This is a genomic window from Pseudactinotalea sp. HY160 (genome assembly GCF_009372055.1).
Classification (GTDB): Bacteria; Actinomycetota; Actinomycetes; order Actinomycetales; family Beutenbergiaceae; genus HY158.
Window position 1 is genome coordinate 1 of the sequence record NZ_WHMT01000007.1, and the last position, 115343, is coordinate 115343.

At 70.2% G+C, this 115343-nt stretch carries 101 protein-coding genes, 1 tRNA gene and 1 other RNA gene (1 of these 103 running past the window's edge); 50 read left to right on the forward strand and 53 right to left on the reverse strand.

The window, feature by feature from the left end:
- On the forward strand, positions 1 to 615 hold a 615-nt coding region (locus GCG21_RS08235; protein WP_152818986.1), incomplete at its 5' end, for an IS3 family transposase.
- Here the strand turns inward: GCG21_RS08235 and GCG21_RS08240 are convergent.
- The 4 genes from GCG21_RS08240 to GCG21_RS08255 form a co-directional block, all read right to left on the reverse strand.
- Entirely contained in the window at positions 612 to 1205 is a 594-nt protein-coding gene (locus GCG21_RS08240) for a TetR/AcrR family transcriptional regulator (RefSeq protein ID WP_194164997.1), read from the reverse strand. The two genes, GCG21_RS08235 and GCG21_RS08240, sit on opposite strands and share 4 nt — an antisense overlap.
- Positions 1206 to 1365: 160 nt before the next feature.
- Positions 1366 to 2655, reverse strand: a complete 1290-nt coding sequence (locus tag GCG21_RS08245) for an amidohydrolase family protein (RefSeq protein ID WP_194164998.1) — start codon at positions 2653 to 2655, stop codon at positions 1366 to 1368.
- Positions 2656 to 2815: 160 nt separating this feature from the next.
- Positions 2816 to 4612, reverse strand: a complete 1797-nt coding sequence (recQ, locus tag GCG21_RS08250; RefSeq protein ID WP_152909376.1) for a DNA helicase RecQ — start codon at positions 4610 to 4612, stop codon at positions 2816 to 2818.
- Positions 4613 to 4884: 272 nt separating this feature from the next.
- On the reverse strand, positions 4885 to 5697 hold the full coding sequence (locus GCG21_RS08255; protein WP_370517405.1) for an ABC transporter ATP-binding protein: 813 nt from the start codon (positions 5695 to 5697) through the stop codon (positions 4885 to 4887).
- A gap of 133 nt (positions 5698 to 5830) precedes the next feature.
- Between GCG21_RS08255 and GCG21_RS08260 the strand changes: the two genes are divergently transcribed.
- Complete coding sequence (locus GCG21_RS08260; RefSeq protein ID WP_152818989.1) at positions 5831 to 6499, forward strand: FadR/GntR family transcriptional regulator; 669 nt, start codon at positions 5831 to 5833, stop codon at positions 6497 to 6499.
- A 103-nt stretch (positions 6500 to 6602) separates the two neighbouring features.
- Positions 6603 to 7814: an exonuclease domain-containing protein gene (locus GCG21_RS08265; protein WP_194164999.1), complete on the forward strand. Its 1212-nt coding sequence runs from the start codon at positions 6603 to 6605 to the stop codon at positions 7812 to 7814.
- 32 nt (positions 7815 to 7846) lie between these two features.
- Here GCG21_RS08265 and GCG21_RS08270 read toward each other — a convergent pair whose 3' ends face one another.
- On the reverse strand, positions 7847 to 8533 hold the full coding sequence (locus tag GCG21_RS08270; protein WP_227993557.1) for a FadR/GntR family transcriptional regulator: 687 nt from the start codon (positions 8531 to 8533) through the stop codon (positions 7847 to 7849).
- Positions 8534 to 8575: 42 nt separating this feature from the next.
- Here GCG21_RS08270 and GCG21_RS08275 point away from each other — a divergent pair, with 42 nt between their 5' ends.
- Positions 8576 to 9844, forward strand: coding sequence for an MFS transporter (locus GCG21_RS08275; protein ID WP_194165000.1), 1269 nt, complete (start codon positions 8576 to 8578; stop codon positions 9842 to 9844).
- Between the two features lie 33 nt (positions 9845 to 9877).
- On the opposite strand, the gene GCG21_RS08280 is transcribed toward GCG21_RS08275, so the two are convergent.
- Complete coding sequence (locus GCG21_RS08280) at positions 9878 to 10603, reverse strand: DNA alkylation repair protein (RefSeq protein ID WP_227993561.1); 726 nt, start codon at positions 10601 to 10603, stop codon at positions 9878 to 9880.
- A 103-nt stretch (positions 10604 to 10706) separates the two neighbouring features.
- Between GCG21_RS08280 and GCG21_RS08285 the strand changes: the two genes are divergently transcribed.
- The 7 genes from GCG21_RS08285 (at position 10707) to GCG21_RS08315 (ending at position 16752) form a co-directional block, all read left to right on the forward strand.
- Positions 10707 to 11321, forward strand: coding sequence for a GyrI-like domain-containing protein (locus GCG21_RS08285; protein WP_152818997.1), 615 nt, complete (start codon positions 10707 to 10709; stop codon positions 11319 to 11321).
- Positions 11322 to 11443: 122 nt separating this feature from the next.
- Positions 11444 to 12817, forward strand: a complete 1374-nt coding sequence (locus GCG21_RS08290) for an FAD-binding oxidoreductase (protein ID WP_194165001.1) — start codon at positions 11444 to 11446, stop codon at positions 12815 to 12817.
- 37 nt (positions 12818 to 12854) lie between these two features.
- Positions 12855 to 13346: a Cys-tRNA(Pro) deacylase gene (gene ybaK, locus GCG21_RS08295; protein ID WP_370517406.1), complete on the forward strand. Its 492-nt coding sequence runs from the start codon at positions 12855 to 12857 to the stop codon at positions 13344 to 13346.
- 61 nt (positions 13347 to 13407) lie between these two features.
- Positions 13408 to 14079, forward strand: coding sequence for a TetR/AcrR family transcriptional regulator (locus GCG21_RS08300; RefSeq protein WP_227993562.1), 672 nt, complete (start codon positions 13408 to 13410; stop codon positions 14077 to 14079).
- A 101-nt stretch (positions 14080 to 14180) separates the two neighbouring features.
- Positions 14181 to 15167 (forward strand): diaminopimelate dehydrogenase, encoded by a 987-nt coding sequence (locus GCG21_RS08305; protein ID WP_152819001.1) that lies wholly within the window; start codon positions 14181 to 14183, stop codon positions 15165 to 15167.
- A gap of 11 nt (positions 15168 to 15178) precedes the next feature.
- The gene (locus GCG21_RS08310) at positions 15179 to 16024 is read left to right on the forward strand and encodes a Nif3-like dinuclear metal center hexameric protein (RefSeq protein WP_152819003.1); all 846 of its coding nucleotides are present in this window, start codon (positions 15179 to 15181) and stop codon (positions 16022 to 16024) included.
- Positions 16021 to 16752, forward strand: coding sequence for a zinc ribbon domain-containing protein (locus tag GCG21_RS08315; RefSeq protein WP_153878044.1), 732 nt, complete (start codon positions 16021 to 16023; stop codon positions 16750 to 16752). The genes GCG21_RS08310 and GCG21_RS08315 overlap by 4 nt, the downstream gene beginning before the upstream one ends.
- A gap of 240 nt (positions 16753 to 16992) precedes the next feature.
- Here the strand turns inward: GCG21_RS08315 and GCG21_RS08320 are convergent, their stop codons facing one another.
- The gene (locus GCG21_RS08320) at positions 16993 to 17775 is read right to left on the reverse strand and encodes a peroxide stress protein YaaA (protein WP_194165002.1); all 783 of its coding nucleotides are present in this window, start codon (positions 17773 to 17775) and stop codon (positions 16993 to 16995) included.
- 99 nt (positions 17776 to 17874) lie between these two features.
- Here GCG21_RS08320 and rnpB point away from each other — a divergent pair.
- An RNA gene (rnpB, locus tag GCG21_RS08325) (RNase P RNA component class A) lies at positions 17875 to 18265 on the forward strand.
- Positions 18266 to 18281: 16 nt separating this feature from the next.
- Here the strand turns inward: rnpB and ppgK are convergent.
- Positions 18282 to 19082 (reverse strand): polyphosphate--glucose phosphotransferase, encoded by an 801-nt coding sequence (ppgK, locus tag GCG21_RS08330; RefSeq protein WP_152819005.1) that lies wholly within the window; start codon positions 19080 to 19082, stop codon positions 18282 to 18284.
- Positions 19083 to 19226: 144 nt separating this feature from the next.
- Here ppgK and GCG21_RS08335 point away from each other — a divergent pair, with 144 nt between their 5' ends.
- A complete protein-coding gene (locus tag GCG21_RS08335) occupies positions 19227 to 19475 on the forward strand; it encodes an SPOR domain-containing protein (RefSeq protein WP_152819007.1) in 249 nt (82 codons plus the stop codon).
- Between the two features lie 62 nt (positions 19476 to 19537).
- Entirely contained in the window at positions 19538 to 22180 is a 2643-nt protein-coding gene (gene hrpB, locus GCG21_RS08340; protein WP_370517407.1) for an ATP-dependent helicase HrpB, read from the forward strand.
- Between the two features lie 42 nt (positions 22181 to 22222).
- Here the strand turns inward: hrpB and panB are convergent, their stop codons facing one another.
- The gene (gene panB, locus GCG21_RS08345) at positions 22223 to 23074 is read right to left on the reverse strand and encodes a 3-methyl-2-oxobutanoate hydroxymethyltransferase (protein WP_152819009.1); all 852 of its coding nucleotides are present in this window, start codon (positions 23072 to 23074) and stop codon (positions 22223 to 22225) included.
- Positions 23075 to 23162: 88 nt separating this feature from the next.
- Between panB and GCG21_RS08350 the strand changes: the two genes are divergently transcribed.
- Positions 23163 to 24497, forward strand: a complete 1335-nt coding sequence (locus GCG21_RS08350) for a glutamine synthetase family protein (protein ID WP_152819011.1) — start codon at positions 23163 to 23165, stop codon at positions 24495 to 24497.
- A 30-nt stretch (positions 24498 to 24527) separates the two neighbouring features.
- Positions 24528 to 27482 carry a bifunctional [glutamine synthetase] adenylyltransferase/[glutamine synthetase]-adenylyl-L-tyrosine phosphorylase gene (locus GCG21_RS08355; RefSeq protein ID WP_152909384.1) on the forward strand — a complete coding sequence of 985 codons (2955 nt, stop codon included), beginning with the start codon at positions 24528 to 24530 and terminating at the stop codon, positions 27480 to 27482.
- Between the two features lie 101 nt (positions 27483 to 27583).
- Here GCG21_RS08355 and GCG21_RS08360 read toward each other — a convergent pair whose 3' ends face one another.
- From GCG21_RS08360 to larE, 5 genes are all read right to left on the reverse strand, one after another.
- Positions 27584 to 28897, reverse strand: a complete 1314-nt coding sequence (locus tag GCG21_RS08360; protein ID WP_152819012.1) for a TRAP transporter large permease — start codon at positions 28895 to 28897, stop codon at positions 27584 to 27586.
- Positions 28898 to 28899: 2 nt separating this feature from the next.
- A complete protein-coding gene (locus GCG21_RS08365) occupies positions 28900 to 29505 on the reverse strand; it encodes a TRAP transporter small permease (RefSeq protein ID WP_152819014.1) in 606 nt (201 codons plus the stop codon).
- A 41-nt stretch (positions 29506 to 29546) separates the two neighbouring features.
- Complete coding sequence (locus tag GCG21_RS08370) at positions 29547 to 30560, reverse strand: TRAP transporter substrate-binding protein (protein WP_152819015.1); 1014 nt, start codon at positions 30558 to 30560, stop codon at positions 29547 to 29549.
- A gap of 159 nt (positions 30561 to 30719) precedes the next feature.
- Complete coding sequence (gene larB / locus GCG21_RS08375; protein WP_370517408.1) at positions 30720 to 31436, reverse strand: nickel pincer cofactor biosynthesis protein LarB; 717 nt, start codon at positions 31434 to 31436, stop codon at positions 30720 to 30722.
- The gene (gene larE / locus GCG21_RS08380; RefSeq protein WP_152819016.1) at positions 31429 to 32283 is read right to left on the reverse strand and encodes an ATP-dependent sacrificial sulfur transferase LarE; all 855 of its coding nucleotides are present in this window, start codon (positions 32281 to 32283) and stop codon (positions 31429 to 31431) included. The genes larB and larE overlap by 8 nt, the downstream gene beginning before the upstream one ends.
- A gap of 139 nt (positions 32284 to 32422) precedes the next feature.
- Here larE and GCG21_RS08385 point away from each other — a divergent pair, with 139 nt between their 5' ends.
- A complete protein-coding gene (locus GCG21_RS08385) occupies positions 32423 to 33448 on the forward strand; it encodes a LacI family DNA-binding transcriptional regulator (protein ID WP_152819018.1) in 1026 nt (341 codons plus the stop codon).
- Positions 33449 to 33488: 40 nt separating this feature from the next.
- Here GCG21_RS08385 and nhaA read toward each other — a convergent pair whose 3' ends face one another.
- Both nhaA and GCG21_RS08395 read right to left on the reverse strand, forming a co-directional pair.
- Positions 33489 to 34700: a Na+/H+ antiporter NhaA gene (gene nhaA, locus GCG21_RS08390; RefSeq protein WP_152819019.1), complete on the reverse strand. Its 1212-nt coding sequence runs from the start codon at positions 34698 to 34700 to the stop codon at positions 33489 to 33491.
- 98 nt (positions 34701 to 34798) lie between these two features.
- Positions 34799 to 36118: a lactate racemase domain-containing protein gene (locus tag GCG21_RS08395; protein WP_152819021.1), complete on the reverse strand. Its 1320-nt coding sequence runs from the start codon at positions 36116 to 36118 to the stop codon at positions 34799 to 34801.
- Positions 36119 to 36274: 156 nt separating this feature from the next.
- Here GCG21_RS08395 and uxaC point away from each other — a divergent pair, with 156 nt between their 5' ends.
- The gene (uxaC, locus tag GCG21_RS08400; protein WP_152819022.1) at positions 36275 to 37702 is read left to right on the forward strand and encodes a glucuronate isomerase; all 1428 of its coding nucleotides are present in this window, start codon (positions 36275 to 36277) and stop codon (positions 37700 to 37702) included.
- A complete protein-coding gene (locus GCG21_RS08405; RefSeq protein ID WP_152819023.1) occupies positions 37699 to 39066 on the forward strand; it encodes a mannitol dehydrogenase family protein in 1368 nt (455 codons plus the stop codon). The genes uxaC and GCG21_RS08405 overlap by 4 nt, the downstream gene beginning before the upstream one ends.
- A gap of 102 nt (positions 39067 to 39168) precedes the next feature.
- Here GCG21_RS08405 and glnA read toward each other — a convergent pair whose 3' ends face one another.
- Entirely contained in the window at positions 39169 to 40593 is a 1425-nt protein-coding gene (gene glnA, locus GCG21_RS08410; RefSeq protein ID WP_152819025.1) for a type I glutamate--ammonia ligase, read from the reverse strand.
- Between the two features lie 91 nt (positions 40594 to 40684).
- The gene (locus GCG21_RS08415) at positions 40685 to 41398 is read right to left on the reverse strand and encodes a DUF4191 domain-containing protein (protein ID WP_152819027.1); all 714 of its coding nucleotides are present in this window, start codon (positions 41396 to 41398) and stop codon (positions 40685 to 40687) included.
- A 96-nt stretch (positions 41399 to 41494) separates the two neighbouring features.
- On the opposite strand from GCG21_RS08415, the gene GCG21_RS08420 reads away from it, so the two are divergent.
- Complete coding sequence (locus GCG21_RS08420; RefSeq protein WP_152819029.1) at positions 41495 to 41848, forward strand: hypothetical protein; 354 nt, start codon at positions 41495 to 41497, stop codon at positions 41846 to 41848.
- 86 nt (positions 41849 to 41934) lie between these two features.
- Entirely contained in the window at positions 41935 to 43518 is a 1584-nt protein-coding gene (locus GCG21_RS08425) for a protein kinase (protein ID WP_152819031.1), read from the forward strand.
- Between the two features lie 3 nt (positions 43519 to 43521).
- Here GCG21_RS08425 and GCG21_RS08430 read toward each other — a convergent pair whose 3' ends face one another.
- The 4 genes from GCG21_RS08430 to GCG21_RS08445 form a co-directional block, all read right to left on the reverse strand.
- Positions 43522 to 44415, reverse strand: coding sequence for a TIGR01777 family oxidoreductase (locus GCG21_RS08430; RefSeq protein ID WP_152819033.1), 894 nt, complete (start codon positions 44413 to 44415; stop codon positions 43522 to 43524).
- 86 nt (positions 44416 to 44501) lie between these two features.
- Positions 44502 to 46304 carry a 2-oxoglutarate dehydrogenase, E2 component, dihydrolipoamide succinyltransferase gene (gene sucB, locus GCG21_RS08435; RefSeq protein ID WP_152819035.1) on the reverse strand — a complete coding sequence of 601 codons (1803 nt, stop codon included), beginning with the start codon at positions 46302 to 46304 and terminating at the stop codon, positions 44502 to 44504.
- A gap of 24 nt (positions 46305 to 46328) precedes the next feature.
- Positions 46329 to 47696 carry a dihydrolipoyl dehydrogenase gene (lpdA, locus tag GCG21_RS08440; protein ID WP_153878030.1) on the reverse strand — a complete coding sequence of 456 codons (1368 nt, stop codon included), beginning with the start codon at positions 47694 to 47696 and terminating at the stop codon, positions 46329 to 46331.
- A gap of 167 nt (positions 47697 to 47863) precedes the next feature.
- The gene (locus GCG21_RS08445) at positions 47864 to 49378 is read right to left on the reverse strand and encodes a leucyl aminopeptidase (RefSeq protein WP_370517409.1); all 1515 of its coding nucleotides are present in this window, start codon (positions 49376 to 49378) and stop codon (positions 47864 to 47866) included.
- A gap of 37 nt (positions 49379 to 49415) precedes the next feature.
- Here GCG21_RS08445 and GCG21_RS08450 point away from each other — a divergent pair, with 37 nt between their 5' ends.
- Genes GCG21_RS08450 through GCG21_RS08460 form a run of 3 tightly spaced genes read left to right on the forward strand, consistent with a single transcriptional unit; the run spans position 49416 to position 51348 of the window.
- Positions 49416 to 49799 carry a hypothetical protein gene (locus GCG21_RS08450; protein ID WP_152819037.1) on the forward strand — a complete coding sequence of 128 codons (384 nt, stop codon included), beginning with the start codon at positions 49416 to 49418 and terminating at the stop codon, positions 49797 to 49799.
- The gene (locus GCG21_RS08455; protein WP_228760171.1) at positions 49796 to 50323 is read left to right on the forward strand and encodes a hypothetical protein; all 528 of its coding nucleotides are present in this window, start codon (positions 49796 to 49798) and stop codon (positions 50321 to 50323) included. The genes GCG21_RS08450 and GCG21_RS08455 overlap by 4 nt, the downstream gene beginning before the upstream one ends.
- Positions 50320 to 51348 carry a quinone-dependent dihydroorotate dehydrogenase gene (locus GCG21_RS08460; protein ID WP_370517410.1) on the forward strand — a complete coding sequence of 343 codons (1029 nt, stop codon included), beginning with the start codon at positions 50320 to 50322 and terminating at the stop codon, positions 51346 to 51348. The genes GCG21_RS08455 and GCG21_RS08460 overlap by 4 nt, the downstream gene beginning before the upstream one ends.
- Before the next feature lie 212 nt (positions 51349 to 51560).
- Here the strand turns inward: GCG21_RS08460 and GCG21_RS08465 are convergent, their stop codons facing one another.
- Together GCG21_RS08465 and GCG21_RS08470 are read right to left on the reverse strand one after the other, a co-directional pair.
- Complete coding sequence (locus tag GCG21_RS08465) at positions 51561 to 53141, reverse strand: HNH endonuclease signature motif containing protein (protein WP_194165003.1); 1581 nt, start codon at positions 53139 to 53141, stop codon at positions 51561 to 51563.
- 604 nt (positions 53142 to 53745) lie between these two features.
- Complete coding sequence (locus GCG21_RS08470; RefSeq protein ID WP_370517411.1) at positions 53746 to 54321, reverse strand: DUF3043 domain-containing protein; 576 nt, start codon at positions 54319 to 54321, stop codon at positions 53746 to 53748.
- Positions 54322 to 54447: 126 nt separating this feature from the next.
- Between GCG21_RS08470 and GCG21_RS08475 the strand changes: the two genes are divergently transcribed.
- The 4 genes from GCG21_RS08475 (at position 54448) to GCG21_RS08490 (ending at position 57440) form a co-directional block, all read left to right on the forward strand.
- Positions 54448 to 55080: a DUF6318 family protein gene (locus GCG21_RS08475; RefSeq protein ID WP_152819040.1), complete on the forward strand. Its 633-nt coding sequence runs from the start codon at positions 54448 to 54450 to the stop codon at positions 55078 to 55080.
- Between the two features lie 251 nt (positions 55081 to 55331).
- Positions 55332 to 55886: a PKD domain-containing protein gene (locus tag GCG21_RS08480; RefSeq protein WP_194165004.1), complete on the forward strand. Its 555-nt coding sequence runs from the start codon at positions 55332 to 55334 to the stop codon at positions 55884 to 55886.
- Between the two features lie 82 nt (positions 55887 to 55968).
- Positions 55969 to 56598, forward strand: a complete 630-nt coding sequence (locus tag GCG21_RS08485) for a DUF6318 family protein (protein WP_152819043.1) — start codon at positions 55969 to 55971, stop codon at positions 56596 to 56598.
- A gap of 287 nt (positions 56599 to 56885) precedes the next feature.
- The gene (locus GCG21_RS08490) at positions 56886 to 57440 is read left to right on the forward strand and encodes a PKD domain-containing protein (RefSeq protein ID WP_194165005.1); all 555 of its coding nucleotides are present in this window, start codon (positions 56886 to 56888) and stop codon (positions 57438 to 57440) included.
- A gap of 122 nt (positions 57441 to 57562) precedes the next feature.
- Here the strand turns inward: GCG21_RS08490 and GCG21_RS08495 are convergent, their stop codons facing one another.
- Together GCG21_RS08495 and GCG21_RS17090 are read right to left on the reverse strand one after the other, a co-directional pair.
- Positions 57563 to 59539, reverse strand: coding sequence for an ABC transporter ATP-binding protein (locus GCG21_RS08495; protein WP_152819047.1), 1977 nt, complete (start codon positions 59537 to 59539; stop codon positions 57563 to 57565).
- Entirely contained in the window at positions 59532 to 61487 is a 1956-nt protein-coding gene (locus GCG21_RS17090; RefSeq protein WP_370517412.1) for an ABC transporter transmembrane domain-containing protein, read from the reverse strand. Before GCG21_RS17090 ends, GCG21_RS08495 begins: the two co-directional genes overlap by 8 nt.
- Before the next feature lie 231 nt (positions 61488 to 61718).
- Between GCG21_RS17090 and GCG21_RS08505 the strand changes: the two genes are divergently transcribed.
- The 3 genes from GCG21_RS08505 (at position 61719) to GCG21_RS08515 (ending at position 63513) form a co-directional block, all read left to right on the forward strand.
- Positions 61719 to 61795: transfer RNA gene (locus GCG21_RS08505), tRNA-Pro, on the forward strand.
- Between the two features lie 177 nt (positions 61796 to 61972).
- Positions 61973 to 62254: a helix-turn-helix domain-containing protein gene (locus GCG21_RS16220; RefSeq protein WP_194165006.1), complete on the forward strand. Its 282-nt coding sequence runs from the start codon at positions 61973 to 61975 to the stop codon at positions 62252 to 62254.
- The gene (locus GCG21_RS08515; RefSeq protein ID WP_152819051.1) at positions 62254 to 63513 is read left to right on the forward strand and encodes a tyrosine-type recombinase/integrase; all 1260 of its coding nucleotides are present in this window, start codon (positions 62254 to 62256) and stop codon (positions 63511 to 63513) included. The genes GCG21_RS16220 and GCG21_RS08515 overlap by 1 nt, the downstream gene beginning before the upstream one ends.
- A gap of 221 nt (positions 63514 to 63734) precedes the next feature.
- Here the strand turns inward: GCG21_RS08515 and GCG21_RS08520 are convergent, their stop codons facing one another.
- Together GCG21_RS08520 and GCG21_RS08525 are read right to left on the reverse strand one after the other, a co-directional pair.
- Positions 63735 to 65144, reverse strand: a complete 1410-nt coding sequence (locus GCG21_RS08520) for a VWA-like domain-containing protein (RefSeq protein WP_152819053.1) — start codon at positions 65142 to 65144, stop codon at positions 63735 to 63737.
- 86 nt (positions 65145 to 65230) lie between these two features.
- Positions 65231 to 66448 carry a hypothetical protein gene (locus tag GCG21_RS08525; RefSeq protein ID WP_152819054.1) on the reverse strand — a complete coding sequence of 406 codons (1218 nt, stop codon included), beginning with the start codon at positions 66446 to 66448 and terminating at the stop codon, positions 65231 to 65233.
- A gap of 188 nt (positions 66449 to 66636) precedes the next feature.
- Here GCG21_RS08525 and GCG21_RS08530 point away from each other — a divergent pair, with 188 nt between their 5' ends.
- Together GCG21_RS08530 and GCG21_RS08535 are read left to right on the forward strand one after the other, a co-directional pair.
- A complete protein-coding gene (locus GCG21_RS08530) occupies positions 66637 to 67107 on the forward strand; it encodes a hypothetical protein (protein ID WP_152819056.1) in 471 nt (156 codons plus the stop codon).
- A 110-nt stretch (positions 67108 to 67217) separates the two neighbouring features.
- Positions 67218 to 69104, forward strand: a complete 1887-nt coding sequence (locus GCG21_RS08535; protein ID WP_194165007.1) for a sigma-70 family RNA polymerase sigma factor — start codon at positions 67218 to 67220, stop codon at positions 69102 to 69104.
- Positions 69105 to 69163: 59 nt separating this feature from the next.
- Here the strand turns inward: GCG21_RS08535 and GCG21_RS08540 are convergent, their stop codons facing one another.
- On the reverse strand, positions 69164 to 70492 hold the full coding sequence (locus GCG21_RS08540; RefSeq protein ID WP_194165008.1) for an AAA family ATPase: 1329 nt from the start codon (positions 70490 to 70492) through the stop codon (positions 69164 to 69166).
- Positions 70493 to 70700: 208 nt separating this feature from the next.
- Here GCG21_RS08540 and GCG21_RS08545 point away from each other — a divergent pair, with 208 nt between their 5' ends.
- Positions 70701 to 71822: an ATP-binding protein gene (locus GCG21_RS08545; protein WP_194165009.1), complete on the forward strand. Its 1122-nt coding sequence runs from the start codon at positions 70701 to 70703 to the stop codon at positions 71820 to 71822.
- Between the two features lie 120 nt (positions 71823 to 71942).
- On the opposite strand, the gene GCG21_RS08550 is transcribed toward GCG21_RS08545, so the two are convergent.
- The 4 genes from GCG21_RS08550 to GCG21_RS08565 form a co-directional block, all read right to left on the reverse strand.
- Positions 71943 to 72134 carry a hypothetical protein gene (locus tag GCG21_RS08550; RefSeq protein ID WP_152819064.1) on the reverse strand — a complete coding sequence of 64 codons (192 nt, stop codon included), beginning with the start codon at positions 72132 to 72134 and terminating at the stop codon, positions 71943 to 71945.
- Between the two features lie 160 nt (positions 72135 to 72294).
- Positions 72295 to 72927 (reverse strand): hypothetical protein, encoded by a 633-nt coding sequence (locus tag GCG21_RS08555; protein ID WP_152819066.1) that lies wholly within the window; start codon positions 72925 to 72927, stop codon positions 72295 to 72297.
- Positions 72924 to 75431: a transglycosylase SLT domain-containing protein gene (locus GCG21_RS17230; protein ID WP_152819067.1), complete on the reverse strand. Its 2508-nt coding sequence runs from the start codon at positions 75429 to 75431 to the stop codon at positions 72924 to 72926. Before GCG21_RS17230 ends, GCG21_RS08555 begins: the two co-directional genes overlap by 4 nt.
- A gap of 804 nt (positions 75432 to 76235) precedes the next feature.
- Positions 76236 to 76676 (reverse strand): HNH endonuclease, encoded by a 441-nt coding sequence (locus tag GCG21_RS08565; protein ID WP_152819069.1) that lies wholly within the window; start codon positions 76674 to 76676, stop codon positions 76236 to 76238.
- A 59-nt stretch (positions 76677 to 76735) separates the two neighbouring features.
- Here GCG21_RS08565 and GCG21_RS08570 point away from each other — a divergent pair, with 59 nt between their 5' ends.
- Entirely contained in the window at positions 76736 to 76975 is a 240-nt protein-coding gene (locus GCG21_RS08570; protein WP_152819071.1) for a hypothetical protein, read from the forward strand.
- A gap of 738 nt (positions 76976 to 77713) precedes the next feature.
- On the opposite strand, the gene GCG21_RS08575 is transcribed toward GCG21_RS08570, so the two are convergent.
- From GCG21_RS08575 to GCG21_RS08605, 7 genes are all read right to left on the reverse strand, one after another.
- Entirely contained in the window at positions 77714 to 78256 is a 543-nt protein-coding gene (locus GCG21_RS08575) for a single-stranded DNA-binding protein (protein WP_194165010.1), read from the reverse strand.
- 155 nt (positions 78257 to 78411) lie between these two features.
- Positions 78412 to 78957, reverse strand: coding sequence for a MazG nucleotide pyrophosphohydrolase domain-containing protein (locus tag GCG21_RS08580; RefSeq protein WP_152819075.1), 546 nt, complete (start codon positions 78955 to 78957; stop codon positions 78412 to 78414).
- The gene (gene orn / locus GCG21_RS08585; protein WP_152819077.1) at positions 78954 to 79553 is read right to left on the reverse strand and encodes an oligoribonuclease; all 600 of its coding nucleotides are present in this window, start codon (positions 79551 to 79553) and stop codon (positions 78954 to 78956) included. Before orn ends, GCG21_RS08580 begins: the two co-directional genes overlap by 4 nt.
- A gap of 153 nt (positions 79554 to 79706) precedes the next feature.
- Positions 79707 to 83765, reverse strand: a complete 4059-nt coding sequence (locus GCG21_RS08590) for a DNA polymerase III subunit alpha (RefSeq protein WP_152819079.1) — start codon at positions 83763 to 83765, stop codon at positions 79707 to 79709.
- A 17-nt stretch (positions 83766 to 83782) separates the two neighbouring features.
- Positions 83783 to 84124, reverse strand: a complete 342-nt coding sequence (locus tag GCG21_RS08595; protein ID WP_152819082.1) for a hypothetical protein — start codon at positions 84122 to 84124, stop codon at positions 83783 to 83785.
- A gap of 190 nt (positions 84125 to 84314) precedes the next feature.
- A complete protein-coding gene (locus tag GCG21_RS08600; protein ID WP_152819084.1) occupies positions 84315 to 85391 on the reverse strand; it encodes a hypothetical protein in 1077 nt (358 codons plus the stop codon).
- 130 nt (positions 85392 to 85521) lie between these two features.
- Positions 85522 to 86424 (reverse strand): hypothetical protein, encoded by a 903-nt coding sequence (locus GCG21_RS08605; RefSeq protein ID WP_152819086.1) that lies wholly within the window; start codon positions 86422 to 86424, stop codon positions 85522 to 85524.
- 1412 nt (positions 86425 to 87836) lie between these two features.
- Between GCG21_RS08605 and GCG21_RS08610 the strand changes: the two genes are divergently transcribed.
- From GCG21_RS08610 to GCG21_RS08630, 5 genes are all read left to right on the forward strand, one after another.
- The gene (locus GCG21_RS08610; protein WP_152819087.1) at positions 87837 to 88424 is read left to right on the forward strand and encodes a hypothetical protein; all 588 of its coding nucleotides are present in this window, start codon (positions 87837 to 87839) and stop codon (positions 88422 to 88424) included.
- Between the two features lie 210 nt (positions 88425 to 88634).
- Positions 88635 to 89357 (forward strand): metal-dependent hydrolase, encoded by a 723-nt coding sequence (locus GCG21_RS08615; protein WP_370517413.1) that lies wholly within the window; start codon positions 88635 to 88637, stop codon positions 89355 to 89357.
- A complete protein-coding gene (locus tag GCG21_RS08620) occupies positions 89357 to 89740 on the forward strand; it encodes a hypothetical protein (protein WP_152819091.1) in 384 nt (127 codons plus the stop codon). Before GCG21_RS08615 ends, GCG21_RS08620 begins: the two co-directional genes overlap by 1 nt.
- Entirely contained in the window at positions 89737 to 90279 is a 543-nt protein-coding gene (locus GCG21_RS08625) for a hypothetical protein (protein ID WP_152819093.1), read from the forward strand. The genes GCG21_RS08620 and GCG21_RS08625 overlap by 4 nt, the downstream gene beginning before the upstream one ends.
- Positions 90276 to 90602 carry a hypothetical protein gene (locus GCG21_RS08630; protein ID WP_152819095.1) on the forward strand — a complete coding sequence of 109 codons (327 nt, stop codon included), beginning with the start codon at positions 90276 to 90278 and terminating at the stop codon, positions 90600 to 90602. The genes GCG21_RS08625 and GCG21_RS08630 overlap by 4 nt, the downstream gene beginning before the upstream one ends.
- On the opposite strand, the gene GCG21_RS08635 is transcribed toward GCG21_RS08630, so the two are convergent.
- Positions 90599 to 91540 (reverse strand): hypothetical protein, encoded by a 942-nt coding sequence (locus GCG21_RS08635; protein WP_152819097.1) that lies wholly within the window; start codon positions 91538 to 91540, stop codon positions 90599 to 90601. The two genes, GCG21_RS08630 and GCG21_RS08635, sit on opposite strands and share 4 nt — an antisense overlap.
- A gap of 51 nt (positions 91541 to 91591) precedes the next feature.
- Here GCG21_RS08635 and GCG21_RS08640 point away from each other — a divergent pair, with 51 nt between their 5' ends.
- The 6 genes from GCG21_RS08640 (at position 91592) to GCG21_RS08665 (ending at position 95370) form a co-directional block, all read left to right on the forward strand.
- Positions 91592 to 92260 (forward strand): hypothetical protein, encoded by a 669-nt coding sequence (locus GCG21_RS08640; RefSeq protein WP_152819099.1) that lies wholly within the window; start codon positions 91592 to 91594, stop codon positions 92258 to 92260.
- Positions 92261 to 92330: 70 nt separating this feature from the next.
- On the forward strand, positions 92331 to 92621 hold the full coding sequence (locus tag GCG21_RS08645) for a hypothetical protein (protein WP_152819101.1): 291 nt from the start codon (positions 92331 to 92333) through the stop codon (positions 92619 to 92621).
- A 315-nt stretch (positions 92622 to 92936) separates the two neighbouring features.
- Entirely contained in the window at positions 92937 to 93743 is an 807-nt protein-coding gene (locus GCG21_RS08650) for a tyrosine-type recombinase/integrase (RefSeq protein ID WP_194165012.1), read from the forward strand.
- A 97-nt stretch (positions 93744 to 93840) separates the two neighbouring features.
- On the forward strand, positions 93841 to 94425 hold the full coding sequence (locus tag GCG21_RS17235; protein ID WP_152819105.1) for an endonuclease domain-containing protein: 585 nt from the start codon (positions 93841 to 93843) through the stop codon (positions 94423 to 94425).
- Complete coding sequence (locus GCG21_RS08660) at positions 94422 to 94748, forward strand: hypothetical protein (RefSeq protein ID WP_152819107.1); 327 nt, start codon at positions 94422 to 94424, stop codon at positions 94746 to 94748. Before GCG21_RS17235 ends, GCG21_RS08660 begins: the two co-directional genes overlap by 4 nt.
- A 13-nt stretch (positions 94749 to 94761) precedes the next feature.
- A complete protein-coding gene (locus GCG21_RS08665) occupies positions 94762 to 95370 on the forward strand; it encodes a metallophosphoesterase family protein (RefSeq protein ID WP_152819109.1) in 609 nt (202 codons plus the stop codon).
- Positions 95371 to 95375: 5 nt separating this feature from the next.
- Here GCG21_RS08665 and GCG21_RS08670 read toward each other — a convergent pair whose 3' ends face one another.
- Positions 95376 to 95642: a hypothetical protein gene (locus GCG21_RS08670; protein ID WP_152819110.1), complete on the reverse strand. Its 267-nt coding sequence runs from the start codon at positions 95640 to 95642 to the stop codon at positions 95376 to 95378.
- Positions 95643 to 95780: 138 nt separating this feature from the next.
- Here GCG21_RS08670 and GCG21_RS08675 point away from each other — a divergent pair, with 138 nt between their 5' ends.
- The 3 genes from GCG21_RS08675 to GCG21_RS08685 all read left to right on the forward strand — a co-directional run bounded on the left by GCG21_RS08675 (position 95781) and on the right by GCG21_RS08685 (position 97731).
- Positions 95781 to 96278, forward strand: coding sequence for a hypothetical protein (locus tag GCG21_RS08675; RefSeq protein WP_152819112.1), 498 nt, complete (start codon positions 95781 to 95783; stop codon positions 96276 to 96278).
- 62 nt (positions 96279 to 96340) lie between these two features.
- The gene (locus tag GCG21_RS08680) at positions 96341 to 96835 is read left to right on the forward strand and encodes a hypothetical protein (protein ID WP_152819114.1); all 495 of its coding nucleotides are present in this window, start codon (positions 96341 to 96343) and stop codon (positions 96833 to 96835) included.
- Positions 96832 to 97731 (forward strand): ATP-grasp domain-containing protein, encoded by a 900-nt coding sequence (locus GCG21_RS08685; RefSeq protein ID WP_152819116.1) that lies wholly within the window; start codon positions 96832 to 96834, stop codon positions 97729 to 97731. Before GCG21_RS08680 ends, GCG21_RS08685 begins: the two co-directional genes overlap by 4 nt.
- Before the next feature lie 60 nt (positions 97732 to 97791).
- On the opposite strand, the gene GCG21_RS08690 is transcribed toward GCG21_RS08685, so the two are convergent.
- The 6 genes from GCG21_RS08690 to GCG21_RS16995 form a co-directional block, all read right to left on the reverse strand.
- Positions 97792 to 98217 (reverse strand): hypothetical protein, encoded by a 426-nt coding sequence (locus GCG21_RS08690; RefSeq protein WP_152819118.1) that lies wholly within the window; start codon positions 98215 to 98217, stop codon positions 97792 to 97794.
- An 89-nt stretch (positions 98218 to 98306) separates the two neighbouring features.
- Complete coding sequence (locus GCG21_RS08695) at positions 98307 to 101285, reverse strand: hypothetical protein (RefSeq protein WP_152819120.1); 2979 nt, start codon at positions 101283 to 101285, stop codon at positions 98307 to 98309.
- Between the two features lie 174 nt (positions 101286 to 101459).
- Positions 101460 to 103190, reverse strand: a complete 1731-nt coding sequence (locus GCG21_RS08700; protein WP_152819121.1) for a DNA methyltransferase — start codon at positions 103188 to 103190, stop codon at positions 101460 to 101462.
- On the reverse strand, positions 103190 to 107566 hold the full coding sequence (locus GCG21_RS08705) for an FtsK/SpoIIIE domain-containing protein (RefSeq protein ID WP_152819123.1): 4377 nt from the start codon (positions 107564 to 107566) through the stop codon (positions 103190 to 103192). Before GCG21_RS08705 ends, GCG21_RS08700 begins: the two co-directional genes overlap by 1 nt.
- 62 nt (positions 107567 to 107628) lie before the next feature.
- Complete coding sequence (locus GCG21_RS08710) at positions 107629 to 108252, reverse strand: nuclease-related domain-containing protein (RefSeq protein ID WP_194165014.1); 624 nt, start codon at positions 108250 to 108252, stop codon at positions 107629 to 107631.
- Positions 108249 to 108377 carry a hypothetical protein gene (locus tag GCG21_RS16995; RefSeq protein WP_255471606.1) on the reverse strand — a complete coding sequence of 43 codons (129 nt, stop codon included), beginning with the start codon at positions 108375 to 108377 and terminating at the stop codon, positions 108249 to 108251. Before GCG21_RS16995 ends, GCG21_RS08710 begins: the two co-directional genes overlap by 4 nt.
- A gap of 124 nt (positions 108378 to 108501) precedes the next feature.
- Between GCG21_RS16995 and GCG21_RS08715 the strand changes: the two genes are divergently transcribed.
- On the forward strand, positions 108502 to 109035 hold the full coding sequence (locus GCG21_RS08715; protein ID WP_152819127.1) for a hypothetical protein: 534 nt from the start codon (positions 108502 to 108504) through the stop codon (positions 109033 to 109035).
- 183 nt (positions 109036 to 109218) lie between these two features.
- On the opposite strand, the gene GCG21_RS08720 is transcribed toward GCG21_RS08715, so the two are convergent.
- From GCG21_RS08720 to GCG21_RS08740, 5 genes are all read right to left on the reverse strand, one after another.
- Positions 109219 to 110586: a hypothetical protein gene (locus GCG21_RS08720; RefSeq protein WP_152819129.1), complete on the reverse strand. Its 1368-nt coding sequence runs from the start codon at positions 110584 to 110586 to the stop codon at positions 109219 to 109221.
- Positions 110583 to 113081, reverse strand: coding sequence for a hypothetical protein (locus tag GCG21_RS08725; RefSeq protein ID WP_152819131.1), 2499 nt, complete (start codon positions 113079 to 113081; stop codon positions 110583 to 110585). The genes GCG21_RS08720 and GCG21_RS08725 overlap by 4 nt, the downstream gene beginning before the upstream one ends.
- Before the next feature lie 893 nt (positions 113082 to 113974).
- Positions 113975 to 114514: a hypothetical protein gene (locus GCG21_RS08730; protein WP_152819133.1), complete on the reverse strand. Its 540-nt coding sequence runs from the start codon at positions 114512 to 114514 to the stop codon at positions 113975 to 113977.
- A 101-nt stretch (positions 114515 to 114615) separates the two neighbouring features.
- Positions 114616 to 115131: a hypothetical protein gene (locus GCG21_RS08735; protein ID WP_152819135.1), complete on the reverse strand. Its 516-nt coding sequence runs from the start codon at positions 115129 to 115131 to the stop codon at positions 114616 to 114618.
- Between the two features lie 205 nt (positions 115132 to 115336).
- On the reverse strand, positions 115337 to 115343 hold the final stretch of the coding sequence (locus GCG21_RS08740; protein WP_152819137.1) for a hypothetical protein. Its footprint extends 962 nt past the window's final position; the window shows 7 of its 969 coding nt (coding positions 963-969); its start codon lies off the right edge, out of view; it ends in the stop codon at positions 115337 to 115339.

A 115343-nucleotide genomic window follows, 5' to 3' on the forward strand; every position in this document is an offset into this window, starting at 1 on the left:
GCCGCCGGCCTGCAGGGACGCCACCCCCGGGCGTGGAAGCGCACGACGGTCCCCGGTCAGGGGCCGGTGCCGGCACCAGACCTGATCGGGCGCTCGTTCACCGCCGAGGAGGCCGATACCCGCTGGTGCGGCGACATTACGTACGTCAAGACGTGGGAAGGGTGGGCCTACCTGGCCACCGTCATCGACCTGCACTCACGTGCCCTGGTCGGCTGGGCGATCGAGGACCACATGCGCACCGACCTGGTCACCGACGCCCTCGACATGGCACTCAAGACCCGGAAGCCACCCGCCGGTGTCATATTCCACAGTGACCGCGGAACGCAATACACTTCCACCGCCTTCGCCAAATACTGCGAAGATCACAATATCCGCCGCTCCCTGGGCAGGACCGGTGTTTGCTACGACAACGCAGTCTCGGAATCATTCTTCGCGACCTACAAGAAGGAACTCATCCACACCCGCCCCTGGCCGAACCTGACACGACTCCGCAAAGCGACCATCGACTGGATCACGAACTACTACAACACCATCCGTCGGCACTCGACTCTCGGATACTTGACACCCGCAGAATATGAACTAGGATATAGGAACATCAACGAATTGGCAGCCTAATTCGTCTGTCTACTAAAGCGGGAACACTCCAGTCCTGCGGCGAACATGTCCGCGGCGGCATCGGTGAGTGCGAGCCATCGATCACCATCGGGATCGTTGGCGAGTTGTTGAGAGACGAGGCCGGTGACCAGTGCGGTCCACAGGTCGAGGTCCTCGGAACGGGTGATGTCGATGCGTGCGAACGCGGCACGCATCGACTCGAACGCCTCGACGGCGGGCGCATACGCTTGTGGTGATGGCACGAAGCCGGGAATCATCCGTTGGAACAGCAGTTGGAACCGCACCGGGTCGGCCAGGCAGAAGTCCACAAAGGCCCGGGCCGCGACCCGCAACTGTTCGCGTCGATCCTCCAGGGTCGGAACGGATCGCATTGCATCGCGGAAGGCGGCGTTGCCTTCGGTGAACATGAAGTCGTAGATCGCGTGTTTGGACTCGAAGTAGGTGTACAGGCTTGGTGCCTGCACTCCCACCGCGGCAGCGATCTGGCGCATGGTGAACCCGGACAGTCCGTGCTCGCGGGCCAACTCCCAGCAGGCACCCACGATTTCTGCTCGGGCGGCTGCCTGCCGTCGCTCTTTTCCCAGAGGCACCGTCGTCACCTCTCGCTCGGAGCGTGTCGCTCGACATCCTACCAAAGTTCATGGATACTAACTAAGTTAGCGCCGCGCCGTCCACTCTTCTGGCAAGGCCAGGACGCCGCCGGTGCGGCGGGCCAGGGGTCCACCAGGAGTTCGTTGTGCTCCCGCCCGCCTAGCTCTCGTTCTTGACGATCGCCCCGGCCTTGAGGATGACGGGCATCGTCTGCTCGGGTGTGGTGATGACGCCGATGTTCGCCAGGGGGTCGCCGTCCACGAGCAACAGGTCCGCCAGCGCACCCTCGGCAACCACCCCCAGCCGGCCGGGGTAGGGGTTGCGCGGACCGGAGAGGGCGAGCAACTCGGCGTTACGCGAGGTGGCCATGATCAGGACCTCGGCCGCGGACATCCATCGGACCAGCTTCGCCAACCGGTGTGTCTGCCGTCGCCACAGCCCCGGTGAGAACAGGACGTCGGATCCGAAGGCGAGGTTGATCCCGTGTTTGCGGGCCAGCTCGAAGGCGGCGTCGGTGCCGGCTGCCACGTGGAGCTGCTTGACTCGATTGGCACCCTGGGTGGGCGTGGCGTCCTCGTCGTCGAGGAACGGCTGGAGGCACCACCACGCCCCGTGCTCGGCCATGAGGGCGGCGGTGTCGTCGTCGATGAGCTGACCGTGTTCGATGCACCGGACGCCCGCCCGTAGCGCCTGCTGCACCGCGCGCGTCGTGTACGCGTGAACGGTGACGTAGGTGCCCCAGTTCTCGGCCGCCTCGACCGCAGCCCGCATCTCCGACTCGGTGTATTGGGTGACATCCAGGGGGTCATAGGCAGACGTGACACCACCGCCGCTCATCACCTTGACCTGGCTGGCCCCGAGCATCAACTGCTCACGCACGCCGCGCAAGACCTCCGGCACACCGTCGGCGATGACCGCGGCGCCGAGCAGCTCCGAGTGGCTCAAGCGACCGTGTGAGCCACGAGGCACCTCGAAGGGCAGGCGGAAGTCTCCGTGCCCGCCGGTCTGGGAGATGAACGCCCCCGAGGGGAAGATCCGAGGCCCCCGTGCCAGGCCCAGATCGATCGCCTGCTTGATCCCGAACACCGGCCCGCCGAGATCGCGCACGGTGGTGAATCCGCGAAGAAGTGTCTGTTCGGCACCCGCGGCCGCGGCGATGGCCAGGAAGTACACGTTCCCCGTCAAGGCGGTGACCTGGCTGATACCGGCGAAGGACAGGTGCGTGTGCATGTCGATCAGCCCGGGCATCAACGTCCGCCCGGCCCCGTCGATGACGATGTCGGTCGGGGAAGAACCGGCGGTCCCCTCCGTACTCTCGTGACGGGTGGATGCGGTGATCGACGCGATCACCCCGGCCTCGACCCGGACGTCCTGCGCGGCGGACAACCGCGGCTGCACACCGTCGAAGACGCGGACGTCGCGGAACAGGATGCTTGGTGCCTGGTCCAATTCGGGCCACCTTGTCTACTCGCGGATTTCGAGCCGTCTGCACGGAGGATTCAACTGCTGAGCGAGACGCCGGTATAACGTTTCGTCGAGCCTACCGGCGGCCGCGACTCGACCGCGTGCGTCTCGGGGTGGCGGCCACCAACGCCGGCTGCGGGTCGGGTCATGCGCCCGCGAGCACGCCGAGGACCGCCTCGCCGTACCGTTCGAGCTTCGCATCGCCCACGCCCGAGATCTGCCGCAGCGCTCCGAGCGAGTCGGGCCGCGCGCGGGCGATGCCCGCGAGCGTCGCGTCATTGAAGACGACGTAGGCCGGCACTCCCTGTTCCTTCGCCACCGCGGCCCGCCAGGTGCGCAGACCCTGGAAGAGTTCCTGCTGCGGCTCGTCCAGCTCCACCGGGGCGGCCTTGGTCTTCGGCGCGCGGGTGGCCCGCTCCCGCTCGGGCTCCCGGCGCAGTCGCACCGGCTGCTCCCCGCGCAGGACCGGCGCGGCGGCCTCGGTCGGCGCGAGCACCCCGTATTCGCCGCGGACCTCGATGAGTCCGTGCGCGAGCAGCTGGCGCACGACCCCGCGCCAGTACTGCTCGCCGAGCTCCGTGCCGATCCCGAACGTCGACAGGTTGGTGTGGCGCAGCCGCACCACCCGCTCGGTCTCCCGACCGAGCAGGATGTCCACGAGGTGCCCGGCGCCGAAGCTCTGCCCGTGCTCGGTGCGCAGCCGCAGGATCGTCGAGAGCAGCTTCTGTGCCGGCACCGTGCCGTCGACCGTCTCCGGCGGGGCGAGGCACGTGTCGCAGTTGCCGCACGGCTCGCTCTCCTCGCCGAAGTAGCGCAGCAACTGCCGGCGCCGGCACTGGACCGTCTCGCACAGGGCGAGCATCGCGTCCAGGTGGAGGGTCTGGGCGCGCTTGCGCTGCCGGTCGCCCTCGCCGCCCGAGATCATGCGGCGCTGTTGGACGACGTCCGCGAGCCCGTACGCGAGCCACGCGGTCGAGGGCAGCCCGTCGCGGCCCGCGCGGCCGGTCTCCTGGTAGTAACCCTCGATGCTCTTGGGAAGGTCGAGGTGCGCCACGAACCTCACGTCCGGCTTGTCGATGCCCATGCCGAACGCGATCGTGGCCACCATGACCACGCCGTCCTCGCGCAGGAAGCGCGCCTGGTTGCGCGCGCGCAACTCGGCGGGCAGGCCCGCATGGTAAGGGAGCGCCGTGATCCCCTCGCCGGTGAGCCACTCGGCGGTGCGCTCGACCGAGGCCCGGCTCAGGCAGTACACGATCCCGGCGGCACCCGGATGCTCCTCCCGGATGAGCCGCAGCAGCGCCCGCCGGGCCTCCTGCTTCGGGGCGATGCGGTACTGGATGTTCGGCCGGTCGAAGCCGGCGACGAACACCCGGGCGCCGTCGAGCCGGAGGTTGCGGGTGATCTCCTCGCGCGTGTCCCGCGTGGCGGTGGCGGTCAGGGCGATCCGCGGCACGTGCGGCCAGCGCTCGTGCAGGATCGTCAGGCCGAGGTAGTCCGGCCGGAAGTCGTGCCCCCACTGCGCCACGCAGTGCGCCTCGTCGATCGCGAAGAGCGAGATGTGGGCGCGATCGAGCAGCGCGGTCGCCGCGGCCAGCCGCTCGGGGGCGAGGTAGAGCAGGTCGAGTTCGCCGTCGAGCAACCGCCGCTCGACCTCCCGGCGCTCGGGCGTGCTCTGGGTCGAGTTGAGGAACGCCGCGCGCACCCCGAGTTGGGCGAGGGCGTCCACCTGGTCGTGCATGAGCGCGATGAGCGGACTGATGACGACGCCCGTTCCCTCCCGCACGAGCGCCGGAACCTGGTAGCACAGGCTCTTCCCGCCGCCGGTGGGCATGAGCACGAGGGCATCCTCGCCGCGGACCACGGCGTCGATGATCTCCGCCTGCCGGCCTCGGAACGAGTCGTAGCCCCAGATCGTCGTGAGCGCCTCGAGGGGAGTCATGGCCGCCGCCGGTGCGGCAGCGACCGGCTGGCGCGGCTGGCTCGGCTGGCGCGGCGGCGCCGCCGATTCGGAGCGCCACGGCTCGGGCGGCCCCCACAGCTCCGGCTCCTCGGGCGGCTCCCAGCTATCCGGCTCCTCGGGCGGCGGCTCCGGCCAGGAGGGGTCCTCGGGGTTCCACGTCTCGCTCACCCTGCCAGGCTAGGTGCTGCGCGGACCCGGTACGGACCCGCCGAGGCGATACCCCGATGTGCGCCGCGGGCGCGAGGCGTCCGTCAGATCGCGTCGGGGTGAGCCGCCGCGGGCGTTCGGATGGCGCGGGCGTACCACCGTCGATCGCGGTGCTCGATCCGGATCGGATGGTCGAAGCTCTCGGTGACCAGCTCCGTCGTCAACACGTCCTGCGCCGCTCCCACCGCGACGAGGCGACCGTCCTTGACCAGGGCCGCATGCGTCGTCGACTCGGGCAGTTCCTCGAGGTGATGGGTCACGAGCACGGTGGCCAGCTCGGGACGCAGGCGATGCAATCGGTCGACCGTCTCCAGGTACTGCTCCCGGGCCGCGACGTCCAGGCCGGTCGACGGCTCGTCGAGCAGGAGCAGGGCCGGCTTCGTCAGCAGCGCCCTCGCGATGAGCGTCCTGCCCCGCTCTCCCTGTGACATCGTCGTCCAGTCGGCGTCGGCGACAGCGTGCAGCCCGAGCGCATCGATCAGCCGGTCGGCTCGTTCGCGCACCTGCGGACCGGGTGTCCACCGGGGCATGAGTTCGGTCGTGCCGGTCGCCCCCGTGAGCACGACCCCCCGGGCGGTGAGCGCGGACCGCAGGGGGTGGCGCGGATCGACATGTCCGATGGATTCGCGCAGCTTGCGGATCTCCACCCGGCCCAGCCGGTTCCCGAGGACGTGCACGGTGCCGCGCGTGGGGTGCTGCTGCGCCCCGCACAGGCTGAGGATCGTGCTCTTGCCGGCACCGTTCGGGCCGATGAGCGCCCAATGCTCACCCGCGTGGACGGTCAGGTTGATGTCGGTGAGGATTCGGCGTGCCCCTCGCACGACGTCGACGTTTCGCAGCGACAGGATGTCGGTCACGCGCACGACCCTTCGAATTCGGCGGCAGCGGGGATGATGTGCCGGCACGGAACGTCGCCGGAGCGGCGACGGGCCGACCCGAACACGGGATAGACTCTACACAACTCCTCAGACAAGTAGATTGGTGTCATCGATGGTCGAGATCAGGCGGGTCTCGCTCGCGGACCAGGCGGCCGCCGCCCTGCTCGAGCGGATCCGCGCCGGCGAGTGGCCGCTCGGCGCCAGACTGCCGGGGGAGACGACACTCGGGCCACAGCTCGGGGTCGGACGCTCGACCGTGCGCGAGGCGATCAGGCAGCTCGCGGGCCAGGGGGTGCTCGAGGCGCGGCAGGGCGCGGGGGTGTTCGTCACCGCCCTCGACACGGGCGAGGAGTGGGACGCCGTGCTGCGCCGGGCGGGGATCGCCTCGGTGATCGAGGCGCGCATCGCGATCGAGGCCGAGGCCGCCGCCCACGCCGCCGAGCGGCGCACACCCGCCGCGCTCCGGGCGATCCGCCGCGCCCTGGCGGAACGCCACGATCGGCGTGGCAGCACCGAGGAGTACGTGGACGCCGACATGCGCTTCCACCGCGCGATCGTCGCCGCCGCCGACAACCCCGTCCTGCTCGAGCTCTTCGACGCGTTCGTGCCGAGGCTGCGCCAGGCCATGATCGACATGCTGTGCATGGGCCGGCACGTCTCCGATGACGCGGACCACGCCGCCCACGCCGACCTGACCGAGGCGATCGCCGCGCGCGACGCCGAGGCCGCGCGCCGGCTCAGTCGTGCCCATCTCGTCTCCCTCGCGGACGCGCTTCGGTAGACATTCCGTCCGTCCACTCGTGTACCGGTAGGGTTCCGCCATGGCCGGGACCGTCGAAGCGCGCCCCGCCGGGGGGATCGCCGGTGATCGGAGGGATGGACTCATGACGAGCGGTTTCGCTGTGATCGACTTCGAGACGACGGGGGTCGTGCCAGAACGAACCGACCGCGTGATCGAGGTCGGGGTCGTGCTCGCCGCCCCGTCCGGGCGCATCGAACACGAATGGACGACGCTGCTCAACCCGCGTCGTGACCTCGGCCCGACGCGTATCCACGGCGTCCGTGCCGCCGACGTGGTCGACGCGCCGGACTTCGGTGACGTGGCCGATCACCTGGTCGAACTGCTGCGGGGCCGCACGGTCGTTGCGCACAACGCCTCGTTCGACATGCGTTTCCTCCACGCCGAACTCGCCCGGGCCCGGTACGAGATCGCCGGCCGGCCGCCGGCCCTGTGCTCGATGAAGTGGGCGGGCCGGGTGCTCGGGACGGCCAAGCTCGCGCACTGCTGCGACGCCCTCGACATCGAGCTCGCCAACGCGCACTGCGCCCTCGACGATGCCCGCGCCACCGCCCGACTCGTCGCGCACCTGGCGCACCGGCTCGACGGCGATCGGGCGTGGGAGACGGATCGACGGGCCGGAGCGGCCTTCGTCTGGCCGGCCCCGCGCGGGGCATCGGTTCCCTTCACCCCCGCACACCGCGGCACATCGGCGCAGAATGAGGGCTCGTGGCTCGAGTCCGTGCTCGCTGCCGCCTGGATCCCCGGTTCCCCCGAGGACGAGGCGTCCTACCTCATGGCGCTGGACCGCGCACTCCTCGACCGCACGATCTCCGTGACCGAGGGGCGTGAACTACTCGAGGTGGCGCGTGCCGCCGGCCTCGGCCCCGAGACGGTCGCCCGCCTCCACCGCGACTACCTGCGATCGGTGGCCCAGGAGGCCCTGGCCGACGGCGTCGTCACGGCGCAGGAGCACGCCGACCTCGCAACCGTGGCGGCGGCCCTCGGGCTCGGGGCCCGTTCGATCGAGGAGGCACTGGCCGAGGGGGCCCGGACCGAGCGGTCGGGCGGCGGCTTCGTGCTCGAGCGCGGTGACCGCGTCGTGTTCACCGGTGAGCTGCGGCGCGGCCGCGACGAGTGGGTCGACGCCGTCCTGGCGGCAGGCCTGACCACGGGCGGGGTCACGAAGTCGACGAAGGTCGTCGTCGCCGCCGATCCCGATTCGCTCAGCGGCAAGGCCGCCAAGGCCAAGCGGTACGGACTGCCCATCGTGACCGAGGAGGGCTTCGAGCGGCTCTTCGCCGCGTTCCACGCCTAGCTCTCATCCCGCACGGCCACGTGAGCCGGTCCTCAGGCCATGAACGGGTCGAAGATGGCCGCCACGAGCGCGGTGGCACGGGGTGCGTCCCCGTCTGCGATCGCCTCGACCAGATCGTGATGATCCCGATGCGCCCGGTCGACGTCGCCCGAACCCACGGGGCCGTCCTCGCGCATGTGCCCGGCGAAGACGTCGAGCATGCTGGAGTACAGCTCGAGGTAGAGCGGGTTGTGGGTCGCCGCGACGATGGCCCGATGGAGGGCGAGATCCGCACCCGCGCGGACGTCGGCGTCGCCGGTGGACCAACTCGCCTCCCGACGCCCACACAGGTCGCGCAGCCGCTCGATATCGGCCTCGGTGCGCCGTGCCGCCGCGAGTGATGCCGCCGTCGTGTCGAGGGCGAGGCGCAGCTCCAGGTAGTCGCGCCGCCGGCCGCCGGCGAGCCCGCGTTCCAGCGGTCCGGTGAGTTCGGAATCGGAGATGACGAACGTGCCGCGGCCCTGCTCCCGGCGCAGCAGGCCCGCATGCACGAGCGACTGCAGCCCCTCCCGGACCGTGTTGCGGCCGATCCCGAAGCTCGCGACGAGCTCGACCTCGGTCGGGATCCGCTCACCGACCGGCCACCGGCCCGAGAGCACCTCGTCGCGGAAGAGCGAGGCGGCCTGGTCGATCAGCCCGACTCGATGCATCGGCCGTGGCGTGTTACCGTCCTCAGGCATCCCATCATCCCATCATTCGTCGACTTCGTAGTGGAGTGTAGCGTGGCACCCCAATCCTCATCCCAGCGCCCGGCGGGCACGCGACGCCTCGGCGTCCTGGCGGGTCTCGCGATCGTTCTGACGGCGGTCAACCTTCGGACCGCGGTGACGGGGTTCACTCCACTCCTCGAGATCATCGGCGCCGATCTCGGATACGGCGTACTGGTGGCGGGACTGCTCGGCACCGTGCCGGCGGCGGCCTTCGGGGTCTTCGGCTTCCTGGCGCCCGTGGTCACGCGCAGGTTCGGGCTCGAGCGGACGGCCGCGGTGGCGATGGCCCTGACCGCCCTCGCGCTCGTCGCGCGCGCCTACTCGTCGACCCCGGTCGCGCTCGTGGCCTCGACCGTGCTCGCCCTCGCCGGGATCGGGGCGGCGAACGTCGTCATCGTGCCGCTCGTCAAGGCCTGGTTCCCGGGCCGGGTCGCGCTGTGGACCTCCCTCTACCTCATCTCCATGCAGACCGGGCAGTTCGTCGCCCCGCTGCTCGCCGTGCCGGTCGCCCAGGCGACTAGTTGGCGGCTCTCGGTCGGGATGTGGGTCGGGCCGATCGCCCTGGCCGGGCTCGCCTGGCTCGTGGTGACGACGAGGCTGCCCGGCCGTGGCGGTGCGGCCACCCGCCGGGACGCCCCGGCCGCGCCCGTCTCCGCCCGGCCGAGGCTGGGCAACTCGGCGATCGTGTGGGGGCTGGTGATCCTGTTCGCGATGATCTCGGTATCGAACTACGGGATCATCACCTGGGTGCCCGCCATGATCACCCACGCCGGCGGCACCGCGGCGCTGGGCGGGTCGATGGTCGGGCTCTACTCCGCCTGGGGAGTGGTCGCGGCGCTGGTCGTGCCCCAACTGACCGTGCGGCTGCGCAGGCCGTTCGTGGTGGTCGTCGTCTGCTCGATCTTCCTCGTGGCCGGCTACGTCGGGCTGCTCGTCTCCCCGCTCGTGGGAACACCGCTGTGGATGTGCGCCCTGGGGATCGGGGTGAGCACGTTCCCGCTGTGCATGACCCTCATCAACGTCCGGACCAGGACGACGCAGTCCGCCTCGGTCGTCTCGGGCTTCGTGCAGGGCATCGGCTACGCGCTCGCGGCCGTGGCGCCGTTCGGGCTCGGACTCCTGCGCGAGACGACGGGTTCGTGGACGGTCCCGCTCCTCGTGCTCGCCGCGAGCGCCGTGCCCAGCCTCATCGGCGGGTGGTTCGCATGCCGGCCGCGGTTCGTGGAGGACTCGCTCCCCGGCGTGCGGGCGCGGGATGCCGATCGGTTGCCGCAGCCATAGCGAGCCGGCCGGCAGCCCCCGCGACCCCTGCGTTCACCGGCGCCGACCGGCCCCCTCCCGGCGCCGGACCATCTCGGCGATCCACACCGGGGCGTAGGGCGAGGTGCAGTTCGGAGGGGTCGGATAGTCGCGCAGGACCCCGAGCCGCTCCCCGATCGCGAGCGCCCGGGCCCGCTCGCCGGCATCCTCGATGCCGATCTGGGCGAGCGTGTGGTTCATCGCCCACTGGAGCCGCTCGGGGGCGCGGGCCATCTGGTCCTCGATCCGGTCGAGCAGCCTCGGCAGGTCGAGTCCATCCGGATACTTGACCACCCGCTCGGACGTAAGCGCCCAGCCGGCGCTCGCGACAACGGGATCGGGGTCGTCGAACCAGGCGAGGCGGAGCTCCTCGGCGTGCCCGCTCTTCTTCACGATGTAGTTGACGAGCCAGTCGTGGACCTTCGGTGAGCCGCCCGCTCGCAGCCACGCGTCGAGCCGCTCGCGGTCGAACGTGCGCGGCCTGCTGATGAGGATGGCCACGAGCCGGGCCGCGCTGTCGCCGGTCGCCCACAACTGCGGGGCGAGCTCGGGCCGACCCTTGATCCGCTTCGCGAGCTCCCGCAACCGGGTGAGGTTGACGGCGTGGTCGTCGCCGTGGCGCCTGTTCACCGCGAGGATCTTCGGATCCGCCAGCGCCTCCAGCTCGACCATCACGTCGGCGACCGTCATCGCACCGGGCGCAACCGCGGCCTTCCGCTCCGCCGATTCACCCGAGCTCATCGATTCCTCCCCGTCGTGCTGCCTCGTACGGCCATGGCGGCGAGCCTAGCCGAGCCGGCCGGCGGGATACCCGGGCCGGCCCGGCGCACGTAGGGTGGCACCCATGACCGCGGCGAAGGTCGACGTCAAGAAGGACCTCGACTCCTACCGGGCCCGCAGCGGGCGGTTCCGGCTGCTCGATGTGCCGCCCCGGCGCTACCTCGCGGTCGACGGCGCCGGTGACCCGAACACCTCACCCACGTTCACCGCGGCGATCGAGACCCTCTACCCGGTGGCGTACGGCCTCAAGTTCGCAAGCAGGGACGCCGGCCGGGACTATGTCGTACCGCCGCTCGAGGGCCTGTGGTGGGCAGACGACATCGCGGCCTTCACCAGCGCACGCGACAAGTCCCGCTGGCATTGGCGCCTGCTCCTGCTCGTGCCCGAGTGGCTCGGGCCGGACGACGTCGACGCCGCCACGGCCGCGGCCGCCGCGAAGGGCGCCGGACCTCGGCTCGCCGACCTGCACCTCGAGGACCTCCACGAGGGCCGCTGCGTGCAGACCCTGCACGTCGGCCCCTTCGACGACGAGGCCGGCGTGCTCCGCCGGCTCCATTGCGAGTTCCTGCGCGCCCACGACCTGCGCCCGACCGGCGTCCACCACGAGATCTATCTGAGCGATGTGCGCCGGGCCGCCCCGGATCGCCGGCGCACGATCCTGCGCCAGCCGGTCGAATAGGCTCGATCGGGAGCCGGCCGGCGCACGGAGCCGCATTGCCACGCGCGGGGCGCGGGCGTAGAATTTCCTCCTCGAATCAGGCGCACCAGTTCCGGCGGGCGGTCGCGACGATGAATCCAGCGGTGGCGGATTTCCCCAGGTCGCTGCGCGACGCCGTCATCACCCGCGACGACCCGGAGTACGCCCGGGCGCGGGCGGTGTGGAACGGCGTGATCGACCGCTACCCGCTCGCGGTCGTGCGGTGCCGGTCCGTCGACGACGTGCGCCTCGCCGTCGAGATCGCCCGCCGGCACCGCTGGCCCCTCGCGGTCCGCGGCGGCGGACACAGCGTGGCCGGCCACGGCACCGTCGACGACGGGCTCGTGCTCGACCTCGCGCGGCTCACCGGTCTCGAATTCGACCCGGACCGGCGCCTCGTGACCGCCGGGGGCGGCGCCACCTGGGGCCAGGTCGACGCGGCGACCCAGGCGGCGGGCCTGGCCGTGCCCGGCGGCGTGTTCTCACGAACGGGCATCGCAGGCCTGACCCTCGGCGGCGGCTACGGATGGATCCGCAACAGGTACGGGCTCAGCTGCGCGAGCCTGGTCCGTGCCGAGATGGTCACGGCCGACTCCGAGGCCGTCACGGCGAGCGCCACCGAGAACCCCGAGCTGCTGTGGGCGCTGCGTGGATCGGGAGGCAACGTCGGCGTCGTCACCTCCTTCACCTACCGCGCCCACCCCGTGGGGCCGCGCGCCTACTTCCTCTTCGTGTTCCACGACGCCCGCGCCGGCCGGGCGACGCGCGGGCTGCGGCTGTTCCGGGACTTCTGCCGGGCCGCGCCCGATGAGGTGAGCACTCTCGCGTTCCTCGGCCGGGTGCCGGACGCGGGCGAGGGCTTCGCGGCGGGCACCGCCGGATGGCCGTTCGTCGGGTTCGCGGGCCTGTACGTGGGCGACCCGGGGGAGGGGGCCTCGCTCCTGAGTCCGCTGCGGGAGTTCAGCCGCGACCCGTTGGCCGACGCAAGCGGCGTGACCGACTACGTCGACGTCCAGCAGGTCTTCGATGCGGACTACCCGGACGGCGGCCGCTACTACTGGAAGTCGGTCAACCTCGAGACGCTCGACGAGGAGACGATCGACCTGCTGGCCGAGGCCGGGCGATCCGCCCCCTCCGACCTGAGCACGATCGACCTCTGGCACAACGCGGGCGCCGCGACGGGTCCGGTCGACGGCGCCCTCAGCTCGCACGCCGCCTTCATGATCAACCCGGAGGCCAACTGGGTCACGGCCGCGGACGACCCGGCGAATATCCACTGGGTCCGCGAGCTCGTGGCCGCGCTCACGCCGAAGTCCGACGGCTCCCGCTACCTCAACTTCGCCGGCTTCCAGGAGGAGGGCGAGGACGCCGTGCGGGCGACCTTCCGCGACGACTACGTCCGACTCGCCCGCATCAAGGCCCGGTGGGATCCGGAGAACTGCTTCCGGCTCAACCAGAACGTGCATCCCGCCGCCTGAGTGCGGCGCCACCGGCCCCGCCCGCTACGGTGGGCCGGTGCCCAAGAAGCCGACCTCGGGGTCGACCCCGGCCGTGCGCGCCCTGCTCGCCGCGGGCGTCGCGTTCACCGAGCACCCCTACGACCACGACCCCACCGCGCCGTCCTTCGGCCTCGAGGCGGCCGCCGCCCTCGGGCGCGACCCCGCCCAGGTGTTCAAGACCCTCCTCGTCGACGCCGGCTCCGGCCTCGCCGTCGGCATCGTGCCCGTGTCCGCCACCCTGGACCTCAAGGCGATGGGCGCCGCCCTCGGGGTGAAGAAGGTCGCGATGGCCGCGGTGGCCGACGCCGAACGCGTCACCGGCTACGTCGCCGGCGGCATCTCCCCGATCGGGCAGCGGCGCGCGCTGCCGACCGTCCTCGACTCCTCCGCGGGCCGATGGACGACGCTGCTCGTCTCGGGCGGTCGGCGCGGCCTGGACATCGAGCTCGCCCCGGCCGACCTCGCAGCGCTCACCCGCGCTACGCGGGCCGCGATCGCGTCGTCCTGAATCCCGCTCTGTGCGCGACCGCACTGTTCCGGGCGCACCACCGTGGACATAAGATATTTACATGATGATGACCGGTCCGGCGGCGACGCGGCGCGAGCTCCTTCTCGCCGCCTCCAGGGAGATCGCCGAGCGCGGCTACAGCGCGACCTCGTTCGCCGCCGTCGCGGCCAGGATCGGGCTGACCAAGGGCGCCTTCTCGTACCACTTCCCCACGAAACGCGACCTCGCCCGGGCCCTCGCCGGCGCCTTCCACGATGCCCTCGTGTACGCGGATGCCGACGCCCGACGCTTCTTCCCCGAGGGGGACCTGCGCACCGCGATCCGGTGCCTCATGAGCCTGTCGCTGCAGACGAGCCGCAGCCCGTTCGCGCGGGCCGCCCTCACGCTCGTCTTCGATCCGGAGCCGCCCGTCGAGGAGGTGGGCGAGGAGTTCGAATTCTGGACGGCGATGCTCGCCAAGTACCTGCGCGTCGCCGAGGAGAAGCACCAGGCCCATCTCGTCATGCCCGGCGACGAGTGCGCGACCTACCTGACCGTCACGCTCCTGGGGATGAGCTTCCTCTCGCAACGGGACTTCGTGCAGCCGCGCGTGGATCAGCTCACCGCCCTGCGCTGCATGCTCGACTCGATCGGCGTGGTCGACGCCCGCGCCGTCACCGACGAGGCACTCGCCGAGCCCGTGATCTACGAATGGCCGCAGAGCGACCTGAACCGCGCCGAGATCCTCGGCTGACGGGTTGGTCGGGTCTCATCGGGGCTCATCCGGGTCGATCCGGGGTCGGCGCACGGGGCCGGGACGCGCTAGCGTGAGCGCACGACTATGGAAGGCAGAGCATGAGTATTCGCGTTGGGATCGTCGGCTACGGCAACCTGGGGCGCGGCGTCGAGCAGGCGCTCGCCCGGCAGCAGGACCTGCACCTCGTGGGCATCTACACCCGGCGCGACCCCCTCGACGTCACGCCGGCCTCGGGTGACGTGCACGTCGGGCGGGTCGACGAGCTCGCCGACGAGGACACCCGGGCGGGGATCGACGTGCTCGTCCTCTGCGGCGGCTCCCGCCTCGACCTGCCCGAGCAGGGCCCGGAGCTCGCGCGCTCCTACACGACGGTCGACTCCTTCGACACCCACGCGCGCATCCCCGAGTACTTCGCCGCCGTCGACGCCGCCGCCCGCGCCGGGAACACCACCGCGATCATCTCGGTGGGCTGGGACCCGGGCCTGTTCTCCCTCAACCGGGTCTACGCCCAGTCGGTGCTGCCGCAGGGCACGACGGCGACCTTCTGGGGCAAGGGACTGAGCCAGGGACACTCGGACGCGGTCCGGCGGGTGCCCGGAGTGGCCGCCGGTGTGCAGTACACGGTGCCGAACGAGGAGGCGATCGCCCGGGTGCGCGCCGGAACCGGCGCCGACCTGGCCACCCGCGACAAGCACACCCGGCACTGCTACGTCGTGCTCGCCGACGGCGCGGACGCCGAGGAGGTGCGCTCGGCGATCGTCACGATGCCCGACTACTTCGCCGACTACGACACGACCGTCACCTTCATCTCGGCCGAGGAGCTCCGGCGCGACCATTCGGCCATGCCGCACGGCGGCGTCGTCATCCATTCGGGCGAGACGAGCCCGGGCACGGTCAACTCGATCGAGTACCGGCTCACGCTCGCCTCCAACCCCGAGTTCACCGCGAGCGTGCTCGTGGCCTACGCCCGCGCCGCTCACCGGCTCAGCAGTGCCGGTGAGCACGGCGCCAAGACCGTGTACGACATCGCACCCGGGCTGCTCTCGCCGCGGAGCCCCGAGCAGCTGCGCGCCGGGGAGCTCTGAGCGGGATCGACATGGTGACCGTCGCCGACATCGTCGCCCACCTGCGCGAGCGATACCCCGAGAGCACGGCCCAGGGCTGGGACGCCGTCGGCCTGACCGTCGGGGACCCGGCGGCCGCGGTCCGGCGCGTGCTCGTGGCCGTCGACATCGACCCGACCGTGGTCGCCGAGGCCCTCGAATGGGGCGCCGACCTCCTGCTCACCCACCACCCGCTGTTCCTCTCGGGCACCACCACCGTGGCCGCGACCACGCCCAAGGGCAGGATGGTCCACGACCTCATCGGCGCCGGGGTCGCGCTCTACACCGCGCACACGAACGCCGACATCGCCCCCGGCGGGGTGAACGACTCCCTGGCCGAGCTGCTCGGGCTCGCGGACACCGTGCCGCTCGAGGTGCTCGAACCGGTCGAGCACCCCGATGCGCATCCGGGCAGCGGGATCGGGCGCGTGGGTACGCTCGCCGAGCCGTTGAGCCTGCGCGGCTTCGGGGAGCTCGTGGCCGGCCGGCTGCCCGCCACCGAGCACGGCGTGCGGATCCACGGCGACCTCGACCGGTCGATCTCCCGCGTGGCGGTCTGCGGGGGGAGCGGGGACTCCTACCTCGACGCCGCCCGCCGCGCCGGAGTGGACGCCTATCTCACGGCGGACCTGCGCCACCACCGGGCCGCCGAGGCGGGCGCGATGCCGGGCGCACCGGCGCTCGTGGACGTCGCCCACTATGCGAGCGAGTGGCCCTGGGTGCCGCGCGTCGCCGACCGGCTCGCGGCGGCCTTCGACGTGGACGTGCGGGCCTCGCGGCTCGTGACCGATCCGTGGACCGTTAGGCTTGCCAGCACCAACCTAGGAGGCTCCCGGTGACCACCGCACCCCCCGCCGAACAACGTCGCCTGCTCGAGGTCCAAGAGCTCGACACCCGGCTGGCCCAGCTGGCCCACCAGCGCCGCACCCACCCGACGCTGGCGACCCTCGAGGAGCTGACCGCTCGCGCCGCGGACCTGCAGCGCGCCCGCACGCAGGCCGGCGTGCTCGTGACGGACACCCGCCGCGAGGTGGCCAAGGCCGAGGCGGACGTGGAGCAGGTGCGCTCACGCGCCGAGCGGGGCGCCCTCCGGCTCAACTCCGGGGAGGGCACTCCGAAGGAGCTCCAGGCGCTCACGAGTGAGCTCGAGGCGCTCGCCCGCCGCCAGGGCGTGCTCGAGGAGGCGCAGCTCGAGGTGATGGAGCGCCTCGAGGGCGCCGAGGTCGACCTGGCGGCGATGACCGAGCAGGTGCAGGCGATCGAGGCCCAGGTCGCCGACGTCACCGCCGAGAGCGAGCGGGAGATCGCCGTGCTCGACGCTCAGGCCTCCGAGACCGGCCGGGCCCGCGAGGTGCTCGCCGGCGGGATCGACGACGCGCTCATGAGCCTGTATGAGCGGGTCCGCAGCCGCACCGGCGGCCTCGGGGCGATCGCCCTCAAGGGGGAGATGACCGTGGGCGTCCAGGTCCCGCTCAGCCTGACCGAGAAGGCGGCCATCAGGGAGGCCGCCCCGGATCAGGTCATCCGCTCCGACGAGTACGACTACCTGCTCATCCGGGTCGACTGACCTGCTCGCCCGCTCCGACTCACGCGAGAGTCGGAGGCCGCGCCGGATGTGCTGTCGGCGTCGTGTGGGTCGGCGTCGTGTGGGCCGGCGTCGAATGGGGTCGCTCTCCGTTCCCACACACCAACGAATCTCCCCACGGGGGACCGGTGGCGCCCGCCCCGCCCGGTCGGGGTGACTCGTCGGTGCCAGGCGACGAAGAAGTTCCCCACCCCGCTGGGGAGGCCGGACCCGGTCGCGAGGTCAGGCGGGGAGCGTGAGCTCGAGCACCCGGGGGCCCGGGCCGGTGGCCGGCTCGAGCCGGAGGCCGGCGAGCACCGTGCCGACGAGCTCACCGGCGGCCCCGAGGAGCTGCTCCGCCGTCCGGGGCATCCGACCCGCCCGGGTGAGCAGATGCCCGGTGAGCAGCCCGCGGGTGTGCTTGGCGTCGTGGGAGACGACGGTCGGGACGCCGTCGCGCAGCTGAACCACGCGCACGCAGACCCACTCCGTCGGCGGCCGGGGGCGCCACAGCCGAATATAGGGGCCGGAGCGGCAATCGACCACGAGCCCCGGCTCCTCCGCGGACATCGCCGCGGACGTCGGCGGCGCCAGCGCCGCGATCGAGGTGCCGCCCCCGGGCAGGCCGGGCAGCTTCGCGGTCGGCGGCAGCCGGTAGGCGGGGATGGCGTCCGCGGGGGTGAGCATCCCGAACAGCGCCGAGGCGATCCATACGTGCCGGCTCGCCCGGGAACGAGCCGTGCCCGTGAGGTCCGCGAGTCCGGAGGCGGCATAGAGCACGCCCGTGTACACCCGCGCCGCCGGGGCCGTCGGCGCCTCGAGCAGCGAGACGTTCGCCGCGACCGGCCCGGCCATCGACGCCGGCAACCCGAGCGCGCCCGGACCGCTCTCGCTCGCGGCGAGCAACGCCGTCAGGACGCGTCGACGCTGCTCGGTCAGCTCCGGGTGGCTGAGCCCGGACAGGTCGAGCGGGCGGCCGGACGCGGGCGCGGTCTTGCCCTCGGAGGGCGGGAGCAGCAGGAGCACCCCGCCAGCGTACGGACCGGTCGGCGCGGTCGGCGCGTCCGTCCGCGCACTGGGCGCATCACTGGGCGCGGGACCGGGAGCGGTAGAGTGGCCCCTGGATGAGTCGACCAGGCGGTCGCGTCGCCCCGGCCTCGTGCCGGGGCGCCGAGGAACGTCCGGGCTCCACAGGGCAGAGCGGTGGGTAACACCCACCCGGGGTGACCCGCGGGACAGTGCCACAGAAAGGAAACAGCCACCGGTGCGTGCACCGGCGGTCATGGTGAAAGGGTGGTGTAAGAGACCACCAGCGCACCGGGTGACCGGTGCGGCTAGGTAAACCCCGCTCGGAGCAAGATCAGACAGGAAGCGCTCGTAGGCTGCCCGCCGAGCTTCCGGGTGGATCGCTCGAGGTGCGCGGCAACGCGCATCCTAGATGGATGACCGTCACCGCGGCCCACTCCGCGAGGAGCGGGCCGCGGGACAGAACCCGGCGTATCGGTCGACTCATCCGCCCCCGTCGGCGCGCGTCAGACGTGGTGCTGGGCCGCCAACCCCGCGGCGCCCACGATGCCCGCCTGGTTCCGCAGCTGCGCGGGCACCATCGGGGCGTGCGTGGTGATGAGCGGCAGGAACTCCTCGTGGTCCTTGGACACGCCGCCGCCGATGATGAACAGGTCGGGGGAGAAGAGGAACTCGACCACCTCGAAGTAGCGCTGCAGCCGCGTCGCCCACTCCGGGTAGGACAGGCCCTCGCGGTCCTTCACGCTCGCGGCCGCCCGGGTCTCGGCGTCGTAGCCGTCGATCTCCAGGTGCCCGATCTCCAGGTTCGGCACGAGCACGCCGTTGTGCACGAGTGCGCTCCCGATGCCCGTTCCGAGCGTGATCGTGAGCACGAGTCCGGGCTTGTCGTTGCCCGCGCCGTAGCGGGCCTCGGCGTAGCCTGCGGCGTCGGCGTCGTTCATGACCGAGACGGTCCGCCCGGACCGGGCGGCGACCACCTCGCCGAGGTGGCGGCCCACCCAGTCGCCGTCCATGTTCGCGGAGGAGCGCAGAACCCCGTGCTGGAGGATCCCGGGGAACGTGACCCCGATGCGGGCGGTGCCGGGCACCTCGAAGTGGTCGAGCAGCTCGCGCACGACGTCCCCGACGGACTCGGGCTCGGCGGGGCGGGGAGTGGGTATCCGGTGCCGCTTCGTCAGGAGCCGGCCGGTACGCACGTCCACCGCGGCCCCCTTGATGCCCGAGCCGCCGATGTCCACGCCGAAGGCGATGTCGTCGTCGCCGTAGTCGACGTCGCCGATCGCCAGGGCATCGCTTTTGCTGTTCATGGACCGGATTCTAGGGGGTTCGGCGCCGGGTCTGCGTTCGCGGCCCAGCCGGTGGCATCGGGCCGCGCGCCGAGCCCGAATCTCCCGCGCTCGCGGCGGCGAGGTGCAAGACTGGGAGCAAGTTGAGCCGCAAGGAGGACTCCGATGACTGAGAACGCACGCAAGCAGCGCCCAGACTCCGAGCACGCCTACTACTACAACACCGAGACCCACGAGGTCGAGTACGGCATGCTCAGCGCCTTCACCTATCGGCTCGGGCCCTACCCGACCCGGAAGGCCGCCGAGCATGCGCGCGAGATCGCACACGCGCGCAACGAGGCGTGGCTGGCGGAGGAGCGCGCCTGGCGCCACGGCGACCTCGCCGACGACGACAACGGCGACGAGGGCGACTGAGCCGCGGCCCCGGCGATCCCATCGGGAGCGGCGCCCACCGCGAGAGCGGCGATAATGGCGCCGTGGTCTCCTCTCGCCCGTTCGCGCTCGACGCCGTGGGCGCCGGGCTCGCCATCCGTGCGGCCGCCCCCGAGCTGAGCCGAGTGCTCGCCGCGGGCGGATCCGCCCCGCTCGCGGTCGTGCAGGCACCGCCCGGGAGCGGGAAGACGACGCTCGTGCCGCCGCTGCTGTCCGAGCACCTGCGCTCCGTCCCCGGCCACCCGCCCGGCCGGGTGGTCGTCACCCAGCCGAGGAGGGTGGCCGTGCGGGCGGCCGCCCGCCGCCTCGCCGCGCTCGACGGGAGCCCGATCGGGCAGCGCGTGGGCTATGCCGTGCGCGGGGAGCGCCGCACGAGCGCGCAGGCCCTCGTGGAGTTCTGCACCCCCGGCCTGCTGCTGCGCCGCCTGCTCGGCGACCCCGACCTGCCCGGAGTCGGGGCGGTCGTGCTCGACGAGGTGCACGAACGCGACCTCGACACGGACCTGCTGCTCGGCCTCCTGGGTGAGGTGCGCGAGCTGCGGGAGGATCTGGCGCTCGTGGCGATGTCGGCGACGATCGACGCGCCCGCCTTCGCCCGCCTGCTCGGTGGCGGGGAGCCCGCCCCGATCGTGGCCTCGCCGGCGGTCCAGCACCCCCTGCGGATCGACTACGCCCCGGCGGCCGGGCCCCGCACGAGCGACCGGGGCGTCGAGCGGGCGTTCCTCGATCACGTGGCCGGCGTGGCGGCCCGCGCGGCCCGCGCGGCGGACGAGTCGGACAAGTCGGTTGATGCCCTCGTGTTCCTGCCCGGAGCATGGGAGGTCGGCCACGTCGCCGCCCGACTCCGCAGCGACCTCGGCGGCGAGGCCGACGTGCTCGAGCTCCATTCGCGCCGCCCCGCGGCCGAGCAGGACGACGCGATCGCCGGCCGCCACCCGGGTGGCCGCCCCCGGATCGTCGTGGCGACCGCCATCGCCGAGAGCTCCCTGACCGTGCCGGGGGTCGGCCTCGTGATCGACGCCTGCCTCGCCCGTGAGCCCCGCCGCGACGCCACCCGTGACATGTCCGGCCTCGTGACCGTGGCCGCCTCCCGCGCGGCGATGGATCAACGCGCCGGCCGCGCCGCCCGGCTCGGGCCCGGCCGGGCGATCCGCTGCATCGACGAACGCGCCCATGCCGCCGCGCCCGCTGCGCCCCGTTCGCAGCTGAGCACCGCCGATCTCACCGGGGCCGCCCTCACCCTGGCCGTCTGGGGCGCCCCGGGTGGGAGGGGCCTGCGCCTGCCCGAGCCGGTGCCCGCCGCGGCGATGGCCGAGGCCGTGAGCGTGCTGCGGCGACTCGGCGCGGTGGACGCCGCCGGCCGGGCGACCGAGCTCGGCCGGCGCCTGGCGGAAATCCCCGCGGATCCCCGCCTCGCCCGGGCACTCGTCGACGGCGCCCGGCTCGCCCGCGCCCACGCCGGTCCCGCCCCGGCGCGGCTCGCCGCCGAGATCGTCGCCCTGATCGCCGGGGACCTGCGTGCCCCCGGCGCCGACCTCGCGGGCCGGTGGCGGCAGCTGCGCTCGGGCACCGGCCCCGAGGAGCGGCGCTGGCGAACCGAGGCCGACCGACTCGAGCGGCTCGAGCGGCGCGAACCGATCGAGCCGCCGCGCGTCCAGGCACCACCGGCGGGCGCGGCGGCGGCCACCGCGAGCCCCGGGATGATCGTCGCCCTCGCCCATCCCGACCGGATCGCCCGGCTCGTGGCGGCCCCGGGAACGTACCTGCTCGCCTCCGGCACCCGCGCGGCGCTGCCGCCGGGCAGCCCGCTGACCGGCGAACCGTGGCTCGCCGTCGCCGAGGCCGCCCGCGCCTCCGGCCGCAGCGCCGCCGGCACCGGGGCGGTGATCCGGGCGGCCGCCCCGATCGAGGCCGACGACCTGCTTGTCGCGGCCGCACACCTGCGCAGCACCCGCGTCGACGTCGTGGTCGAGCAGGGACGGGTCCGCGCCCGCGAGACCACGCGGCTGGGGGCGATCGAGCTGGCCACCACGCCGGTGCCCGCAAGCCTCGACGGCGCCCGGCGCGCGATCCTCGCGGCCCTCGCGGACTCGGGACCGGCGCTCTTCGACCCGTCCCGGGAGGACGAGCAGTGGCGGCGCCGGCTCGCGTTCCTCCATCGCCACCTCGGCCCGCCGTGGCCCGCCGTCGACGCCGCCGGCCTCGTGGCCACCGCGGACACGTGGCTCGAACCGCACCTGCGCAGCCTCGCCGGCGGCCGGGCCCTGCGCCGGGTCGACCTCGGCGCGGCGCTGCGATCGCTGCTGCCCTGGCCCGAGGCGTCCCGGCTGGAGGAGCTCGCCCCCGAACGGCTCCGGGTGCCCTCCGGCTCACGATGCCGGGTGGACTACCCCGACGACGCCGTGGACCCCGACGCCCGGCCGGTCGTCGCGGTCAAACTGCAGGAGTGCTTCGGCCTCACCACCACCCCGACGCTGGCGAACGGGCGCGTGCGGGTACTGTTCCACCTGCTCTCGCCGGCCGGTCGCCCGCTGGCGGTGACCGACGATCTGGCCGCCTTCTGGGCGGGCCCGTACGCGGGCGTGCGCGCGGAGAACCGGGGCCGCTACCCGAAGCACCCGTGGCCCGAGGATCCGGCATCGCACCGGCCCACCGGGCTGACGAATCGGCGGCTCGGGGAGCGCTGACCCGCTGCGGGCCCGTGCGGTCCGGCAGTAGGTCCGTAGGGGCTAGCGCTCGTACGTGTGCTCCGGGCCGGGGAACGACCCCGAACGCACCTGCGCCGCGTAGTCGCGGGCGGCCTCGGTCAGGAGCGCCCCGAGGTGGGCGAACTGCTTGGCGAACCGGGGCGACCACTCGCCCATGCCCGCCATGTCGAGCCAGACGAGCACCTGCCCGTCACACCCGGGGCCGGCGCCGATGCCGATCGTGGGGATCGCCAGGATCTCGGTCACCCGCGCCGCCACCGGCCCGGGCACCATCTCGAGCACGATCGCGATGGCCCCCGCCTCCTGGAGCGCGAGCGCGTCCGCGCACAGCTGCTCCGCCGCCTCGTCGCCGCGACCCTGCACCCGCTTGCCGCCGAGGATGTTCTCGGACTGGGGGGTGAAGCCGAGGTGCCCGACCACGGGGATCCCCGCCTGGGTGAGGGCGAGCACCTGGGCGGCCACGCGTCGTCCTCCCTCGATCTTCACGGCGTGCGCCCCGGCCTCCTTGACCATCCGGATCCCGGACTCGAGGGCGCGGGCGGCGGAGGCCTCGTAGGAGCCGAACGGCAGATCGACCACGACCATCGCCCGCTGCGCGCCCCGGGCGACGGCCCGGGCGGCGGGGACGAGCTCGTCCATGGTCGTCGGCGTCGTGCCCTCGTGTCCGAGGATGTTGTCGCCGTAGGAGTCCCCGACCAGCAGCAGGTCGATCCCGGCGGCGTCGAAGATCCGGGCGGTCGGGGCGTCGTAGGCGGTGAGCATCGTCAGCCGCTCGCCGCGCTCCTTCGCGCCGCGCAGATGGTGCAGGCGCACGCGGGCGGTCCCGCCCACGGGCGGGAGGGCGGAGGCATCGGGCGCCGTCGGCTTGCTCATGGCCCACAGCCTAGTGCGTCGGCTGCGGCGGGAGCCGCCTGGGATAGCGTGGAGCGATAGCATGCCGCCCACGAGGAGCGAGGAACCGATGGACCGTCAAGCCGAACACGTGCTGCGCACGATCTCCGAACGCGACATCCGGTTCATCCGGCTGTGGTTCACCGATGTGCTCGGGGTGCTCAAGTCGGTGGCCATCGCGCCGGCCGAGCTCGAGGGCGCGTTCGCCGAGGGGATCGGCTTCGACGGCTCGGCGATCGAGGGGCTGGCGCGGGTGTCGGAATCGGACATGCTCGCCCGCCCCGACCCGACCACCTTCCAGCTGCTCCCCTGGACCGGTGAGGCCCCCGGCACGGCCCGGATGTTCTGCGACATCCACACCCCCGACGGAGAGCCCGCCGCCTCCGACCCGCGGTACGTGCTGCGCCGCGCGCTCGCGAAGGCCGACGAGGCGGGCTTCACGTTCTTCACCCATCCGGAGATCGAGTTCTACCTGTTCGAGCCGCGGGCCGACTCGAGCGAACCGCTCGTCCCCGTCGACCAGGCCGGCTATTTCGATCACGTGGCCCGGAGCAAGGGGCAGGACTTCCGGCGCACGACGATCGCGATGCTCGAGGACGTGGGCATCCCGGTGGAGTTCTCCCATCACGAGGCCGGGCCCGGGCAGAACGAGATCGACCTGCGCTACGCCGACGCCCTGACGACCTCCGACAACATCATGACGTTCCGGACCGTGGTCAAGCAGGTCTCCCTCGAGCAGGGCTTCGCCGCCACGTTCATGCCGAAGCCGATGTCGGGCCGGCCCGGCTCCGGCATGCACACCCACCTGTCGCTGTTCGAGGGGGAGACGAACGCCTTCCACGATCCGGGCGGCCGGTATCAGCTCTCCGCCACGGCGCGCTCGTTCGTGGCCGGGCTACTCCACCACAGCTCCGAGATCTGCGCGGTCACGAACCAGTTCGTCAACTCCTATAAACGTCTGTGGGGCGGGGCCGAGGCGCCGAACTACCGCTGCTGGGGGCACAACAACCGCTCGGCGCTCGTTCGGATCCCGATGTACAAGCCGGACAAGGCCCGCAGCGCCCGCGTGGAGTACCGGGGCATCGACTCGGCCGCGAACCCGTACCTGGCCTACGCGCTCATCCTGCGCGCCGGCCTCAAGGGGATCGAGGAGGGCTACGAGCTGCCCGAGGAGGCCGAGGACAACGTCTGGGAGCTGACCGACGGGGAGCGGCGCGCGCTCGGCATCGAGCCGCTGCCCGGATCGCTCGAGCAGGCCGCCGACGCCATGGCCGACTCCGAGCTCGTGGCGGACACCCTCGGCGAGCACGTCTTCGCCCACGTGCTCGCGAACAAGCGGCAGGAGTGGCGGGACTATCGTGCCCAGGTCACCGCGTACGAGCTGGCACAGATCGACGTGATCTGACCGGTGCGACCCGCAACCCTCGCCACGCTCATGCGGCGGGCCCAGGTGCGCGATGCCGAGCGCACCGGGCGCTTCCTCGCGAGTGCGGCGGGGGAGGGGCTGCTGCCGACCCTCGAGCGGCTCACCCCGGACCTGGCCCGGCTCGCCGATCCCGATCAGGCCCTCGTCATGCTCGTGCAACTCGCCGAGGAGCTCGGCGCCGACCGGGTCCGAGAGCTGCTCCGGGACCCGGCGGCGGCCTGGCAGCTGCTGCGCCTCCTCGGCGGCTCCCGGGCGCTGGGGGACTGGCTGCTCACCCACCCCGAGCACCTCGACGCCGCCACCGACCCCGGCCCGTTCCCCGGCGCGGGTGCCTATGACGAGCGGCTGGCCGCGGCGGCCGTGTCCGCGAGTGGGGACGACGCCGTCGCGGCCCTGCGCATCGCCTACCGTCGCGAGCTGGTCGCCATCGCCGCCCGCGACCTCGCGAGCGAGGAGCCGGTCGCCGTGCTGCCCGAGGTGGCCGCGGCCCTCGCCGATCTCGCCGGGGCCGCGCTCGAGGGGGCTCTGCTCATCGCCCGCGCCGAGACCCCCGGGGGCGAGCACGTGCGGCTCGCGGTCATCGGGATGGGCAAGACCGGGGGCCGGGAGCTCAACTACCTCTCCGACGTCGACGTCGTCTACGTGGCGGGGTCTGCGGGGGAGGGGTCGAACGAGGGCGAACATTCGACCGAGGAGACCGGGGCGAACGAGGCGGCCACTCGGCTCGCCACGAACCTCGCCTCGGTGTGCACCCGCCCGAACCGGGAGCCGCCGCTGTGGCAGGTCGACGCGAACCTGCGCCCGGAGGGCCGACAGGGTCCGCTCGTGCGCACCGTCGACTCCCACCTGGCGTATTACCGCCGCTGGGCCCAGACCTGGGAGTTCCAGGCGCTGCTCAAGGCGCGGCACGTGGCCGGGGACGCCGACCTGGCCGCGGCCTACCTCGCGGGCATCGGGCCGATGGTGTGGCAGGCGGCGGGCCGGGACCACTTCGTGGAGGACGCCCGGGCGATGCGCCGGCGGGTGGAGGAGCTCGTGCCCGCCGGCGAGGCCGACCGCCAGATCAAGCTGGGGCGCGGCGGCCTGCGGGACATCGAGTTCACCGTGCAGCTGCTCCAGCTGGTCCACGGTCGCCTCGCGGGTGAACTGCGCTCGCCCACGACCCTCGACGCCCTCGCCGCGCTGTCCGCGGGCGGCTACGTCGGGCGGGACGCCGCGGCCGCCATGGCTGATCAGTACCGGTTCCTGCGGGTGCTCGAGCACCGGATCCAGCTGTGGCGGCTGCAGCGCACCCACCTCATGCCCACCTCCGCCGCGGCGCTGCGCCGGCTCGCGCGGGCCGTCGGCGCACGCGACGGGGACGAGCTGCTCGCCCGCTGGCGTTCGACCCGCCGGCAGGTGCGCCGCCTGCACGAGGAGCTCTTCTACCGTCCGCTCCTGCCCGCCACCGCGCAGCTCTCGCCCGCGGACGTCGCCCTCGAGCCCGAGACCGCGGTCGTGCGCCTCACCGCGCTCGGGTACACGGACGCCCGGGGGGCGCTGCGCCACATCGGTGCGCTGACCGAGGGGGTCTCGCGGCGGGCGGCGATCCAGCGCCAGCTCCTGCCGGTGCTGCTCGGCTGGTTCGCCGACGGGGCGGATCCGGACGGCGGTCTGCTCGCCTTCCGCAAGCTCTCCGACGTGCTCGGCACCACCCATTGGTACCTTCGACTGCTGCGGGATTCGGGGGTGGCGGCCGAACGCTTGGCCCAGTTGCTGTCGGAGTCGGTGTACCTGGCCGATCTGCTGCTGCGCTCGCCGGAGTCGGTGGCGTGGCTCGACCGGGCCGAGGAGCTGCGCCCGCGCTCCGCCGAGCAGCTGCGCACGCGGATCGAGAGCCTCGTCTCCCGCCGCAGCAGCGCCGCCGACGCCGCCCAGGCGGTCCGGTTCGTGCGCCGACGCGAGCTCACCCGCACGGCGATGGCCGATGTGCTCGCAGACGTCGACGTGGAATCGACCCTCGTCATCTCCGACATCGCCGACGTCGCCCTCGCCGGCTGCCTCGACCTGGCCCGAGCCGAGGCCACCGCGGAGGCCGGTCTCGATGCGGATCCGGCGGAGTTCCTCGTGGTCGCGATGGGACGCCTCGGCGGGCGGGAGATCGGGTACGCCTCCGACGCCGATGTGCTCTTCGCCTTTCGGGAACTGGGGACCGCGGGCGGGGAGGAGACCCAGGCCTGGGCCACCGGGGTGGCGACCCGGCTGCGCCGGTTCCTCGGCGACGCCGGGCGCGAGCCGGCGCTCGAGGTCGACGTCGACCTGCGCCCCGAGGGCCGGAACGGCCCGATCGTGCGATCGCTCGCCGCCTTCGAACAGTACTACCGGCGCTGGGTGCAGCCGTGGGAGCGCCAGGCTCTCCTGCGCGCCCGCTATGCGGCCGGGTCGGTGGCCCTGAACGAGGAGTTCACCGCCCTCATCGATCCACTGCGCTACGGGCCGCCACCGGAGCCGGGTGGGCTGCGGGAACTGCGCCGCATCAAGGCGCGGGTCGAGGCGGAGCGCCTCCCACGGGGGGTGCCCACGACCCACCACCTCAAGCTGGGCCGTGGCGGGCTCGCGGATGTCGAATGGACGGCGCAGCTGCTCGCCCTCCAGCACGCCCACGACGTGCCCGCGCTCCGCCACACCGGCACCCGGGAGGTGCTCCGCGCGGCCGGGGAGGCGGGGCTGATCGGACCGGACGACGCGGCCGACCTGATCGAGGCCTGGACGCTCGCGAGCCGGATCCGGAACGCGATCGTGCTCGGCAGCGGCCGCACGAGCGGGGTCAAGGTCGACGTGTTCCCCCGGGACCGCGCCGAGGCGGGCAAGGTGGCCCGGCTGCTCGGCTATCGGGCCGGGCTCGCCGCCGACTTCGAGCAGGACTGGTTCCGCGTGGCCCGCCACGCCCGCACGGTCGTCGAACGGGTCTTCTACGGCGGCTGAGTCGCCCGAATGAATCGCCCAGGGGAATCGGGGACGACCGAACGGCCCCGCCCTCCTGCCGGAGGTGCGGGGCCGTTCGGGGTGCTGCGGGGCCGGCTGCGTCAGGGGATGAGCAGGCCGGTGGAGGTGGGCAGCCACAGCGAGAGCTGGGGCACGAACACCACGAGGAAGAGCATCGCGATGATCGCGAGCAGGAACGGCCACAGCTGCTTGATCACCGGTTCGATCCGCAACCGGGCCACGCGTGCCCCGACGAAGAGCACATTGCCCACCGGCGGGGTGATCACCCCGACCGACAGGTTCATCACGACCATCGCACCGAAGTGCACCGGGTCGACTCCGAGCTCGAGCGCGATGGGCAGGAAGATCGGCACGAAGATGAGGATCGCCGGCGTCGGGTCCATGAAGGTTCCGACGATGAGCAGGATGACCATCATGATGAGCAGCACGACGACCTTGCTGTCCGTGGCCCCGAGGATCGTGTCGGAGATGACGTCCGGGATCCGCGCGAAGGACATGACGAAGGACAGCGCGGTCGAGACCGCCACGAGCAGCATGACGATGGCGGTCGTGCGGCCGGCGTCGATGAGGATGCCCGGCAGTTCCCGGAACTTGATCGAGCGGTAGATCGCCGAGAGCACGAGGCAGTAGACGACGGCGATCGATGCCGACTCGGTGGCGGTGAAGTAGCCGAAGATGATGCCCCCGACCACGACGATGATCATGAGCATCGAGGGCACGGCGCGCCAGAACACGAGCATCGCCTGGGCGAAGGTCACCCGATCGGTGGACTTGAGCTTGCCCTTCTGGCGGCGCGCGTACAGGTACACGATGACCATGCAGGCCAGGGCCCACAGGATGCCCGGGAAGACCCCGGCCATGAACAGCGCCGCGATCGACGTGCTCGAGACGAGCGAGTAGACGATGAACGTGTTCGAGGGCGGGATGAGCATCCCCGACGGCGCCGAGGCAACGTTCACCGCGGCGGAGAACGGCTTCTTGTATCCCTCGGCGGACATTCGCGGGTTCATGACCGTGCCGACCGCCGCGGCGGCGGCCACCGCGGCCCCCGAGACCGCGCCGAACATGGCGTTGGCCACGACGTTCGTCTGCGCGAGCGAGGCGGGCATGCGGCCGGTGACGACCTTCGCGGCGTCGACGAGCCGGCCCGCGATGCCGCCGTTGTTCATGATGACGCCCGCGAGCACGAACAGCGGGATCGCCAGCAGCGGGAAGGAGTTGATCCCGGTGAACATGCGCTGGGAGGTGACGAGGACCGCCTCCTGCATCCCGAGCAGGGGCACGGCGGCGATGAACGAGACGGCGCCGATGACGACCGCGATGGGCACCGAGAGCACGATGCCGATGATGATGCCGAAGAGCAGGATGAGTCCGGCGAGCGTTGCGGGATCCATTGTCAGCCCTCCCTGGTCTGGTCGATTGCCTCAGGCGACCGGTGCGACTGGGTCGATTCCGGCAGCAGCTCACTGCTCGCCGAGTACTTGCTCAGCTGCACCTCGGGGTCGTCCTCCGACTCGACGTCGGGATAGGGGGAGACGTCGCCCCGGACGAGCCCCCTGAGGTAGAAGATCGAGTAGAACGCCATGAGGAGTCCGGAGACCGGGAGCGCGAGGTACATCTGCCCGAACGTGAACGGCAGCGCGCTGAGCTCCTGGGTCCAGGCGTTCTGCGAGGCCCGCCAGCCGCCCCAGACGAGCACGATGAGCGCGAAGGCGAGCACGATGAGCTGCACGACGATCGCGATGATCTGCTCGGTCCGCGGCGGGAAGCGCCGCACGATCACCTCGACGGCGATGTGCCCGCGTTCCCCGAAGAGGAACGCGGAGGCGAACAGGCCGAGCCAGACGAAGGTCTGTCGGGCTCCCTCATCGGTCCAGGTGGCCGGGCTGCTCAGCACCTGTCGGCTGAACACCTGCCACACGACGATGAGTACGAGGAGTGCGAAGAGGACGACGGTGATCCAGTAGAGGGTCCTGTCCAGGCCCTTCTTGATCGATTCCATGGTGCTCCTCCCTTCTTGAATGTCCGGCTCGGCCCGTTCGGTCACTGGCCTTCGCGGGCGTTGTCGTAGAGGGCCTGCTGGTTGTCGGTCTTGATGAACTCCTCGGCGACGGCGGCCAGGGCGTCGGAGAAGGCGGCGTCGTCGACCTCGGTGAACGTGGCCCCGCCGGCGGTCGCGCCGTCGATGGCGTCCTGGGTGGCCTGCGTCCACAGCTCGGTGTGCTCGGCCCAGGCGGCGGCCCAGCCCTCGTCGAAGGCGGCGCGGTCCTCATCGGACATGCTCTCGAGCTTGTCCGTGTTGATGATGACGTAGTCGAGGCCGACGACGTGGTTCGTGTACGAGAAGTACGGGGCGACCTCGAAGTGCTTCTGGGTGAAGTAGGAGACCTCGTTGTTCTCGGCGGCGTCCACGACCCCGGACTGCAGGCCCGTGTAGAGCTCGCCGTAGGCCATCGGCGTGGCGGCGGCGCCGAGCGCCTCGGCGATCGCGACGTTCAGGTCGGACTCCTGCACGCGCATCTTCTTGCCGGCCAGGTCGGCCGGGCTCTCGACGGCGCCGAAGGTCGTGTAGACGCTGCGGCTGCCCTGGGTCAGGCCGCCGATGACGGTGAGGTTGTTCGACTCCTCGAGGGAGGCGAACAGCTCGCTCGTCAGCTCGCCCGGGTTGTTGATCACCTGCATCTGGTGGTCGATGTCGGTGAAGACCTTGGGCAGGTTGTAGGCGGTGAAGTCGGCGTTGAGGTTCTCGAGCTGGGCGCCCGAGACGACCGCCATGTCGACGCTGCCGTCGGAGACGAGCTGGAGGGCCTCGGCCTGGGCGCCGAGCGTCTCGTTCGGGAAGACGTCGATTCCCCAGCGGCCGTCGGTGCTCTCCTCGAGGGCCTGACCGAAGTTGTCGAGGGCGATGTAGGAGGGGTGCTCCTCGGTCTGGTTGAGCGCGAGGCGCATGGTCGAGCCGGAGCCGTCGCCGCCGTCGCTGCTGCCACCGCCGCTGCACGCTCCGAGCAGGAGGCCCGCGGACGCGATGCCGGCGACGAGGATCGGAGTCTTCTTCATACGCATGGTGCGTTCCGTTCGTAGAGTTGGGGAGCAAGCCCAGTGCGGGGGAGTGTGACCGCATTGTCCTGGGATCGCCGTCAGATGAGCGGGCCGGTCGGGAGGCAACCACCGCCGACCCTGCTGACTAGGATTCAGCCAGATCGACGGGCTCGGTCGCTAACGGTTGCCAGGGGTTGCCACGGGCGTGCGGTCCGCGGAGATCTGGGCGGCGAGGTGCCCGGCGCCGTACCCGTTGTCGATGTTGACCACGGCGACCCCGGGCGCGCAGGCGTTGAGCATCGTGAGCAGCGGGGCGAGCCCGGCGAAGGCCGCACCGTAGCCGACGGAGGTGGGCACGGCGATGACCGGTGCGCTCACGAGGCCCGCGACGACACCCGGCAGGGCGCCGTCCATACCCGCGGCCACGACGATCGCCGAGGCCTCGCGCAGCCGATCGACCTGGGCGAGGAGGCGGTGCAGGCCCGCCACGCCGACGTCGGCCAGGAGGGAGGCCTCCCGCCCGAGGTGGCGGGCGGTCAGCTGCGCCTCGAGCGCCACCGGCACGTCGGAGGTGCCGGCGCTGAGCACGAGCACGGAGCCCCCGGTGGGCGCGGGCGGCCGCGCGGGCCACGCCACGAGGCGGGCCTGCTCGTGGTGGGCGGCCTCCGGGAGCGCGGCGCGGATCGCCTCGACCTGCTCGGGTCGCACCCGCGTGAACAGGGTCGGGGTGCCGGCAGCCGCGACCCTGGCCGCGACGAGGGCGACCTGCTCGGTCGACTTGGGCTCGCACAGCACGGCCTCGGGGTAGCCGCGCCGGCGGCCGCGCTCGAGATCGAGACGGACCTGCTCGAACTCCGGTCCCGGGGCCCACTCCGGTGTCGGCCGATCAGGCACGGGTGGCCCCGAGCACGAGCGGCAGGGTGAACGCGCCGGACTGGATGCCGCGCAGGTCGAGGGCCGCGAAGGTGAACCCGGCGGCCGTGACGAGGGCGTGGATGGCCTCGTGCTGCCGGGCCGCGGCGGGGATCTCGGCGATGGGCACCTCGATGCGGGCGATCTCGCCGTGGTGACGAACCCGACAGTCGGTGAACCCGAGCCGGCGCAGCCCGCCCTCCGCCTCGTCGATCTGGCGCAGCTTCTCCGGAGTCACCTCCTGGAAGTGCGGGATGCGGGAGGCGAGGCACGGCGCGGCGGGCTTGTCGGCGACCGGGACGCCGAGCTGCCGGGCCGCCTGCCGCACCATGAGCTTGGTCATGCCGGCCGCGGACATCGGCCGCAGCACCCGGTGGTCGACCGCGGCCTGCGCGCCGGGGCGGTCGGGGCGGCGGGCGTCGTCGGCGTTCTCGCCGTAGGCGATGGCCGCGAGCCCGAGCTCGTCCACGAGTTCGTCGGAGATCCGGGTGAACAGCTCGTCCTTGCAGTGGAAGCAGCGGTCCGGGCCGTTCGCCCGGTACGACTCGTTCTCGCCCTCGTGGGTGCGGATCTCGACGACCCGGGCGCCGATCTCGCGGGCCGTCGCGTGGGCTCGCTCACGCTCGTCGGTGGCCAGGCTCGGGGAGACGCCGAGGATCGCGACCACCTGGTCGGCCCCGAGCTCCGCGACCGCGAGGGCCAGCAGTGTGGCCGAATCGACGCCGCCGGAGTAGGCCACCCCGAGCGGGGCGTGACCGCGGAGCTCGGCTCGCGCTCGGGCGAGGGCGCCGGTCAGGGCCTCGGGGGTCGGTTCGGTTCGCGGTGTCATCGGTAGCCTCCAGCTCGAGCGGCGCGGCCGGGGCCGGACTCGGGGCGGACGCGCCGGGATTCGATGGCCATCCTGCTCGGCGCTCGGACGGCCTCACCACATGTTGCCACTGGTTGCCGTTGACCCTAGCGTGTGCGCCATGGACTCCGGGAACGAGATCGTCGGGCGGGCAGTGACCATCTACGACGTCGCCACGGCCGCGGGCGTGGCCCCGTCGACGGTCTCGCGGGCGCTGGCACGGCCGGGCCGCGTGAGCGCCGTCACGGCCGCGAAGGTGCGCCGGGCGGCGGCCGAACTGGGCTATCAGCGCTCGTCCGCCGCGCCGACGCTTCCGCACGCCCCCTCCCGCCGGCTTGCGATGCTCGTCGCCGACATCGCCAATCCCGTGTTCGTCGAGGTGATCCGCGGGGCCGAGGCGGCCGCGGAGGCCGCCGACCATTCGCTCGTGCTCATCGACACCCGCGAGAGCAGCGTGCGCGAGCGGTTGGTCGAGCCGCTGCTGCCGATGCTCGACGGGCTCCTGCTCACCAGTCCGCGACTGTCGGACTCGGGAATCCGGATGCTCGCCAAGCAGCGCCCGGTCGTGGTGCTCAACCGGATCGTCCAGGGCCTGCCGTCGGTGCTCACGGATTCGGCGCGGGGGGCCCGGCGCGCGGTCGAGCACCTCGGTGCGCTCGGGCACGAGGAGGTGACCTACCTCGCTGGACCGGAGGCGTCGTGGACCGACGGTGTGCGCTGGCGGAGCATCCAGGAGGCGGGGATGGAGTTGTTCCTGCGCACGAGGCGGATCGGGCCGCAGGAGCCGACCATCCAGGGCGGGCTACGCGCCGCGCGTCGCTGGGCCGCGCAGCCGACCACCGCCGTCGTGGCCTTCAACGACGTCATGGCGATCGGCTTCATCCAGGGGCTGCGGGCCCTGGGCATCGAGGTCCCGGGGGAGGTGAGCGTCGTCGGATTCGACAATTCCCAGGTCGGGTCGCTCACCACCCCCGCGCTCACCTCGGTGGCCTCCCCGCTGCGATCCCAGGGGGCGACCGCCACCCGCAACCTGCTCGCGATCATCGGGGGCGCCCGGCCGACGTCCGAACCGGTGCTGCTGCCCGTCAAGCTCGTGCCGCGGGCATCGACCGGCAAGGCCCGCCCCGGCCGGCTCGTCTTCCGCTAGGGCCGGCGCTGGTCGGCCGGCGTGGGTCGGCCGGCGCGGGTCACATGGACCGGCTTGCGTGCCGCCGCCCGGTCGCCTTGAGCACGATCGCCCCGAGCGCGGCGGCGAGCACGGAGCCGAGGATGACCCCGATGCGGGCGTGCTCGCCCTCGACGGCGGTGGGATCGAACGACAGCTGCGCGATGAGCAGCGAGACCGTGAACCCGACGCCCGCGAGCAGCGTCATGCCCGGCAGATCGCGCAGCCTCAGTCCGTCGCCGAGGAGGAGCGGGGTGAACGCGACGAGCAGGGCCGTCCCGCCCCAGATCCCGATGAACTTGCCGAGCGGGAGTGCGAGGGTGACGCCCACCGACACGGGATCGGTCAGTACGGAGCCCAGCCCCCCGGCGTCCACGATGTTGATCCCCGCGGCGAAGAAGGCGAAGATCGGCAGCACGAAGCCCGCGGAGATCCAGTCGATCCGGCTCGCGAACCGGTCGACGAGCGGCATCGCCTCCTGCGGGCGGGTCGTGGCCGGCACGACGAGGCCCAGCAGCACGCCCGCGACCGTGGCGTGCACACCGGCGGCGTGCATGAGCGCCCACGCGAGCACCGCGAGGGGAACGAGGACCCACCAGTGCACGATCCGGGCCCGCAGCAGCAGGGCGAAGACCGCGATGGTCGCGAGCGAGGCGAGCAGCAGCAGGATGCTCACGTGGTCGGTGAAGGCCACGGCGATGATCGTGATGCCGAGCAGGTCGTCGACCACCGCCAGGGTGAGCAGGAAGGTGCGCAACGCCGGTGGGAAGGAGCGCCCGAAGATGCCGAGCAGCGCGACCGCGAAGGCGATGTCGGTGGCGACCGGGATCGCCCAGCCCTGCCACACCTCGGCGCCGCTGACCCACTGGACGAGCAGATACACGGCGGCGGGGCCGAGCATCCCGCAGACGGCGGCGATGACCGGCACCGCGGCCCTGCGCAGGTTGTGGAGCGAGCCGTTGACGAATTCGTTCTTGAGCTCCAGGCCCACCACGAAGAAGAAGAGGGCGAGCAGGCCGTCCGCCGCCCACGTGGACAGCGAGAGCGACAGTCCCAGCGACTCCGGCCCGATCGTCACCGCCGACAGCGCGGCGTAGGTCTCGCGCCAGGGGGAGTTGGCCCACGCGAGTGCCACGACGGCGCCGCCCAGGAGGACCATGCCTGCGAAGGTCTCGGAGCCGAGTTTGCGGCGGTAGCCGGCGAGGGGGCCGCGAGGTGCAGGGGTGGTCGTCACGAGGGGTGCTTCTTTCGTCGTCGGGGCCGGCGGCGCGCGGCCATGTCACGGTACCCGGTCACCGGACCGCCACCGGGCTCTCACCCGGTCCGGGGCGCTCAGCCCTCGTAGCGTTCGTGGTCGGCGCGGGCCAGCAGCTTCTCGCGCGTGGCCCACAGGCCGGCCGACGGGGTGGAGATGTAGAAGACCTCCTCGCCGTCCGGCATGGTGTTCCAGCCGTCCTTCATGACCGCCGGATCGTAGCGCCGCAGCGCCTCGTTCACGTCGAGGTAGCGGTAGCCGACCGACTCGATCTCCTCCCGGCCGAGGTGGCCGGGGGCGTACGTGATCGTGAACCGGCCCTCGCTCGACCCGTGCACGAGGTGGGCCGTGCCGTGGGGGATGTCCTGCATGTCCGCCTCGGTCCGGTACAGCTCGACCGCCTCCGCCTGGGAGATGTAGCCGTATTTGCGCACGAGGTCGTCGACCTCCGGCTGCTCACCGAACCGCTCGACCCCGGGTGCGATGACCACGAGCTCGCCGCCGTCGGCCAGCGCCATCCGCGTGCGGTACACCGCCTTGTTCGCGACCCAGGTCGCGCGGAACTCGTCGGCCTGCATGACCGCGACGATCTTGTGGGCGGGCTCGTCGAAGATCGTGAAGTTCTGGTCCCGGGAGGCGCGCGCGGCGTCGTAATAGGTCTCGAGGTCGTCGCCGACGTAGACGCCGGTGTGGGCCAGGCGGCCCTCGTCGTCGTAGTCCATGACCACCTGCAGGTACACGTCCGGCAGGTCGGCGAGGAAGTGCTCCTCGGCGTAGTTGAAGCAGGCCCGCACCGGGGTGAGGAGGTTGCCGAGGTTGTTCTCGATCCCGTACACGGCCGAGGCCATGTGGGAGGAGCCGAGCAGGCGCTTGCCGCCGAGTCCGATGAAGTAGTTCTTGTTGTGGTTGGCGAACCCGAGCACCTCGTGGGGCACGACGTGGCCGACGTTGACGATCAGATCCCACTGCTCGGTCATGAGCATCGTGTTCAGGTCGATCGGCATCTCCCAGTCGACCGCGCCGCCGGTCTGCTCCCGCACGAATTCGGCGGGCACCGTGCCGACGTGGGTCACGCCGTTCTTCCAGTCGTGGGCGTGGATGCGCTCCTCGGGGATCGACCCGAACATCCACTCGTTGTCGGCGCGGGTGTGGGGAACGTGCTGACCGAGCGTGGGGATGACGTGCACCTCGGCCCCGGAATCCGTGAGCCGGTGATAGAGGTACTCGGTCATCCAGCCCGTGCCGGAGTGGGCGCGGGTGAGGTCGGGCGGCAGCAGCAGCACCCGGCGGTACTCGACGATGCCCAGCCGCTCGGCGGCCTCGTCGAGCAGGCGATCACACAGACTCTCGATCTCGGGCCGGGAGATGAACCGGGCCTCGTGCTTGAACCACGTCATGGCTCCCACCGTAGACGCCGGCCCGGGGTGCACGGGAGCGAACGCGGCCGCGGCCGGTCGCCGGGGGCGCGGATCCGAACGATGACGCCGCTGCCGCCGTGGCAAGCGATGGCAACCTGTTGCCGTGGTCGCCGGCCGATCAGCACGATGTTGGGCATGCCTGCACCTGCACCGCTCACGGTCCACCCCGACCGCCTGCTCCCGGCCGACCCGACCGTCCGGGGGATCGCCCGGAGCCTGTACGAGCATACGAAGAGCCTGCCGATCATCTCCCCGCACTCTCACGTGCCCGCCGACTGGCTCTCCACGAACGAGCCCTTCGCCGACCCCACCCACCTGCTGCTCCAGCCCGACCACTACGCGCTGCGCCTCCTGCACGCGAACGGGGCGGACCTATCGGATCTCGGGCGGGGACCGGGCGGGTTCGCCCCGCTGGCGGAGGAGGCCGCCCGGCGGGCCTGGCGGATCCTCTGCGAGAACTATCACGTCTTCCGCGGCACGCCCGTGAAGTACTGGTTCGACACCACCTTCGCCGAGGTGTTCGGGGTGAGCCGGGCGCCGAGCGCGCAGACCGCCGATGCCCTCTACGACGAGATCGCCGCGGCCCTGACGACCCCCGAGTTCCGCCCGCGCGCGCTCTTCGAGCGCTTCGGCATGAGCGTGCTGGCCACGACGGACGACCCGCTCGACGACCTGAGCGCGCACGCGGCGCTCGCCGCCGACGGCACGTTCACCGGGCGGGTGCTGCCCACATTCCGGCCCGACCGGTTCCTCGAGCCGGCCCGCGCCGACTGGCCCGACCTCGTGCGCCGGCTCGGCGAGGTGAGCGGCGTCGACACCGGTGACTACCGCGGCTACGTCGCGGCCCTGGAGAACCGCCGCGCCTATTTCAAGGCCCACGGCGCCGTCTCCAGCGACCACTCTCACGCCGACGCGGGCACCGAGCCCCTCGAAGGCGGCGAGGCCGCGGTGATCTACGCCGCCGCCCTCGCGGGGGAGGCGACCCCCGCCCAGGCGACGGCGTTCCGCCGGCACATGGTCCACGAGATGGCCCGGATGGCCACCGAGGACGGCCTGGTCATGACGCTGCACCCGGCGGTGCGGCGCAACCACGCCCCCCGCACCTTCGCCGAGTACGGCCCCGATACGGGCGCCGACATCCCTACGAGCGTCGAGTTCACCCACTCCCTGCAGCCGCTGCTCGGGCGGTTCGGCAATCACCCCGACTTCACCCTCGTCGTCTTCACGATCGACGAGACGGTCTACTCCCGCGAGCTCGCCCCGATGGCCGGGTTCTACCGCTCGATGCACGTGGGCGTGCCGTGGTGGTTCCTCGACGCGCCGGACGCGATCCGGCGGTTCCGCGGTGCGGTGACCGAGACGGCCGGGTTCTACCGCACGTCGGGTTTCATCGACGACACCCGGGCGTTCCTCTCGATCCCGACCCGGCACGACATGGCCCGCCGGCTCGACGCCGGATATCTCGCCGGGCTCGTCGCCGAGCACCGGCTGAGCGAGGACGAGGCACACGCCGTCGCCCTCGACCTGGTCACGACCATCCCCGCGAAGGTGTTCAAGCTATGAAGAGACTCGCCCGCGACGTGTCGCACGAGCCCGCCCCCGTCCGCATCGTCCACCTGGGACTCGGGAACTTCTTCCGCGCCCATCAGGCGTGGTACACCGGCCGGGCGCCGGACGCCTCCGAGTGGGGCATCGCCGCGTTCACCGGTCGCCGCCCCGACGGGGCGCGCGTGCTCGCCCCCCAGGACGGCCTCTACACCCTCATCACCCGCGGTCCCGTTGAGGACTCGTTCGAGGTGGTCGACTCCGTCAGCGCCGTGCACACGGCGAGCGACCACGCCGCGCTGCTCGACTACTTCCGGGATCCGGAGGTCGCGCTCGTGACCATGACGGTGACCGAGGCCGGCTACCTGCACCGCGGCGGCGCGCTCGTGCTCGACGACGAGCAGGTCGTCGCCGACCTCGCGGCGCTCCGGGCCGATCCCTGCCGCGCCGTGGTCACGGTGCCGGGGAAGCTCGTGGCCGGGCTGCTCGCCCGCCAGGTCGCCGGCGCCGGACCGATCACGCTGCTGCCGTGCGACAACCTGCCCGGGAACGGCGAGGTCGTCGAGCGGGTCGTGCGGGACTTCGCGGCCGCCGCCGACGGCGATCTGCTCGAGTGGATCGACGAGCACGTCGACTTCGCCTCGTCGATGGTCGACCGCATCACCCCCGCCGCCTCGGCCGAGGACGAGCGGACCGTGCGCGAGCACCTCGGGATGGAGGACGCGAGCCCGGTGCGCACGGAGCCGTTCAGCGAATGGGTCATGTCGGGCGCGTTCCCCGCCGGCCGGCCCCGCTGGGAGGACGCGGGGGCGAGCATCGTCGCCGACGTCGTCCCCTACGAGCAGCGCAAGCTGCTGCTGCTCAACGGCTCGCACTCGCTGCTCGCCTACAGCGGCCCGCTCCTCGGCCACGAGACCGTGGACGAGGCGATCGCCGATCCACGCTGTCGCGCATGGGTGAACGAGCTCTGGGACGACGCGACCGCCACCGTGCCGCTGCCGGTCGCCGAGGTGGCCGCCTACCGGAGCGCGCTGCTCGAACGGTTCGACAATCCCCGGATGGGCGACGCGCTCGCCCGCATCGCCATGGACGGCTCACAGAAGATCCCGGTCCGGATCGTGCCCGTGGTGCGCACCGAGCGGGGTGCCGGCCGGATGCCGGCGGGCGCCGCCCGGGCGCTGGCCGCATGGATCGCGCACCTGCGCGGCCACGGCACCCCGGTGACGGACGTCGAGGGGGCAAGCTGGCAGGAGAGCGCCGCGGGGGAGGCGGGCGCCGCGGTCACGGCCGTGCTCGAGCGGCTCGGGATCGGCGGCGACGCGGACCTCGAGGAACTCGTGGGGCGGTACCTGGCGGAGTTCGAGCAGAACCGCCGCGCCTGACGCACGGCGGTCGGGGCCTCCCAGTGGACCTGGGAGGCCCCGACCCCGTGACGCGGGGTCGGGACGACCCGGGTCCCGGCCGCTGGGGGAGCGGGGAGGGACCTACAGGTCGAAGTACATCTCGTACTCGTAGGGGTGCGGGCGCACGCGGATCGGGTCGACCTCGTGGGTGCGCTTGTAGTCGACCCACGTCTCGATGAGGTCGGGGGTGAACACGCCCCCCTCGGTCAGGTAGTCATGGTCCGCCTCGAGGGCCTCGAGCACCTCGGGCAGCGACGCCGGCACCTGCTCGATCTGGGCGTGCTCGGCCGGGGGGAGCTCGTAGAGGTCCTTGTCGATCGGCTCGGGCGGCTCGATGCGGTTGCGGATCCCGTCGATCCCGGCCATGAGCATCGCCGAGAACGCGAGGTAGGGGTTCGCCGAGGGGTCCGGCACGCGGAACTCCACGCGCTTGGCCTTGGCGGAGGTGCCGGTCACGGGGATGCGGATGCACGCGGAGCGGTTCCGGGCCGAGTACACGAGGTTGACCGGCGCCTCGAACCCCGGCACGAGCCGGTGGTAGGAGTTGACCGACGGGTTCGTGAACGCGAGCAGGCTCGGCGCGTGGGCGAGCAGGCCGCCGATGTACCAGCGGGCCAGGTCCGACAGGCCGCCATAGCCGCGCTCGTCGTAGAACAGCGGCCGGCCGCCCTTCCACAGGCTCTGGTGGCAGTGCATGCCCGAGCCGTTGTCGCCGAAGAGCGGCTTGGGCATGAACGTGGCCGCCTTGCTGTTGTTCCAGGCCACGTTCTTGATCACGTACTTGAACTTCATGAGGTCGTCGGCGCTGCGGCGCAGGGTGTCGAACGTGTAGTTGATCTCCTGCTGCCCGGCCGTGCCGACCTCGTGGTGGGCGCGCTCGACGTTGAGGCCCACCTGCCCGAGCACGCCGACCATCTCGTCACGCAGGTCGGCCATCTGGTCGTTCGGCCCGACCGGGAAGTAGCCGCCCTTGAAGCGGGTCTTGTAGCCGAGGTTGCCGCCGGGCTCCTCCCGGCCGGTGTTCCACGCGGCCTCGGCGGAGTCGATGTGGTAGAAGCTCGACTGCGGCGTGGACTGGTAGCGAATGTCGTCGAAGACGTAGAACTCGGCCTCCGGGCCGAAGAACACCGTGTCGGCGATCCCGGTCGAGGCGAGGTAGGCCTCGGCCTTCGCGGCCACGGTGCGCGGGTCCCGGCTGTAGGGCTCACCGGTGAACGGGTCGACGATCGAGAAGTTCATCACGAGGGTCTTACGGGCGCGGAACGGGTCGACGTAGGCCGTGTCGACGTCCGGCACGAGCTTCATGTCGGATTCGTGGATCGCCTGGAAGCCCCGGATCGAGGAGCCGTCGAACATGAGCCCCTCGGTGAACGCCTCTGCGGCGAAGGCGCCCACCGGCATGTTGAAGTGCTGCATCACCCCCGGCAGGTCACAGAACCGTATGTCCACGAACTCGACGTCGTTCTGCTGGATATACGCGATCGCTTCGTCGGGGCTGGTGAACATCCGCGGCTCCTCGGGGGATGAGTGGGAGGGTGATCTGGTCTGCAATGCCGTCCGCGGTGCTCGCACGCCGCCCGGGCGGGTGGAGGGTGCGTCAGCGGCCGCGCATGCCCTTGCGGTCCGGCCGCGCCTTCATCGGGTCGACGCCCTTGGGAATCGGCAGGCGGGACTGCTGCAGGGCACGCAGGCGCTTCGACACCTCGGCCACCTGCAGTTTCGTCAGCTGGGCCTTCTGCTTCTGCACGGCACGCGCGATCTTCGGCAGCGGCACCTGCCCCTCCCCACGACCGGCCTCGATCTCGATGACCGGCACGTTCGGCACGACGCGCGTGACCCGGCGGGTCTCCTGGGTGAAGAGCTTGCGCACCCGGTGCGAGGGCCCCTCGGACACGAGCACGACGCCGGCGCGGCCCACGGCCCGGAACACCATGTCCTGATGGCGCGGGTCGACGGCGACCGGCTCGGACTCGATGTTCCAGCCCCGGCGGATCGTTCCGAGCGCGGCGGAGACGGCACCCGGCTGCCCCTCGATCCGCCCGTAGGCGTGCCGTTCGGCCTTGCGCCCGAGGATGAGCATCGCGATCGGCAGCGAGATCATGAATCCGAGGATGCCCGCGTAGATCGGGTGGTCGAGCAGGAACCCGACGGCCACGCCGAGGGCGGCCAGGCCGAGGATGATTCCCAGGAGCTTCCAGGTGATCGACGGTTCGGACCGGCGGACGTCCCGGAAGATCTCCCAGACCTGGTGGTACCACCGGCGCTTCTTGACCTTGGGGGCCTTCGGCTCGGTTGCGTTCTTCTTTGCCATGATGTGCACAGCGTACCGGGGAACGGCGACACGATTGCGCCCGGGCGCGGGCGTCGCTGTGGTGGTCGACACGCCCGGGGCGTAATCTCATGTCCCATGGACATCCAGTGCGCGGCGGTCGTCGTCTGCGTGCGCCCGGGGGAGGAGTGGCCCACAGCCGCGGGCGGACGACGCGTGGTCGCCGCGTATCTGCGCTCCCCTGCCGCGGGTGCCGGGCCTGCCGACACTGCCGGCCCTGCCGAGACTGCTGGCAGGGCCGGTCGAGTCGCGGTGTACGACTATCCGGCCGGCGTCTCCCCGGCCGGCGCCGTGGGCGAGATCGCGGACCGGCACCGCGGCGAGGCCGCGGTCGCGGTCATGACGGAGGAGGAGCTCGCCGCGCTCGGCGTCTCGAGCGGCACCGCCCTGGCCGTCGACTCGGAGGGCTTCGTCCGCACCACCGCCTCCTGAGCCCGCGTCGGGTCGACCGGACGGTGTGTCGGGGGAGTTCCTGTGGATAACGGCCACGGCCCGGTTCGATCGGATTCGATGGTGCCATGTCCGGATCGGCCCCGTTCCCGCTTCCCGCCGCCGCGGCGGCGGACCTTCGCGTGCTGGGGCCGCTGGGCTTCGGCATCGGTGGCACGCTGTGGTCGGCGGCCCTTCCGGGCGGGGAGCGGGTCGCCGTCCGGCACGTCGCGCCGCCCGAGTCCGGCCGGCTGCGTTCCCGCGAGCGGTTCGAGGCCCTGACCGAGGTGAGCAGCGCCCACATCGCCCGGGTGCGGGAGGTGCGCCCGGTCGAGGGCGGCCTGCTCGTCGTCTCCGATCTGGTGCCCGGGCCCACGCTGGCGACCGTGCGGGCCGGAACGGCGGGCCTGAGCAGGCCCGAGTGCTGGCGCCTGCTCGTGGACCTGTGCGAGGGCCTGGCGGCCCTGCACGCGCGCGGACTCATCCACGGTGACGTGGCCCCGGCGAACATCGTGCTGTGCCCGACGATGGGCGACGGCCGGGTGCGCGAGGCACCGGAGGTTCGCGGGGTCGACGAGGGGAACGAGGGGCACGAGGGGCACGAGGGGCACGGTGGCCATCGGGGAACGCGCCCGGTGCTGGTCGACCTCGGCGGCTCCGGCGACTGGGAGGACGGAACGGCCGGATTCCGTGCGCCGGAACTGCGCACGGGCGCGCCCGCGGGTGCGGCGGCCGACGTCTGGTCCGCCGCGACGGTGGCCCTGTGGGCGGTGGCGGAGCACGAGCGTGCCCGGCTGAGCGCGGAGCTCGCGGCAGCGCTGGCCGCCGAGCCCGCCGCCCGGCCCACGGCGCGGGCGCTGCTCGACACCGGCCGAACCGTGGCGGAGGAGACGATCGAGATCCCGGACCCGGCCGGCCTGGCCCGGGCACGTCTGCGGGAGCAGGCCCAGCGAGATCCCACCCGGCTCGCCCGCGGCCACCGTGCCCGCCGTGCCCACCGTCCCCGCCGTGCCCCCAGCACCCGTCCCATTCGCCGTGCCGATCGGCACCGCCGACGACCCCGGCGCGACCCGGCCCGCAGCCCTGAGCGACCCCAGCTGCCCCACCTACCCCACCGGCGCGACCGGCAGGACCGCCAGGACGAGTACCACCGACGCCGGATCGTCCGGCTCGCGCGGGTCGTGGCGATCGCGGTCACGGCGGTCGCCGTCGCCCTCGGGGCGGGAACCATCGCCGGCGGCCCCGAACGGGCGCCCACCGGTTCCCAGGTGGGCCGGAGCGACGCCCCCGCGTCCACGGTCGGGCCGGCGGACGCCGTCCGTGCGCTCACACGACTACGAGACGCCGCCCTGAACGACGGCGACGGCCCGGCGCTACTCCGGCTCGCCGCGCCGGGCTCGCCCGCGGAACGGGGCGACGCCGCCCTGGCGGAGGCGTTGAGGCGGCGCCACCCGCTCGATCTGGAGACCCGGACGGAGGTCGTCGCGGTCGGCGGTTCGGCCGCGGCTCCACGGGTCCGAGTCCTGCTTAGTCAGGAGAAGCACGAGCGGGTCGACGCGGCGGGCCGCACCTGGCAGGTGGCGGGCAGCGGGGCGAGGTGCGTCGAGCTGGAACTGTCCACGTCGGCGGGCCGCTGGCGGGTGTGGGAGGTGGAGGCCTGCGGAATCGGCTGAGGGTCAGCGGCGCATGACGGCGCGGGCGGCGGAGTCCACCTCCGGATGGACGAAGGAGTAGCCCAGCTCGGTCAGCACGTGCGGCACGGCGCGTTGGGAGCGGAGGATCTCCTCGCCGAACCCGTCGAGTGCGACCCGCAGGGCCCAGCCCGGCGCCCGGATGAGGGAGGGGCGGTGGGCGGCCCGGGCGAGTGCGGCGATGACGTCGCGGTTGCGGCTCGGGTGGGGCGCGGTGAGATTGACGGGGCCGACGTGATCGCTCTCGAGCACATGGATCACGGCGCCGACCCAGTCGTCGACGTGGATCCAGGCCCACCACTGCGTGCCCGGGCCGAGGGGGCCCGCCAGTCCCAGCTTGATGAGCGGGAAGAGCGGGCCCATGGCGCCGCCGTGGGGGCTGAGCACGATGCCCGTGCGGAGCGTGACCACCTCGGCCCCGGCCTCCCGCGCCGGCCCGGCCGCCGCCTCCCAGGCGCGGCACAGGTGGGCCAGTGGCGTGGAGCCGGCGGGCATCGACTCGGTGAGGTCGTGCTCGCCGCCGTCGCCGTACCAGCCGATCGCCCCCGCCTGGAGGTAGCGGATCCGGGAGCCACCGGCCGCCTTTCGGGCGATCGCCCGGGCGAGGGTCGACGTGGGACCGACCCGGGAGTCGAGGAGCAGCCGCTTGCGGGCGCGGGTCCAGCGGCGGTCCGAGACCCCGGCCCCGCCGAGGTTGATCACGGCGCTCACGCCGTCGAGGACTTCCCCGTCGAGGTCGCGGGAGGGGTCCCAGCGGACCTGGCCGGGCGCGGTGGGCTCGCGGCGCACGAGCCGGCGTATCGTCTGCCCGCGCGCGGCGAGCGATCGGGTCAGCGCGGATCCGAGGAGGCCGGAGGCGCCGGCGAGGAGGACGACCATGGTCGCGACCCTATCCGAGGACATGCCGAAGGGGACCCCGCGTGGTGCGGGGTCCCCTTCGAGTCGGTGCGCCGGTGCGCGGAGGGTCAGAGGCCCAGGTCGGCCTCGAACGCGCCCTCTTCGAGCCGGTTCTTGATCGCGGTGAGGAATCGCGCCGCGTCGGCGCCGTCCACGAGCCGGTGGTCGTAGGAGATCGCGAGGTAGACCATGTGGCGGATCGCGATCATGTCGGCGCCGTAGTCGTCGGCGACGACGACGGGCCGCTTGACGATCGTGCCGACACCGAGGATGCCGACCTGCGGCTGCAGCAGGATCGGGGTGTCGAAGAGCGCCCCGCCGCTGCCGGTGTTCGTGATCGTGAACGTGCCGCCGCTCAGCTCGTCCGGTCCGGCCTTGTTCGACCGGGTCCGGGCGGCGAGGTCGCCGATCTTCCGGGCGAACCCACCGATGTTCAGGTCGCCGGCGTCCTTGATCACGGGCACCACGAGGCCGCGCTCGGTGTCGACCGCGATGCCGAGGTTCTCGGAGCCGTGGTAGACGATCTCGTCGCCGTCGATGCTCGCGTTGAGCTTCGGGTAGGCCTTGAGCGCCTCGGTCGCGGCGAGCGTGAAGAACGGCAGGTAGGTGAGCTTGGCGCCCTCCCGGGCCAGGAACTCGTCCTTCGCGCGGGCCCGGAGACGGGCCACGTTGGTCATGTCGACCTCGAGCACGGTGGTGAGCTGCGCGCTCGTCTGCAGCGACTCCACCATCCGGGACGCGACGACCTTACGGAGCCGGGACATGGGCTCGCGGGTGCCGCGCAGCGGCGAGACCGGCTGCTTCGTGCTCGGCTTGGCCGGGGCCGAGGATGCCGCCGGGGCAGCCGCCGACTGGGTCGACCGGGCTGCCTGGGCGGCTTCGGCCGCCTTGCGGGACTCGGCAGCCTCGAGCACGTCCTGCTTGCGGATCCGTCCGCCGACGCCGGTGCCGGTCACCGACGACAGGTCCACGCCGTTGTCCGCGGCGAGCTTGCGCACGAGCGGGGTCACGTAGGACGACGCGGCCACGGCCGCCGGCGCCGGTGTGCTCGGAGCGGCAGCGGACGCGGCAGGAGCCGCGGGTGCCGGAGCGGGAGCCGAGGCGGCGGGTGCGGCGGGCGCCGGAGCCGCCGAGGCGGCAGGTGCTGCGGGTGCCGAGGCGGCCGGCGCGGCACTGGCCGGGGCGGATGGTGCCGACGCGGCGGGGGCCGGGGCTCCGGAGCCGACGTAGGCGAGGGTCGTGCCGACCTCGACGGTCTCGTCCTCCCCGACGACGATCTCCAGCAGGGTGCCCTCGACCGGCGAGGGGACCTCGGTGTCGACCTTGTCGGTCGCCACCTCGAGCAGCGGCTCGTCCAGAGCGACGTCCTCGCCGACGGCCTTGAGCCAGCGCGTCACGGTTCCCTCGGTCACACTCTCACCGAGGGCCGGCATCGTGATGGCCTCACCGCTGCTGCCGCCGCCGGCGGGGGCGGACGGCTCGGCGGGAGCGGATTGTTCGGCGGGAGCGGGGGCCGCTGCCGCGGCGGCGGGCGCCGACGCCGGTGCTGATTGCGGTGCCGGCTCCGGGGCCGAGGGGGAGGCCGGGGCGGACTGCGCGGGCTCGGCGGGAGCGGACTCCGCGCCGGCGCCGGAGCCGTCGCCGATGAGGACCAGGTCGGTCCCGACCTCGACGGTCTCGTCCTCCTCCACGAGGATCTTCTCGATCACGCCGGCGACCGGGGAGGGAACTTCGGTGTCGACCTTGTCGGTCGCGACCTCGAGCAGCGGCTCGTCGACCTCGATGGTGTCACCCACGGACTTCAGCCAACGGGTGACGGTGCCTTCGGTGACGCTCTCGCCGAGGGCCGGCATCTTCACAGACTGTGACATGAGGATGAGTCTCCTTTGCGGACTTCAGTTGTGGGAGTGCAGCGGCTTGCCGGCGAGTGCCAGCGCGGCCTCGCCCAGGGCCTCGTTCTGCGTCGGGTGGGCGTGGATGAGGTTGGCCACGTCTTCGGGGTAGGCCTCCCAGTTGACGATGAGCTGCCCCTCTCCGACCTGCTCACCCATGCGGGTGCCGAGCATGTGGACGCCGACGATCGGGCCGTCCTTGGCGCGGACGAGCTTGACGAAGCCGGTCGTGCCGAGGATGGAGCTCTTGCCGTTGCCGGCGAGGTTGTACTCGACGGTCTCGACCTCGCCGTGGGCCTCCTTGGCCTCGGCCTCGGTCAGGCCGACGGAGGCGACCTCGGGCTCGCAGTAGGTGACGCGGGGGATTCCCGACTCGACGATCGGCATCGGGTTCAGCCCGGCGATGTGCTCGGCCACGAAGATGCCGTGCGCGAATCCGCGGTGGGCGAGCTGCAGGCCCGGAGTGATGTCTCCGACGGCGTAGATGTTGCCGACGCCGGTGTGGAGGTTGTCGTCGGTGAGCACGAAACCGCGCTCCATGCGCAGGCCCTGCGCCTCGTAGCCGAGGTCGGCCGTGGCGGGGCCGCGGCCGACGGCCACGAGCAGCACCTCGGCCTCGAGGGTCGTGCCGTCCTCGAGGCTGACGACGACGCCCTGGTCGTTCTGCTCGACGCCGGCGAAACGGACGCCGGTCGATGCCTTGATGCCGCGCTTGCGGAACGCCCGCTCGAGGCCCTTGCTCAGCGCGATGTCCTCGTTCGGTACGAGGTTCGGCAGCGCCTCGACCACGGTCACCTCGGCGCCGAAGGAGCGCCAGACGCTGGCGAACTCCACCCCGATGACGCCGCCCCCGAGGATGACGGCGCTGCCCGGGACGTAGTCGAGGGTGAGCGCCTGATCCGAGGTGATGACCCGGCCGCCGATCTCCAGGCCCGGCAGCGATCGCGCGTAGGAGCCGGAGGCGAGCACGATGTTCTTGCCCGTGAGGGTGCGGTCGCCGACCTGCACGGTGTTCGGGCCGGTCAGGGTGCCCCAGCCCTGCACGAGCTCCACCTTGCGGGCGGAGACGAGACCGGCGAGGCCCTTGTACAGGCGGGAGACGACCCCGTCCTTATAGCTGTTCACCTTGGGCATGTCGATGCCTTCGAACGTGGCCTGCACGCCGAAGTCGCCGCTCGACTTGGCCGAATCGGCCACTTCCGCCGCATGCAGCAACGCCTTCGTGGGGATACAGCCGCGGTGGAGGCACGTGCCGCCCACCTTGTCGGCTTCCACCAGGGCAACGCTCATTCCGAGCTCGGCTCCCCGAAGGGCCGCGGCATAACCGCCGCTGCCGGCGCCCAGGATGACGAGGTCGTAGGTCTGGCTCACGCTCGCTCCTCAGTTCTCCCGCGGCGATCCGCCGCTCTATGGGATTGTGTCAGACCGGTGCGGTCGAGTGTCGCCGTCCACACCGATGGTCGTTCTGCTCCAGTCCATCTTGTCATCACCGGCACTGGGCCCCCAGCTCTATGGAGTGGCGATCTGGGTGGGATGCGTCACGCGGCCCGGCGGGCCGCATTCTCCAGGAGTGTCAGCAGCGTGCGCACCCCGGCGCCCGTGCCGCCCTCGGCCTCGTAGTGGCGCGGCTTGCCGCTGTTGAACGAGGGGCCCGCGATGTCGAGGTGCGCCCACGGCCGCGAGCCCGTGAACTCCTTGAGGAAGAGGCCGGCCACGAGCATGCCCCCGAACCGCTCACCGATATTGGCCAGGTCGGCCACGGCCGAGTCGAGGGAGGCGCGCAACGCGACCGGCAGCGGCATCGGCCACATCTGCTCGCCGGCGGCATCCGCGGCCGCGATCACGTGCTCGCGGGCGTCGTCGGTGCCCATGACCGCACTCACCTGGTTGCCGAGCGCGACCATCTGCGCACCCGTCAACGTGGCGATGTCGACGACCACGTCCGGATCCTCCTCGCCCGCGGCCACGAGTGCGTCGGCGAGCACGAGGCGGCCCTCGGCGTCGGTGTTGAGCACCTCGACGGTCGTGCCGCCCCGGATGGTGATGACGTCGGAGGGACGCTGGGCCGTTCCCGAGGGCATGTTCTCGGCGAGCGCGAGCCAGCCGGTCACGCGCACACCCACGCCCAGCGCGGCGGCGGCGAGGACGGTGTGCAGCACCGCCGCGGCGCCCGCCATGTCGGACTTCATGGTCTCCATCCCCGCGGCGGGCTTGATCGAGAGCCCGCCCGAGTCGAACGTGATGCCCTTGCCCACGAGCGCGTAGTGTGCGGCCGGCTTGGCGGGGGTGTAGCTCAGCTTGACCAGGCGCGGACCGCGCTGCGACCCCTGGCCGACGCCGACGAGGCCGCCGTAACCACCCGCGCGCAGGTCGTCGCCCGCGACCACGGTCATCTTGATCCCCGTGCCCTTGACGAGGGCGCGCGCACGATCGGCGAAGCTCTCGGGGAACAGCACGTTCGGCGGGGTGTTGACCAGGTCGCGGGTGCCGTGGACGGCGGCGGCGACGACCTGGGCGCGGGCCAGGGCGTCCTTGGTCTGCTTGGGCTTGAGTGGGGTGGCGACCGTCACGTGGCCGAGGGGGAGTGTGCCTTCGGACGACGCCGCGCGGCTCTTCCCGCCCCTCGCCTCGAGCTCGGGGCGCAGCCGGTAGGCGCCGAGGAGGGCGCCCTCGGCGACCGCGCCGAGCTGCTCGGGGGAGTTGGCCGGCAGCGCGAGCACGGCGCCGTCCCTGCCCGGGAGTGCGCGGGTGGCGGCGCCGGCGGCGCGGCGCAGGCTCTCGAGCGAGGGCTCCTCGGCCTCCGCGAGATCGCCGAGGCCGGTGAAGGCCACGAGCCGGGCGGCGACCGGCTCCGGGGCGGGCATTCGGACGACCTCGTCGGCCTTCCCGGTCACCTCGAGCACGTCGATCGCCTGCTCCAGCGCCGCGCGGGCGGCGGGGGCGAACATGCCGGCGTTCACCAGGCGCGCGGTGGTGCCCGCGGCGACCGCCACCACCAGGGCGTCGGCGCTCACTCGAGCCGGATCCTTCGAAGTCACATCGATGTTGGTCACCGGGTCATCCTAGGCGAGTCCACTAGGATCATCGGTTGTGCCGTTCCTCAACTGGATTCTCTTCGCCTGTTCCCTGGGCCTGGCGGCGTGGGCCGGTCTGCGCACCGCCCGCGATCAGCCCGTCGTCTTCAAGCAACTCATCGTCGCCGGCGGGATCCTCGTGCTCCTGTTCGCCACGATGATCGTCGCCGGCATCCAGCTCGGCCGCGGCCACGAGATCGCCGACGGGGTCACCTTCTGGGGCTACTTCATCGCGGCGGCGCTGCTGTTCCCGCTCGCCGGGGTGTGGGCGATCGCCGAGCGGACGAGGTGGAGTTCGGTCGTGCTCATCGTGGCGGGGGTCGCCTTCGCCGTCGTGCAGCTGCGCCTGCTGCAGCTGTGGGGCACGCTCGGCGCGATCACCCAGATCGGTGCCCCGTGAACGCCCCGCTCGACGGCGACCCCGCGGCCGGCGCCGCCGTACCCGACACCCGCAGGCCCGCCTACGGCGCCGGCCGGGCGCTCATCGCCGCCTACGGCGTGTTCGCCCTGGCGGCGAGCGCGCGGGCGAGCGTGCAGTTGATCCGGGACTCCTCGGAGGCACCGCTGGCGTACACGCTGTCGGCCTTCTCCGCGCTCGTGTACATCGCGGCCACGATCGCCCTCGCCCACAACGGCAGGCGGATGCGCCGCGTGGGCTGGATCGCGGTGGCGATCGAACTGGTCGGCGTGGTGCTCGTAGGCACTCTCAGCCTCACCCATCCCGAACTGTTCCAGCACGACTCGGTGTGGTCGTTGTACGGGCGCGGCTACGGATTCGTGCCGCTCGTGCTGCCGGTGCTCGGCATCACCTGGTTGTGGCGGTCGAGCCCCGGTCGGATAGCGGCCGGCGACACCCATCGCTCGGGCCGGGCGGGCGCCGTCCGTCAGCGTGCGAATCGAGACGAACGACAGGAGAAGGCGTGAGCCCCTATCGGAAGCTGTTCGACAAGGTCCTCGTGCGGATGGATCCCGAACGCGCCCACCACGGTGCGGCCGCGCTCATCGCGGCCGCCGGGAGGGCGCCGCTGCGACCCGTCGTCTCGGCGGCCCTGACCCGCACGGACGGTACGCCCGGTGGCGCCACGCGGGCGTGGGGCCGGGAGCTGGCCGGGCCGCTGGGGATCGCGGCCGGGTTCGACAAGGACGCCCGGATGGCGCTCGGGCTCGCGGCGATGGGGTTCGCGTTCGTCGAGGTCGGCACCGTGACGGCGCGGCCGCAGCCCGGGAACGAGCGTCCGCGGATGTTCCGTTTTCCGCAGGAGCGGGCGATCGTCAACCGGATGGGCTTCAACAACGAGGGCGCGGTCGCCGCGGCCGCACGGCTGCGGCGACTGCGGCGCACCCCGGCGGGCAAGGCGCTCGTGCTCGGGGCGAATATCGGCAAGTCGAAGGTGACACCGGCGAGCGAGGCCGTCGGGGACTACGTGTTCAGCGCACGCCGGCTCGCCCCGTTCGTGGACTATCTCGTGGTGAACGTGTCGTCGCCGAACACGCCGGGGCTGCGGGACCTGCAGGCCACCGAGTCCCTGCGGCCGATCCTGGACGCCGTGACTCAGCAGGCGGCGTATGCGGCGGGGCGAGACGTGCCGGTGCTGGTGAAGATCGCCCCGGACCTGGCCGATGCCGATATCGACGCGGTCGCGGACCTGGCGCGCGAGCTCGGCCTGGCGGGCGTGAGCGCCGTGAACACGACGATCGACCACGACCACGGCGCGGGCGGAATGAGTGGCCCGCTGCTCCTCGAGCGCGGACTCACCGTGGTCTCCCGGCTGCGCCGGCGGCTCGGCGTGGGACCGTTGATCATCGGAATGGGCGGGATCAGCTCGGCCACCGACGTGCGCGCCTACCTCGCGGCCGGCGCCGACCTGACACAGGCCTACACCGGCTTCATCTACGGGGGCCCGACCTGGCCCGGGCGGATCAACAGGGAGGCCGCGGGGCCTCGCTGAGCCGCTGAGGAACTGAGTAGCGGGGCCACGAGGCCACTGAGAAACTGGCCCACTGGCCCACTGGCCCACTGGGCCACGGCGAATCCTGCGGCGACCCTGCGCGAGCGCTCCCGAGCGGTGGGTCGCAGCAGCCCGTCCGAGCAGTGGCCCCGGGTAGTGGTCCCGGGTAGGGGTCCCGAGGTCGACATCAGTGCCGCGGGGGCGAGCCCGCGTCAGCGGGGTCGGCGTGTTCGGGTGCCGTGTTCGGGTGCCGTGATCGTGCTGCCGTCGATGCGGGTGAAACGCCAGTGGCCGTCGCGGCGGGCGATCGTGATCTCGCGCCGGTGGACGAGCTCGTGATGGGTCCAGCACAGGAGGATCCCGTGGCTCACGGCGGTGGGGCCGTCGTGTCTTCCCCACCACAGCGAGTGGTGGATCTCGCCGAATCCCGGTGGTTCGTAGCAGCCTGGATACTGACAATGTCGATCCCGAGCGATGACCGCGCGGGCCTGATTCGCCGGGAAGATGCGCTGTTCGCGGCCGACGTCCAGCACCGTGGACTCTGGACCGAACACGACCCGGGCCAGGGACGAATCACAGGCGAACCGGGCCAGTTGCGCCGGTGCCAACGGCGTTCCGTCGGGGAAGGTCGCCGGCTCCAGTCCGCGCATCCGCCCGGTGTCGAGCCGAGTGGAGATCACGGCGTCGTCTTCGGACGCTCGGGCCCGCGCCCACGTGTCCTCCGTGTCCTCAGCGTCTCCCATGGCCCCCGTGGCCTCCGTCTCCTCAGGGGGGTGCGTCGTGTCGGACTGCGGCGCGCCGGGGTCGGCACTGCCGACAGTGCCGACATTGCCGACACTGCCGGCGGCGGCGACCATGGCCTCAAGGGTGAGCCAGGGGACCGTGATGGTCAGGTGGGGCCGAATCCGAGCGGAGGACTGCTGCCGCCCGGCGGTGAGCGATTCCTGCGCGAGGGAGGTGAGGGCTGCGGCGCGTCGTTGCGCGGGGGTGCGGGCGTCGTCAGCGCTGGGCCGGCACAGGTGCGCCGAGAGCGCCTCCTGCACGAGGCGCCCGCTTCCGGGGTCGAGCCAGCCGGTCAGGTGATAGCCGCCGGTGGTCTCGGCCAACGTGACCTGCTCCTTCGCGCCGTCCTCGCGCCAGGCGCGGTCCGCCGCCTGCGGATCGGCGGCGATCGCCCAGGCCTGGCCGATCCGGGCGAACGCGGTGGCGTCGAGACCCCGGGCATGACTCAGGAGGAAGTCCTCTCCGGCCTCGTCGCTGCGGAGCTGTTCGCGCATCCGCCCGGTCCGCGTGGTCTCGCGTACGAGAACAGCGACGTGGTCGGCGCCGACCTGCCCGGCGCGCAGCGCGTCGAATGTACCCGGGAGGTGGTCGCGCAGGCTGCGCGCGGTCCGCACCGTCCGCAGCGCGCTCCCGCGGCTGGCACCCGTATGGGTCTGGAGCCAGACCGGCAGGGTCCGCGACCCGTCCAGAGCCCACAGTCCGTCGGATTCGGCAGCGGCGGTCACCCGTGCCTGCAGTGCCTCGAGCCGGCGGGTCAGCTGCTCCACGCCGGTGAGGGCATCGAGCGCGGACTGCCCCGGGGCGCCGGCCCAGTCCAGTCCGGCCAGGGCCTCCACCTCGTCCGTGAGCCGTTCCAGGGCGGCGACCGCGGCGGCGTCTGCCACCTGACCGTCGCGCCGGCGAACTGCGGTGTCACCCGTGCTGAGGTCCTCGTCCGGGGACTCGGTCACACGACTGTCCCCCGATGCGGGGCGGTCGCCCGGCGCGGAGCCGGGCCTCACGATCGTCATGATCACCACGCTCCTTTCGCCTCCGTCAGCGGGAACCATCACCATCCATACTATCGAACAGATGTGCTAATCACAAGGGTTGGCGCGATATCGACCCGAGACAGTCTCGCCACGACCGTGTACCCCGCGGCGCGCCCCCGTTCCGCTGCCCGACTCGCATCAAGGGCCGGCGGGATCAGGACGCGATCGGCTTGTGAGACGGCGCCGGGCAGGCCGGACTTCGAGCGACACCTGGTCAACTCCCGCGTCGCGTGACGTCGACCCCACCCTCCCGGAGACGTGGGCGGTCGATCACGATGCCACGGACGCGCTGGTGCGAGTGCCCGCGGGACCAGCGCGCATGCGAGAGGGTGGGAGAGCGTCGTCTCGGCCTCCCGACACCACGGGGCGACGTGAACAGGGTGAGCCGCGGGCCCGCCCGGCCTACCCGACGACCGGAGCCGTGGACTCACGCGCGAGGGCGCGCATGAGCCGACCGCCGCCGGCCGCAGCCGGCGCGCCGCCGGGGGTACGGCGGGCTACCCCATGCGACGGGGGTCGACCGCACGAGGCCGCGGGCGTCGTCCGTACGCGTGAGCGAGGACCGGAACCGGTCGCCTCCCGCTCAGTGCGGGAACTCGCCCCTCTTGACCTGCGGCTTGGGCAGGCGCATCCGGCGCATCTGCATCGCGCGGCCCACCGCGTACATGTGGGTGCCCCGCACCGACCCGAACTTCTTGATCAGTTCCTTCTTGATCGCGAACGAGACCCAGACGGCGTGGGCGAGGGTGGCCAGCACCACGACGTAGAGAGCGATGAGGATGAGGACGCCCGCCTCGGGGGAGAGGACGCTCTGGGCCACGAGGAGCACGAGCACGATCACGAGGGTCAGCGGGAAGAACCACTCGCCGAGCATGAATCGGGCGTCGACGGAGTCGCGGATATAGCGCCGGACGGGGCCGCGGTGGGCCGCAGGGAGATGTTGCTCATCGCCCGTGACCAGGGCCTCGTTCACCTTCATGCGCTCGATCCGTGCCGCTTCGCGTGCCGCGCGCTTGTCGGCCTTCGGATCCGCCGAGATCAGGGGAGAGCGATTGCGAGCCTCCGCCTCCTTGCGGGAGGGCGTGGGGCGGCCCTTCCCGCCGAGCAGGGGCGTCTCTTCAACCGGGGCGGCCTCAGCCGACTTCTTGCGTCCGAACACACGGCCAGTCTACTGGGCATGTGGGCCGGGGCAGACGGCGAGGTTGTGCGCCCGGTGGCCGACGAGGTTGTGCACAGGGGCCGTCGGCGTGCTGCGGGATCGGGTCGGATTGTCTACCGTGGGGTGATGCTGACCAGAGTCGGGAGCAGACGAACGGGGATCGCGGCGACGATCCTCGCGGGGACCATGCTGGTGACGGGCTGCTCGGGCGGCGACGAGCCGTCGGCCGGCCCGCCGACCACAGACACGGCAGGCCCGACGACGACGGAGCCACCGACGACCGAGCAGACGACGCCCAACGAGGAGCCGGTACCCGAACCGAATCCGCTCCCCAAACCGGAACGCCCCGCCGCGATGGACGACACCGGTGCAAAGGGCGCCATCGCCGCAGCCGAATACTTTCTCGAGCTTCACAATTACGCCGCCTCCACTGGAGATATATCCGACTTTCAAGCTATGGGCCGTGACGCGTGCGATTTCTGCAACGCGATGACCGCAACATTTAAGGACGTTTACAGTAACGATGGTTGGATTGTTGGAATATCGGCTCATATTTCTAACCCGGTCGCCACTCGCACCATTGATGACTTGGCATATGAGGTAGCTTTCGACTTAAATCTTGACAGCGGAGCCTCCTACACGAACGAGGGTCTAGTCAAACGATACGGTGAAAGCCAAGAGGTCGGCACACGTATCGTCGTTCAACATTTTGCGGATTGGCAGGTCGTGGCTCTCTTTTCGGGAACGGAGATAGAATGATCCGCGCTCTGGCAGTTGCGATGACACTCGTGGGGATCGCCGGGCTCGGGCTAGATACCAGCTTCGACGACTGGGATGACCCCGATACGGCGTGGAAAGGGAACACTGACGGCGACCAAGCGACGATAGGAATTGGCGAGGTCGACCAGCATAATCCTGGTGCTGATCGGAGCGCCGGCGGTGCGCCGGATTGGGAGCCTGGTGGTGCTGCGGTGGATGAGCCGGGCGATCCGGTGGATGCGGATCGGTGGTTGTCGCAGTGTTCGAGTCTGGGGGACCGGTTGTACTGCGGGATCGAGTTCGAGCTGAACTCGGACGACCCGTGGGCCGCGGGCCCACCGGAGGAGCCGATCGACATCGTCGCTGCGGTGCTGGCACGAATCGAACTGGCGACGTTCACGATCGAGCCGTCACCGATCCACGTCCAGCCCGCCGGTGGCCAGGTGCTGGTGGGGATGTACACGATCTTCTACACCGAACCGGCGGTTCAGCGCTTCTCCACGACCCTGCTCGATCGCCGTGTCGTGCTCGAGGTCGAACCCGTCCAGTACGTATGGGACTTCGGCGACGACACCGCCCCGGTCACCACGACCGACCCGGGCCAGGCCTACCCGCAGCACACAATCACCCACACCTACACCTCCCCGGCCACCGTGACCCCCGAACTCGCGACCCGCTGGGTCGGACGCGTCTGGATCGAGGGAATCGGAGGCTGGTTCGCCGTCCGCGGCCAAGGCCTCACCACCGGCCACGGCACCCCGATCGAGACCATCACCAAACAAAACCGCCTCGTCGCCGGTCGGTGACGCTCGCACTGATCTGGGCCAAGCTGTCCACAGGGCAGCCGGGGTGGCTGCGAGATCGACCCCGAGTGTCTACCGTGGGGTGATGCTGACCAGAGTCGGGAGCAGACGAACGGGGATCGCGGCGACGATCCTCGCGGGGACCATGCTGCTGACAGGCTGCTCGGGCGGCGACGAGTCGTCGGCCGGCCCGCCGACCACAGACACGGCAGGCCCGACGACGACGGAGACACCGACGACCGAGCAGACGACGCCCAACGAGGAGCCGGTACCCGAACCGAATCCGCTTCCCAAACCGGAACGGCCCGCCGCGATGGACGACACCGGCGCAAAGGGCGCCATCGCCGCAGCCGAATACTTCTTCGACCTGTACAACTATGTTCAGTCCACGGGAGAGACCGAACTACTCGAATCTATCTCGACACCCCGATGCACGGCCTGCAGTAGCCTACGTGAGCGAGTGTCAGAGATATACGCAAATGGTGGGTATATGGTCGGCGGTGGAACAATACTCGCAGACGTAAACGCCGAACCAACGATTGACGGGCTTGCCTGGGAGGTCACATACGACATGATCGTTGCAGACATGCAGGTAGTGCATGGAGACGGGCGCAACGATACCTACACCGCCACGCAATACCCCGGCGCACGCATGGGGGCGCAAATAATCGGACACGACTGGAAGATTCTCGAGATCTATGCGAGTTCGTCATGAAATCAGCGCCAGCAACGACCACTCTCTTGATATTGGGAACTGCAATATCGACGGCGTTCGCGCCGCACAGCATTCCAGCGATTAAGTCGCCGGAGCCCCCACCGCCAAAGGAATGGTTTGATCCGAGTCTAACGAAGGATCAAGCTCAAATTCTTGGCACTCCCGTGAAGGAAGGCGCTCAGGAAGCTCGTTCCTCTTCAGGGGATGGGAATAGCGGTGCGCCGGATTGGGAGCCTGGTGGTGCTGCGGTGGATGAGCCGGGCGATCCGGTGGATGCGGATCGGTGGTTGTCGCAGTGTTCGAGTCTGGGGGACCGGTTGTACTGCGGGATCGAGTTCGAGCTGAACTCGGACGACCCGTGGGCCGCGGGCCCACCGGAGGAGCCGATCGACATCGTCGCTGCGGTGCTGGCACGAATCGAGCTGGCGACGTTCACGATCGAGCCGTCACCGATCCACGTCCAGCCCGCCGGTGGCCAGGTGCTGGTGGGGATGTACACGATCTTCTACACCGAACCGGTGGTTCAGCGCTTCTCCACGAGGCTGCTCGATCGCCGTGTCGTGCTCGAGGTCGAGCCCGTCCAGTACGTATGGGACTTCGGCGACGACACCGCCCCGGTCACCGCGACCGACCCGGGCCAGGCCTACCCGCAGCACACGATCACCCACACCTACACCTCCCCGGCCACCGTGACCCCCGAACTCGCGACCCGCTGGGTCGGACGCGTCTGGATCGAGGGAATCGGAGGCTGGTTCGCCGTCCGCGGCCAAGGCCTCACCACCGGCCACGGCACCCCGATCGAGACCATCACCAAACAAAACCGCCTCGTCGCGGGGGAGTAGCCGCCACCGATGTCCTGCGACATAACGGCCACCGGCGCCGGGGTCGACCTCCCCACCGCGACGTGCCCACGTCGACGGAAGAAGCCGGCCGCGGGCCGATCACACCCCTGCACCGGAACGGCTCACGAGGTCCACGCCCGCCACAACGCCGCGTATTCGCCGCCCGCGCCCATGAGCTCCTCATGCGAACCGAGTTCGACGATCCGACCCTCCTGCACCACGGCGATCCGGTCCGCATCGTGCGCGGTGTGCAACCGGTGGGCGATCGCCACGACGGTTCGGCCGTCGAGCAGAGCGTTCATGGACCCCTCGAGGTGCCGGGCCGTGCGCGGATCGATGAGCGAGGTGGCCTCGTCGAGCACGAGGGTGTGCGGGTCGGCCAGAATGAGCCGGGCGAGCGCGATCTGCTGGGACTGCGCGGGCGTGAGCGCCTGGGATCCCGAGCCGAGCACGGTGTCGAGCCCGCCGGGAAGCGCCTGCACCCAGCGCCACGCGTCCACGGTCGCCAGGGCCGCAATAACGGCGTCGTCGCCCGCGCCCTCCCGGGCCAGCACGACGTTGTCGCGGACCGTGCCGCGGAACACGTGGTGCTCCTGCGTCACGAGGGCGACCTCCCGGCGCAGCCGCTCGAGCGGGAGCTGGATGAGATCCGCCCCGCCGACCTGCACCGATCCGGCCCGGGGACCGTGGATCCCGGAGAGCAGCCGGCCCAGCGTCGACTTCCCGGAGCCCGAGGGGCCGACGATCGCGAGCCGCTCCCCGGTGCGCAGGTTCAGGTCGATGCCGTGGAGCACGTCCTCACCCTCGCGATAGGCGTACCGCAGACCCGTCCCCGCCAGCTGCCGGTCGAGCGGCAGCGCGTCGCCCTCCTGACGGTCCGGCGGCACGGAGGCCAGCCCGAGGAGCCGGGTGGTCGAGGCGATCCCCACCTGCAGGTTGTCGATCGTGACCACGAGCCGGTCGAAGGGCCCGTAGAACGCCTCCACGTACAGCATCCCCGTGGTGATCTGCCCGAGGTCGAGCCGGCCCTCGAAGTATGCCCACGCGCCGATCGCCAGCGTGATCACCCGCGGCAACGAGAAGGCCGTGTCCATGACCGTCAGCAGCACGACCCGCAGCGAGAGTCCGTATCGCTCGGCCTGCCCGGAGGTCTCGAGATCCTCCCGGCCATGACGACGCCGCCGCCGGCCCAGGCGCAGCGCCTCGAGGGTCCGGGCCCCCTCGACGGTCTCGGTCAGGGTGGTGTTGATCCGGGAATAGGTCGCCCCCTCGTACAGGTACGCCGTCGGCGCCTCGCGGAGGTACCGGCGCACCTGCAGGGTCGCGAGCCCGGCGAGCACGAGCGAGGGCAGCGCCAGCAGCCACGAGTTGAACACCATCGCGACCATCGTCAGCGCGACGGTGATCACGGCGATGATGCCCTCCGGCAGCGCCCAGCGCACCGTGGCGCTCATCGAATTGACGTCGCGGGTCACCCGCGTGACCAGGTCGCCGGTCGAGGCCGATTCGACCGTTCCCAGCGGCAGCCGCAGCACCGACCGGATCACGTACTCGCGGGCCTGGGCGAGCACGTCCTGGCCGAGCATCGCCGCGACCGCCCGCGCCGTGAACGTGAGCGCCGTCTGCAGCACGAGCAGCACCGTGACGATCGCGACGAGGCGCAGCACCGCCGAGTCCTCACCTGCTCCGCCCGCGACCGTCGTCGTGTTCACGAGGTCGCCCAACAGCTTCGGGACGGCGAGGGCCGTGGCCGCCGCTGCGGCGTTGGCGAGCACGAGGCCCGCCACGATCGCCTTCCGCGACGAGAACAGCCCGCCCAGGAACGAGACGACCTGGCCGCTCGTAGCCACCGGCAGGCCCTTGTCCGGATCGAAGGCGCGGGCCCGATGCTCCTGGGCGCGCCGCCGCCGGGCTGCGTGCCGCGCCTGGTAGGCGCGCCACCGGGCGCGTGGATTACGGACGGCGCCCGGTTCCGCGGGCGCGCCGGTGACCGGTCGGTCCGTGGCGGGGGCGGGGTCGGCCGCGGCCAGCCAGGTGCGCGCGGAGTCCGCGCGCAGGTCGTTCGAGAGCGCATCGCGCACTGCACTCGGCTCAGTCATCGCGGCCTCCGCACTGCCCGCCGCCCACATCCGGGACCGTTGAGCTCGGCCGGCCCGCGCGAGGCGATCCCGGGCCGGAGCCTGCCGCACCGTCGAGTTCGTCGGAGCCGCGCATGACCACGGCCCGGTACCGGGGGCTGGTCGCGAACAGGTCCGCGTGCGTTCCCCGCTCGACGATCCGCCCGCCGGCGAGGAGTTGGACCTCGTCGGCGTGGCGCAGCAGCAGCGGAGAGACGGTCATGACGGCGGTCGTGCGTCCGGCCCGCGCCGCGGGAAGGCGGTCGGCGATGACCGCCTCGGTGTGGGCGTCCACCGCCGAGGTCGGCTCGACCAGCACGAGGATCGGCGCGTCCGCGGCGAGGGCCCGGGCGAGCACGAGCCGCTGGCGCTGCCCGCCCGAGAGGCCGCGGCCACGCTCGTCCAGCCGGCCCTGCCAGCCACCCGGGGTCGCGTCGTAGACGTCCTCGCCGGCCGCGGCCGCCAGCGCGTCCTCGGCCTGCTCGCGTGTGAGTCGCCCGGTCGGATCGAGGGCCTGCTGGAGGGTGCCGGCGAACACGGTCGATCCCGTGTCGCTCACCAGGATCGCGGCCCGCACCTGCTCGATCGGCGCCTCCGCCAGGTCCACGTCGCCGAGCCGGACCCCCCAGGGGGCGTGCGCCCGGGCGTGGTCGTGTTCGGCCGCCGCCCGCCGCCGGCGCGCGTTCGCCCGGCGGGCGGTCCTCGCGGCCCGGCCCGTGAGGTCCTCGCCGGCGTCGAGCGAGGTGGGTTCGGCCTCCGCCGGCAGGTAGCGCCCGAACCGGTCGGCCAGCGCCGCGGCCTCGTCCGGGTCGGCCGAGACGACCATCGTCAGCAGCCCCGGCGCGAGCCGCGCGCCGGAGGCCTCATCGAGAAGGGGAGCGGCGTCGTCCATACGCCCGTTCCGATCGCCCGGCCAGGGCGAGCCGTGGGCGAAGATGTTGATCGCCTTCTCGGCGGAGACGAGGGAGCGCACGAACTTCTGCACGAACTCGAAGAACACGCGGATGGGTTGGAGGAGGAAGAGTGCGTAGCCGAGGAACGCGACGAGGCCGCCGATGCTCAGCTCGCCCGCGTGCACGGCGCGCGCGCCCAGGTACATGAGCGCGACCACGAACAGGCCCGAGAGCAGCACGCCGGCGGCCTCGACCACCGCCCCCCAGATCCCCGCGCGCACGCCGGCGCCGCGGGCGCGCTGCGACTGAACTGCGTAGTTCCGCCCGAACGTGGCCTCCCCGCCGACCCCGCGCAGGATCCGCAGGCCGGCCACGATGTCCGTGGCCATCGACGTGAGCTCGGACGTGCGGGAGCGTTCCTGCGCCTGGGAACGCTGCAGCGGGCGCAGGATCGGGCCCGTGACGGCCACGAGCAGCGGCGCCACGAGCAGCACGATGACCCCGAGGCGGACGTTCGTCGTGAGCACGATCGCTGCGACCATGAGGTAGGTGAGCGCGTTCGCGATCGCGCGGGTCGTCACCTCGAGGAACGCCGCGAACTGGTCGGCATCGGAACCCGCGACCGAGAGCACCTCGCCCGTGGGCGTGCGCCGATGCAGCACGTGCCCGAGTTCGGTCGACTTGTTCGTGACGAGCCCGATCGTGCCGAACGAGGCGATGAGCCACGACCGCACCTGCGCGATGTGCCAGATCCCGCCGGTCAGCGCGCCGGCGAGGGTGACGACGGCGAGCACGCCGATCCACAGCAGCACGGCGCCGGTGTCGCGGGCCGTGATCCCCGAGTCGATGACGTTGCCGAGGGCCCACGGCGCGATCGCGGCGGGCAGGGCGAACAGGGTGGCGAGCAGGATCGTCCACCAGAGCACCGAGCCCTGCTCCCGCAGCAGCCACAGCAGGAAGCGGGCGGGGGAGCGCGTGTCGGGGTGTTGGGTCGAGCCCGCCGTGAAGGCCGTGGTCTCGGGAGGGAAGTCGCGCACGAGGATCCAGCGTAGGTCTCGGTGTGGGGGGAAGGCGAGAGGATTATGGACGACGGCCGCCGCGGTTCGCGCGCGGCGTTCGGCTCGCGTCGGGCTGCTTCGGGCGTCGGGCACTGGGCTCGGCGGGCGCGCGGCATGGGCACGGTGAGGTGGTGTGGCGTGCGTCTCACCCGCGTGGCCGCGCGGATTACCGGTTGGCGCCGGGCGTGCGGTAGTCTCATCACGGTTGAACGGGCTGTGGCGCAGCTTGGTAGCGCACTTGACTGGGGGTCAAGGGGTCGTGGGTTCAAATCCCGCCAGCCCGACCATGTGGGAAAGAGCAAGAAATGCCCACAATCATGCGGATAAACGCTCACACAGGGTCGTGTGGCAGTGCCCCCGATCGGCTCGCCGAGACACCCCTGGGTGGCAAGTTGGGTGGCATCTTCGACGCCCTCAGCGGACCTCAGCGGACGGCCCTGGAAAATCCCGCACACATGACGTGCATGGATCAGAACCAGCCCACGCCCCAGCGCATCCAACACATCCTGACCGAGCTCGGTGAGGCGATCACCGACCTGACCGCCAGAGAGGAGGAACCCGTACGCATCAACCCGAGGCTGCTCACAGTCGAGGAAGCCGGCACCTACATGGGCATCAGCCGCTCATCGGTCTACAAGCTCATCAATGATGACGCGCTACCCACGGTCGAGATCGTCGGCAAGACCCGCATCGACCGAGAACAACTCGATGACTGGATCTCGGCCCGACGTCGGCGAGTCTCCTGATGCGTGCCGCGAACGGACGCCCGAACATCAAGGCCGATCCGGCCCGGGGAGGATTCCACGTGTTCCTGACTCTCCCCGCAGACCCACTGACCGGTAAGAGGCGACAGAAGCACATTCGGGGTGCCACCCGCGCCGAAGTCATGTCCAAGCTCTCCGCGGCCGAGAAGAGTACAGACGCGGCCGTCGTCAGTACGGACATGTCCTTCGAGACGTGGGCCTACTACTGGCTCGGAATCGTTGCCGAACGACGCAAGCCCTCCACATGGGCGTTCTACCGGTCGCACACCGAAACGCACCTGGTCCCGCTCCTGGGCCGGGTGAAGCTGAAGGCGCTGCGAGTCGAGCACATCGAAGAAGCCCTCTCGCGGATGATCACCCGTACTCGGCGCGGTGAAGAGGTGCCAGCATCGGCCTCGACGAAGCGGGCAGCGGTGAAGACGGCCCGGGCCTGCCTGACCGAAGCCGTGAAACGTGGCCACGTCACCACCAACGCCGCCCAGCACGTGGCACTGCCACCGACGGAGGAAGCCGAGATCACCCCGCTGAGCGTCGATGAGGTCCGCGCAATCGTCGAAGCGTGCCGTCACAGACGCAACGGAGCCCGCTGGCTCGTCGCACTCGGACTGGGGCTGCGGCAGTCCGAGGCTCTCGGTCTGCAATGGGACGACATCGACACCAGTGCCGGCACCCTCACCATCCGGCGAACCCTGGCCAGACCGATCTGGCGGCATGGCTGCGCCCCCAAGCCGACCTGCGGCAGGTCCGCCCGCGCATGCCCCCGCGCGATCCCGCCCCGGCAAACCGGTGGCACGAAGACCGCGAAAGGCAAACGCACCATCGCCCTGGACGCCACGATGGTCTCCGCCCTCGACACCCACCGTCGCCAGCAGGCCGCCGAGCGGCTACGCGGCGAGACACCCTGGCCAGCGGAGATGTGGGTCTTCGCCAACCGGACCGGCGGACCACTGGACCATCGCAGCGACAACAGGTCCTGGGAGGCGGTGCTGGCGCAGGCCGGGGTCCGCAAAGTGCGCCTGCACGATGCACGTCACACCGCCGCCACCATGCTCCTTGTTCAGGGGGTGTCGGCCCGTGTCGTCCAAGACATCCTCGGATGGAGCGAGGCACGCATGGCCTCCCGATACCAGCATGTCGTCCCCGAGCTCGCCCGCGACGCCGCCGACCGCATGTCCAGTGTCCTATTCGGGCAGGCCAGCGGATCACAGGGCGGACCACAGGGCGAACGAGGTGCACGGTAGGGGCGACCGGTACCTGCCGGTCCGGGTGCCTCAGCGGCCCACGCGCGCCAGAACCTGCCGGCGCCGGTCATCGAGTGCTTCCTGCGCGGCCTCGATAGCGGCCATGTCCAAGATGGCCCGAATGAGATGATTCGCTGAATCCATGGGTCTTCCTCCTTCCCTGCTCGATGCGGGCTGCCCTTACTCGTTCAGCCCCGCTGGTTCTGGCTCTGGCTCTGGTGCTACTTGCTCGGATCCTCGATGACCAGGTGCGGCATCCAATCCGGCACCACCTCGGCGGTCTGCTCAGCCCACTCGCCCACGAGCGCGGCGATGACCGGGACCCTCACCGGCTCTACCGGCCACGGGGTGCCACCATCGGTCAGGACCACGATCACGTCCACGCCGCCCGGCAGCGTCAACGCCCGTTCGATGCCGACACGCATGTCGGTGCCGCCGCGCCCGACCACCTCCTGCATGGACCCCGCTCCCGCGAACCCGCGAGCCGTATGCACGTCAGCATCCACGTCCAGGATCGTCAGGTCACGGCCCCGGATCCTCAACCGCTTCGAGATGGCCACGACCTCGCTGGTGACGCAGTCCAGGTCACCGGCACTCATCGAACCGGACGTGTCCCGCACGACCGCCACCCGAACCTTGGGGGAGCGCCGACCCGGGTAGATGACCTTCGCACCGGACTGGCCGAGCACGATGTTGTGACGGCGACGATCCCGGCGCATCGCATCGGGGCGGTCCTGCCCGGCCCGGAACCTCACCGACCGGCGAACCAGCGAACCCAGCACCCGCTGCCACGGCGTCACCGACGGCTCCAACAACCCGCGGGCCTGATCGACCAGTCCGGCAGGGACCGTGCCGCGCCCCTTCGAGGCATGCTCGACGATCTGGGCAGCCGTGGACACGATGACGCGGCGGTGCTCCGCAGCCGATGCAGCCGGTGCCTGGCCACCGAAGTCCTCCCCCTCGGGCAGTTCACACGGCGCGGCCTGACCGCCCGATCCACTCCCGCACCCAGTGAACGGCCCATCCGAATCGGCATCACCGTCAGCGTTGGAGCCGTCGGTGTCCCGGCCACCGGAGCCGCCCTGGTCTGACTGGCTCTGACCCGAATCATCTTGGTCCGAATCGTCCTGGTTTGGCTGGCCCTGACCCGACTGACTCTGGCTCTGGTTCTGGTCCCGCAGATCGCGCAGCACGTCCAGGTAGTACTTGGCAGTCTCGTAGTTCGGTGCCCCGATCTGGTCGGGCATGATGCGGGTGGAGGCGATGTACTCGCACCCGGCCTGGACGAGGTCGTCGTTGATCGATGCGTCAGCGGCCGCGTTCCATATCTTCCGCTCACTGGGCTCGACCCCGAAGTCGCGGGCGAAGGAAGCGTGTTCACCGAACAGGTGCCCCACCTCATGCAGAAGCAGCTCCCCGCACGCCACCGCACCCCAGGGCCGGGCCTGCTCGAAGTCGATGTAGAGCCGGTGACCCTCATCGACCGCGAACGTGCCGAGCCCGGGGGCGTCCAGGACACGAACACTGAACAGCAGGGAGGCCATGTACGGCATGCGCGACAACGCCAGTGTCCGCCAGGCGGAGAAGTCGGCGAGGTCGTCGCGGCTGGGGGTGCGCAGTGTCATGGTCATGCCCCTCTGGTGTGCGGAATGACCCCTCCAGTGCCCCGGTCAGAGAGTGCCCGGCCAGGGGCCACCTGGTTGGTCGAGGCACCTGGTCAGGCCGCTGCAGCCACCGGGGCGGTGGGGGCTCCGGCGAGGGTGATCGCCAGCGGCACCTGCCGGACCGGGGCGGTGACGGTGCCCTCGGATTCCCGGGCCGTCCACTTCTTCCCGGGCGCGCCCATGTAGGAGGGCATGAACGGGGCGGCGATGAACTGGACGGGCTGACCGCCTGCGACCACGTGGGCAGACCTGTGGTTGATGCGGATCTCGGTCGTGCCGTCCGGCGACACCGCGATCTCTTCGACCGTGAGCGTGTCCGACAGGTCACGGGGGCCGACGGGTCGATGCTGGGGCAGGGCGATGATCGCCTTGCCTTCGCGGGCCACGAACGGGGAGGTCACCTGCAGAGTCGTGGGGGAGATGCCGGACTGCGCGGTGAAGACCCTGCCGTCGAGTTCAGCGGCGCGCCGCCCGAGCGGGTCGGAGTTGACCAGGAAGTCCCACCGGTTCGTGATGGAGGTGACCGTGCTGAATTGGGAGCACTGCCCTTCCAGGGACCGGCCCCGGGAGGCACCCATCAGGTAGGACTCGCTCACGGCGGCGGGGCGGCTCACTGAGCCCATGTTCGGCTCCGCATCCGGCAGGTGCCGGTCCTGCGCATCGAGCCCGCCGGGGCCGCGGTAGACCATGAGCAGGAGGCTGCGCAGGTTGGCGAACGTGCGCGTCCGGCGCATCCCGAACGCCTCCATCCAGTCTTCCAGCGAGTCCTCATCCAACGCCGCGGGCAGGAAGAACTTGCGGGCCAGCGCCTCGGTGAGGACCACGAACCGGGATGAGGCCGGGAGGGCGTCGGCCAGCATCAGGGAACTCGCCAGCGTGCCCGCATCCTCGCTGCGGTCGGCCTTGCGGACCAGGAAGTCCGCCGTGGGACGGTCCGGGGCGACGATGACACCACCGGGGGTGTACTTGGGCCTGCGGTCCCGGTCCTGCTCGGTGTTGGCCGAATAGAACCGCTCAGCCACCCGGGCCAGGTCCGCCACCACCGGGTGGGGCCGGTCGACCAGCAGGTCCGAGACGTAGAGCTTGCCGCCCTTGCGGGAGACGAACAGGAAGTCGGGGCCGCTGAACATCGGGTCGGGGCGCGAGATCGCCGGGTACAGCACCGACGGCATCGCCAACCGCTCGATCGGGGAGCCCTGGTCGCGGGCCTTGCGCCGCCACGACTGCTCGAACAGGGCGAAACGGGAGGTGGGGGTGGTCTGGTCGGTCATGCCCTCCAGGTGTGCGGAGGACGTCGACCAGTGACCCAGTGCCCAAATCCGTTGCCGGCAGTCTCGCGGGGAAGCATCCAGCACTGACGGTTGAGTGATGCACGTCACAGCGGCTTCGGCGTCATGAACCAGCCCGGCCCTCATCTACCCCAGTGACAGCCACAACCGACCAGGAGCGAGGAGCGCCCATGCCCACACAGGCACTTGCCGAGCTCAAAGTGCTCTGCTGGATGCTTTCTACGAAGGTTCCCAGCCGAGACAAGAACGACCTGCCCGAGCCGTACCGCAGCCACCTGAGCACGGTCGTCGACGAAGTTCTCGATGCAGGCGCGAGCCATGACGCGGTCCCGTGGGCCCCGGACGAGCCCAACCGGTCATCTGGCCACACGGGCGACCCCGGGTGGGAGCCGTTCGCGAGCTCCGCCGGGCAGATCGACGTCGTGGCCGACCTACTGAGTGAACAGGTGGCCGACGACATCGAAGCCGGCACCGGCAGCCGGTTGAGGGAGTCGGAACGGGTCCTCATCGGCCTGGTCGTGATGAAAACCATGACACGGCTCACAATGGAATCGGTTTCGATGGGGACAGGGCACCTGCTCGCCGCTGTGATCCGCGCATTCGCAGATAACGTGCCAAGCGGGGGAGAGGAACAGGAATGACACTCGCGCACGAACACGGGGCCAGCCCTTCAGGCCAGCACAGCTCCACGACTGGGCTTCCGGCGGATCCTGAACTGGTCGAACGCCTGCAGTGCGGCGACCGTGACGCGATGGCAGAGCTCTACCGCCGCCACCAGCCGGCCATCAGGGCCCTGGCTGCCCGCCGCGCACCCCGTGAAGGCGATATCGCCGACATCGTGAATGAGTCGTTCCTGCGGGTCTTCACCGCCATCGAGAAGGGGACCGCGACCATCCGCGACTTCCGTCCCTACCTGATGGCCACCGCCCGCAACGTCGTCATCGAGTGGGGCCGCCGGCAGCGCGAAGACTCGACCGGTGAACTGCCCCTGACCGGTGAGACCATCGGCGCGCCTGCGGACGATTCCGTCATCGACAAGATGATGCTCGACACCGCTGTCCGGTCCCTGCCGGGCAGGTGGCAGCGGGCACTGTGGTGGTCCGAAGTGGAAGCCCGCGGAAACACGGAGGTCGGCGAGCTCCTCGGCATCAGCACGGGCGCGACCGCCGCACTCCTCGTCCGGGCACGCGAGGGCCTGCGCTCATCCTGGCTGCAAGCCCACCTGGCGACCGGGAATATCGACCCGGCCTGCCAGCCGCACGTGGGCGACCTCGCCCGACTCCAACGGGGGAAGCTGCGCGGGCGACGACGAGACGACCTCACCGGCCACCTCGACCAGTGCCGTGGCTGCACCGAGCTCCTGGCCCACCTCGACGACGTGGACCGCAACCTGCCCGTCCTGCTCACCCCTATCGCGTTCCTATTCGCCGCCGGAATCACCACGGGTGCCGGAGGCGTGGCCAGCGCCAGCAGTGGGGTTAGTAGCGTGCCCGGTCTCCTCGGTAAGGCCGCAGCGCTCACCGTCCCGGTCAAGACCGCCGCCATCGGGGCAGTCGGCGTGACCGCCCTGGTCGTCACCCTCACAGGATTCCACGCGGGCACCGGAGGCAGCACTGTCAGCGCACCACCTCCTGCCACGACCACGATCCCGGCAGGGCGCAGGGCCCCGGTGACGACCCTGCCGCCCGGGCCACCCATGCAGTCGGTCCCAGGTGATCCCGAACAGCCCGTCCAGACCTCCCGCACGGGACCCAGCGCGATACCCCCACTCGATGCGCCGGCAATGGCTGAACCCGACCCGCACGTGACCGCAAGGGTGGCACCGGCCCCCGAGCCCGAGGTACCAGCCGATGAGGTCACCGGCGACGACCTGCCACAGGTGACGGCCTCTCCAAGCACGGAGCCAGACCCCGAGCCCAGTCCTGCGCCTGAGCCCGATGAGCCGGAGCCAGCACCTGAGCCGACCCCGACGCCTGACCCAGAACCCAGTCCTGAACCGACGCCGGTGCCCGATCCTGAGCCCGGTGACGGGGTGGATCCGACGCCCCTGATTCCGACGCCTCCTCAGGTCACCTCCGGTGAGCTCCCTGAGCAGCTGTGGCACTTCCCAACGGTCAGCGGGCACGCGGTTCCCGGGGCGGTCGTCACCATCACCGACCAGGACGGGACCGAACTTGCCGCCACCACGGCAGGCAGCAGCGGGCACGGGCACTGGCGGATCCTGCTCGACGAGCTCGACGCCGGCGTGGCCACGAGCCTGTCCGCCGCCCAGACGGTCAACGGGCAGACCTCACGGCCGGTCGAGGTGGCCGGCACGGTCACGGTCATGGCCCCGAGGTTCGCCGACCCGGACGGCACCTGGTACGTGTCCCGGGAAGACCTCGATGGGAACGGGCGCAAGGACGATGTGGCGTTCGACCTCATCGGCGGGGCGCACAGCAACTTCCAGGTGCGTCTGAATGGCGAGATCGTCACCACGGGCACGTTCGACCGGCACCACCGGGCCCGCCCCGTCATCCAGGTCATCAACGGGGATCACGAGCTCTCCGTGCGCTACTTCGATGACCGGACCGGCAGGTACGGCCCGTGGGAATCGGTCTCGCTCGGCGTGCATGTCCTGCCCGACTGGTGGGACTGAATGATCGGCCCAGTGGGGCCACCAGGTGGGGCCAGTCGGGTGGGTGTGGCGAGTGGCGGTCACTCCTCGGCGGTCAGGGCCTCCCGCACGGCCACGTGACCGTCCCGCTCGTCATCGTCCATCGACGTAGCCGCGATGACGTCCCGCCAGTCGTCGCTGGTCACCCAGGTCAGGTGGGCGATGTGCCGGGAGGTCATGACGCACAACCGGCCCAGCGACCGTGAATGGGAGGACCCGACCGGGGAGCCGTAGAACGGGTCCACCGCGACCGCCGCGGCCCACTGGCCACCCTGCAACCGGTCGGCCGTGCCCACCGTCACCTCCGACAGTCCGCGGGTACGGAGCAGTCCCGTGAGCATCGAGGTCTGCTCGTTGCGTGCCGCCAGCACGGCCACATCGGCCTGGCCGAGCGTGAACGAGCCCGCGCCGGAATCAGCCTGGCTGCCCACCAGGTGCTCGACCCGGTCCACCACCGCGGCCATCGCCTCCGGTCCCGTGACCGAATGGGACGCGGGCACCGTCACCGACTCCACCTCGGCCATGCCGCGCACGGCCACGTCTGGGCGGGCAGAGTCGAACTCGAACTCGTACAGTGGCGCGATAGCCGCCGTCGTCACCGGACCGAGCCGGTACGTCGAAGGCAGGTGAAGTTCGACCGCGTCACTACGGCGAGCGAACCCTTCCGGGCTGCGGTGATGCGGGGCGATCCGGGACCGCTCCCACGGGGTCGTGTCCACCGTCATCGTCGGACCGATCTGGCCGGGGTCACCCACGAGCAGCACCTGTTCGGCACCCTCGGCAGCGGCCGTCGCATCCGCGAACGAGACCTGGTACGCCTCGTCGATGACGAGCACGTCCACCTTCGGCGGGCTCATCCGGCACGAGGCAACCGTACGGATCTCCACCGGCGGGCGTCCGATCCCAATCTCGCTCACCTTGACCCCGGCGATCGAACTGGACGCCGGGACGAGGACGCCCTCGACCGGGGTCTTGAACGACGAGCCGCGCAGCACGATCCGGTTCGGGCCCATCACCTCCACCAGGCGGCGGGCCACCGACATGGCGGCAGCAACCGTCGGGGTGGCGATGACAACTTCCAGTTCGGCCCGCTCAGAGAGCCAGTGCACCACCTGGGTGACCAGGGTCGTCTTGCCCGCGCCCGGGGGAGAGTTGACGATGGTCACCGGGTTGCCCGACCAGGTCTGGTACAGCGCAGCCGCCGTAGCCGAACCGGCAGCAGGCTCCACCGGCGCGAACTCCTCGACCTTCTCAGCCGACCCGCCACCGACGACATGCAGGTCACCAGAACGCCCGCCATCGCCGTCCCGAGAATCACCGGGGGAGGTGCCGCCGGGGCGGGTGAGGCCGAGGTCTTCGAGGCTGATCATGAATGGTCCCTTACAGAGTGGTCGGTCGAGACTGGGTGGTCGGTCAGGCAATCGGTGGGGCGGGGGCGTGCTGCCTCTCAGGTGTGCGGCAGGGGGCGATGGGTGCCCCAGCCGGGCCAGTGGAACATCGGGCCAGTGGTGGCCGTGGCGTGGTTCGGCGGGGTCCGCACACCGGGGCAGTGACTCACCGACCAAGGAGATACCAACCATGAGCATCAACCACCCCAGCCACCGCGTCATCGCCGCTGCGATCACCGCCGGAGTGCCCGTCCACATCGAAGGATCCCCGGGTGAGGCGAAGACCGCCTCCCTGACCGACTGGGCCACCCACTGGGGCCGGCGCGTCGAAGTGATCACCGGCTCTTCCCGCGACAAGGGCGACTTCATGGGCATGCCCGTGGAGACCGGTGGCCGCGTCACCTACTCGCCGCCGGTCTGGGTGAAGAACCTGCAGGAGGCGAAGTCCGGTCTGCTCGTCCTCGACGAAATGCAGTCCTCGTCCGAGTCGTTCGCGATCTCCATGCGGATCGTCCAGGAGCGGGTCGTGGGGGAGGCCGAACTGCCCGAGACGACCTCGATTGTGGCGATCTCGAACCCCGTCGATGAGGCCGTGGACGGGATGGAACTGCCCGCGCCGGTCGCCAACCGGTTCCTGCACCTGGCCTGGCACATGCCGTTCGAGGCGTGGTCCGAAGGTCTCCTGACCGATTTCGCCGACCCGCAGCGGCCCGACCTGGCCCGTATCCTCGCCGCGAAGAAGGATGTGGCCCGGAACCGGGCGCTCATCCAAGGGCAGGTGCTCGCCTTCCTCACCCGCCGCCCCGACCTGCGCACCGCCGTCCCCACCGACCTCGCCAAGGCCGGGAAGGGATGGCCCTCCTACCGGTCCTGGCACAACGCGATCCGGGTCATCGCCCACCTGCGCGCCGGTGACGAGGACGCCCGAGACCTGGCCCTCGTCGGCCTCATCGGGGAAGCCGCGGCCACCGAGTTCGCCACCTGGATCTCCACCAGTGACCTGCACGACCCCGCGCTGGTGATGGCCGACCCGTCCCTGGTGGACTGGCACGCCGAACGGCCCGACCGGCTCTTCGCCCTGGTCACCTCTGTGCGTGCCCTCGCGGTCGCAGACGGTAAGGCCAAGACGTGGGAGCAGGCCATGGGGGTCATGGTCGCCTGCGCCGAAGGCGGCAAGCCGGACGTGGCCACCCCCGGGGCGCGTGCCCTCGGAGGCCAGATGCCCAAGGGCGCGCTCATGCCCGCCGAAGCCCGTGACGCCTTCGGGGAGGTGTTCGCCCGCCTCGGCTCGAAGGAGTACCTGAAGGTGTGAAGACCACCCGTTCGGCCCCGCCCCCTTGGTCGGTCAGGTGGGGCCGGACGGGTTTCCCTTATCCCCTTGGACGCGCGCCAGGGGCTGGCGAGCACAGCAGCGGGGGTGGCTGGGCGGGGCTCACCATCCTGCGGCGAACTCGGACAGGGCGCGGATGATGAGCCGAACCAGGGCCGACAGCAGGGGGATCAGCATCGCGAGCCCGGCATTGCGAGCCCGTCGCGGAGGTTCCGGCGGCGGCGGGGTGGCCGTCGTCGTGGTGAAGACGCAGTTGTTGAAGATGGCGTGGCCGATCTGGATCGGGGCAGTCATGGAGGTTGTTCCGTTTCGCTAGGCGTGCATTGACGCGCACAGAAGACACCACGAGTCCAGTTACTGTCTCCCCCTGCCGTGGAGATGCATCACGCGAGGTCTGGCGGCACCCACTCCCTGCCCCGAACCGGTTCAGTGTTCCGCGCGGTCCCGGCGATCCTCAGCCATCCTCGTAGGTGTAGCCGGCGATCTTGTACGGCTCCTCATCGGTGAACGAGAAGTAGTAGGTGCGCGACCTGCCCGCCCACGCCTCCAAGTCGGGCGTCTGCCAGCTCCAGTACACGTTCATGGAGATCACCAGCGCCTGCTTGTCCTCGTGGGTCTGCGCCGGCAGGTCGAAATCGGTGTTCTGTGAGACGAACGGGATGCTCGTCGCCCCCTTCTCATCGGCCAGACGCCACTGGTCGCCGCTGGCCGGGCGCTCCGGGGCGAGCACCTCGTCTGCCTTCGCCGCCGTCATGAACTCGCGGGCCCGCAACTCTGAGGCCGTCCAGTTCAAGTCCTCGCCGGGGGTCCAGGTGCTCATCACCTTCGCCACCTCGCGGGCGAGCTCAACCTTCGCCTCGTACTCGGCCCGGTCGATGCCATCGGGCAGGTCGAGCCCGTCAGCACCAGAGGCGTCACTGCCCGAATCGCTACTGCCCGAATCGCCCTCGGACGATGACGCCGGACCAGCCGTGATGGTGACCTGCGGGCCATCCAGTTCGTCTGGTTCCGGCTGCCCCGACGAGCACGCCGCCAGTGCGGCAACGAGTGCGAATGCCCCCAGCCCCGTGTAGATGCGACGCCTCATGGCGCTACCCCCTTCTGCCTCAGAATCGGAATCGGATCCAACGTCTCGCCCGAATGGAACCCGGGCCCCGACACGTCCGTGCCGGGCTTATCGACCTGGAAGTGCACGTGCACGCCCGAAGAATTACCGGTCGCACCCTGCAGCCCGAGCGGCGCACCCGCCCTGACGACATCACCCTTCTGCACCAGCACCGACCCGTCCGCGGCCTCATGGAACTCGAACACCAGGTGCGGGGGATCAAGCTGCACCGCGAAAATGTAGTTGCCGTAGAACGGGTACACCCTGTCCCCGGGCCCGCCCACATGGGTGATCCGCATGTCCGTTGGGGCATAGAAGTGCGGGGTGCCACCGGCCAGGTCGATGCCGTCATGGTTGAGCAGGTACGGGCGGGAGGCACAGCTGGCGAACGGGCAACCGCGGGGCCCATAGGCCGACGTCAGGCGAGCACCCGGCACCACCGGGGCCCACTCACCCGGACCGAGCTCGATAGAACCCGGAATGTCGACGACACAGCCGGCGAACCCGATATCGGCGTCGGCCATGATCTTCTTGACGTAGTTCTGCGTCTCCTCGATGTCCGGGATGCCCCCAGCCGCCAGAACCCGGCCCGGACCCGCGTTGTAGGAGGCCAGCGCGTACTTGATCTGCTTCTGCTCATCACCGCCGGCGAGGTCGGCCACCTGCTTCATCAGGTCGCGCATGTACTCGCCCTGGGCGCGGATACCTGCCTGCCCATCGAACGGGTCGGCCCCATGCCCGTAACTCGCCCACGTGCCCGGCATGAACTGGGCGATGCCGCGAGCACCGGCACCCGAGACAGCTGTCGGATCCCAATTCGACTCGGCCTTGATCTGGGCCGCCAACACATCGACCGGGATCCCCGACACCTCGGAGGCCGCCGTGATCGCATCCACATACTCATCCGGGATCACCGCCCCATCGGATGCACCCGGCCCGTTCACCTCCGGGTTCAGGCACATGCCCGCATCAGCCCCCAGATCGACCGGCACCCCCAAGAACCAGGACCGAGCCGTCGAATACACCCGCTCGGCGCGAGACTGGCTCATCGACGCGAACGGGCCACCGGTCAACGCGGCCACGTACGCCTCCTTGACGCGCTCGGCGCGGGCAGCAGCCGCAGGATCCACGACCGTCCCCGTACTGGGCGAACCCGTGTTGGCTGAATTGGTGCTGGCTGAACTGGTGTCGGCAGTGTCCTCACCCCGGGGATCGGTGTCGTCCAGGGCACCGTCCAGCTGACCAGAGTCACCCGATTCGTCACCACCACTGGCTTCGTCACCGCTGGTTTCGTCGCCACTGGTTTCGTCGACTGCGAACGTCACGGTCCCATCCCCAGCCGTGAACGCGCCCGTCTCCAAACTCAAACCGAACTCGTCGTCCGCGTGAGCCGCCAGGCCATCACCGAGCACCCCGGCCACATATTCGGCCGCAGTGGCCACCTCGCCGGCATCCTCATCGGAGATGTCGGCCTCATCGCTCAGCCCGAACGGCCCGCGCCCCCGCCCGCCACCGAGCCCACCGATCGTCCCGCCACTGGTTCCGGCCGGGTCATTACCGGCAGGATCATTGCCTGCCTGCCCGTCGGCCACCACGGAGACGTGGACGTGATTGCGGTGATCGAGGTTCGGGTTCGAGGCCCCCGACGGGTGGCTGTACGGGCCCCAGTCGGCCCCACCCGTCCACTGCTTCTTGTCGAACAGGACGTACTTGATCCCGAGCTTGGCCGAGTTCGCCCGGTACCAGTTCGCCACCTCCCAGCCCAGGGCATTGCCTTCATCGGTCTGCCAGTTCGGGATCATCACATCGACGGCCCGGCCCGCCGGATGGTCCGAGTTCGGGTTGTTCCCGCGCTCACCCACCCCGCCCCAGGACGTGACCTGCGGGAACTGATTCGCCCCGCACCGGTACACCAGGAGCGCGTTCGAGGTCAGGCCCGACTCCACCCCCGGCGATGCTTCGGGGCAGGTCATCCCGTCCGGCTCGATCACCTCCACCGAACCGCCACCACCAGGCCCACCACCACCGGATGGGCCGCCGGTGGCCCCCACGGCCAGCACGGCCGCCAACAGCTGCCACGGCACGTCCGTCCCGCTCGCCGCATCCGCCAGCACCGTCATCTTCGACGAGTCGATGGAGGCATCCACGGCAGCCACGTCCGCAGACTGTTGCTGGGACTGGCCGTAATAGACCGAGGCGACCGCGATAGTCGTAGCCCCGGCCATCAGCATCATCGGCGCGAGCATCGGCAGGACCATCAGCAACGCCAGCCCCGCGATCCACTTCCGGCCCCGCGACGACTTCGCCGCCGCGAGCCCAGCCCCCTTCAACGCCCCAACGAGCGCTCCCGCCCCGCCACCGACCAGCGCACCCTGAATGGCACCCGTGGCCGCATCCGCCGTCAAATCCTTCGCGTCCTGCTTCGCGGACTTCTTCTCACCCGGCGACTTCAACGCCCGGGCCGCCTCCGCGACCTCCCCGGCCACATTCGCCTTCGAGGCAGCCTTCGTCGCTACCGCCCCCGCACCCTTGGCGACCCCAGCCTTCGCAGCCGACCCGGCCGACTTCTCCGCCCCCGCCTTCGTGGCGGCCTTGGCACTGGCCTTCGCGGTTCCGGTCGCAGCAGCACCAGCCGCACTGGCACCAGCCGCGCCGGCAACACCGGCAGATGCAGACGCAGATGCGGATCCCGTGGCAGCCTTCTTCGCCGCACCCCCAGACATCTTCGAGCGGGCAGGATCCATCGCAGCCCCGGCCACCTGGCCACCACCCGAACCCTCCCCACCGGCAGGGTCACCAGCGGCGTCAGCAGCGCGATCACCAGCAGCAGGGGCGTCCCCGGGGCGGTGCTTCGGGGTGATCTCGGGACCGACACGGAACCCCGGGGAGCGAGGACGGCCCCCACCGTCAGCTGAATCAGGGCCCGCGGCATCTGGGCGGGCATGTCCGGGCTGGGCATGTCCGGGCTGGGCAGCCGTGTGGCGTGGTCCGCGGGGCGTGCGCATCGGCGGCGGAGCACTACGAGCCCGGCCACCCTGTTCATGACGACCCTGGGCAGCGCGGTCAGGTGCGTCTTCTTGGGGGCGTGCGGGCGTGCTCGGGCGGCGTGGTTCCCGGCCTTCTGCACCCGTCACGTCATCTCCCGTCCGTCGTCACCAGGGCCCATGCGTAGACGCGCCCCGAACAGCTGCCTTCGGCATTGATGTGTCCGGGACCAGGACGACCCGCACTGAGGACACCCAGCACCCGGGCAGATCGGGTCGGGCGAGCCCCCAGGGGAGCGAGGGAGTTCACCCCAGCTGGCTCGGCTGATGCCAGTTCACCTTCGCCCGCTCCCCGTCCGGGAAATAGGACCGGCGGCGATGCTCCAACCGCCAGATGTAGAACGGGGAGGGCACTCGGGCCGACTTCGCCCGGTTGTGACGGGCACACAGGGACTGGGCGTTGGCCAGGGAGGTGGCCCCGCCCTTCGCGTGCGGGTAGACGTGATCGGCCTGAGTGCCTGCCGCTGAGCACCGGCCACCGAGCCACGGGTTGTGCTCGCACTGGTTCTGCGCCCGTTCGTGGATGCGCCGGCACTGGTCCGCGGTGAACAGCCGTTGGGCGTCCTTCTGCACTGGCCCGGCAGAGCCCCGGGAGCGGGCCACGGCCCCCACCAGGACCACGAGCACGACCGCGGCAGCGAGCAGGCGGCGAGGATCGGCCACGACGTAGGCCAGCAGTGACTCCATGACGAACCAGCCCCTACCCGCACGTCCCTGAGCCCTGCCAGCCCCACGACAGGTTCACGGTGTTCTCGGCCGTGGCGGTCACGCTCACCGAACCGCCATTCGTCTTCGCGGAACGGGTCACCGAACCGGCACCAGACCCGGAAGCGGCACCGGACATCTTCACCGTCCCGCCACCGGAGGCAGTGAACGTCACGGTCGCATTCCCGGTGCAGGTGACCGTCTTCGAGGTGGACGCGCGCGGGGCCGGGGCAGGTGGCTTCGGCTTGGGCTTCGGTTTCGGTTTCGGCTTGGGGGCCTGAGTCGTCGGTGCAGGCTTCGGGGCAGGTTTCGGTGCGGGCTTCGGGGCCGGCGGGGGTGCAGGGGCCGGCTGCGGCTTCTCCACCGGCTCCGGCCTATCGACCGGCTTCTTCGACTCCTTCGGCTTCTCCGGCGACTTCGACGGCTCCGGGGTCGGACTCGGCGACTCACTCGGGGACGGCGACTCACTCGGGGACGGCGACTCACTCGGGGTTGGGGTGGCCGTGGGCGTCACCGGCACGTACACGATCGAAGGCGAAGGCTCGGGCGGATTCGTCGTCGCCGTCCACCAGTCCTTCAAATGCGGGACCCCGTACAGCGCAGTCGGGACCGCCACCAGGGCCAGGACAATGACCGCGGCGAGCACCTTCGCGGGCGGGGAGGTCAACAGCCAGCGCACATCGTCGCCGCGCGTACGCAGCAGCGGAGAGGACACAGGAGGCAGGGCAGCAGCAGCCGGGCTGGGCTTGGCCGGACCGAGTGTGGATGGGCTGGGCGTGGATGGGCTGGGGGAGGGCAGGTCGGTGCCGTCGAGCTCATCGAGCCACGATCCGGCATTCCGCCGGCGCGGCACAGTCCTCGACGTTCGGTTCCTCACTGGCACAAGCACCTCCTACTCCGGCCCCATGCGTAGACGCCCGAAAGGGGCCGGCACCCGTAGATGCCAGCCCCTTGGGGGTCACGCCGATTCAGAACCGGTGCCTATTCAGGGCCAGTGCCGACTCAGAATCCGTGTCGGCTCAGAACTCGTCGTCGTCCTCGTCGTCGTCGGCGGGGGCCTTGCGCTTGGGCTTGCGCTTCGGCTTCTCCTCTTCCTCCTCGTCGTCCTCGTCACGGCGCTTGGAGCGGACCTTCGACTTCGGCTTCGGCTTCTCCTCGGCCTCCTCCTCGTCTTCCTCGTCGTCGTCCTCGTCGTCGCGGCGCTTGGACTTCTGCGGCTTCACCTTCGTCACCTCGGCCTCCGCCCAACGCAGGTCCGGGCCGATCGCCGAGACCGTGAACGAGGTCATCGTCAGTTCGATCTCGTCGCCGTCGACCTCCACGTCCTTGCCGTAGGTGTTCAGGCGGGCCACGGCCACGACCCGGTCACCCTTCGAGAGGGAATTGGCCATGTTCTCGGCCAGCGTCCCCCAGGCGGTCGCATTGGCGAAGTGGGTGCGCTCCTCGCCCTCGTCGCCGAACCGCTCGTTGATGGCGATGGTGAAGATCGCCCGCGGGTTCTTGCCCTTCGTGATGAGCTTCGGGTCCTTCGTCAGGTTGCCGACCAGCACGATGTTGTTCACGGTGTTGCTCCTTGATTCTTGGTCATGGTCTTGCTCAGATGAGCACTCGAATGCCGGCCCTTCGGTCGACAGTTGTTCTAGCCCGGCAGCGGCGCGTTCACCGTCACCACCGGCTCACTCATTCAGGTGTGCGGACCCGGGCCATCTGCGAACCGCTACCGGTGATCCCCGGAGCCGGACAGCACCCCACGGGACTGCCGGTCGGCCAGCTTGGCCAGATTCGCCTCAGCCACCTCATCCAGGTCCCAGCCGAGCAGCCTGGCGAGCCCACCGGCAGTATCGAGAAGCCACAGGACCGCGTCATCGAATACGCCCGGGGCCACGGCCCCCTCCCCGTCACGGATCTGTTTGGAGACTCGTCCGGCGAGCCACCCAGACGCAGCCTGCAGCATCCTCAGCGCCTCACCCACCGACAGGACGGCCAGCGAATCCCCGCGCAGGGATCCCAGGCTCGTCTCGGGCAGGAGCGCATCTTGGGACCGGCCCGGAAGGTGGTGGTTGAACAGGGCGACGTTCCACAGGACGTCACCGAGCTCAGCACGCACGTCTTCGACCGGCCCCACGCCGCAGCGCCAGGCCGCGATGGCCTCATCGAGCTCGGCCACCTCCGAGGACAGTGCCAGCGCCGTGTACTCCAGGCCCCGCTCCGGCGGGAAGATCGCGGTCCGGGCGGCCCCGGCAGTGTATTCGGCGAGGTTCACGCGACCACCCCCGAAGCGAACAGGCCCCGGTAGCGGCGCAGCTCGGCGATGCTGTCCAGAATGTCGTCCATCGCCTGATGCTTACTCGTCCAACCGTCCTCCATCTCCTCGATCAGCGAGGGTCGCCACACGCGCAGCGCCTCCTTGAACGAGGACACGTCGATGACCCGGTAGTGCAGGCGGGCGAACGTGGCAGGCATGTGACGGCGAATGAAGTCGAAGTCCAGCTTCACGCTCGAACCAGCGAGCACCACCCCCACGTCCAGCCCATGACCGGCCATCCACTCCGACAGGTCCGCGTCGACGTCACCGATTCCCCGCGCCTGCGGCCCCCGGACACGTTCGAGCAGGCCCGTACGGGTGTGCATCTGGCGCACGTACGGCACCATCCGCTCCAGCGCCCCCTCATCACCTCGCACCGTCACCGGACCGAACGCGCCCACCACCTCCAGGTCGCCCGTGGTCACCACCGCGGCCACCTCCAAGATGGCATCGTCCACAATCCTGGACGGGTCGGCCCGGTCATAGCCGAGCCCGGTGGTCTCCAAATCGACCCACAGCCATCGAGCGATGGGGGATTCTGGCGGCTGGTTCACTGTCGTTCTCCTGATTCTTAGACGTTCCTGCTGTTCAGACGGTGCTGCTGTTCAGACTGTGCTGCTGTTCAGACGGTGCTGGTGCTCAAACCGGGCTGGTTCCCAGACTGGGCCGATTCTCAGACGGTGCTGACTCCCAGACGGTGCTGGTGCTCAAACGGTGCTGTCGGCTAGTTCTAGCCCGGGGGCGTGCTCCGGTTCGGGAATCCAGTACTCCCATTGCCCTGACCGGACCCACGCCACATCGGGGTCACGTGCGGCCTTGAGCACCGCATCCCGCTCCGCCGCAGTCCAACCCCGCTCGGGTGCAGTGATGACCGTCAGCTCAACGTTCCCGGCATGGTCGTAGCGGCGGAAGCACCGGAATATCTCCGGCTCGGGCGCGAAGATGATGTTCGGAGGGGCGGGGGACAGCAGGGCCCGGTCGCTCGTCGCTGAGCTCAACCCCTTCCCGGCCTCCACGGTCAACACTCGCGGGTCACCACTCGTGCCAGGCTGGATTGCGGTGCCGGGCTGCATGGTCGGCTCGGGCCGGACAGCGAGGATCCCGGAGCGTGTCCGGGTGGCCCCTCGTGCTGGCGCAGCTACCGGTGCCGGTTCGACCATCCGCGTGGACCCGCGGCCCGTCCTGGCAAGTGAAGCCGTGCCAGTCGTTGAAGCAGTCCTGGCCGATACAGCCGTGCTCGCGGCCGTGGCGGGTTCGGGGGCAGTCGTGGGGGTGGGGGGCCTGTTCGGGTCGAACATCGCGGCCTGCAGGTCTACGACGGCCGGGGCAGGGGAGGCCACCACCTCGTCCACATCCTGATACCCGATGGGCCACATCTTGGTCACCGTGAGGGAGTGGAGCTCGACCGTGACCAGGTTGCCCTCCTCGTCGGCCTGCTCGAACTCGCGGGTACGGACCCGCGCCTGAACGCCCACCACGGAGCCGACACCGACCCGGTGCCCCGCCCTATCGAGTGCCTTCAGCGTCGAATCCCACACCATCGCCTCGATGGAGCCCTTCGAGCCCTCCAACGTCAGGAACGCCCGCCGTCCACCGCGATTGTCCGGCTTCACCTTCCACTGGGTCACCAGACCCACCGTCAGCACGGTGGAGCGGCCACCCGAGAGCGCCTTGTGGATGGGACGCGGGCGGGCACCCAACGGTGCGCCGTACTCGTCGAACACCGGCGGATCCCACTTCTTCACCTGAGCAGACAGCGCCGACATCGGGTGCCGGCCGATGACCAGACCCAGGCGCTCATGCTGGCGCACGGCCCGTTCGACCAGGCCCCACTCCTCGCCCGAGACCGGCACGCCCGCGTGGGAGCGCATTGACCCCTGAGCTCGCATGGACCACAGGGCCCGCATCTGCCCCTTCCTCGGACCGAACTCGTCGGCGGCACCGCACTCGATCAGTCCCTGAGCGGCCTTCGTCGTCAGCCGTGACGGCTTCCCGTCACCGCCGGGCAGTTCCACCCGGGCGAGCACGTCCGCCATCGAAGAGAACACCCCGCCGCTCGCTCGCTCGTCGACGATCGCACGGGCAGCCTTACCCACATCACGGACCTCGCCCAGGCCCAGCACGACCGTGGCAGAGTCCACCGCGGTCGAGGCGTACTGGGAGGAGTTCACCTGCGGGGGCAGCACCTGCACGCCCTCCTGGTCCAGTGCAGTCAGCGCTATCGCCCGCTTGTCCGGGTCATCGGTCTCGGCGAGCAGCGCGGCCCCATACGCCGAGGGCCAGTTCGCCTTCAAGAACGCCGTCACGTACGCCAGGTAGCCGTAGGCGGCACTGTGGCTCTTGTTGAAGGTATAGGAGGCCCCGCCCTTGATCGAGTCCCACACGCGCTCGGCAGTGCGCGCGGAGAACGCGAGCTTCGGGCTGCCGTCGGTGGCGGTGTCCTTGACCGCTCCGGCCAGAAATAGCTCACCGACCGCATCGACCTCGGCGGCGATCTTCTTCGAGATCCCCTTGCGCAGCCGGTTACGTTCTGCCGGGCCGAAGCCGGCCACCACGTCTCCCAGGAGCATCGCCTGCTCCTGGTACACCGTCAACGCGAACGTCGAACCGAGCACGCGGGCAAGCTGCTCCTCCTCGGCCGGGTCGTTGGTGAAGATTGAATAGTCGACCCCTTCACGCCCGTTCTTACGGGCCGCGTAGCGGGTGTGCATGTTCGCCGCCATCGGCCCGGGCCGGTACAGGGCCACCAGAGCGGAGAGGTGTTCGAGCGAGGTGGGAGCCACGTCCTGGGTCAGCTCCCGCATTCCACTCGAATCGAGCTGGAACACCCCCGCCGTGTGGCCGTGGGCCAAGAGCCGCCACGTGGCCAGCACCCGGTCGTTGTCCAGGTCGTCCCCGTCGGGCAGGTGGTCGGGGTCGATGGTCTCCCCGGTGAGCTCGGCGATATTGCGCACCGCCGCCGAGACGATATCGAGGTTGCGTAGGCCGAGAACGTCCAGCTTCAACAGGCCGATGCCGTCATCGACACCTGCCGCATCCCATTCGGTCACCAGCGGGTCGTCCTCGTGGGAACCGGCACCGGTGTCCTTGCGCATCGGGATCAGGTCACCCAGGGGCGCATCCGAGACGACGGTCCCGCAGGCGTGAATGGAGGCACCCGTGGTCACCTCCTCGAACTGGCGGGCCAGGGAGACGACACCGGCGGCGCGCTCATCGGCGTCCACCTCTGCCCAGAAACCGGCCGAATCCTCGGTGCGGGTCTGGTCGATTCGGGTGAACGTGTACGGCTCGGCACCGTCCATCGGGACCGCCTTCGAGAGCTTGTCGCCCAGGGTCGCGGGCAGGCCGAGCACGCGGGCAGCGCTCTTGATAGACGCCTTCGTCTTCGACACCTGGAATGTGCCGATGCGGGCCACATAGTCCTCGCCGTACATGTCCACCAGGTGCGCCAGCACCTCGTCGCGCCGGCCCTTCTCGAAGTCGATGTCGATATCGGGCATACCGACCCGCGTCGGGTCCAGGAACCGCTCGAACAGCAGGTCGAACCGGAGCGGATCCACCTGCACGATCCCCAGGCAAAACGAGGCGATACTCCCCGCCGCCGAACCCCGACCCGGGCCGACACGGATGCCCTGGGAGCGGGCCCAGGTGATGAGCTCATGGACGATCAAGAAGTAGTCGATGACCCCGAACGAGCGGATCACCTTCATCTCCGTGTTCAGCCGCTCGCGCACATGCTCCGGGTACGGGTCGCCGTAGAGGCGCGTGGCCCCCTCCTTGACCAGGTGCACGAAGTAGTCCTTCGAGGAGGCGAACCCGTCCGGTGTCGGGAACTTCGGCAGCCGCAGGTAGTGCTCGGGCAGGACATCGGCCTCTACCTGCTCGGCGAGCTCGACCGTTCCCCGGCACGCCCGGGCCCACCAGTCCTCATCGCGCAGCGAGAACATCTCCTCGGCGGTGCGCACGTGATAGCCCGAACCGGTGAACGTGAACCGGGAGGCCGGCGGGTCGATGAGCGTCTTCTTCGTCTGCAGCGCCAACCAGGCTTCGTGGGCGTGACTGCCCCCGGCCTCGACATGGTGGGCGTCGTTCGTAGCAATGAGGGTGAGCCCGTATTCGTCAGCCAGTTCGGCCAGCCGCGGCAGCGCCGCCGACTCGATGCCGACGCCGTGCTCCATCACCTCGACGTACACGTTCTCGGGCCCCACAGCGCCGATGAGAGCCTCCAGGCCGGCGCGGGCACCGGCCTCATCCCCGTGCGCCAACGGGCCCAGCACCGGACCGCCCAGGCAGCCGGTGAGCACAATGAGCCCGCCCGCATGGTCTGCGAGCAGGTCGTAGTCGATGCGCGGGTGCTTACCCCAACGGGAGTTCTGCGCCTCGTTGTGCAGGGCCACCAGGTTCGCCCAGCCCTCCTGGTTACGGGCCAGGACGGTCAGGTGGTGGTAGCGCTTCGTCTTGGTCGCCCCCTGCCCGGCCAATCCCGCGTCGGTGGCGACGCCCTCGCGGGGAACCTCCATCGTGTTCCGCTCGTGCCGGTCACCGATGGCCAGGTACATCTCCTCACCGGCGATGAGCTTGATCCCGGCAGCCCGGGCAGCCGTCATGGCCGTGAAAATGCCGCCCAGGGTGCCGTGGTCGGTGATGGCGATAGCAGGCTGACCATCCGCGGCAGCGGCAGCGATCAGGTCACCGACGCGGGCAGTGGAATCCAGCGCCGAATGCTCGGAGTGGACGTGCAGGTGGACGAAGGAGGACGAAGCCATGATCGTTCTAGCCCGGCTCAGATCGTCAGCGGGCCCTCACCGGCCCACTCGCGCGCACGGTTGGGCTCATCGTCGAAGAGCGGCTCATCGAACCACTCGGTGCCGTTGGAGCCGACGTGACGGACCGGACCAATCGGGTCGGCCGCGGCCATGCGCACGGCCTCGAAGAACCCGATCTCAGGCTTCGGGGTGGCAGTCCCGTGAGTGCTGGCAGTCCCAGGCTCGTCGGTGGTACTGGGCTGGTTGGGCACATCGTCTGGGCGGATGGGCCGCAGCACCGTGCTCGGTCGGGCCTTGGCCACGGGCGCGAACTGTCCACCGGCGGGAGTGCCGGCCATCTGACGGGCGGGTAGCGACATGGGTGGACCTTTCACACGGTCGGAGGAGTTCACCCAAGGTGTGTGCGGGGCCAGCCGACCAACGCCACAGGCCCGTCCCCGACGCACCGAATCGCCGGCCACCCCAACCGCTGGTCACGTCCAACCACTGGTCACGTCCAACCACTGGCCACGCCGCGCTGGTCATGCTGGGCTGGTCATGCTGGGCTGGTCATGCTGCGCCGGGCTCTTCCTCCCGCATCGAATCCAGCAACTCCAGTGCGGGACGGTAGGCGCGGGCCACCACCCGAAGTGCCGTAGCCGTGTCGGTGACCGGGCCGTCCAGGAGCGCCTGGGGGTCGGCGGTTCCCGTGGTGAAGGCGGGCAGGGCGGCAGTGATCTGGCTGAGGCGCTGGCCCAGACTCAGATCCAGGCCCATGACCGCATCGCCGATGGTGCTCGTAGCAATCGTGGTCACCGTCGACAGGCGCGCCAGGATCGCCTCAGTCGTTGCCCCGTCCAGGGTCGTGAGCGCCCCGGCGAGGTCGAGGGCCACCAGGTGCCAGGTGGCTGCGATCAGGTCATCGAAGAGCTCGGCGACCACATGCACGGCCCAGTCGGGCTCGTCGGGATTGTCGATGTAGCCGGACAGGTCGATGCGGTCGAGGTCCTCATCGGGAGCGCCGTCCAACCAGGCCCTCACCCGTTCCTGCACTGCGGGGGTGGTGATGTCCAGGCCGAACAGGTCGAGCACGTCGACCCACCCGCCGGTGACCGGGTCGTACATGCCCGAGGAGGTCAGTTCCAGGGCGACACGGATTGCGAGCTCGGTCGGGCTTTCGAGCCGCTCACGCTCCACACCGGCCGAACCACCAGCGCCAGGGTCGTCGATGCCAGGGCTGTCGATGCTGGGGTCGTCGATGTCGCTGTCGATGAGGGCGTACGGGAGGGCCAGCCGCTCCGGCAGCCACATGAGCGGATGCCACATCATCGCCGGGGACAGGCCCTCCCAGCGACGCCGGCCCTGGCGGATGCGCGAATAGTCGGGCAGCGGGGTAGCGACGATGGTTGCCGCCATGACGTCACCCGGGGCCAGGTGCGTGTCCGTCAGGAACTGCTCACGCCGCTCGGCGGTCTTGACGAGCCCAGGCAGGGTGGGGGCGTCCTGGTCGGCGGGAGTGGGCCGGGTCAACAGCAGCCCCTCGCCGGCATCGAGCAGGTAGGGCCGGTGCAGGACGGGCGGGTTCGACCCTTGCCGGCGCGCGTCCGGCGCATTCCGGTGTGGCTCATTCCGGTGTGCGCCATTCACGTCTGGCTCATTCGGCTCTGGCGCGTTCAGGTCGGGCATGTTGGTGGTCTCGATTCTGGTTCGGTGGGACGGCTGGCATCTGCCTCCACCCAGCCCCATGCGTAGACGCCGCCAGCCGGGGCCCGGGCCGCTATTGGGCCGGTGCGTCCTGCCCGTGCATCGCCGCGATCAGGGTTCGGTCTATGACTGCGGCGTCCGAGCGCGGGTGAGCCTGGTGACGGGTCTGCACGCCGACGTCGATCCACGTGGAGACGTGGGCGTAGTCGTGCTCGGTTGCGATCCGGGATCGGACGTACTGGCACCCCAGGTCCGTCAGGCGCTGGCGGACGAGGCGGGCGTAGGCGGTGGGGCGCCACTGGGGTAGCCCGTCGGTGCCTTCACCGGCGGCGAGCATCTCGGCGTCGTCCAGTCCATGGGCGTGGATGTAGACGCTTCGGTCGCCACCGGTGTTGGCCGACCTCACCCGGTAGGTGACGCCGGGCCCGCCGGGCAGGTAGCCGGCTTCGACGGCGGCGGCGATGTCGGACCGGACTTGGGAGGCGATCTGCTTCGGTTGGGCGAACTGGTCGTAGCGTGCCCCCACTCGCCAGTCCCCGTAGGTGGAGTGCCCGTAGGTGGAGTCGGCGTAGGTGGGGTTTGCGGGCTCGGTGACGATCACCGGCTCGCGGAAGGTCGGGTCGCTTCGCCAGCGGCCCTCGCGGTCGTTGAGCCGGGCGGCGATGTCCATGAGCTCTTCGGCGTCCCAGGGGCGGCCCTCGGCCAGGGCCAGTGTCGCCGGCTGGAACAGGTCGGCCTCATGGGTCGCGGTGTCCAGGTGGGGCAGGTGGGTGGGGACCTGGTCGAGGTAGTCGTCCTGCCCGCGGGAGCCGGAGCGCATCAGGTCCATGAGCGCGGGAAGCGGATCGCCGCCTGCGTCGTGGACACCGGCAGGCGGACTGGCGAGGGACAGGGGTGAGGCCGGGCGGGGGTCCTCGGCGAACTGTCCACCGGTGGGCGTGCCTGCGGGCTGTCGGGTGCGATCGCGCGTGCTCATATCCGTCAGGTGTGCGGGGCGATGAGTGCAGGACCCACGGGCGCTCCGGCTCCTTCGCCGACTGGTGATGGTGGTGGCTACCGGTGGCCGCGATGTTGGGGCGCTCGGCCAGGCCCCTGGGCCGGGGCTCGGTGGTCGTGATGGGCGGGTTGGTGCTCGCACACCGTTTTGGGGTGTTGTCACCTCTGGTTGGAGGGGGTGTGGCAACTTGGAATCGTTGATTTCATGCGGAAAGGTAGGGGTGCCTCAGTGGGCGCTGTGGTCCGCTTGTCACCGTTGGCACCAGTGGGTTGGATCGGGTGACAAGTAAAGGGATTGCAAAAGGTGCAGGTCAGAGCGGGTGCGAGTGCCCCATATATATATATTTGTCACTTTGACACCTACACAGACACACACACACGGGCGCATGCACTCTCTATCTCTGTGGGGATCGATATATATAGCAGGATCCTCCTATACGTATGCACTGGGAACAGTGCCAAGGTGACAAATGGGTCCAAAACACCGACCTTTCCGCAGTATCATGCGGTTTTGTGTTGTCACTGAGGGGGTGACAAGTGGTGTCAAACGGGGCAAGATGACACCCGGAACCGGCGAAAGTACCTAGTACTGGCAGTATCGCATCCCCTCTAGACCCGTCGGGCGCGCGCCCAGGCGCGCGCGGGCGCGCGTGTGCGCGCATGCGCCCGCGCGAATACCATTGTCACCAGGGTTGTGTCAAGGGTCAGGTTCGGGAGCTCGGTTGGTGACGGGATCGGGGTCGACCGTCAGCAAGTGGCTTTGTAAAGAATGAGTAAAGTGTCTCGGGGTTGGGCTCGAACCCCCTCCAGCCGGCCCCCAGAACGACGATCCAGGGACGTTCCAGAGGTGGTCCAGTGGCTCCCGGCGAGCGGTCGAGGGCCCAATTCAGCACCTGATCTGGGACCGGCTAGGGGTGCCGCCGAGCCCGATCCGGCACCCGAACGAGCGGGAATCCAGCGGCTGATTCGGGGCCCGGTGAGCCTCTCCCGGGCCCGCCGGCAGGCCCTCCGAGCGGGTGAAGAGCCAACCTGAACCGGCCCCATTCGGACCACGAACAGGGTGAATCCCATGCCCGACCACGGCCCCGATCCGAGGGGTCGGGGAGCCGGGACGAGGCCCGATTCAGTGACTTCACGGACCCTCCTGGGACCGGTTTACAGAGCCCTCCGGCGAGGGCCCGCGACCCCCGAACCGGCCCCTGAGTGAGCCGCTGGAACCAGTCCCTGGGACCGGCCGGGCCAACCCGATTTGCGGGCGAACCGGCCGGTCCCAGAGAGCATGTTCGGCACCCGATTCTGCACCCGTACTGGTGCCCGATTCAGGTCTGGCTCAGGGGGCCGATCCGCCTCGGTGGATGGCATCGAAGGGCGGGCCCCGCACACCCCACTGGCATGGACACGCCACTGCCCGGCCTCGGACGCTCCCGTCAGATGTTCCCCGCCCGCTTCATCGAGGTGCTGGACGACCCCCGCGATGACCAGGGCCAGCCGTGGGACGGGCCCCTCGGCGATGAGCGTGAGCGGCCCCGAATCCTCCATCTGCAGGGACGGGACGGTGCAACGATCCTGCAGGTTGTCGACCAGTTCGGACGACTGCACCGCACCGACGGGCCGGCCGTCATCGGCATCAACGGGTCGAACCTGGACACGTCCTGGTGGGCCGTGGGCCAGTCGCTCGACGACGCTGCGGGTGAGCTCACGGTGATCGACACCTGGCTGCAGGGACTCGGCTCCTCACCCCTCTACGGCACCTACCTGCGCCACCTCGAAGGGATCCTCCCGCGCGGATTCAAGGTCACCGCCAACGGCACCGTCCTGGCCCCGAGCAGCGTCGCCGGAGCACTCGACACCCTCGACATCGCAGAACTGTGGGAGCGTGAATCCGAAGACGAAGACCCCGTGGTGGCCCTGGCCCGCTCCGTTCATGTCAGCCACCCCTTGTATGCCGGTCATCCCAGCAGCGTGGCAGCCAGCCGGTGAGCACCATCGAGGCCGCAACGTCGGCACTGGCCCTCGATGGCGTCGGATGCCCCGTGCCGCACACCTGGTGGGCATGAGCATCGAGATCCACGACTCCGAAGACCTGACCCCGCTCTGGGCCGACGTGCCCGAGCTCGGACGCCACGCCTGCGCCAGTGGTGATGGGCGATGATGGGGCATGGGCACGCCACCATGGGCGCGGCCGGTTGGGTGGCACTGACCGCCACGGCCACCGGTGCCACCGGCCTCATCCCGATGGAACCCGCGCAGGTCGCAGCCGGGGCGCTCGTGACCGCAGGTGCCGCACTCCTGCCCGACGCCGACCACCACTCCGGCACCATCGCCTACTCCCTGCCGCCGGTCTCGACCGTGCTGACCCGCGTCGTCGGTCAGGCCAGCGGCGGTCACCGGCACGGCACCCACTCCCTCCTCGGCGTTCTGGCCTGCTTCGGGCTCGCCTGGGCGCTGGCCCCGCTGCGAATCGACTTGCCCTGGGGGCTCGCCGAGGACTTCCAGATCGGGGCGTGGCTGCTCATCGTGCTCATGGTCGCCTTCGCCGCCAAGGCCCTGCGCCTGACCCGTGGCTGGAAGACGTCGTGGCTGACGGCACTGACCGCCGGGACCGCTGCCGTCTACTTCGCCCCCGAACAGTTGTGGTGGCTGCCGATCTCGGTCGGGATGGGCGTACTGATTCATCTGCTGGGCGACATGCTCACCGTCCAGGGGATCCCGCTGCTGTGGCCGCTGACCCCGAAGCCCGCGGTGGAGACGCCGCTGTGGAAGAAGAACGGCTACTTCGCGATCCCGCTGCTGGGCACCGCCGGCTCCGGGCGTGAGTGGGTGTTCGTCATGGCCCTGAACATCTACATCCTGGCCGTCGGCATCGAGACGTTCATGCCCGGCACCCTCGCCTCTCTCGTCGAAGGAGCATGATGACCGCACCATACGTCCGGGAGATCGTCTCCGAGACCTGGAGCAGGTCCGGCACCCTGTTGACGCTGACCCTGCTGCTCGCCGACGGCCGCAAGGCCACTGCCACCTTCCAGTGGTCCACGCCCGAGCAGGCTCAACAACACGCCCCGGCGACACGGCGATCACTGATCGAGTCGATCAATACCCACCACCCCCAAGGGCGGCACTCCATCCATCTGCGTCGCGGGAGGCGCTTCAACATGGTCACCGGAGTCTCCCCGAGGTGGCGCTGGCTACCGCAGATAGCGCTGCGGCCCCAGGTCAGGTTCGAGTGGGGGCGATGGCGGCTGGCCATCAGGTCTCAACACGCGCCAACCGGCACCGGCCAAGGGGTCGAGCAGTGACCGGGCGCACCGTCGACCACGGGCGGTCCGAGGTCGCCCGCCCCTGGCCGCAGGACGCCCACCTCAGCGGCGGTTCTCGCGGCCTGGTGCTTCGTCGTTACGGTGACAGGTACCGGACCGCGTTCTTCGAGGCCAGCTACGCCGGTACGTTCCTGCGCGGTGAAGCGGAGACGATCGCTGAGGCTGAGGAGGCCGCCTGGGCCAAGCACACCCGAGCAGCCGGCTGCCCTGGTCACGAGTACGAGACCCGCGGCTACACCAACGGTGCCGGATTCTGCCGCCACTGCGACCGGTTCGCCTCCGGCGTCTTCGACGTGCGGACGGTGGGGATCCCGTGCACCGAATGCGGGGAGCGCACGAACTGGACGCGGGTAGCCGGGCAGATGTTCTGCCGGGAGCATGATCCCGACCGGCACGAGCGTGCACGGCTGCGAGAGCAGGCACGGGCCCAAGGTCGGGAGCCCTACGACGGCCCGCTGGATGAGCTGCTGGATGAACTGCTGGCAGCGATGCTCGACGCGGACGAGGAGGAGCGATGACGACCATCACGACCAAGGTGCTCGTCCTACCGGAGGGCATGGACGCCGGTGACATGGACCAGTCCAGCTTCGCGGTGACGGTGAACTGGCGCGGACCCTATGAGGGTCGCAGCGGCGGCGGCTACTCGGTGGAGCGCACCGGGCTCCAATTCCGGCGCGGAGCACTCGGGGAGCACCCGTCCGTCCCGGAGCGGTTCCGTGCCTGGCAGTACCGCTGGCCGGACCTGGACTCGGCCTTGGAGGCCGCCCGGGAGATCGTCGAGACGACGGTGGTGCGCGGACGAACCTGGGTGCAGTGGCGCGAGTTCAGGGACGCCGGCTAGTCCTCGGGAGTGAAGCCGTCACGGAGCCACGTCACGTTGGGGTGATCATTGATCTCGGTGATCGCCCGTGTGACGGCCTCCTGCAGTCGTTGCGGCGCGCGGGTATTGCGTCCACCCCTGATCCCGGCGTGGCGGGCCATGAGCGCCCAGGCGTCACCCTCGGGGGTCGTGGTGGCCCCACGGCCTGCTTCGAGTGCCGGATCCTCGACCTGCCCACTGCTGGGGTCGAAGTCGATGATGAAGTCGCGCCCGCTCTTGCTTGCCAACCCGGCGAGCCGCATCCGCCCACCGGGAAGTGGCTGAACGCGCGCTGGGCGCACCTGGTAGCTCTTGTCCGAGAGGCCCCGGACACGCTGGCGTGCATCCAACCCCAGGGAGACGGTCTTCACCTCGCGGACGAGGGCATCGTGCAGGTCGCCGGCGGTCCAATCGCGGCCCAGGCGTGCGTTGCCGCTGCTGTTGATGGAGCCCATGAGCAGGCCGCCCGACTCGTCAGGGAACGTGGGGTCCATGGACGTCTCGAACCAGATCGACCCGCCCGCAGGCATTCCCAGGCGCGCACTCCACTGGCTGCCATTGCCGTAGTAGTCGGTGGCACCCACATCGAGTTTGCCGCGGACCCCCGCCCGGCGCAGGATCACCAGCGCCGGCATATGCTGATCGATCCAGTCCTTCCGGGCGCTGACCGGGGAGCGGACCTCCAGTACGTCACCGAGCACGTACACGCCTTCGTCATCGTCGTAGGCGGTCAGGGCCAGGTGCCTCGGTGTGCCGGCGGGCCAGGCATATTCCTGCGAGTCCGGCCGGTCGGCCGATGAGGCGTAGCTATTCGGCGGCTGCAGCGAGAGGCCGGCGGGGGAGAGTTCCTCCTGCGCGAACTGTCCACCGGTGGGGGTGCCGGCGGGCTGGCGGGAACGGTTCGAGGTGTCCATGGTCATCAGGTGTGCGGGCGGGGGGCTTGAACGACCCGTGCCGCACACCCAGACGGCATGAGCATCGACACGACCTCGTTCGCCTCCACCATCGCCACGATCCAGGACCGGTACCACGCCCAGTCGCTGGCACGCGCGAAGAACGCCTTCGCCGGCCACGAGATGCGGGTGCTCCACTCCGACGGCGTGTACCGGCACCTGCGGTTCGCCACTCCCGGGACCGGCATGTTCCGGTTCGACATCCACACCGCGCCGGGGCTGCTGACCCTCACCGGTGATATCGGCACGTTCGTGTTCTCCCGCGTACGGGACATGCTCTCGTTCTTCCACGACCCCACCGACACCAATGTCACCTACTGGGCCCAGAAGCTGCTCGCGCCGTCCGGCTTGCAGGTGAACGAGTACGACGAGCACGTGCTGCGGGCATCTCTGGCTACCCTGGTCGACGAGCTCACAGAACACTGGACCGGTGAGTCCCGTGCCGGACTCACTGGAGCCCTCGAACTGGACGTGTGGGGAGCCGACGACAGCCACGACCTGACCGTCAGAGCTCTCATGGAGTTCCAGTGGACCGACCCGGTCACCGGCGAGACGATCGAGTTCCCCGACGCCTACGAGCTCCCGATGCGGTCCTACGGCACCCAATTCCTGCTCGCCTGCCATGGCCTGCGTGCCGCGTCCCTGCACTACGTCGCCACCGTCGGCGGGGTCGATTTCAGTGGCTGAGAGGGTCATCCACGAGCAGGTCGGTGGGCCTCTCGTCCAGGTCTGCAGCCTCGGGCACACTCACCGCGCCGTGAAGATGTTCCGTCGCTACGTGCTCGAAGTGATCGAGACCCGCCAGGTGCCGAACACGTTCGCCCGCGGGTACGGTGACACGGCCGCGACCTCCACCGGATACCGGGCCGTGGACCAATTCGGTGACGAATGGTGCAGCGACTGGCATTCCAGTTCCAGTGACGGCTACGGCGGCGGGCGCATGTGGATCTGCGAGGACGGTCGCACCGCATGGGAGGCGAAGCGCGACGGCTCCCCGGCCCGGGCCGGAGACGGGTGGATCCTGCAAGGGTCCGGCGGTGGCGCATAGTCGGGGCTGCCGCACACCGGGCGGGCATGAGCCTCAACACGACCGGCAAAGTCCTACGGAGCAGAAATGGCTAGGCCGCCTCTACCGAAGTGCGAGTGGGGGAGCATCTCAGCAAAGCAGGAGGCGGACGACCAATGGGCAGCCCGAACTCGCTATCGTGACGCCCGTGACAGAATCAAATCAGTAAGGCGCTCTGGGGCGACAAGGGAGGCGGCAGTTGAAGCGCTGCTGGAGCACCTGAATGAGCGTCGGGGTGAAGACCTACGGGAAACGGGTCAGCCCGTCGCCCAATGTGTTTCCGAGTGGATAGATGAGATGGAGGCGGAATCCAGGCTTGAAAAGCCTACTATTTCTGTCTATCGCGCAGCATCCGCACGGCTGCTCGCCAGTATCGGCGACATCAGCATCGGTGCACTCACGCGCAGCGACGTCCGTTCCGCGATCTGGCTCACGGAACTAGAATCCCCATCCCAGGCGCGGATCGGCCTCATTTCACTTCGTTCGGCCCTAGCGGCGGCCGTTCATGAGGGCGTGATCGAGTGGAACGCAGCGTCTCAGCAGAACCTTGCGCCCAGACAGAATCGGCAGACTCGCGTCATGTCGGACGATGAGGTCAGAGCACTGAAGACGATAGCGCGGGAGTCAGCCCAGGTGAAGGGGTCGCCAGGGTCGGTCATTCTCCGGCGCCTTATTGACATTCTATTCGACACTGGAATGGTCATCAGCGAGGCGCTCGCGCTGCGATACGGCGACTTTCGGGAGACCCCCGATGGGCACCTGGTAGTGCGTGTCTCCGGTACGCTTGCTAGCCGCGGAGAGATGAAGCTGAAAGAATATTCAGAGGATTCGTCGAAGAATCGAGTCTTGGACATTTCGGACCGGGTTGCTGACTGGGTCAGGGATGAGATTGCGGTAGCCACTGATGGGCCGGTATTCGAGTCTACTCTTGGCGGATGGGTACACCCGAACTCAGTCAACCGGTGGTGGCGGAAGATGGTGAGGGGGACCGGCTTGGAATGGGTCACTCCTCATACTTGCCGCGCCACGGTGAAGGCGGCGCTCGTGTCTCAGTTCGGAGTCGCGGTTGCATCCACGTTGATGGGATACACCAACACCCGCTAGGAGCGGACTCTGGAGTCAGGGGGAATCTACGACACGATGACTTGCTCGCCGACCGACGACGTGGCGCGTGGCGCACGAGGCCGCACACCAGGCGCACATGAGCACCAGCCATCAGCCCCTATTGGCCAACCCGATCGACACGTTCAGGGGTGATAGGCAGCTCATCCGGGGGCCAGACGGTGAGGTTTGCGACCACCAGTGGAGGTACTGGGAACCGCCCGCCCACGGCGAGACGTTCTGGAACTGGAGCGGCAATCGGTGCGCGATGTGCGGCGATTGCTATGCAACTGTGACTGATCACTGCCACATGACCGGCCTCATACGAGGTCGCCTCTGCACAAGCTGCAACATCCGGGAGGCAAGATCGGACCACGGGCGCTGGCAGGCTTGGCGCGATGGGGAGAATCCTGCTTTCCGTCACGGATTCGCCGTCGTCTACTACTCACCGTTCTCTGGGACCGTGCTCTCCCCGCACTCGAAGCTGCTTCTGCTCACCCCCGAAAAGAGGCAGGAGTGGTGGGATGAACAAGCCCACCGAGCGAGCATGGGGCAGCCGTGGCCGACTGAAGTACGCCCGACTGCCGAAGACTGGGACCGGTGGGAGGAACAGAGCAGGCGGCACCAAGATGTGAACAATGTTGGTGGCACCGACCGGCTGCTGCCGCACACCTCGTGGATATGAGCCTCAACACGACCGGCACCATCGCATCAACGACCCCGGCAACCGCCCTCCCGGGCACCGAGCCCCAGCACGCCCTGACCGCGGCCGACCGGTGCGACCAGTGCCAGGCCCGGGCCTACGTGTCCTTCACGACCAGTTCCGGCACCGTCCTTCTGCTGTGCGGCCACCACTACGGACGCCACGAACAGGCGATCGCCGACCTCGGATACGAGGTGCGTGACGAGCGGGACCAGCTGCGTCAGGCCCTGCCGAACCCGAATGGCACGGCCCCGGCCCACGCGCCTTCCCGCAAGCAGGCACCGAATCCGACCATCGAGAACTGAGAACGGGGCAGGCATGTCCACCACCTACTTCACGTCCGATACCCACTTCGGCCACCGCCTCGTCGCGGATCTGCGAAGTTACGACACCGTGCTCGGCCTGCGCCTGTTCGACACCGTCGATGAGTACGACGAGTACGTCGTGGCCGTCTGGAACGAGGTCGTGCGCCCCCGGGACACGGTCTGGCACCTGGGGGACGTCACCCTCGGCAACATCAATCGGGTCGGCCACCTGCTCTCGCGGCTGCACGGGACTATCCACCTGGTCACCGGCAATCACGACGAGGTCGCCCCCGGTGTCTCCCGCCGCGCCCCGAGGCTGCAGCGCACCTGGTTGCAGTACTTCGACTCGATCCAGCCGTATGCCCGGATTCGAGCGGCCGGACACCATGTGCTGCTGTCCCACTACCCGTACACCGGCGAGGGAAAGCGGGTAGGGGCCGACCGGTACACCCAATACCGGCTCCCGAACGAGGGCATGCCGCTGATTCACGGTCACACGCACGACTCCGGGCAGCGACTCAGCTTCGACGAGGGAACCCCGATGGTCCATGTCGGCTGGGACGCCTGGGGTAAGCCCGTGCGCCTCGACAAGGTCATTGCGACGTTCGGATGGGAGGGCTGAGGCTGTCATCGTCGGCGCACGTCACCGGCCGGGATCCACACTCCGCGGAGCCGGCACCGCCGGTCGTCGATGAACACGAGCACGTGGGTCTTCGTCCAGGCTCCCGCCTCCGTCTCAATGACCTCCACGCCGTCCCGCCCCCAATGAAGCCGCGCCCAGACGGGGATCGACTCGGTCGGGCGGGCCTGCTCTGCGCGGGGCGGCACCGGGATGGCGTTCGTGATGGGCTGCTCGTCGCCGGAATAGGCGTCCCACGCCTGCGACTGACTCATGGGATCCATGCTGCACCCGGGCCCCGACACCCCGGTGACAGCGTGACCACCGGCGGCTACGTGGCTACCGGTGACTGGATGCCCATGGAGGGGCGTCGTCGTTCGGGTGCCGCACACCATCGCACCATGAACACGGGAGTGAACACGGGCGTGGCGGCAGGTACGGGCACGGCAGAGACAGGCACAGCCCTCCTCCCGCCGCAGGTGAGACCGTGGTCTATCGAGTCTGACGTGTGGTGGGTTGACCCGCAGCGGATCTGCACGCCCGAGTCCGCCCCGCACCCGCGTGATCGCCGCGGCATGTGCCTCGACCCATGGGCCGGCGATCAGTGGGGGATCGGGCCCTTCGACAGCCTCGATGTCACCGCCGCCGAGCTCTGCGACCGGACGTCGTGTCCGTGCGATGGGGTGCTTGACATGTGCAGGGAATGCCACCTGGCTCGCATCGCCCAGCTCGTGGACATGCCGATCGACCCAGGTGACCCGCACCCGATCACGGTCGACTCCTTCGCCGATCACTGGCCGATCGTCGATGGGAACCACCGGATCGTCGCGTCCCTCATCCGTGGTGATGGGGTCATCCCGGTGGCTATCGAGGGTGATATCGACGACCTCTGGCGGATCCTCGTCGCCTGAACAGGGTCGCGTCCTGAACAGGTTCGTGGCAATGGTCGTGCCGGTCCGCACACCTGCCCTGCATGGTCACCCCGATTCAGCGCATCACGGTCAACACCCGCGCCACCCATGAGCAGACCGTTGCTGCTGCCGTGGCCGCATCGACGGGCCGGTTCTTAGGCGACCTGGCCACCGGGAGGGACCCCGCCCGCTCCTGGGATGACTGGCGCGCCGACGGGCGGACCGTCCGGGTCATCGGACACGACGGCATCGGCGGTGACGTGTTCGCCCACACGAACATCCCCGAGTTCACGATCACGCGCTCTCTCCCGCTGCTCGACCTGCCCACCGGCGGGAACCATGAGGCACCGGGCGCGGCCTACGACGTTCACCTGACCACGGCGATGACCACCTCCCAGGCCGTCTCGATGGCGGTCCGGGCCGTCTGGATCCACCTGGACATGCGCCTATTCGAAGCCCCCGAGGCAGCCCTTGACTGGTACCGCCGTGGGTGCCCGGTCAACGTCGTCCAGAGCCGGCGAGCCGGGGTGTCCACCCGCGGAGGAGGAGTTCGGTGACCGCATCAGGTGGAGCCAGGGTGCTGCGTGTCGTCACGACCGCCGCGTGGCTCGCGGGCGACCTCTCCCGACAGGACCGGGTGCCCGTCACTCACGACCTCGGACTGTGGGCCCCGGCAGACGCAGGCCATGTGGCGTGGTGGATGCCCGGCCAGCATGTTGCCCGCCTCGAAGCATCCGGCATCACCCCGTCGCTGTGGACGCCGGACCCGGGGCTCATCGCGAACCTGCCCGCGGAGGTCACCGGCCGGACGATCCACGTTTGCACGCTCGCTGACCTCGCAGACGGCACGGCTGGCAACACCATGGGCGGCATCATCGGTGCAGACCGGCAGGAACGGGCGTTCATGAAGCCCGCCGACCACAAGATCCCCGGTCTCCCCGCAGGCAAATGGACTCTCCCCGAGTTCGTTGCCGCCGCACGCGCCGCCCGATTCCCTGCCGGTGGCCTGGTGCTCGTCTCCGGCATCGTCCACTTCACTGCCGAGTACCGGGTCTTCGTGCTCGACGGGGAGCCGGTGGCAGCCAGCGGCTACCTCATCGACGGCCACACGTGGGACGAGTGGGATCCGGGCGACCTGCCCGATACGGGTGAGGCCATCACGTTCGCCCGCCGTGTCCTGACGCTCTCGGCCGACCTGCCGGTGCCGCGGGGATGGGTCCTCGACGTCGGGCTCACCACCGGCGGCTCCTGGGCGGTCGTGGAGGCGAATCCGGCCTGGTCCTCGAACCCGTACTGGGCGACCGAAGCCGGGGTCAATCGGGCCGGAACAGCCGAACCTGGTGCCGGTGCCGTCGTCGAGACCATCCTTGCCGCCCAGGTGGCCGGGAATCAGGGCGCTGGTGCCCGCTGGCTGCCCCTGAGAGCGGGCCGCGCCCTACCGGTGAGGTCCTGACCGCCCTCAGCCCCACACGGCCCCCAGGGACGCACTGGCTGCCCAGCAAGAGGTGCGCACCTAGTTGAGCTCAATGATGAGCCCTCGACCGCGCCCATGGCCGGCAAGCGCCTGCTCTGCGTCCTCGCGGCTCGTGAAGCCCTCGATCTGGCCCCAGTCCTCGTCGGGGTAGACCTCCCCGCGCCGCGGTGCCGGCTCGTGCGCAATCGAATGCGTGGACCCGGGGGCGATCTGCGTGGAATTGATAGACAGCATCTCCCCATCGGCAAGTTCCGCATCCCACTGCACGGACGCCGCGTCGCGTCCCGGGACCATGCCACCCACACGCCTGCGGGTCACATTCGTCACCGCCACCATGCGCGGAGGGCGAGGGCTGGAGAGGGCGACGCCGGCGGCGGGACGGCCCTGCTGCGCGAACTGTCCACCGGCGGGGGTACCGGCGGGCTGACGGGAAACGGCGGCTCTGGGCGCGGGCTGGATGCTCATACCCGTTGAGTGTGCGGGATGCAGATATGGGTCGGCCCGGGCACCATCGAAACGGTACCCGGGCCGACCCTTGTGGCATCCTTCTTGGGCTACATCTGCTGTCCGCGGCGGTGGCGACGGCTCACCAGGGCGAGGGCGACACCAGCGGCAGCGAGCAGGCCCGCGATACCGACAGCAATACCGACCTGGGCACCCAGTGCCGGGATCGTCTCCTCCTGCTCGGGAGCAGGCTCAACGGGGGCAGGCTCCTCGTCAACCACCGGCTCGTCAACCACCGGCTCGTCAACCACCGGCTCGTCAACCACCGGCTCCTCGGGCTGCTCCGGCTGCTCGGGGTCCGTCGGCTCGGGGGCAGGGTCAACCGGCTCCTCGGGAACGGTCGGCTCCTCGGGCTCCGGCGTGGGCTCGATGCAGTCGAGTTCATCGAAGACGACCTCGAAGGTGCCCACGCCATCGGTGATGGTCCAACCATCGGTGGCGGTGAGCTCGAATCCGTCCGCCGGGGTGGCGGTCACGGTCACGGTCCCACCCGGGGCGGGCTCGCCGTCGATGCTGTAGACGATCCCGGTCGTGGTGGCCGTGGACACGCCCGCTTCCGGGTTCTCACACGTCGGCTGGGTCACCTGCGGGGCGACCGGTGCCACGGGCTCGATGCAGTCGAGTTCATCGAAGACGACCTCGAAGGTGCCCACGCCATCGGTGATGGTCCAGCCATCGGTGGCGGTGAGCTCGAATCCGTCCGCCGGGGTGGCGGTCACGGTCACGGTCCCACCCGGGGCGGGCTCGCCGTCGATGCTGTAGACGATCCCGGTCGTGGTGGCCGTGGACACGCCCGCTTCCGGGTTCTCACACGTCGGCTGGGTCACCTGCGGGGCGACCGGTGCCACGGGCTCGATGCAGTCGAGTTCATCGAAGACGACCTCGAAGGTGCCCACGCCATCGGTGATGGTCCAGCCATCGTTGGCGGTGAGCTCGAATCCGTCCGCCGGGGTGGCGGTCACGGTCACGGTTCCACCCGGGGTGGGCTCGCCGTCGATGCTGTAGACGATCCCGGTCGTGGTGGCCGTGGACACTCCCGCTTCCGGGTTCTCGCACGTGGGCTGGGTCACCTGCGGGGCGACCGGTGCCACGGGCTCGATGCAGTCGAGTTCATCGAAGACGACCTCGAAGGTGCCCACACCATCGGTGATGGTCCAACCATCGGTGGCGGTGAGCTCGAAACCCTCCGCCGGGGTGGCGGTCACGGTCACGGTCCCACCCGAGGCGGGCTCGCCGTCGATGCTGTAGACGATCCCATCGGTGGTGGCCGTGGACACTCCCGCTTCCGGGTTCTCACACGTGGGCTGGGTCACCTGCGGGGCGACCGGTGCCACGGGCTCGATGCAGTCGAGTTCATCGAAGACGACCTCGAAGGTGCCCACACCATCGGTGATGGTCCAACCATCGGTGGCGGTGAGCTCGAAACCCTCCGCCGGGGTGGCGGTCACGGTCACGGTCCCACCCGGGGCGGGCTCGCCGTCGATGCTGTAGACGATCCCATCGGTGGTGGCCGTGGACACGCCTGCCTCCGGGTTCTCACACGTGGGCTGGGTCACCTGCGGGGCGACCGGTGCCACGGGCTCGGGGTCCGGCTCGGGCTCTTCAATGCCTTCTCCATACCAGCAGTGGAGGCCGTTCTGCGTCCAGGCCGGGTCCGTGGTGCTCTTGTCGCCCGGGGAGAGGTAGCCGTGACCGGTGCCGTCAGGCCCGCCCGTGAGGGATTCGATGGTGCCCTCGACGTAGAAGCAGTTCTTGTAGTCGCCGGCGGGGACGGTACCCGTGCCGTAGGCCGTGAAGGACTGACCTGGCTTAAGGACCTCATCGAAGCTGCCATCGGGGTCGATGACCCACCCGGCCGGTGCCGTCGCGGGGTCGATGACAACCTGGACGCCCTGGTCGTCGATGAGATCCTCATCGGTCAGGCGAATATCGGCGTTGTTGCTGACTTGCTTGACCGTGTACTCCCAGGTGACCTCGGAGTCGGCGGGCACCTCGACCGGGTTGGACCGGGTGCCGTCACCGAAGTTGGAGGTCTTGCTCATACGCAGTTCGGCACTGTCGCCAGGGAACGAGACGGCGAAGCTGATCTGGCTGCCTTCGCCCGCGCAGGAGGGCCACACCACGTCCGAGACGCCGTCGGTGTCGGCGTTGTAGCGGGCCAGACACTCACCCGGGTTGTGGGTGCGCATCGTGTAGCCGGCGTACTTGCCGGTGCCGTCATCGGTGACCGTCATCGTGACCCGGCCATTGGCGTCGGCCAGGTACCGGCGGGTGTCGGTGTCCCCGTACGAGCGCCCCATCGCCTGCGCCGACCAGTTCGCGTCGGTGTCGCGGTTGTAGTTGTCGATCGGGAAACTGTCGGGTTCGAGCTCGACGACCCCGTACGGGATGGGCTGACCACCCGGGCCGAGAACCCGGACGGTGAAGTCGTACGACGCACCCGCCTCGGAGGTGTCCGGGGCCTTGTATATGTCGAAACCGTCCGGCGTGGGCGAGGACTGGGCGATGTCATGGCTGAAGAGCTGCAGGTCCAGCGGGTTCGTCCGTGCCGCGGCCGTGAACGCCTCCGCCTGGTTCAGGATCGTCATCCTGTTCTGATTCGGGAACAGGTTCGAGTCCGACATCGTGTCGTGATACGCGATCTGGAGGATATTGGCACCATCACGGTTCATCTGCGCCGCATCCGACCACTCCGCCACGGGGTGGTTCGGGTTCGAGTACGTGTCCGCGATATACGTGGCCGCACCGATCGACAGGTTCCCCCTGGCATCGGCATCGGTCAGATTCCGGTCGAACATGTAGGAACCGTCCGGCCTCGACTCGCCGTCATCGTTCTGGATCGGCACCCCGTACTCGGTGTCTCCGGTCAGCCCCTGATAGGTCGACTGCCAGCCGCCGCCACCGCCGACCGAACTGGCCGCCAGCGCCGGGACGGCCGTCACCCCGGCTGTTGCAACCGACGCGAACAGCGCCGTCGCAGCCAGGAGCGCAGGCTTGACGCGCCTGCCCCTCGTGTGAGGACTACTCATCCTGTTGATCTCCTTGATGGGAAGTGGCCGGTGCACACCGGCCTCGAAAGGGCCCATGCGTAGACGGGCCAACCCATCAGGTGTGCGGGCAAGGCGAATCAACGCCCCACCATCGGCCAGCACCGAATCAGGCAGCACCGAATCAGGCAGCACGGACCAGTCGACCTACACGGGTCAGGCGGCAGCTTCAGCCCCTGAGACTGCGGTCCCGACCTCGTCGAGGACGTACCGCCCGGCACCGATGACGACCCTGCCCACTTTCAGGTGCTGGTCGAGCTCGGCGGCCACCATTTCCAGCCGGGGGCGGGTGACCTGTTCGATGAGCCCGGCAGCCTCCCAGTGGGCGTCCCCTGGGCGGTGGCCTGCCGTCATGAGGTCGCGGGCCTGCCCGGCGGGCACCTCGTTCAAGGTGATGGCCACGCTCGTCCGATGCCCGGAGTCGGCCGCGTTCATCTCCATGACCGCCTGGGTGAGGGAACCGGAGCCGGCGAACACGTCCAGGAAGGACGCATCGGCGCGGTTCTGGGTGGCCAGCGCGAGCCAGCGGGCCAGCACTCCGGTGTCCTTCGGGTAGGTGAAGAACCGGGCGGCGACGGCCTGACGAGTGCTCGAACCATCGGTACTCGAACCGCCAGCATTACTCGGGCTTGCATCGGTCGGGATGGTGTCGAGTTGGGCGGCGAGCCTCTTCGCAGCGCGAGTGCGTTTCTCGGTGAAGACCGACGTTGCGACCTGTTCGCCCTGCTCGTCCAGGTAGAGCTTCGTGGCGACCGATCGGGTGTGGTCGGCGCGGAAGACGATCCTGTCTTCGGCGAGCATCCGTTCCATCCGGTCGGGGGCGTACCGCCAGCCCGTCGATGGGGGGACGACGGGCAGGCCCGTGACCGGGTGAGGCACATCGTAGACGTACCCGCGGCCCGACGGCTTCGAGACGGGCCCTTCCCGGAACAGGCGACCGGCGCTGTTGAAGCACCGGTAGAGGTACAGGCTCTTCGCCGGGTTGCTCGCGCTGAGGCTCTTGAACCAGGCCGTCATCTTCTCCTGCGAGGACACCGGGTCCCCGTCCCACAGCCGCCGGGCCGTCGCCGTGACCAGGTCGGCCCCCGGTTTCGGTTCCCGCCACTGCACCTTGTTGCGGCGCATCCAGGCCGGGTTGACCGCGTAGATCAGCATGTAGTCGTGGCTCGTGGACACCAGTCGCGCCTGCCCCTTGACCCCGCCGTCCCAGACGACGCAGGCGACGAACGAGTCCGCTCCCAGGACCGCATCGGTGATGAGCCGAGCCCAGGCCATGCGCCGGTCGTCGATGGCGATGATGACCACGCCCCGGTCAGGGTCCAGGAGCCTGGTCGCGCGCACCAACCGCGTGTGGAAGAAGTCGGCCCAATCCTCGCGGTCATCGGCGTAGGACAGGTCGTGGCCGGTGTCGTACGGAGGGTCGAGGTAGGCCAGGTCGAACACGTGCCCACTGGCCCCCAGGAGCGGGCAGGCGTGGGCCGTGTCGCCCTCGATGAGCAGGTGCTCAGGACGACCCGCTCGGATACCCAGAGGCTGGGCACCCGCAAGCCCTTCAGTTGCTGTGCCGGTATCGGAAGTGCCCGTGCCAGAAACGGCCGGCCCGGTGATCCCGGTGTTGGGTCGCATCTTGATATCTGCCGGGACCATCTCGCCCGCAGGGGCCACGACCGTGACGGAACCTATGGGGATGATGAGCCCGCTGGTGGTGGCGACCGCTCCGCCGGTGACCGAGACGACCTCGTGGGGCTGGCCCGTCCCGTTCTCGGTGCCAGCGCTGTTATTGATGCCGGTGTTCTCGGTAATCGTGTCCCCGGGGCGGGGCCGGCGGCGGGTGGTGTAGGTCAGCGGGACGGCGGCAGGTGCGGGCACGTCGAAGTGAATGGGCATCAGAACTCGAACTCCTCTTCGTTGGTGCCCAAGAGGTGTCCGGGTGCTGCCACAGGTGTGCCCGTCCCGGGCGTGTCGCCGGGAACTGGTACGGCTGACCGGCTGGGATTCGGGTCATCGAAGTCGAAGTCGTCCTCGTTCGAGCCAGCCGCATCCTGTGAAGCAGCCACATCCCGTGAAGCAGGCCCAGCCGGTGAACTGGAGGCAGCCGGTGATGCCTCTGCTGGTTGCTCGGGCTCGAAATCCCAGTCCTCGTCGGCACCCGGGTCGCCGGCATCTGGCTGGCCGGCACCCGCCTCCTCGACAACTGCTGACCCTTCGTGACCCGGCTGGTTGCCCCAGTGGGGCATGCACGTGATCGCCCAGCCTTCCTGGGACGCCATCTCGGTGGCCGTCACCCCGAGCGGGGTCCCGGTCTCGTCCGCGGTGTCGCATTCGGCGTCGATCCAGTAGATGGCCCCGGCAGGGTGGGAGGCGAGGACCCCGGCGAGCACGTCGAGCTTCGGGTGGGCGAACAGCGACTCTCCCTCCGCGGGGACGGCCTCGACCTGCGCGCCCGGTGGTGCCTGCTCGGGCGGGCCGGTCCAGATCACGGTCCCGCCCATGGCCACGGTCGCGGGTGCGGGCACGTCGGTCAGGACGATGGCACCCTCACCGAACCGGCCCACCTGCCCCTGAATCGGGGTGGCGTCATCAGGGTCGGCCTCATCGAGAACGGTGTCCTCTGGAACTGTGTCTTCTGGAACTGTGTCGCCCAAGTCGGCATCTTCGAGAGCAGGGCCGTCGAGTTCGGCATCTTCGAGAACAGAGCCGTCGAGAATGAGGTCGTCCAGGTCGATCTCCATCTCATCGAGTTCGATGACCTCACCCTCGCCGGCGGGGCTGGCCGGCACGTCGATGACGGATCCCTCGACGATGCGTTCGGTCTCCTTCGGCATGAACGGGTCCAGGTCGAGCTTGGCCGCGCCAGGGATCCCCTCCTCGCGGAGCCGGCCCGAGAGGACCTGCTGGATCGGGTGGTCGTACCAGGACTGGATCAGCTGGATCGGGGCACCGGAGGTTTCCAGGAGCCCGCGGCCCTTCGGTACCGAATCGCCCAGGTCGGGTGCCGATTCGGGGGAGCGCAGCGCCGACTGGAGCTCCCCGAACGTGGCCTTGCCGAGGATCATGCGCGACATGTTCGTGCGGATCGTGTTCCCGCCGGGGATGGAGTCGAGCTCCTTGGCGGTGAGCCGCTGGGTCGACAGGACGAGGGTGACCCCGGCCGAGCGGGCCTCGCGCACGATCCGGCCCACCTTCGAGCCGATGTTCTCCACCAGGCGCACCTGTTCGAGGGCGTCTTCGTATTCGGCCATCGCCTCCGCGTCCGCAGTGGCCGGCTTGCGGGGCTTGTCGGCCAGGATCAGGGAGGTGAACTCGTCGATGACGACGACCACATGACTCGGCCGCACGTCCGGGGGCAGGTCCGCGTAGGAGCCGACCGCGTACTGGCCGTTGAGGGCCCGGCGTCGCTTCACCTCTTCGTAGACGGCGTCCATCATCGCCGAGGTGTCTGCGACCGTGGTGGTGATGGAGGTCAGCCACGGCTCCGCGAACCGGAAGTCGGCGGCGGCCTTGGCCGGGTCGGCCACGTGGATCTCCCAGCCACGCACCACCATCGGGTACAGCAACATCTGCAGCACACTCGACTTGCCCGAGCCACTCGAACCCACGACCAGTAAATGGGCATCCTCAGAGATGTTCCACGAGACCGGTTCACCCTCGATGCCCGTCGCGAACGGCAACAGGCCCTCAGAGGCGGGAGAGTGGATGAAGTCGAAGTCGATCGCCGCCGGGAACGGCATCGGGTCTTCCTCGCAGACGAGCAGCCGAATCGAGTTCGCCCCATGCGCGCCCGGGCGCACGTCCACGAAGGCGTTCCGGGTCGACCCCTTCAGCTTCTCCATCACGCCCTTCACCCGCGAGGGAGTGATGCCCGATGGGAGCTCGAAGTCCAGCTGGAGAACCTTCTCGTTCGTGGCCAGCGGGGCCGTCGCCAACGTCGTGGGGGTCAGGCCGGAAGAGTTGACGACCTTCGCGTCTACCCACGCCTGCTGCCATTCCAGGTTCGCCAGGTAGGGCAGGTCACGGCCTGGGTTGGCCAGGCGCACCTTGCGGAAGTCGGCCCCGGCGACCAGGACGATGCACTGGGGCTGGGGTGCGGCACTGACCTGCAGCCACGGCACCGACAGCGTCGAGGCGATGCGGGCGATCTTGGCGCGCACCTCAGTCAGCGACACACCGCCGTGCAGCCGAATCTCCACCTTCCACAGGTGCGGGCCCCGGCCCGGCAAGGTCATGGGGCGGGCAGAGATCACCTCGGGGCGGGCCAGGCGGGCAGCATCGAAGGCCGCATTGACCTGCCCGGCCAGCACCCAATGCTCCGGCGTCGAGCTCGTAGCGAACCGTTCGGATGAGTCCTTCCCGGGCGGGAGCCGGTCGGCCGAGGCAGGCACGGGGCCATCGGACCAGCGCACCACGAACGCCTGCGGGTGCCGGTCCCCGGGACGGCCACCATCACCGGGGTAGCCGACAATCGACACGAACGGGGCCGCGGTCAACGTCGTGGCCAGCTTCGGTTCGAGCTTCTCGAAGTCGTCGACCTTCTCACCCTGACGGATCACGAACGGCAGGTGATGGACCATCGTGCGGCCCAACTGGGCGTCCTTGGCGACCGGGAACTGCGGGTCGGGATAATTCACGCCCGTCTTCAACACCCCGGACCAGCGCCCCCGCCACTGGTCATCGATCGCCAACTGGTCGAGTGCGACCGGCACGCCGGGATCCGTGAACACGGTGCCGCCGTCGAAGATCGCACCGACATAGATGCGCCCGGCACCTGGATGGTTCGGGTCACCGTCGGGCCAGTCGTTGACCAGGACGTCGGTGGGCTGGGCGAAGAACTGGGGCATCATCCCCGCGTACTGGCTCCTCGCATACTGCAACGTGTTCGCCCCGCCATACTGCAGAGCCCACACGGCACCCGCCGAGGCCACGGGAGCATCCGTACTGGCTCCATGAGGGCCGTCCTCCCCGAGTGCAGGGTCCTCCCCGAGCGCAGGGTGGACAGCTGCAGGGTGGTCCTCGGTGCCGGGGGCCACCTGGTCTTGTGCCGGGTCGTCTTGTGCCGGGTCGGTGCCGGGGGAGTGGAACAGTCGCGCCCACCCGGCCGGCTCCGGGGCCACCTGCGGGCGGACATGCAGAGCCTCGATGCCGACGAAGACGTACTGGGCACCGCCACCGCCGTAGGCGTCCACCGCGCCGGACAGGGCAGCCGAAATCGCCAACGCGGCCTCCTCCTCACCCATGCCCGGGTCGGTCACGTCCGGTGGGGCATCAGAAGGGAAGGTGACCACATCGACCCGGAGCGGGTGTTCCGTGCCCGCCATGGGCCGCCCGTCGGAGTCGATGTTCGGGGTGGCCAGGATCGCGACCGTGTACCCGCCGCCGATGGCTGTGCGCAGCTTCGCCTTCGCGGCCATGAGACCGCCGGCCCCGAGCGCCGACGGGGCATCGAAGGTGTCCACCGTCAACGACCCGACCTGCCGGTGGGCGACCAGCCGCGGCGAACCGGTCTTGTCCGTCTTGCCGAGCGCGACCTCCCAGCGCGGCTCCCACGCTGTCCGGGCCTCGGTCCGCTCCGTCCACTCATCGAGCGCCGCCCGCGACCACGGCCCCCACATGACACCGATGGCGGCAGCCGCTCCGGCAGCCAGCCCGAACACGAGCGGCGGGCCCGGCACCTGCAGGCCCCACGGCTCGCGGGTGAGCGCGATAGCGCAGGCCAGCGTGAGGACCACGAACACTGCCGCGGCCCCGCCGATCACCGGGCGCAGTGAATCGACCTGCCCGAGCGAATCCAGCCGCACACCCGGATTCGGGTCGGACGGGTTCCCGGTGCGCCGCTTCGAGGCAGCTACCTGGCAGGTGACGATGAACGCCGCCGCCGAGTTCGCCCACGCCCAACTCGCCTGCTCAACCGGTATCGCATAGGCGGCCACCCCTGCCGCCGCGGCCAGGAACCAGGCACCCAGCAGCGGCCAGCCCGGCAGCCAGTCCCCGTTCGGGACGAGGAGTCGCCACCGCAGGTCCGCCAGCAGCAGGTACCGGTTCTTCGCGCGATGCTCCCCGGCCCCCAGTGGCGTCGGGGCACCGTAGGAGTCTTTCGGGCCGGAGAACACGGGGCGCGGTTCGGACCAGCCGGCCACCACGAGCGCGAGCCACAGTGCGACCATGCCCGGGTAGCCGTAGTAGACGGCCACGCCGATACCTGCGACGCCGGCGGTGATGATGAGCCAGGCGATCGAGGAGGCCGGTTGGGGAGTGCGCTGTGCCATGGGAGCGGTCGAGTCCTAGGGTCGAAACGGATAAACGTGAAAGGGCCGGGTCGTGGGTGGGGCTACTCGGTTCTAGCCCGCAGCGAAGCCACCAGCGGGACCAGGCAGGCCACCACCGACGGGTCGGCGTTGCGCTGCAGCGACCGCTTCGACAGCATCCGCAGACCCACCCGGGCCGGGACCGCCCGTGCCCCCGGTGGCCGCAGTGCCCACGTGTGCACCGGCCGTTCACCCTTCGAGGGCCACACGAGCACCAGAGGCTGGGCGACCGTCGCGGTGGCAGTGTCGGCCCGGGCGGCCAGGCGGCGACTGATCGACTGGTAGGCCATCGCCATCGTCTGGTTGTCGGCGTGGGCGAACAGTTCCCGTCCCCGCCGGGAGGTGCCGGCCAGCGTCCAGTAGAAGCCCGGCTTCCACGACTTCGAGTCCAGGAGCACAACCGTGCGGCCCGACACCAGCACGTGGTCGATATTCGCGGTGAACCCCGGGATCGGGATCGCCACATCGTGAAGCACCGCTGGGCCGCCCGGGCGGGCAGCGAGCTCACCGAGTGCCTTCGCGGTCCGTCGCTCACCACGCGCACCGGCCGCCGCGACCTCGGCATTCGCCGCCCACGACGAATCGTGTTCGAGACCGAAGGCTGCCTCGCCGATGACCTCGCCGCGGGGAAGTGGTTGCCGGGTCATCCGGTCACCGCCTTGACGGCGAACACGACCACGAGCAGCGCGGTCAGCCCCAGGGCCGCCCATTTGCCCCGGCCACGCAGGAACGTGTTGATGACATCGGAGGGGTCACTGTTCTTCTCGCTCATACCTTGCCCCATGCGTAGATGGGGCAGGCAACCGGTGTCCGAGTGCGTAAGCGAACGTCTCAGCAGGCGAGCTCGGTTGCGGTATTCCGCCTGCTCCGGCGGCATACCCCGATAGGCTCCCCGAGTGTGCAAGACCAGTGACGATGCCGGCCGGCAAGACGCGAGTGAGAACCCCGACGACGAGCGGTGGTCCGGTGTGCTCGACCTACTGGAGCCAAAGTACGACCAGGTTCGTGAGGACTTGCAGCGGTCCACCGATGGGGCCAACCTGCGTGCCTCCTTGCTTGTCAGCACGTCCGCCATCGTGTTCGGAGTGCTGGCAGCGGATAGTGGCTCCCCCTGGAGACTCGTCTCCCTGGTGTCGGCCGTCGCTGCGGGGATCTTCGGTGTCATCGGCCTGTGGAGTAGGAGCCGAGACAACTACGACGTCCACGGCACCCGGAAGAGTTACGAGTCCCTCCGCGACAAGGGGGATCTTCCTTCTGTGGCGGAGACACGCGAGTACATGATGGAGACCGAGGAAGGCTTCATCGAACAGAGCATCAGGCACGTGGCCCGAGTCAGCCTGCTCATTAAGATCGGCTTCACCCTTCTCGTCGGATCGCTTGTGCTCGCACTCCTACCTGGACTCATCTCCTCGGTGATCGAGAGGGGGTGACACTGATGGCAGAGGACCCCAAAGCACAGCAGATGAACAACGACAAGAGCACCACCCCGCGCCCGAATCCGAACAAGCTGCGAACCCATGTTCGGGAGGCGGCACATCCGAGCACCACGACCTCGCCCCGCGCAGAACGGGACATGAGCCGGACCCGCGGACGAGATAAGTAACACCCCTCCCTCACGCCGGCGGTACGTTACGAAGCCGGGGTGGAACCTTCGCCCGCTTGCCCGGGCCACGGAACTGCCCCGGCACGAACGTGCCCCGGTGACGCCTATCGCGCGGGACCGGTGTCGGGATCTCTTCGAAGCCCGCCTGCCGCAACGCCACCTCATGCAGCGCGAGCTCACCCTTCCCGCGGCGCAGCCACACCGGTGCCGAGGCGACCGAGGCCGAGTTCGTGATGACTGCCTCCATCGCCGGCCCGTCCAGTGGCTCGAATGGGGTGTCGAAGAAGTCGAGCATGCCCGCCTTCACCCACGGGGCACCCTTCGGCCCTTCCGGCCGCCAGCACTGCAACGTCAAGAAGTCGGAGCCGACCTTGCCCACCCCGGGGAAGTAGTCGGTCCACATCGCCACCCCGAGCCGGTCAGCGGCCCGCCTGCCAGGGATCCCCGGATACTTGCGAACCGCCCGAGCCACCGCCCGGCGCATCTCCTTGGCGAACTGGCGTTCCCCATCCCGGTCGGGCTTGGGGGCACCCACGAACAGGACCGTCAACCCGGAGGAGGCCATCGAGTTCTCGGCGAGCAGCTTCGCCCAGTTCTCCACCTTCTGCGTGAAATACGGGGTGACCGAGGCGGTCAGTTCAACCGCGATCCGCATCCCGTCCCCGCGCACCAGCAGCGCATCGGCCGACCGGCGACCCTCGATGGGGCGCTTGCCGATCCCGCGGCCCGCAAGATCGTCCACCGTTGCCATCGACTCCCCGAGCACCGTGCCCACCTCGCAGAACTCCGCCACCCGCAACCCGAGTTCGGCGGTGAGCAGGTTGTGCCGGTCGAACTGCCCGCCACCCGACCAGGACCGCCCACCCGTGACGAGCACCTGTTCGGGATAGGTGAGCAGCGGGGCCACCCGTTCAGTGAAGACGTGACCGGAGGCGGGGCGGAGCAGTTTCGCTGTCGAGTTCAGCCGGGTGCGCACCAGCCCGGAGGTGAACACGCCCTGGTCTAGCAGCCCCAGAATCAATGCAGCATCGGTAGCGACCGGGTGCCGGGCCAGGGTCGGGTTGCCGGCGAAGGCGGCCAGTTGCTGAGCCGACAGGGTCCGCCACGAACCGAGCAGCCCGAGAACTTCGAGCCGCTCACGCCACCCGCGCATACTCGTCCACTTCTCCCACGCCTCGCCCGGGTCCATCCGCAAATGCCACGGCATGCGCGCCAGCCCCGACGCCTCCTGCATGCGGGCCGTGGTCACGTTCACCCACGAGGCCGTCGAACCGGATGACCACAGTCCCTCCCAGTACGGGTCGAGCCGGTCGGCCGCACGCAGGCGCGGATGAATCCCGCCGTGCGAGGTGAGCTCGCCCATGTCGAAGACGGTCACGCCCGACCACCCCCAGGGACATGGCCAATCGCTGGCTGATCAGTGGCTGGTTGCCCAATCGCTGGCAACTGGTCATATCCCTGCATGTGGCGGAACCGGTCCACGTCGGGCAGTCCGGTGGCCGAGTCGATGAAGTAGGCCGACGCGAACGAGAACGGTGCCTGACGTTGGTGGCCGACGCTGGCGCGCACGATCGCATGGAACGGGGCCAGGCCGAGCACGTCCGCACTCGACCAGTCGGTTCCGTCACCACCGAAGTCGTCGATGAGCTCACGGGCAATCGCTGGACTGTTCTGCTTGAACGCGATCAGCGTCGGGAACGACAGCAGCGCGTCGCGCACCTGGGTGTCCAGTTGGGCCGGGTACTGGGTCGCGAAATGGGGGCGGACCCCGTACGAGCGGCCCTTGTTGCGCAACCACGTGATGATGTCGGGGGAGGAGCCGGCCAGTTCCTTCAACTCGTCAGCGAAGATCGACACCCACCGGTTCTCGGCCTCCCACCCGGCGCAGGTGCGTTCGATGTTGTACCGCAGGGAGAACATGAGCAGCGAGCTCATCAGCTGTTCCATGTTGGACTCCATGATGTTGCCGGCCGAGTCGCGTCCGGTCAGCACGATGGCGGCCTTGTGCCCGTCGATGAGGTCCGCCCACGAGAACTTGCGGCGGGCCGGAGCGAAGAAGTGATCGAGGGCCAGCAGCTGGTCGATCTTGTTGCCCGGTGCCCGCTGAAGGGCTGCCCGCTGGGACGTGGTCACCGTCGGCCCGTACATGAGCACCAGCGACTCCCACGCAATCGAGGCGTCCGTGCCGGTTCGACCTTCACCGGTGGCCTGTTCGTGTGCGTCATGGACGGCAGCTGCCAGCGCTGTTGCCGGCCCGTCCCCGGCCCTGCCCATGAAGATGGAGGCGTAGTAGATCGGGGAACCACCCGCCCGCACCCCGTCGAGACGTTCGGTCATGTCGTCGGTGACGGCCAGCGCCCCGGTGAGCACCATCTTCAACGTGCGGAACGACTCATCCCGGATCGAGCCGTCCGCGAAGGCGTACTGGAGTGCGTTCGTGAAATGCAGCGCCTTCACCTCAATCGTGCCCGGTACCGCGAACAGGTCGATCGCCCACGAGTCCGGGTTCGCCACCTCCACCAATGCCACCTTGTCACCGACGGCCCGCGCCCAATCCAGGGCAGCCTTCGCACCATCTAGCTTCGTCTCGAACGAGACCAGCGAATTGTGCCGTCCCGGGAACCCCGGAAGGCCCAGCGGGCTGACCCGTTCCAGCATCGAATGGGCGAGCACGTTCTGCACCAGGATCGACTTCCCGCTACCCGGCTCACCCAGGACCGCGAGCCCGCGAGCCGTATCGGCCGATGAGACGTGCACGGGCCCTCCCGCATGGTCGTGGCCGATGAGCGGACCGATATTGCGGGTCATCTCCACCGGAACGCCCCGGCTCCGGGTCGTGGCAGCACCCGAGAGGACACCGGCGTGCGGGGCGATCAGAGAGGCCGGGATATGGGGTCCGAGCATGAGCGCCTCCCGGCGCAACGGGTAGGCCCCGCCGTCCCCCCGGTCCTCGGCACCCACATGTTCGGTGTGCAACGTCCCCGGACGCCGCGGTGGACGGACCCGGTACTTCGGCTTCGGCAGGCGGGCCACCGGCAGGCCCCGGCGGATACGCGCATCACGGGTCGGCAGAATCCGCCTCCACGCGGCGACACCGAGCCCGGTCGCAGCCCCCGCCCCGCCCAGGCTCACCGCCCACGTGAACGCCGACAGCCACGCCGGGATCGGCAACGGAGTCAACGTCAGCACGCTCGGGGTGAGCATGAGGGCGGCCACCATCAGCCACATGACCAGGTGCGCCAGCCGGGGAGGGCGGTGCGCGCGAGTGCCGACATCGAAACCGGGAAGGGAGGAGGCGACCGAGTCGAGCACATCAGCCGTGACCGCCGGCGACTGCGAGCCCGCCCAGATCGTCGTGATGAGCGCCTCGCGGACCGTCGAATGATGCGTCGGGCGCACCGTGCCCATCCGGTAGGCGAGCCAGTTCGACCACCAGCGCCGCTCCAACCGGTGCGGGGAACGCACCACCGCGGCCACCCACGAATCCATCGGGAGCGTGTTGCCCAGGATGCGGGAGACCTCCGCCAAATCGGTGCCCGCCTGCGTTGCGCGGATCCCCGCCGAGGAACGCCGCCACCACAGCTGGGCGACCGCCGGAGTGAAGGACAGGTCCGGTGGATCATCGAGCGGGTTCAACCGGGCAGCCACGCATTGAGCCAACGAGATCGCCGCCGAGTCGGCGGTAGCCGTGTCCGGCATGATCAGGAAATCGTGCAGCCCGTCCTCATCGCGGACGACCACCAGAGTCGAATGACCACCCCGGGTCGTGGCACCGGCAGCAAACGCGGCAGCCCGCTGTTCGATGGTCTGCGGGTTCGCGTTGATCTCCCCGGCACGGGTGAGCTTCCAGTAGCGGCGTCGTGAAGGTCCCATACCCGGAACCATGCGTAGACGCCGGCGGGCACTTGTCACCACGGCGGTGCCAACAGGTGACAAATTGACACCTTCGAGGCCGCCCCCACCCAGAAAAACGTGACCCCAGGCCGGATCTGCCCCGTTTGGGGCGAAAACCCCCTCCCAGACTTAGAGGATTCCTCGCGCCGCCGCCGATCTTCGCCCCAAGAAGTCCCGAGCCGGCCGCTGAGCCCTTCCTCCTCGCCTTTTCGCCCATCACCCTGTGTATTCGTGCCTCATGGTGTGCTGGGCTCTGGCGGCGAGTCGGAACCCTGCCGGGGGCGCCCTGGTTCAGCCCTGTGTTGAAGGCAAGGGGGCTGCACCGAGGACGGGGTCACCTGGAGGGTCCAGGTCACCGTTTCGCGCCCGCAGGGGCACCGCGAAGGGAATCATGAAGGCAGCATCCTTCACGGGGAGCGAGACGGGGACGGAACGGGGAACACGACGGGGACGGCAAGACAGCATCACGGGGAACACGACGACACGAGGGACACAGCATCACGGGCAGCGCCACGACAACAAGACGGTCACCACCAAGACGAACAACGCCACGCAGCGCGCAGCGCTGAACATCCGAGCGAAGCGAGGACAAGCAACACCACGAACAACAAGACGACGACACCACGAACCACCACGCCGGCGACGACCGGCCGCGAGGAACGAGCGGACGGGCGGAGCCCCATATATGGGCCACATGTCGGCTGCCGGTGGTTGGGCCACTCGGGATGTCGGACTCGCTGGGCTGGCCGGGTTGCTCGATGTCACCGCTACCGCGGCATCGCTACCGCTCGCGGGGCGGCTCACTGGGTTCGCGGAGTGATGGGGGTATCGGTTCGGCTGCTCGCGACCACGCCGGTCGCCAGTGGCGTGCCTCACTGGCTGATGTAGTGCTCTCCCTCTGCAAGCTTGCCCATCTTGGCCGATGGTGCGAAGTGTGCGCGGTGCCGCTGGCCTGCCTGGTCTCGGCACCGCAGGAGCAAGTAGACCGTCTGGGTTTTGGTCAGCTCGACATGGGCCTGCTCGCCGCCGCGCAGGTGGAACGTGACCACGCCGCCGGCCCTAAGTCGACTGGCCGCTGGGTCCTTCGGCCTGACTGGATAGATCGTGAGCCGATGCCTGAGGTACGGCCATCTGGCCCCGACGAGTGCCACCCGAACGTTCCGCGCGGGAGATTTGCCGACGTTCTTGATGTAGAAGTAGACCCAGTTTTCCTCAACGTGCCAGCCTTCCAAGAACAGCTCGGGTCCCTGGTACCTGGCGTTCCGACGACTGGTTCGCCCTGCATGGATCGCTGCACCGATTGCGATGGGTAGCGCGAGCACGCCGGCGTATGTGACGAGCCAGTCCAGTGCACCTGGGTTCAAGGGCCCACCCGTGGCGGCGACCGGCGCGAGCGTCCCGAAGAGCCTCATAGCTGCAACCGTACTGAACCGCCGATGGAAAGATGGACGATTTGCGCTCGGCCGTCCTATTCGCCGTTACCGCGTCGTTGGTCCCACTCGGGCTCAGGGTCCTACTCGGCCGGTGGCTGGGATGGCCGGGGCAGCTGGGATGGTGCAGGCGGCTGAGACGGCGAAGGGGTCTGGGACGGCTGGTTGTGACCTGGCCCGTGCTGGTTGCCAACGTGCTGGTCACCGGCGTACTGCCCACGCGGGTACTGGCTGTTCTCGTAGTGACCGTTCGGGTACTGGCTGTTCGGGCCGAAGTCGCCGGCGTACGCACCCGGGTCCGGGTATCCGGCCATCGACAGCACGGCCCGGTCGTAGCGCTCCTGCCGCTTCATCTTGTGGTCGCGGGCGAAACTGCTCACGGCGATGGCTACCGCCATGACCACGAGCACGTAGATGCGCGCGTTACGTTCGATGACCGGCTCTCTGTCGTCGAGGATGGCCGCGCCGAGGAGCAGCCAGCCGGGTAGAGCGAGCACGTGCAGGCCGACGTAGCTGAGGATCCGGCCAGGCCACCCCCAGCCGCGCCAGATGGTGACGAGTGCGGCCAGGTATGCCGCGAACAGGATCCAGTTCCACATGTTGCCCCCTGCGTGTGACGTCCGGCTGACCGTGCCGACACGTTCGCCGTGCTGGCGGTTGCCGGTCGAGCCCTTGTTCAGTCGAGCTCTGGTTCGGTCGAGCTCTGGTTCAACCAGGGTATCGCGGGACATCGGGCCACACTGCTGGGCCGGAAAGCAGTTCATCACGTCCAGGCGTTCATCTCGTCCCGGCGGGGCGCGAGGGTCAGGAG

What these genes read in the sequence shown, in the direction of transcription:
- GCG21_RS08650 (WP_194165012.1), top strand. Translation starts at nt 92,937, where the DNA reads ATGGAGGCGGAATCCAGGCTTGAAAAGCCTACTATTTCTGTCTATCGC.
- GCG21_RS08620 (WP_152819091.1), top strand. Translation starts at nt 89,357, where the DNA reads ATGACCGCACCATACGTCCGGGAGATCGTCTCCGAGACCTGGAGCAGG.
- GCG21_RS08665 (WP_152819109.1), top strand. Translation starts at nt 94,762, where the DNA reads ATGTCCACCACCTACTTCACGTCCGATACCCACTTCGGCCACCGCCTC.
- GCG21_RS08425 (WP_152819031.1), top strand. Translation starts at nt 41,935, where the DNA reads ATGTCCGGATCGGCCCCGTTCCCGCTTCCCGCCGCCGCGGCGGCGGAC.
- GCG21_RS08355 (WP_152909384.1), top strand. Translation starts at nt 24,528, where the DNA reads ATGCGGCGGGCCCAGGTGCGCGATGCCGAGCGCACCGGGCGCTTCCTC.
- GCG21_RS08690 (WP_152819118.1), bottom strand. Translation starts at nt 98,217, where the DNA reads ATGAGCATCCAGCCCGCGCCCAGAGCCGCCGTTTCCCGTCAGCCCGCC.
- GCG21_RS08555 (WP_152819066.1), bottom strand. Translation starts at nt 72,927, where the DNA reads ATGAGGCGTCGCATCTACACGGGGCTGGGGGCATTCGCACTCGTTGCC.
- glnA (WP_152819025.1), bottom strand. Translation starts at nt 40,593, where the DNA reads ATGTTCACCAGCCCCGACGAAGCGATCGCGTATATCCAGCAGAACGAC.
- GCG21_RS08705 (WP_152819123.1), bottom strand. Translation starts at nt 107,566, where the DNA reads ATGGCACAGCGCACTCCCCAACCGGCCTCCTCGATCGCCTGGCTCATC.
- GCG21_RS17235 (WP_152819105.1), top strand. Translation starts at nt 93,841, where the DNA reads ATGAGCACCAGCCATCAGCCCCTATTGGCCAACCCGATCGACACGTTC.
- GCG21_RS08335 (WP_152819007.1), top strand. Translation starts at nt 19,227, where the DNA reads ATGACTGAGAACGCACGCAAGCAGCGCCCAGACTCCGAGCACGCCTAC.
- GCG21_RS08660 (WP_152819107.1), top strand. Translation starts at nt 94,422, where the DNA reads ATGAGCCTCAACACGACCGGCACCATCGCATCAACGACCCCGGCAACC.
- GCG21_RS08415 (WP_152819027.1), bottom strand. Translation starts at nt 41,398, where the DNA reads ATGGCAAAGAAGAACGCAACCGAGCCGAAGGCCCCCAAGGTCAAGAAG.
- GCG21_RS08725 (WP_152819131.1), bottom strand. Translation starts at nt 113,081, where the DNA reads ATGGGACCTTCACGACGCCGCTACTGGAAGCTCACCCGTGCCGGGGAG.
- GCG21_RS08305 (WP_152819001.1), top strand. Translation starts at nt 14,181, where the DNA reads ATGAGTATTCGCGTTGGGATCGTCGGCTACGGCAACCTGGGGCGCGGC.
- GCG21_RS08405 (WP_152819023.1), top strand. Translation starts at nt 37,699, where the DNA reads ATGAAGAGACTCGCCCGCGACGTGTCGCACGAGCCCGCCCCCGTCCGC.
- uxaC (WP_152819022.1), top strand. Translation starts at nt 36,275, where the DNA reads ATGCCTGCACCTGCACCGCTCACGGTCCACCCCGACCGCCTGCTCCCG.
- GCG21_RS08395 (WP_152819021.1), bottom strand. Translation starts at nt 36,118, where the DNA reads ATGACGTGGTTCAAGCACGAGGCCCGGTTCATCTCCCGGCCCGAGATC.
- GCG21_RS08285 (WP_152818997.1), top strand. Translation starts at nt 10,707, where the DNA reads ATGACCGCGGCGAAGGTCGACGTCAAGAAGGACCTCGACTCCTACCGG.
- GCG21_RS08545 (WP_194165009.1), top strand. Translation starts at nt 70,701, where the DNA reads ATGAGCATCAACCACCCCAGCCACCGCGTCATCGCCGCTGCGATCACC.
- GCG21_RS08680 (WP_152819114.1), top strand. Translation starts at nt 96,341, where the DNA reads ATGGTCACCCCGATTCAGCGCATCACGGTCAACACCCGCGCCACCCAT.
- GCG21_RS08270 (WP_227993557.1), bottom strand. Translation starts at nt 8,533, where the DNA reads ATGCCTGAGGACGGTAACACGCCACGGCCGATGCATCGAGTCGGGCTG.
- GCG21_RS08530 (WP_152819056.1), top strand. Translation starts at nt 66,637, where the DNA reads ATGCCCACACAGGCACTTGCCGAGCTCAAAGTGCTCTGCTGGATGCTT.
- GCG21_RS08385 (WP_152819018.1), top strand. Translation starts at nt 32,423, where the DNA reads ATGGACTCCGGGAACGAGATCGTCGGGCGGGCAGTGACCATCTACGAC.
- GCG21_RS08670 (WP_152819110.1), bottom strand. Translation starts at nt 95,642, where the DNA reads ATGAGTCAGTCGCAGGCGTGGGACGCCTATTCCGGCGACGAGCAGCCC.
- GCG21_RS08495 (WP_152819047.1), bottom strand. Translation starts at nt 59,539, where the DNA reads ATGACTGAGCCGAGTGCAGTGCGCGATGCGCTCTCGAACGACCTGCGC.
- sucB (WP_152819035.1), bottom strand. Translation starts at nt 46,304, where the DNA reads ATGTCACAGTCTGTGAAGATGCCGGCCCTCGGCGAGAGCGTCACCGAA.
- GCG21_RS08710 (WP_194165014.1), bottom strand. Translation starts at nt 108,252, where the DNA reads ATGACCCGGCAACCACTTCCCCGCGGCGAGGTCATCGGCGAGGCAGCC.
- GCG21_RS08350 (WP_152819011.1), top strand. Translation starts at nt 23,163, where the DNA reads ATGGACCGTCAAGCCGAACACGTGCTGCGCACGATCTCCGAACGCGAC.
- GCG21_RS16220 (WP_194165006.1), top strand. Translation starts at nt 61,973, where the DNA reads ATGGATCAGAACCAGCCCACGCCCCAGCGCATCCAACACATCCTGACC.
- GCG21_RS08610 (WP_152819087.1), top strand. Translation starts at nt 87,837, where the DNA reads ATGGACACGCCACTGCCCGGCCTCGGACGCTCCCGTCAGATGTTCCCC.
- GCG21_RS08630 (WP_152819095.1), top strand. Translation starts at nt 90,276, where the DNA reads ATGACGACCATCACGACCAAGGTGCTCGTCCTACCGGAGGGCATGGAC.
- GCG21_RS08635 (WP_152819097.1), bottom strand. Translation starts at nt 91,540, where the DNA reads ATGACCATGGACACCTCGAACCGTTCCCGCCAGCCCGCCGGCACCCCC.
- GCG21_RS08365 (WP_152819014.1), bottom strand. Translation starts at nt 29,505, where the DNA reads ATGGAATCGATCAAGAAGGGCCTGGACAGGACCCTCTACTGGATCACC.
- GCG21_RS08520 (WP_152819053.1), bottom strand. Translation starts at nt 65,144, where the DNA reads ATGACCATGACACTGCGCACCCCCAGCCGCGACGACCTCGCCGACTTC.
- GCG21_RS08540 (WP_194165008.1), bottom strand. Translation starts at nt 70,492, where the DNA reads ATGATCAGCCTCGAAGACCTCGGCCTCACCCGCCCCGGCGGCACCTCC.
- GCG21_RS08605 (WP_152819086.1), bottom strand. Translation starts at nt 86,424, where the DNA reads ATGAGCACGCGCGATCGCACCCGACAGCCCGCAGGCACGCCCACCGGT.
- GCG21_RS08265 (WP_194164999.1), top strand. Translation starts at nt 6,603, where the DNA reads ATGACGAGCGGTTTCGCTGTGATCGACTTCGAGACGACGGGGGTCGTG.
- GCG21_RS08465 (WP_194165003.1), bottom strand. Translation starts at nt 53,141, where the DNA reads ATGACGATCGTGAGGCCCGGCTCCGCGCCGGGCGACCGCCCCGCATCG.
- GCG21_RS08590 (WP_152819079.1), bottom strand. Translation starts at nt 83,765, where the DNA reads ATGGCTTCGTCCTCCTTCGTCCACCTGCACGTCCACTCCGAGCATTCG.
- ppgK (WP_152819005.1), bottom strand. Translation starts at nt 19,082, where the DNA reads ATGAACAGCAAAAGCGATGCCCTGGCGATCGGCGACGTCGACTACGGC.
- GCG21_RS08280 (WP_227993561.1), bottom strand. Translation starts at nt 10,603, where the DNA reads ATGAGCTCGGGTGAATCGGCGGAGCGGAAGGCCGCGGTTGCGCCCGGT.
- GCG21_RS08420 (WP_152819029.1), top strand. Translation starts at nt 41,495, where the DNA reads ATGGACATCCAGTGCGCGGCGGTCGTCGTCTGCGTGCGCCCGGGGGAG.
- panB (WP_152819009.1), bottom strand. Translation starts at nt 23,074, where the DNA reads ATGAGCAAGCCGACGGCGCCCGATGCCTCCGCCCTCCCGCCCGTGGGC.
- GCG21_RS08430 (WP_152819033.1), bottom strand. Translation starts at nt 44,415, where the DNA reads ATGGTCGTCCTCCTCGCCGGCGCCTCCGGCCTCCTCGGATCCGCGCTG.
- GCG21_RS08515 (WP_152819051.1), top strand. Translation starts at nt 62,254, where the DNA reads ATGCGTGCCGCGAACGGACGCCCGAACATCAAGGCCGATCCGGCCCGG.
- GCG21_RS08475 (WP_152819040.1), top strand. Translation starts at nt 54,448, where the DNA reads ATGCTGACCAGAGTCGGGAGCAGACGAACGGGGATCGCGGCGACGATC.
- GCG21_RS08370 (WP_152819015.1), bottom strand. Translation starts at nt 30,560, where the DNA reads ATGAAGAAGACTCCGATCCTCGTCGCCGGCATCGCGTCCGCGGGCCTC.
- GCG21_RS08260 (WP_152818989.1), top strand. Translation starts at nt 5,831, where the DNA reads ATGGTCGAGATCAGGCGGGTCTCGCTCGCGGACCAGGCGGCCGCCGCC.
- GCG21_RS08550 (WP_152819064.1), bottom strand. Translation starts at nt 72,134, where the DNA reads ATGACTGCCCCGATCCAGATCGGCCACGCCATCTTCAACAACTGCGTC.
- GCG21_RS08565 (WP_152819069.1), bottom strand. Translation starts at nt 76,676, where the DNA reads ATGGAGTCACTGCTGGCCTACGTCGTGGCCGATCCTCGCCGCCTGCTC.
- GCG21_RS08300 (WP_227993562.1), top strand. Translation starts at nt 13,408, where the DNA reads ATGATGATGACCGGTCCGGCGGCGACGCGGCGCGAGCTCCTTCTCGCC.
- GCG21_RS08730 (WP_152819133.1), bottom strand. Translation starts at nt 114,514, where the DNA reads ATGAGGCTCTTCGGGACGCTCGCGCCGGTCGCCGCCACGGGTGGGCCC.
- GCG21_RS08360 (WP_152819012.1), bottom strand. Translation starts at nt 28,897, where the DNA reads ATGGATCCCGCAACGCTCGCCGGACTCATCCTGCTCTTCGGCATCATC.
- GCG21_RS08535 (WP_194165007.1), top strand. Translation starts at nt 67,218, where the DNA reads ATGGCAGAGCTCTACCGCCGCCACCAGCCGGCCATCAGGGCCCTGGCT.
- GCG21_RS08310 (WP_152819003.1), top strand. Translation starts at nt 15,179, where the DNA reads ATGGTGACCGTCGCCGACATCGTCGCCCACCTGCGCGAGCGATACCCC.
- GCG21_RS08485 (WP_152819043.1), top strand. Translation starts at nt 55,969, where the DNA reads ATGCTGACCAGAGTCGGGAGCAGACGAACGGGGATCGCGGCGACGATC.
- GCG21_RS08735 (WP_152819135.1), bottom strand. Translation starts at nt 115,131, where the DNA reads ATGTGGAACTGGATCCTGTTCGCGGCATACCTGGCCGCACTCGTCACC.
- recQ (WP_152909376.1), bottom strand. Translation starts at nt 4,612, where the DNA reads ATGACTCCCCTCGAGGCGCTCACGACGATCTGGGGCTACGACTCGTTC.
- GCG21_RS08595 (WP_152819082.1), bottom strand. Translation starts at nt 84,124, where the DNA reads ATGTCGCTACCCGCCCGTCAGATGGCCGGCACTCCCGCCGGTGGACAG.
- larE (WP_152819016.1), bottom strand. Translation starts at nt 32,283, where the DNA reads ATGACACCGCGAACCGAACCGACCCCCGAGGCCCTGACCGGCGCCCTC.
- GCG21_RS08525 (WP_152819054.1), bottom strand. Translation starts at nt 66,448, where the DNA reads ATGACCGACCAGACCACCCCCACCTCCCGTTTCGCCCTGTTCGAGCAG.
- GCG21_RS08700 (WP_152819121.1), bottom strand. Translation starts at nt 103,190, where the DNA reads ATGCCCATTCACTTCGACGTGCCCGCACCTGCCGCCGTCCCGCTGACC.
- GCG21_RS08695 (WP_152819120.1), bottom strand. Translation starts at nt 101,285, where the DNA reads ATGAGTAGTCCTCACACGAGGGGCAGGCGCGTCAAGCCTGCGCTCCTG.
- GCG21_RS16995 (WP_255471606.1), bottom strand. Translation starts at nt 108,377, where the DNA reads ATGAGCGAGAAGAACAGTGACCCCTCCGATGTCATCAACACGTTCCTG.
- GCG21_RS08640 (WP_152819099.1), top strand. Translation starts at nt 91,592, where the DNA reads ATGAGCATCGACACGACCTCGTTCGCCTCCACCATCGCCACGATCCAG.